At 49.0% G+C, this 115,343-nt stretch carries 91 protein-coding genes, 1 tRNA gene and 1 pseudogene (2 of these 93 cut by a window edge); 53 read left to right on the forward strand and 40 right to left on the reverse strand.

Annotated elements, in window-relative coordinates:
• A protein-coding gene (gene nagZ / locus BUB27_RS07785; protein WP_234991710.1) for a beta-N-acetylhexosaminidase crosses the window boundary here: on the reverse strand, positions 1 to 1,060 show its 5' portion. It extends 197 nt beyond the left edge of the window; the window shows 1,060 of its 1,257 coding nt (coding positions 1-1,060); its start codon is at positions 1,058 to 1,060; its stop codon lies beyond the left edge, outside the window.
• Between the two features lies 1 nt (position 1,061).
• Between nagZ and gpmI the strand changes: the two genes are divergently transcribed.
• On the forward strand, positions 1,062 to 2,600 hold the full coding sequence (gene gpmI / locus BUB27_RS07790; protein WP_143183252.1) for a 2,3-bisphosphoglycerate-independent phosphoglycerate mutase: 1,539 nt from the start codon (positions 1,062 to 1,064) through the stop codon (positions 2,598 to 2,600).
• An 82-nt stretch (positions 2,601 to 2,682) separates the two neighbouring features.
• On the opposite strand, the gene BUB27_RS07795 is transcribed toward gpmI, so the two are convergent.
• Both BUB27_RS07795 and proB read right to left on the reverse strand, forming a co-directional pair.
• Positions 2,683 to 3,987 carry a glutamate-5-semialdehyde dehydrogenase gene (locus BUB27_RS07795; protein ID WP_143183253.1) on the reverse strand — a complete coding sequence of 435 codons (1,305 nt, stop codon included), beginning with the start codon at positions 3,985 to 3,987 and terminating at the stop codon, positions 2,683 to 2,685.
• Positions 3,988 to 4,111: 124 nt separating this feature from the next.
• Positions 4,112 to 4,888, reverse strand: a complete 777-nt coding sequence (proB, locus tag BUB27_RS07800; RefSeq protein ID WP_234991711.1) for a glutamate 5-kinase — start codon at positions 4,886 to 4,888, stop codon at positions 4,112 to 4,114.
• Positions 4,889 to 5,449: 561 nt separating this feature from the next.
• On the opposite strand from proB, the pseudogene BUB27_RS07805 reads away from it, so the two are divergent.
• The 9 genes and pseudogenes from BUB27_RS07805 to BUB27_RS07845 all read left to right on the forward strand — a co-directional run.
• A pseudogene (locus BUB27_RS07805) lies at positions 5,450 to 6,103 on the forward strand (phosphatase domain-containing protein); the annotation flags it as partial.
• Between the two features lie 203 nt (positions 6,104 to 6,306).
• Positions 6,307 to 7,713: a dihydrolipoyl dehydrogenase family protein gene (locus BUB27_RS07810; RefSeq protein ID WP_143183255.1), complete on the forward strand. Its 1,407-nt coding sequence runs from the start codon at positions 6,307 to 6,309 to the stop codon at positions 7,711 to 7,713.
• Between the two features lie 98 nt (positions 7,714 to 7,811).
• A complete protein-coding gene (locus BUB27_RS07815; protein WP_143183256.1) occupies positions 7,812 to 10,223 on the forward strand; it encodes an ATP-binding protein in 2,412 nt (803 codons plus the stop codon).
• 59 nt (positions 10,224 to 10,282) lie between these two features.
• Complete coding sequence (locus tag BUB27_RS07820) at positions 10,283 to 11,461, forward strand: cysteine desulfurase family protein (protein ID WP_143183257.1); 1,179 nt, start codon at positions 10,283 to 10,285, stop codon at positions 11,459 to 11,461.
• Between the two features lie 61 nt (positions 11,462 to 11,522).
• Positions 11,523 to 12,356: a bifunctional transcriptional activator/DNA repair enzyme AdaA gene (locus tag BUB27_RS07825; RefSeq protein ID WP_143183258.1), complete on the forward strand. Its 834-nt coding sequence runs from the start codon at positions 11,523 to 11,525 to the stop codon at positions 12,354 to 12,356.
• 1 nt (position 12,357) lies between these two features.
• Positions 12,358 to 12,948 carry an alpha-ketoglutarate-dependent dioxygenase AlkB family protein gene (locus BUB27_RS07830; protein ID WP_143183259.1) on the forward strand — a complete coding sequence of 197 codons (591 nt, stop codon included), beginning with the start codon at positions 12,358 to 12,360 and terminating at the stop codon, positions 12,946 to 12,948.
• Positions 12,949 to 13,155: 207 nt separating this feature from the next.
• Positions 13,156 to 14,202 (forward strand): ketol-acid reductoisomerase, encoded by a 1,047-nt coding sequence (ilvC, locus tag BUB27_RS07835; RefSeq protein WP_143183260.1) that lies wholly within the window; start codon positions 13,156 to 13,158, stop codon positions 14,200 to 14,202.
• A gap of 113 nt (positions 14,203 to 14,315) precedes the next feature.
• Positions 14,316 to 14,780, forward strand: coding sequence for a DUF6882 domain-containing protein (locus BUB27_RS07840; protein ID WP_143183261.1), 465 nt, complete (start codon positions 14,316 to 14,318; stop codon positions 14,778 to 14,780).
• Positions 14,781 to 14,782: 2 nt separating this feature from the next.
• Complete coding sequence (locus tag BUB27_RS07845; RefSeq protein ID WP_143183262.1) at positions 14,783 to 15,505, forward strand: HAD family hydrolase; 723 nt, start codon at positions 14,783 to 14,785, stop codon at positions 15,503 to 15,505.
• Between the two features lie 57 nt (positions 15,506 to 15,562).
• On the opposite strand, the gene BUB27_RS18900 is transcribed toward BUB27_RS07845, so the two are convergent.
• The 4 genes from BUB27_RS18900 to BUB27_RS07855 all read right to left on the reverse strand — a co-directional run bounded on the left by BUB27_RS18900 (position 15,563) and on the right by BUB27_RS07855 (position 17,788).
• Positions 15,563 to 15,709: a hypothetical protein gene (locus BUB27_RS18900; RefSeq protein ID WP_159434865.1), complete on the reverse strand. Its 147-nt coding sequence runs from the start codon at positions 15,707 to 15,709 to the stop codon at positions 15,563 to 15,565.
• Between the two features lie 48 nt (positions 15,710 to 15,757).
• Complete coding sequence (locus BUB27_RS18905; RefSeq protein WP_159434866.1) at positions 15,758 to 15,919, reverse strand: hypothetical protein; 162 nt, start codon at positions 15,917 to 15,919, stop codon at positions 15,758 to 15,760.
• A 72-nt stretch (positions 15,920 to 15,991) separates the two neighbouring features.
• Positions 15,992 to 16,495 (reverse strand): crossover junction endodeoxyribonuclease RuvC, encoded by a 504-nt coding sequence (gene ruvC, locus BUB27_RS07850; RefSeq protein WP_143183263.1) that lies wholly within the window; start codon positions 16,493 to 16,495, stop codon positions 15,992 to 15,994.
• A 33-nt stretch (positions 16,496 to 16,528) separates the two neighbouring features.
• Positions 16,529 to 17,788 (reverse strand): DEAD/DEAH box helicase, encoded by a 1,260-nt coding sequence (locus BUB27_RS07855; protein WP_143183264.1) that lies wholly within the window; start codon positions 17,786 to 17,788, stop codon positions 16,529 to 16,531.
• Positions 17,789 to 18,131: 343 nt separating this feature from the next.
• On the opposite strand from BUB27_RS07855, the gene BUB27_RS07860 reads away from it, so the two are divergent.
• From BUB27_RS07860 to BUB27_RS07870, 3 genes are read left to right on the forward strand one after another with little or no spacing between them, the layout of a single operon-like run.
• Positions 18,132 to 18,791 (forward strand): sigma-70 family RNA polymerase sigma factor, encoded by a 660-nt coding sequence (locus tag BUB27_RS07860; RefSeq protein ID WP_143183265.1) that lies wholly within the window; start codon positions 18,132 to 18,134, stop codon positions 18,789 to 18,791.
• Between the two features lie 2 nt (positions 18,792 to 18,793).
• The gene (locus BUB27_RS07865; RefSeq protein WP_143183266.1) at positions 18,794 to 21,409 is read left to right on the forward strand and encodes an SUMF1/EgtB/PvdO family nonheme iron enzyme; all 2,616 of its coding nucleotides are present in this window, start codon (positions 18,794 to 18,796) and stop codon (positions 21,407 to 21,409) included.
• Positions 21,410 to 21,412: 3 nt separating this feature from the next.
• On the forward strand, positions 21,413 to 21,820 hold the full coding sequence (locus BUB27_RS07870) for an OsmC family protein (protein ID WP_143183267.1): 408 nt from the start codon (positions 21,413 to 21,415) through the stop codon (positions 21,818 to 21,820).
• Positions 21,821 to 21,926: 106 nt separating this feature from the next.
• Here the strand turns inward: BUB27_RS07870 and BUB27_RS07875 are convergent.
• From BUB27_RS07875 to BUB27_RS07890, 4 genes are all read right to left on the reverse strand, one after another.
• Positions 21,927 to 21,999, reverse strand: a tRNA-Lys gene (locus tag BUB27_RS07875).
• A gap of 148 nt (positions 22,000 to 22,147) precedes the next feature.
• On the reverse strand, positions 22,148 to 23,512 hold the full coding sequence (locus tag BUB27_RS07880) for a DUF2851 family protein (RefSeq protein WP_143183268.1): 1,365 nt from the start codon (positions 23,510 to 23,512) through the stop codon (positions 22,148 to 22,150).
• A 6-nt stretch (positions 23,513 to 23,518) separates the two neighbouring features.
• Positions 23,519 to 25,081: a TIGR03790 family protein gene (locus BUB27_RS07885; protein WP_159434867.1), complete on the reverse strand. Its 1,563-nt coding sequence runs from the start codon at positions 25,079 to 25,081 to the stop codon at positions 23,519 to 23,521.
• A 43-nt stretch (positions 25,082 to 25,124) separates the two neighbouring features.
• The gene (locus BUB27_RS07890; protein WP_143183270.1) at positions 25,125 to 25,796 is read right to left on the reverse strand and encodes an MBL fold metallo-hydrolase; all 672 of its coding nucleotides are present in this window, start codon (positions 25,794 to 25,796) and stop codon (positions 25,125 to 25,127) included.
• 236 nt (positions 25,797 to 26,032) lie between these two features.
• Here BUB27_RS07890 and recN point away from each other — a divergent pair, with 236 nt between their 5' ends.
• Positions 26,033 to 27,685 (forward strand): DNA repair protein RecN, encoded by a 1,653-nt coding sequence (gene recN, locus BUB27_RS07895; RefSeq protein ID WP_143183271.1) that lies wholly within the window; start codon positions 26,033 to 26,035, stop codon positions 27,683 to 27,685.
• 20 nt (positions 27,686 to 27,705) lie between these two features.
• Complete coding sequence (locus BUB27_RS07900; RefSeq protein ID WP_143183272.1) at positions 27,706 to 28,134, forward strand: ATP-dependent zinc protease family protein; 429 nt, start codon at positions 27,706 to 27,708, stop codon at positions 28,132 to 28,134.
• Positions 28,135 to 28,140: 6 nt separating this feature from the next.
• Here BUB27_RS07900 and BUB27_RS07905 read toward each other — a convergent pair whose 3' ends face one another.
• The gene (locus BUB27_RS07905; protein ID WP_143183273.1) at positions 28,141 to 28,947 is read right to left on the reverse strand and encodes a hypothetical protein; all 807 of its coding nucleotides are present in this window, start codon (positions 28,945 to 28,947) and stop codon (positions 28,141 to 28,143) included.
• A gap of 209 nt (positions 28,948 to 29,156) precedes the next feature.
• On the opposite strand from BUB27_RS07905, the gene BUB27_RS07910 reads away from it, so the two are divergent.
• From BUB27_RS07910 to BUB27_RS07940, 7 genes are read left to right on the forward strand one after another with little or no spacing between them, the layout of a single operon-like run.
• Complete coding sequence (locus BUB27_RS07910) at positions 29,157 to 29,393, forward strand: ferredoxin (protein WP_143183274.1); 237 nt, start codon at positions 29,157 to 29,159, stop codon at positions 29,391 to 29,393.
• Positions 29,380 to 29,787, forward strand: coding sequence for a DciA family protein (locus tag BUB27_RS07915; protein ID WP_143183275.1), 408 nt, complete (start codon positions 29,380 to 29,382; stop codon positions 29,785 to 29,787). The genes BUB27_RS07910 and BUB27_RS07915 overlap by 14 nt, the downstream gene beginning before the upstream one ends.
• A gap of 11 nt (positions 29,788 to 29,798) precedes the next feature.
• A complete protein-coding gene (locus BUB27_RS07920) occupies positions 29,799 to 30,449 on the forward strand; it encodes an HAD family hydrolase (RefSeq protein ID WP_143183276.1) in 651 nt (216 codons plus the stop codon).
• Positions 30,442 to 30,792, forward strand: a complete 351-nt coding sequence (locus tag BUB27_RS07925) for a dihydroneopterin aldolase (RefSeq protein ID WP_143183277.1) — start codon at positions 30,442 to 30,444, stop codon at positions 30,790 to 30,792. The genes BUB27_RS07920 and BUB27_RS07925 overlap by 8 nt, the downstream gene beginning before the upstream one ends.
• Positions 30,793 to 30,849: 57 nt before the next feature.
• Entirely contained in the window at positions 30,850 to 31,512 is a 663-nt protein-coding gene (locus tag BUB27_RS07930) for a sigma-70 family RNA polymerase sigma factor (RefSeq protein ID WP_234991713.1), read from the forward strand.
• Between the two features lie 23 nt (positions 31,513 to 31,535).
• Complete coding sequence (locus BUB27_RS07935) at positions 31,536 to 31,955, forward strand: hypothetical protein (protein WP_143183278.1); 420 nt, start codon at positions 31,536 to 31,538, stop codon at positions 31,953 to 31,955.
• Positions 31,956 to 31,995: 40 nt separating this feature from the next.
• The gene (locus tag BUB27_RS07940) at positions 31,996 to 32,904 is read left to right on the forward strand and encodes a PDZ domain-containing protein (protein WP_143183279.1); all 909 of its coding nucleotides are present in this window, start codon (positions 31,996 to 31,998) and stop codon (positions 32,902 to 32,904) included.
• A 53-nt stretch (positions 32,905 to 32,957) separates the two neighbouring features.
• Here the strand turns inward: BUB27_RS07940 and BUB27_RS07945 are convergent, their stop codons facing one another.
• The 5 genes from BUB27_RS07945 to BUB27_RS07965 all read right to left on the reverse strand — a co-directional run bounded on the left by BUB27_RS07945 (position 32,958) and on the right by BUB27_RS07965 (position 43,488).
• Positions 32,958 to 33,899 carry a hypothetical protein gene (locus BUB27_RS07945; RefSeq protein ID WP_159434868.1) on the reverse strand — a complete coding sequence of 314 codons (942 nt, stop codon included), beginning with the start codon at positions 33,897 to 33,899 and terminating at the stop codon, positions 32,958 to 32,960.
• Positions 33,900 to 33,952: 53 nt separating this feature from the next.
• Complete coding sequence (locus BUB27_RS07950) at positions 33,953 to 37,543, reverse strand: hypothetical protein (RefSeq protein WP_159434869.1); 3,591 nt, start codon at positions 37,541 to 37,543, stop codon at positions 33,953 to 33,955.
• Between the two features lie 366 nt (positions 37,544 to 37,909).
• The gene (locus tag BUB27_RS07955; RefSeq protein WP_143183282.1) at positions 37,910 to 38,836 is read right to left on the reverse strand and encodes a hypothetical protein; all 927 of its coding nucleotides are present in this window, start codon (positions 38,834 to 38,836) and stop codon (positions 37,910 to 37,912) included.
• A gap of 51 nt (positions 38,837 to 38,887) precedes the next feature.
• Positions 38,888 to 42,589 carry a hypothetical protein gene (locus tag BUB27_RS07960; RefSeq protein ID WP_143183283.1) on the reverse strand — a complete coding sequence of 1,234 codons (3,702 nt, stop codon included), beginning with the start codon at positions 42,587 to 42,589 and terminating at the stop codon, positions 38,888 to 38,890.
• A 221-nt stretch (positions 42,590 to 42,810) separates the two neighbouring features.
• A complete protein-coding gene (locus BUB27_RS07965; protein WP_143183284.1) occupies positions 42,811 to 43,488 on the reverse strand; it encodes a pseudouridine synthase in 678 nt (225 codons plus the stop codon).
• A 78-nt stretch (positions 43,489 to 43,566) separates the two neighbouring features.
• Here BUB27_RS07965 and BUB27_RS07970 point away from each other — a divergent pair, with 78 nt between their 5' ends.
• The 3 genes from BUB27_RS07970 to BUB27_RS07980 all read left to right on the forward strand — a co-directional run bounded on the left by BUB27_RS07970 (position 43,567) and on the right by BUB27_RS07980 (position 47,301).
• Positions 43,567 to 45,036, forward strand: a complete 1,470-nt coding sequence (locus tag BUB27_RS07970; RefSeq protein ID WP_143183285.1) for a PLP-dependent transferase — start codon at positions 43,567 to 43,569, stop codon at positions 45,034 to 45,036.
• Between the two features lie 75 nt (positions 45,037 to 45,111).
• Positions 45,112 to 45,822, forward strand: coding sequence for a YebC/PmpR family DNA-binding transcriptional regulator (locus tag BUB27_RS07975; RefSeq protein WP_143183286.1), 711 nt, complete (start codon positions 45,112 to 45,114; stop codon positions 45,820 to 45,822).
• A 138-nt stretch (positions 45,823 to 45,960) separates the two neighbouring features.
• Positions 45,961 to 47,301, forward strand: a complete 1,341-nt coding sequence (locus tag BUB27_RS07980) for an AI-2E family transporter (RefSeq protein ID WP_143183287.1) — start codon at positions 45,961 to 45,963, stop codon at positions 47,299 to 47,301.
• A 53-nt stretch (positions 47,302 to 47,354) separates the two neighbouring features.
• Here the strand turns inward: BUB27_RS07980 and BUB27_RS07985 are convergent, their stop codons facing one another.
• From BUB27_RS07985 to tsaD, 5 genes are all read right to left on the reverse strand, one after another.
• Complete coding sequence (locus BUB27_RS07985; protein ID WP_143183288.1) at positions 47,355 to 48,029, reverse strand: phospholipase D-like domain-containing protein; 675 nt, start codon at positions 48,027 to 48,029, stop codon at positions 47,355 to 47,357.
• Positions 48,030 to 48,053: 24 nt separating this feature from the next.
• Positions 48,054 to 49,850, reverse strand: a complete 1,797-nt coding sequence (gene lepA / locus BUB27_RS07990) for a translation elongation factor 4 (RefSeq protein ID WP_143183289.1) — start codon at positions 49,848 to 49,850, stop codon at positions 48,054 to 48,056.
• 136 nt (positions 49,851 to 49,986) lie between these two features.
• The gene (locus tag BUB27_RS07995; protein WP_143183290.1) at positions 49,987 to 51,189 is read right to left on the reverse strand and encodes an OmpA family protein; all 1,203 of its coding nucleotides are present in this window, start codon (positions 51,187 to 51,189) and stop codon (positions 49,987 to 49,989) included.
• Between the two features lie 70 nt (positions 51,190 to 51,259).
• A complete protein-coding gene (locus tag BUB27_RS08000; protein ID WP_143183291.1) occupies positions 51,260 to 51,910 on the reverse strand; it encodes an HAD-IA family hydrolase in 651 nt (216 codons plus the stop codon).
• A 4-nt stretch (positions 51,911 to 51,914) separates the two neighbouring features.
• A complete protein-coding gene (tsaD, locus tag BUB27_RS08005) occupies positions 51,915 to 52,964 on the reverse strand; it encodes a tRNA (adenosine(37)-N6)-threonylcarbamoyltransferase complex transferase subunit TsaD (RefSeq protein ID WP_143183292.1) in 1,050 nt (349 codons plus the stop codon).
• A 131-nt stretch (positions 52,965 to 53,095) separates the two neighbouring features.
• On the opposite strand from tsaD, the gene BUB27_RS08010 reads away from it, so the two are divergent.
• The 4 genes from BUB27_RS08010 to BUB27_RS08025 all read left to right on the forward strand — a co-directional run bounded on the left by BUB27_RS08010 (position 53,096) and on the right by BUB27_RS08025 (position 59,055).
• Complete coding sequence (locus BUB27_RS08010) at positions 53,096 to 55,765, forward strand: valine--tRNA ligase (protein ID WP_143183293.1); 2,670 nt, start codon at positions 53,096 to 53,098, stop codon at positions 55,763 to 55,765.
• 88 nt (positions 55,766 to 55,853) lie between these two features.
• Positions 55,854 to 56,885, forward strand: coding sequence for a hypothetical protein (locus BUB27_RS08015; protein ID WP_143183294.1), 1,032 nt, complete (start codon positions 55,854 to 55,856; stop codon positions 56,883 to 56,885).
• A 59-nt stretch (positions 56,886 to 56,944) separates the two neighbouring features.
• Entirely contained in the window at positions 56,945 to 57,649 is a 705-nt protein-coding gene (locus tag BUB27_RS08020) for a hypothetical protein (protein WP_143183295.1), read from the forward strand.
• 56 nt (positions 57,650 to 57,705) lie between these two features.
• Positions 57,706 to 59,055: a hypothetical protein gene (locus tag BUB27_RS08025; protein ID WP_143183296.1), complete on the forward strand. Its 1,350-nt coding sequence runs from the start codon at positions 57,706 to 57,708 to the stop codon at positions 59,053 to 59,055.
• A gap of 87 nt (positions 59,056 to 59,142) precedes the next feature.
• Here BUB27_RS08025 and lysS read toward each other — a convergent pair whose 3' ends face one another.
• The 3 genes from lysS to BUB27_RS08040 all read right to left on the reverse strand — a co-directional run bounded on the left by lysS (position 59,143) and on the right by BUB27_RS08040 (position 61,988).
• The gene (gene lysS / locus BUB27_RS08030) at positions 59,143 to 60,618 is read right to left on the reverse strand and encodes a lysine--tRNA ligase (RefSeq protein ID WP_143183297.1); all 1,476 of its coding nucleotides are present in this window, start codon (positions 60,616 to 60,618) and stop codon (positions 59,143 to 59,145) included.
• A 246-nt stretch (positions 60,619 to 60,864) separates the two neighbouring features.
• The gene (locus BUB27_RS08035; protein ID WP_143183298.1) at positions 60,865 to 61,380 is read right to left on the reverse strand and encodes a YbjN domain-containing protein; all 516 of its coding nucleotides are present in this window, start codon (positions 61,378 to 61,380) and stop codon (positions 60,865 to 60,867) included.
• Between the two features lie 26 nt (positions 61,381 to 61,406).
• The gene (locus tag BUB27_RS08040; protein ID WP_143183299.1) at positions 61,407 to 61,988 is read right to left on the reverse strand and encodes a hypothetical protein; all 582 of its coding nucleotides are present in this window, start codon (positions 61,986 to 61,988) and stop codon (positions 61,407 to 61,409) included.
• Between the two features lie 86 nt (positions 61,989 to 62,074).
• Here BUB27_RS08040 and BUB27_RS08045 point away from each other — a divergent pair, with 86 nt between their 5' ends.
• The 5 genes from BUB27_RS08045 (at position 62,075) to uvrB (ending at position 68,529) form a co-directional block, all read left to right on the forward strand.
• Positions 62,075 to 62,839 carry a 3-keto-disaccharide hydrolase gene (locus BUB27_RS08045; RefSeq protein WP_200797087.1) on the forward strand — a complete coding sequence of 255 codons (765 nt, stop codon included), beginning with the start codon at positions 62,075 to 62,077 and terminating at the stop codon, positions 62,837 to 62,839.
• A 336-nt stretch (positions 62,840 to 63,175) separates the two neighbouring features.
• A complete protein-coding gene (locus BUB27_RS08050; protein ID WP_159434870.1) occupies positions 63,176 to 64,768 on the forward strand; it encodes a chloride channel protein in 1,593 nt (530 codons plus the stop codon).
• Between the two features lie 76 nt (positions 64,769 to 64,844).
• Positions 64,845 to 65,969 (forward strand): histidine decarboxylase, encoded by a 1,125-nt coding sequence (locus BUB27_RS08055; protein ID WP_234991730.1) that lies wholly within the window; start codon positions 64,845 to 64,847, stop codon positions 65,967 to 65,969.
• Positions 65,966 to 66,358 (forward strand): ACT domain-containing protein, encoded by a 393-nt coding sequence (locus BUB27_RS08060; protein ID WP_143183302.1) that lies wholly within the window; start codon positions 65,966 to 65,968, stop codon positions 66,356 to 66,358. The genes BUB27_RS08055 and BUB27_RS08060 overlap by 4 nt, the downstream gene beginning before the upstream one ends.
• 5 nt (positions 66,359 to 66,363) lie before the next feature.
• Positions 66,364 to 68,529 carry an excinuclease ABC subunit UvrB gene (gene uvrB, locus BUB27_RS08065; protein WP_143183303.1) on the forward strand — a complete coding sequence of 722 codons (2,166 nt, stop codon included), beginning with the start codon at positions 66,364 to 66,366 and terminating at the stop codon, positions 68,527 to 68,529.
• Positions 68,530 to 68,535: 6 nt separating this feature from the next.
• Here the strand turns inward: uvrB and BUB27_RS08070 are convergent, their stop codons facing one another.
• Both BUB27_RS08070 and nadD read right to left on the reverse strand, forming a co-directional pair.
• Positions 68,536 to 69,360 (reverse strand): tetratricopeptide repeat protein, encoded by an 825-nt coding sequence (locus tag BUB27_RS08070; RefSeq protein WP_143183304.1) that lies wholly within the window; start codon positions 69,358 to 69,360, stop codon positions 68,536 to 68,538.
• A 55-nt stretch (positions 69,361 to 69,415) separates the two neighbouring features.
• Positions 69,416 to 70,006 (reverse strand): nicotinate (nicotinamide) nucleotide adenylyltransferase, encoded by a 591-nt coding sequence (nadD, locus tag BUB27_RS08075; protein ID WP_143183305.1) that lies wholly within the window; start codon positions 70,004 to 70,006, stop codon positions 69,416 to 69,418.
• A gap of 19 nt (positions 70,007 to 70,025) precedes the next feature.
• Between nadD and chrA the strand changes: the two genes are divergently transcribed.
• Positions 70,026 to 71,192 (forward strand): chromate efflux transporter, encoded by a 1,167-nt coding sequence (chrA, locus tag BUB27_RS08080; protein WP_159434871.1) that lies wholly within the window; start codon positions 70,026 to 70,028, stop codon positions 71,190 to 71,192.
• On the forward strand, positions 71,189 to 73,918 hold the full coding sequence (locus BUB27_RS08085) for a DEAD/DEAH box helicase (RefSeq protein WP_159434872.1): 2,730 nt from the start codon (positions 71,189 to 71,191) through the stop codon (positions 73,916 to 73,918). Before chrA ends, BUB27_RS08085 begins: the two co-directional genes overlap by 4 nt.
• Here BUB27_RS08085 and BUB27_RS08090 read toward each other — a convergent pair.
• Positions 73,908 to 74,672 carry an AraC family transcriptional regulator gene (locus tag BUB27_RS08090; RefSeq protein ID WP_143183308.1) on the reverse strand — a complete coding sequence of 255 codons (765 nt, stop codon included), beginning with the start codon at positions 74,670 to 74,672 and terminating at the stop codon, positions 73,908 to 73,910. The two genes, BUB27_RS08085 and BUB27_RS08090, sit on opposite strands and share 11 nt — an antisense overlap.
• A 152-nt stretch (positions 74,673 to 74,824) precedes the next feature.
• Between BUB27_RS08090 and BUB27_RS08095 the strand changes: the two genes are divergently transcribed.
• Positions 74,825 to 78,496, forward strand: coding sequence for a proline dehydrogenase family protein (locus BUB27_RS08095; RefSeq protein ID WP_143183309.1), 3,672 nt, complete (start codon positions 74,825 to 74,827; stop codon positions 78,494 to 78,496).
• 81 nt (positions 78,497 to 78,577) lie between these two features.
• Here the strand turns inward: BUB27_RS08095 and BUB27_RS08100 are convergent, their stop codons facing one another.
• Together BUB27_RS08100 and yihA are read right to left on the reverse strand one after the other, a co-directional pair.
• A complete protein-coding gene (locus tag BUB27_RS08100) occupies positions 78,578 to 79,390 on the reverse strand; it encodes a hypothetical protein (protein WP_143183310.1) in 813 nt (270 codons plus the stop codon).
• Between the two features lie 449 nt (positions 79,391 to 79,839).
• A complete protein-coding gene (gene yihA / locus BUB27_RS08105; protein WP_143183311.1) occupies positions 79,840 to 80,442 on the reverse strand; it encodes a ribosome biogenesis GTP-binding protein YihA/YsxC in 603 nt (200 codons plus the stop codon).
• 118 nt (positions 80,443 to 80,560) lie between these two features.
• Here yihA and BUB27_RS08110 point away from each other — a divergent pair, with 118 nt between their 5' ends.
• A complete protein-coding gene (locus tag BUB27_RS08110; RefSeq protein ID WP_143183312.1) occupies positions 80,561 to 81,799 on the forward strand; it encodes an aminopeptidase in 1,239 nt (412 codons plus the stop codon).
• A gap of 37 nt (positions 81,800 to 81,836) precedes the next feature.
• On the opposite strand, the gene BUB27_RS08115 is transcribed toward BUB27_RS08110, so the two are convergent.
• The 3 genes from BUB27_RS08115 to BUB27_RS08125 form a co-directional block, all read right to left on the reverse strand.
• The gene (locus BUB27_RS08115) at positions 81,837 to 84,557 is read right to left on the reverse strand and encodes a sulfatase (RefSeq protein WP_200797088.1); all 2,721 of its coding nucleotides are present in this window, start codon (positions 84,555 to 84,557) and stop codon (positions 81,837 to 81,839) included.
• 98 nt (positions 84,558 to 84,655) lie between these two features.
• On the reverse strand, positions 84,656 to 86,185 hold the full coding sequence (locus tag BUB27_RS08120; protein ID WP_143183313.1) for a LamG-like jellyroll fold domain-containing protein: 1,530 nt from the start codon (positions 86,183 to 86,185) through the stop codon (positions 84,656 to 84,658).
• Positions 86,182 to 86,730 (reverse strand): sigma-70 family RNA polymerase sigma factor, encoded by a 549-nt coding sequence (locus BUB27_RS08125; RefSeq protein ID WP_143183314.1) that lies wholly within the window; start codon positions 86,728 to 86,730, stop codon positions 86,182 to 86,184. Before BUB27_RS08125 ends, BUB27_RS08120 begins: the two co-directional genes overlap by 4 nt.
• Positions 86,731 to 86,931: 201 nt before the next feature.
• Between BUB27_RS08125 and BUB27_RS08130 the strand changes: the two genes are divergently transcribed.
• Both BUB27_RS08130 and BUB27_RS08135 read left to right on the forward strand, forming a co-directional pair.
• Entirely contained in the window at positions 86,932 to 88,416 is a 1,485-nt protein-coding gene (locus BUB27_RS08130) for a mechanosensitive ion channel family protein (RefSeq protein WP_159434873.1), read from the forward strand.
• Positions 88,417 to 88,534: 118 nt separating this feature from the next.
• On the forward strand, positions 88,535 to 88,993 hold the full coding sequence (locus tag BUB27_RS08135; protein WP_234991731.1) for a PH domain-containing protein: 459 nt from the start codon (positions 88,535 to 88,537) through the stop codon (positions 88,991 to 88,993).
• Positions 88,994 to 89,336: 343 nt separating this feature from the next.
• On the opposite strand, the gene BUB27_RS08140 is transcribed toward BUB27_RS08135, so the two are convergent.
• The 3 genes from BUB27_RS08140 to BUB27_RS08150 form a co-directional block, all read right to left on the reverse strand.
• Positions 89,337 to 93,089 carry a phosphoribosylformylglycinamidine synthase gene (locus BUB27_RS08140; protein WP_143183317.1) on the reverse strand — a complete coding sequence of 1,251 codons (3,753 nt, stop codon included), beginning with the start codon at positions 93,087 to 93,089 and terminating at the stop codon, positions 89,337 to 89,339.
• 172 nt (positions 93,090 to 93,261) lie between these two features.
• On the reverse strand, positions 93,262 to 94,371 hold the full coding sequence (locus BUB27_RS08145) for a type IV pilus twitching motility protein PilT (protein WP_143183318.1): 1,110 nt from the start codon (positions 94,369 to 94,371) through the stop codon (positions 93,262 to 93,264).
• 30 nt (positions 94,372 to 94,401) lie between these two features.
• A complete protein-coding gene (locus tag BUB27_RS08150; RefSeq protein ID WP_143183319.1) occupies positions 94,402 to 95,484 on the reverse strand; it encodes a type IV pilus twitching motility protein PilT in 1,083 nt (360 codons plus the stop codon).
• 703 nt (positions 95,485 to 96,187) lie between these two features.
• On the opposite strand from BUB27_RS08150, the gene BUB27_RS08155 reads away from it, so the two are divergent.
• From BUB27_RS08155 to BUB27_RS08175, 5 genes are all read left to right on the forward strand, one after another.
• Positions 96,188 to 98,599 (forward strand): Amuc_1098 family type IV pilus outer membrane protein, encoded by a 2,412-nt coding sequence (locus tag BUB27_RS08155; protein ID WP_143183320.1) that lies wholly within the window; start codon positions 96,188 to 96,190, stop codon positions 98,597 to 98,599.
• 80 nt (positions 98,600 to 98,679) lie between these two features.
• Complete coding sequence (locus tag BUB27_RS08160; protein WP_143183321.1) at positions 98,680 to 100,200, forward strand: AsmA family protein; 1,521 nt, start codon at positions 98,680 to 98,682, stop codon at positions 100,198 to 100,200.
• A gap of 74 nt (positions 100,201 to 100,274) precedes the next feature.
• Positions 100,275 to 102,185 (forward strand): nuclear transport factor 2 family protein, encoded by a 1,911-nt coding sequence (locus tag BUB27_RS08165; RefSeq protein WP_143183322.1) that lies wholly within the window; start codon positions 100,275 to 100,277, stop codon positions 102,183 to 102,185.
• Between the two features lie 5 nt (positions 102,186 to 102,190).
• Positions 102,191 to 103,141, forward strand: coding sequence for an AAA family ATPase (locus BUB27_RS08170; protein WP_143183323.1), 951 nt, complete (start codon positions 102,191 to 102,193; stop codon positions 103,139 to 103,141).
• Positions 103,142 to 103,167: 26 nt separating this feature from the next.
• Positions 103,168 to 104,523, forward strand: coding sequence for a DUF58 domain-containing protein (locus BUB27_RS08175; protein WP_143183324.1), 1,356 nt, complete (start codon positions 103,168 to 103,170; stop codon positions 104,521 to 104,523).
• A 22-nt stretch (positions 104,524 to 104,545) separates the two neighbouring features.
• Here the strand turns inward: BUB27_RS08175 and BUB27_RS08180 are convergent, their stop codons facing one another.
• The gene (locus BUB27_RS08180) at positions 104,546 to 105,976 is read right to left on the reverse strand and encodes a sulfatase family protein (protein WP_159434874.1); all 1,431 of its coding nucleotides are present in this window, start codon (positions 105,974 to 105,976) and stop codon (positions 104,546 to 104,548) included.
• 101 nt (positions 105,977 to 106,077) lie between these two features.
• Here BUB27_RS08180 and BUB27_RS08185 point away from each other — a divergent pair, with 101 nt between their 5' ends.
• Complete coding sequence (locus BUB27_RS08185; protein ID WP_234991715.1) at positions 106,078 to 108,120, forward strand: ATP-dependent helicase; 2,043 nt, start codon at positions 106,078 to 106,080, stop codon at positions 108,118 to 108,120.
• A 238-nt stretch (positions 108,121 to 108,358) separates the two neighbouring features.
• On the opposite strand, the gene BUB27_RS08190 is transcribed toward BUB27_RS08185, so the two are convergent.
• Positions 108,359 to 108,724: a KH domain-containing protein gene (locus BUB27_RS08190; RefSeq protein ID WP_143183326.1), complete on the reverse strand. Its 366-nt coding sequence runs from the start codon at positions 108,722 to 108,724 to the stop codon at positions 108,359 to 108,361.
• Positions 108,725 to 108,824: 100 nt separating this feature from the next.
• Between BUB27_RS08190 and pyrF the strand changes: the two genes are divergently transcribed.
• The 7 genes from pyrF (at position 108,825) to BUB27_RS08225 (ending at position 113,642) form a co-directional block, all read left to right on the forward strand.
• Positions 108,825 to 109,604 carry an orotidine-5'-phosphate decarboxylase gene (gene pyrF / locus BUB27_RS08195; RefSeq protein ID WP_143183327.1) on the forward strand — a complete coding sequence of 260 codons (780 nt, stop codon included), beginning with the start codon at positions 108,825 to 108,827 and terminating at the stop codon, positions 109,602 to 109,604.
• Between the two features lie 15 nt (positions 109,605 to 109,619).
• Entirely contained in the window at positions 109,620 to 110,681 is a 1,062-nt protein-coding gene (gene recF / locus BUB27_RS08200; RefSeq protein WP_143183328.1) for a DNA replication/repair protein RecF, read from the forward strand.
• A gap of 63 nt (positions 110,682 to 110,744) precedes the next feature.
• The gene (locus BUB27_RS08205; protein WP_143183329.1) at positions 110,745 to 111,404 is read left to right on the forward strand and encodes an RNA polymerase sigma factor; all 660 of its coding nucleotides are present in this window, start codon (positions 110,745 to 110,747) and stop codon (positions 111,402 to 111,404) included.
• Positions 111,401 to 111,967 (forward strand): anti-sigma factor family protein, encoded by a 567-nt coding sequence (locus tag BUB27_RS08210; protein WP_143183330.1) that lies wholly within the window; start codon positions 111,401 to 111,403, stop codon positions 111,965 to 111,967. Before BUB27_RS08205 ends, BUB27_RS08210 begins: the two co-directional genes overlap by 4 nt.
• Before the next feature lies 1 nt (position 111,968).
• Positions 111,969 to 112,481, forward strand: coding sequence for a hypothetical protein (locus BUB27_RS08215; RefSeq protein ID WP_143183331.1), 513 nt, complete (start codon positions 111,969 to 111,971; stop codon positions 112,479 to 112,481).
• A 7-nt stretch (positions 112,482 to 112,488) separates the two neighbouring features.
• A complete protein-coding gene (locus BUB27_RS08220; protein ID WP_143183332.1) occupies positions 112,489 to 113,181 on the forward strand; it encodes a DUF1573 domain-containing protein in 693 nt (230 codons plus the stop codon).
• 5 nt (positions 113,182 to 113,186) lie between these two features.
• Positions 113,187 to 113,642, forward strand: a complete 456-nt coding sequence (locus BUB27_RS08225) for a rhodanese-like domain-containing protein (RefSeq protein ID WP_143183333.1) — start codon at positions 113,187 to 113,189, stop codon at positions 113,640 to 113,642.
• Positions 113,643 to 113,645: 3 nt separating this feature from the next.
• Here BUB27_RS08225 and BUB27_RS08230 read toward each other — a convergent pair whose 3' ends face one another.
• Positions 113,646 to 114,806, reverse strand: coding sequence for a PQQ-dependent sugar dehydrogenase (locus BUB27_RS08230; RefSeq protein WP_143183334.1), 1,161 nt, complete (start codon positions 114,804 to 114,806; stop codon positions 113,646 to 113,648).
• 51 nt (positions 114,807 to 114,857) lie between these two features.
• Positions 114,858 to 115,343 carry the 3' portion of an RNA polymerase sigma factor gene (locus BUB27_RS08235; RefSeq protein ID WP_234991716.1) on the reverse strand. 159 nt of this gene lie beyond the right edge of the window, so the window shows 486 of its 645 coding nt (coding positions 160-645); its start codon lies off the right edge, out of view; its stop codon occupies positions 114,858 to 114,860.

Consider the following 115,343-nt stretch of genomic DNA (forward strand, 5'->3'; position numbering starts at 1 on the left):
CATAAGGGAGCTCTTCCAGAGCGGCTAATGCAGCCTCAGTCGTGTCCGTCTGGTGGCAGATCATGGCCATGTCGTTACCAGCTTGAATGGCCATTTTTACATCGTTGCCTCTGCCGTAGGTGTTGATAATGGCGCCCATGTCGAGGTCATCTGTCATGATGACGCCGTCGAAACCTAGTTGATTGCGCAGGAGGTTGGTGATGATGTTTTTGGAGAGGGAAGCAGGCAAACCTGGTTCCCCGGGATCCAATGCAGAGAAGTGGGTGTGGCAGGTGAGAATGGCGTTCAGTTCAGGCATCAATGCTGTGTAGGGGAGTAGGTCTGAAGCTAAGAGGTCTTCCTTGGACTTGTCTACAACAGGAAGTTTGTAGTGTGGGTCAACATTGGCCAGACCGCAGGAAGGAAAGTGTTTGCCGCAACTGAGGATTTTCTGGCGACGCATGTTGCGGTTGAAAATGCCCGCATTGGTGATGACTTCTTGGGAGTTCTTGCCGTAGCAGCGGCCTCGAAGTGCGTTGTCGCACTCATCATCATAGGAAATATCCAGTACTGGGGCTAGATTCATGTTGCAGCCCAGTTGTATGAGTAGTTCTGCTGTGAGGGTGCCGTGCCAAGCGATCGCTGAGGGGTTGTCGGCTTGGCTGAGTTGGCCGGCAGAGGGGGGGATGTTGCCGATCTCTTTTGTGCGGGTGACACGGCCTCCTTCCTGATCAATGCAGATGAGTGGTGGATTGTCACAAATTTCCCTCAGGGAGTCAGTGAGTGCACGCACTTGCTGGGGGGACTCTACGTTTCTGCCAAAAAGTACAAAGCCTCCTGGTTGAACTTTTTGGAGGATGTGTCTTTCGTTCGCTGAGAGTTCGAGTCCCTTGATGCCTAAAAGCAGTAGCTGGCCATGCATACGGTCAAAGTGAGATAGGAAACTGAAGTTATCAAGATAAAGCGGGTGGAGTTTTTCAGCTAGGCGAAGTTGTGAGATTTCGTCGGAGTGTCGCGATTTTCCATTATGGCCTAAATCGGTCTTTGCTAGCAGGGGGAGCGGCTGTATAAGCGCTTTCAAGATGGCTAAGAAACCAGTAGTTCTGATTATTCGTGATGGCTGGGGGGTAAACCCAGGTGGGCAGGAAACTGCAGAGAGAGATGGAAACGCGACATTGCTCGCAGACACTCCATTCCATGACAAAATGCTGGCGACTTATCCGAAGGGGTTCGTGAGCGCATCCGGGATGGATGTGGGACTTCCTGATGGTCAGATGGGTAACTCCGAGGTGGGTCACCTTAATCTGGGTGCCGGCCGGATTGTTTACCAAGACCTGACACGCATCAATAAGTCGATTGCCGATGGCGAGATGCCAGAGATCGAAGTGCTGAAGAACGCGTTCGAGCAGGCTAAGCAAACACGAATCCACTTTATGGGATTGGTTTCTGATGGTGGTGTACATAGTCACCAGGATCATCTGGCAGCTTTTGTCAAAGCAGCCGCTGACGCAGGCGTGAAGGAAATCTACATTCACGCCATCACTGATGGTCGTGACACTTCACCAACTGGTGGCGTGAATTACTTGAAGAAGCTAGAGGCGGACATTGAAGGGACTGGTGCGAAAATCGTGACAGTCATTGGCCGTTACTATGCGATGGACCGTGATACCCGCTGGGAGCGTAACAAGCTTGCGTGGGATGCGATGGTTCTTGGCCGTGGCGAGAATTTTGATGGCAAAGCCAGTGAGGCGATTGCTGCAGAATATGAGAAGGGGAATACGGATGAGTTCCTTAAACCGATCATTCTCTCTGACTCCGATGAGCAGCGTGTGCGCGATGGGGATGTGGTGTTCTGGTTCAACTTCCGTGCTGACCGTGCCCGCCAGCTTTCTAATGCATTCTTAGACGGTGAAAAGTTCGAAGGTTTCGATAAAGAGGTTCACCCTAAGACTCATTACGTGACTCTCACGCAATACGATGAAAATTATGACTGTGAAGTTGTTTATCCTGCCAGCAGCATGAAGAATGTTCTGGGCGAGGTCGTGGCTGACGCTGGTCTGCACCAGCTCCGTATCGCTGAGACTGAAAAGTACCCTCATGTCACCTACTTCTTCAATGGTGGAGCAGAGACACCTTTTGCGAATGAAGACCGTCAAATCGTAGCTTCGCCAAAGGTAGCTACGTATGATCTACAGCCAGAGATGAGTGCTCCAGAAGTGACTGAAGTACTCGTGGAGCGCCTGAAGGACTATGATCTGGTGATCCTTAACTTCGCTAACCCAGACATGGTCGGGCACACAGGTATCGTGGATGCCGCCAAGAAGGCTTGTGAGACCATTGATCGTGGTGTTCAAGCCGTCGCTGAGGAAACACTTCGCCTAGGAGGTAAGCTTCTTATTACTGCTGACCACGGAAACTGTGAGAAGATGATCAATGAGGACGGCTCTCCTCATACCGCTCACACGACAAATCTAGTCCATGCGATTTATGTTGCTGCTGATCACGAGGGCGTGAAAGTGAAGGATGGTATTCTCGCTGATGTGGCTCCTACTTTGCTGGATATGCTTGGTGTCTCTAAGCCCGAGGAGATGACTGGCAATAGCCTTCTTGAACGCGCCTAATAGCCGCATTCATTGATGAAAAAAAGGATGACCTTGTTACGGGTCATCCTTTTTTTGTTAGGCAAATTGATGAAGGGGTGAGTTACGCTTCTTGCGTAGAGAGCAACGCATCCTGCCTGGCTTTATCTTTAATTTGTCCATCGCCAGTTACACGGTATTGGTAGCTGGTGAGCTCCTTGAGACCCATTGGTCCGCGGGCATGTAGCTTGTCTGTGCTGATGCCGATCTCGGCTCCGAAGCCATACTCTTCTCCATCGGAGAAGCGGGTGGATACATTGTGGTAAACACAAGCGCTATCTACTCCTGTTAGGAATTGATTAGCGGCTACATCATCACGGGTGATGATGACTTCACTGTGTTGAGAACTGTATTCGTTGATGTGTTCGATAGCTGCCTGGATGCTGTCGACGACTTTGACGGCAATGATCAAATCCAGGTATTCGGTAACCCAGTCTTCATCAGTGGCCGCTTTGGCATCTGATAGGATCTTCAGGGCATGCTCATCCGCGCGAATTTCTACGCCGCGGACTTTCAGTCGCTGCTCTAGTTTGGGAAGAAATTCTTCAGCGATGTCTTTATGGACGAGTACAGTCTCGAGTGCATTGCAGACGGAAGGTTTCTGAGTCTTGCCGTCGTCAATGATGGCTACAGCGAGGTCTTGGTCAGCCGCTGCGTCCACGAATGCGTGGCAGATGCCATCGTAGTGCTTGATAACTGGCATACGTGCAAGACTGACAACGGTCTCGATGAGTCCCTTGCCTCCACGGGGAATGATGAGGTCAAGATACTTGTCCATGCCAGCGAGTACTTGCACGCTTTCGCGATCAGTGAATGGAATGAGCTGGATTGCACCGTCTGGAAGGCCGGCTGGTTCACCACCTTCTTGCAGGGCTTTGGCAATGGCTCTGTTTGAGTGAATGGCCTCACTTCCACCACGAAGAATGGTGGCATTACCTGACTTGAGGCACAGCACTGCTGCGTCTGAAGTGACGTTTGGGCGACTCTCGTAAATGATGCCAATCACACCAATAGGTACTCGGACCTTAGTAATGTGAATGCCGTTCGGGCGGTCGATTTTTTCCAGTTCCTCACCCACGGGATCAGGGAGGTCGGCTACTTGCTCAATACCACCGGCGATGGCATCGACTCTGTTGGCATCGAGTCTAAGGCGATCTAGCATCGCTCCAGTGAGTCCTTTGGCTTCGCCAGCTTCAATGTCTTTGGCATTAGCAGCTAGGATCTCGGGAGTGGCTTCTCGCACGGCACGAGCCATCGCGCGAAGAATGGAGGCTTTCTCCACTTCAGTAAGTTGGGACAGCTTGAGTGCTGCTGCACGGGCTTTCTTTCCCATGCTATAAATGTGATCTTTGATCTCTTCGGAATTCATGTAAAAAATATATCGGTTAAAATAGACCTTGGATAGTCCAGTTAGTGTCTGTTTCGAGGGTGCACAAAGACAGGTACCTGTAAAAGGTACTCCATGTGCATGTGAGCTGCGAGCGTGGTAGCCTCTATGCAGGCTGTTTCTGAGCTCTGAAGCGAGTGCAATAGCCGTCGCCAGCTACAATGTCTTGTAAGCGCTCCGGCTCGCGGCCATTAGCAATGCAGGTCTCTATGCCGCCATTAACCGCGCGGCGTACAGCCTTTAACTTGGCCTGCATTCCGCCTTGAGACATTTTACCAGTCTTCTTCTCGGCGAAGTTCATGACTTCGTCGATATCGTCGACTTCGCGGATGATCTCACCACCGATGTCTCCAGGGGCGTAAAGGCCATCAATACTGGAGAAGATGACGAGCATCTTTGCGCCGATAAGCTCGGCTACGCGGACGGCAAGCATGTCGTTGTCTCCGACACAATAATCGCGGAATGCGACTGTGTCGTTCTGGTTAACGATGGGGACGACGGCCGGCTCATTAAGGAGCCTTGAAAGGGTGGCCTTGGTATTGTCCCTGCGCTCAGGATCTCTGAAATCATCTGCTGTCCTGAGTAATTGGGCGACATTCATCCGGAAATGTCCGAATAAGTTTTCGTAAGCATGCATGAGTCGGGTCTGGCCGACTGCTGAAACTGCCTGCTTGGTCGCTAGGTCTTTAGGATATTCGTTCAAACCGAATGCGGTGACACCTGCTCCGACAGCTCCGCTTGATACGAGTACGCACTTGCCGAAGTCTCCGACGGTCTGTGCGATTGCGTTTACAAGCCTTAAAAGGGCGGCTCCGTCGAGGGTTGCATCCTGTGCTCTGGTGAGTACACCGGTTCCTACTTTGACTACGATTGGTTGGTCCACTATTATTTTTTGTTAGTTAGGTCCCGCAATAGCTGTCAGGCGCAGATTAACGAAAAAAGATAGGGTTGAATCCTCCAACGATGGCTTAGCAGTCTTCATTGACCACAAGAACAGTTTACTCAACCGTTCATTGCCAGTCTGCAACCATTGACAACGGCTGGGACGCGCCCACCATAAGGTGGATGCATGATGAATGCAAAGAGAAATCCAATATAATCCTGTCACGAATTTGTTTAAACACAAGGATTTTAAAACTATATGTACAAAATAGGTGTGAATATTTCTCGTTGCTAGCGTTCCCTGAACGCTTGTGTTAGAATGTCGACAATGAAGCGATTGGGGATATGGCTACGACATGGTTGCCTAGTGATCGAATGGTTACTAGGTGTTCTGTGGGGCGCCGTCTCATGGATTATTCCCAGAAAGAGGAGAAGGCCTGTGGCTGATGTTTATAATTCCTTCAAGCATCCCAAGGGTATTTATGTGTTTGGGCGCGTGCTTACTGAAAGACGTTTGATTCCTCCGAGCCCTGAAGACGGGATGTGGTTAAATTTTCGCCGTATGGCTAGCCAATGGTTCACGCGTGAAATTCCGAAGGCATTCATTGAGATCCATATTGGAGACCAGAAATTCGAACGCCGGTCAGATGCCGAAGGTTACTTTGTGTTTCACCATGATGAATTAATAGAGGTGGATAAAGTGACCGTATGCTTGCCTGGTTATGGCTATGAGAAAGATTACCCGCTGATCAGCCACTACACGACTCCTCCATTGGTGGTTATCAGTGATGTGGACGATACGCTGATGGAGACAGGTGCTGTCTCTCTGGGGAAAATGCTCAAGACAACTTTGTTTGGGAATTCCCTGACACGTGAACTTGTAGATGGCGTATCTGAGGTCATTCAGGAACTCAATGCCGGTGGGAGAAATCCCGTCTTCTACATTACCAGCTCACCTTGGAATTTGGCTCATTTTCTCAAGCGGGTTTTCATTCGAGCTGAGCTCCCCATGGGGGGATTATTCATGACCGACTGGGGGCTGACCCCTGAGTATTGGATTACCCCCAGTCACGATAAGCACAAAAGACAGGCTATTGATCAAGTCGTGGCTTGGTTTCCAGACTCAAAATATGTTCTGCTAGGAGATGATAGTCAGATGGATCCTGATATCTATGCTGGCGCCTTGAGAGATTATCCCGAAATGGTAGACGGCATATTCATTCGCAACGTATCGGATGACATTGTAGCAAACCGTGTTGCCAAACAATATGCAGAGCTGAATAAAGAATACGGCGAGTTGGCGTTTACGTTCAGCGGGACGCAGGAAATGCGTACCCAGATGCGTAAAATTGGACTGCTTCCGTCTGGTGAATGAAGATGGGTGTTTGCAACTTTCTTGATGCCGTCTATGGATAGGGCATGACCGAATATGATGTAGCTGTGATTGGTGGTGGAAGTGGTGGCTATGCTGCGGCTCGCACTGCAGCCGCTGGTGGGATGAAGACTGTAGTGGTGGATGGAGCAGATGAGCTTGGCGGGCTGTGCATACTCCGAGGGTGTATGCCCAGTAAGACGCTAATCGAGTCAGCTAACCGTAATATCGTGATTCGCGAAGCGGAAGAGTTCGGGCTTAAGGTGGATGGGAGTTCGGTTGACACCAAGAAGATCATCGAGAGGAAGCGCTGGTTGATTAAAGATTTCAGTGATTACCGTGAGGGTCAACTTAACGATGGTAGATTTGATCTGCTTAGGGGCTTTGCCCGGTTCGAAGATGCAAATACCTTGAAGGTTCAGCTTCGAGATGGTGGCGAAGAAGTCATCAAAGCGAAGACCGTTATCATTGCCAGCGGCTCCAGTATTTTTGTTCCGGAGATTCCAGGCCTCAAGGAGGCTGGCTATCTGACTAGTGATGATGTGCTTGATAAAGAGGATGCCCCTGAGTCAGTGATTGTTTTAGGTGGTGGCGCTATAGCGCTAGAGCTGGCGCATTATTATGATGGGATCGGAAAGAGAGTAACTGTGATCCAGCGCAGTGAGCACCTGCTTACGGGGATGGATCATGATGTTGCGGATGAGCTGGAGACCGCATTGAAAGATCGAGGTCTAGAAGTTTTCTGCGGTACAAAGATCCTCAAGGTTGATGTTCTAACAGATGGTGTGAAGCGAGTGACCTTCGAGCACAAGGGGCAGACAGTAGAAGTCGCCGGGGAGGAGATCTTGGTTGCCTTGGGGCGAAATGCAACAAGTGATAAACTGGCTCTAGATAAGGCCGGAGTCGCACTGAATAAAGACAAAGTAAAGGTGGAGGCAAGTATGCAGACGACAGCTCCAAATATATTTGCTGCCGGTGATGTCTGTGGTCCCTACGAGATTGTGCACATCGCTATCGAGCAAGGTGAGAAAGCCGCAGAGAATGCGATGATGTATCTGCGCGGATGTGATCCTACGGAGTACCAGTTGATGGATTACCGTCTTAAGCTCTATGGAATATTTACCGAGCCTCAGGTGGCGACTGTGGGGATCACCGAGATCGAAGCAGCGCGAGAAGGGCGTGAAGTTCTTGTAGAAACGTATCCTTTCAATGATCATGGAAAATCCATGGTACACGGAAGTAAGCATGGTTTCGTGAAATTGATTGGGGATGCCAAGACTAAAGAGATTCTTGGCGGTGCAGTCGTAGGACCTGAGGGAACCGAGTTAATCCATGAGATAGTCGTCGCCATGGCTTTCAGGGCTACGGCTGGGCAATTGGCCCGAATACCGCATTACCACCCGACACTGAGCGAAATCTGGACTTATCCGGCCGAAGATATCGCGGATGCTTGATAGGGTGCTCAATAGAATGACTTCTGTGGGGATAGGCTTTTAGCTTATCCCCATTTGTTTTGGCTTTTCATGGCATGAGGTTTGATTAATGTTTAGATATGGAAATTTTGGAATCCGACTATGAGAAGTTAGGGGCGTTTTATCTGGGGCGTGAATACGACCTGAAGAAGAGTGAAATGCAGGATCAGCTTGTCATGTATGATTCCAAGGATCTGGTTACACATGGAGTGGTGCTTGGGATGACTGGCAGTGGAAAGACAGGTCTTTGTATATCTCTGTTAGAAGAGGCGGCCATGGACAATATCCCGGCCATAGTGATCGACCCTAAAGGAGATATAGCCAATTTGATGCTTACTTTTCCCGAAATGCAGGGTAGCGATTTCCGCCCCTGGATTAATGAGGACGATGCAGCGAAGAAGGGATTGAGCGGCGAGGAGTACGCCAAAAAGACGGCTAAGATGTGGAAGGAGGGGATTGAGAGCTGGGGACAAGGCTGTGATCGTGTGAAAGCATTCAGGGAGAATGTGGATGTAAATATATTTACGCCAGGTAGTCGTGCGGGGATTCCCGTGTCAATTCTAGGTTCCTTGGAGGTTCCGCCTTTCGAGGTGATGGACGATAGTGAGTTGTTAGGTGACCGTATTGAAAGCACGGTGAGCTCCTTGCTGTCCTTGGTTGGCGTGGATGCAGATTCCATACAAAGCCCAGAGGCTGTTTTGCTCTCGACCGTATTCAATCATGCTTGGAATGCTGAGAAGAGTCTCACGATAGAGAGTCTGATCGTAGCGATCATGAATCCGGATTTTGATAAGGTGGGTGTGATTGACTTGGAGAGCTTTTACCCGGCGAAGAAGCGCCAAGAGTTGGCTCTGAAGTTTAATAACCTTCTGGCATCTCCCGGTTTCTCTACCTGGATGGAGGGGCCCAGCTTAGATATTCAGAAAATGCTGTATCAGGATAACGGCAAAGCGCGGATTTCGATTTTCTCTATTGCCCACCTCAGTGACAGCGAGCGGATGTTTTTTGTCAGTATCCTGCTGAATCAAATGCTGGGTTGGATGCGTACTCAGAGTGGGACCACGAGTCTGCGTGCGTTGCTTTATATGGATGAAATCTATGGGTACCTGCCGCCCACAGCAAACCCACCGAGCAAGAAGCCGATGATGACCATGCTAAAGCAGGCACGGGCCTTTGGTTTGGGAGTACTCTTGGCTACCCAAAACCCAGTAGATTTGGACTACAAAGCGCTCTCTAACATTGGAACCTGGTGGTTGGGGCGCTTGCAGACCGAGCGTGATAAAATGCGTGTTCTCGATGGCCTTCAAGGTGCAGCAGCAAGTCAGGATAGTTCATTTGATCGTGAAGCAATGGAGACTTTGCTCGCCGGCTTGGGTAGCAGAGTTTTCCTCATGAACAATGTGCATGAGGATGGCCCGGTGGTCTTCCATGTACGCTGGGTCATGAGCTACTTGCGTGGTCCGCTGACCCGTAGGCAAATCAAGACCTTGATGGATCCCAAAAGGGATGCCTGGAAACAAAAGGAAGTGCCGCATAAAGCGACACCTAATACTAACCCAATGGCCATGCCTGAGAAACAGCAGGGAAGTGTGGCCGCAGGAGCTGTTAGGCCAGTGGTGAGTGATGGCGTGGAAGAGTTTTTCACAGAAGCTCACCGTGGTCAGCACTACACTCCTCACTTGCTGAGACAGGCCACCGTGCACTTCAGTAATGAGAAGCGTGGGATAGATGGAGCGCGCGTCGTGCGATTCATCAATCGTATTCAAGAGGACGGGATTGATTGGGATCACGATGTGGTGGTGAAAGAAAGCCTGGATGCTCTTCAGGAAGTTCCCTCAGATGGTGTGGATTTTGCCGAGCTTCCGGGCTTTGCCATGAACGAGAAAAATTACCAAGGAGTAGAGGATGATTTTGAAGAATGGCTCTACCGTAATGAGCGCCTTGAGCTGCTCTATTGTCCTTTGACAGATCAGTACTCGAAGATGGGAGAGGTGGAGGGACAGTTCCGTGCCCGCTTGGCACATGCCGCTAGAGAGGCACGTGATGAGGCGATCGAAAAGATCCGCGATAAAGTCGAAAGTAAGGTGAAGACTAAGGAGGGGCAGTTGAGCCGGGCCATTGCTGCTGTGGAGCGTGAGAGGACGCAGGCAAATAATGCCAAGTTAAGGGCAGGCGGGAGTATTCTTAACGCAGTGATTGGAGTGTTATTCAGCCGGAAGAAAATCAGTTCTACTAATGTTCGTCGCGGCAGTAGTTCCGTTACCCAAGCGGGTAATGCGATGCAGCAGGCCCGCGATGTCGAGGTGGCTGAAGCCAAAGTAGAGGATATTCGCGCTCAAATCGCTGAACTTGAAGACGAGCTTAGAGATGAAATCCGTGAGCTTGAGCAAAAGTTCGACCCGGCAGCGGTCAAGCTAGAGAGGGATGTGGTGAAGCCCTACAAGAAGGATATCCAGATCGATTCCGTGGGACTGATTTGGATTGGGCTGTAAGTGGCGTTTATCTGTGCTCAAAGTCTTGATCGGCGGGCATTGTAGGAGTATTGGTGGGTATGATCTATTTGGATTCCAATGCGACCACTCAAGTGCATCCAGAAGTGCTGGAGGCGATGCTGCCTTATCTGACGGACCAGTGCTATAATCCGTCCAGTGGCTATCGTGCAGGGAAGAAGGTCAAGGAGGCAATAGAGGAAGCAAGGGTTCAGATGGCGCAGCTTATCAACGCGGAACCTGATGAGATCTACTTCACTGGTTGCGGGACAGAATCCAATAATGCGGTTCTACTCTCGCTGGCTAAGATGGCGGGTGAGAATAAGAGGATTGTGACCAGTGCCATTGAGCATAGTGCTATTTTGAGAGTCTGTGAGGAATTGGAGCGTGAAGGCTTCCTCGTGGAGCGCGTAGGTGTGGACTCTGAGGGGAGACTCGACCTCGATGCCTGGAAGACTGCGGTGTCTAAGGGGGACGTCTGTATGGCGACACTTATGTGGGCCAATAACGAAACCGGGGTGATCCAGCCTATTGCAGAAGCCTATAAAGCGGCCAATGATGCTGGGGTGCCATTCCATACTGATGCGATTCAGGCTGTGGGGAAGGCGCATGTGGATGTGAAGGAGGTGCCTGTCGATTTTCTTTCCATTTCTGGCCACAAGTTCCACGCACCGAAAGGTGTGGGCGCTCTGTACATTCGTCAGGGGGTTGGTTTCGAACCCTTGCTTCGAGGCGGCGGACAAGAGAAGGGGAAGCGCAGTGGGACTGAGAATGTGGCGTCCATCATCGGCATGGGGACGGCTGCAGAATTGATGCGCTCACGATTGGAGATGGACTGTCACGATTGCGTCGGGGCGCTGAGAGATCATCTTGAGCACCGTCTGCTGACAGAGCTCGATGGAGTGCAGATTAATGGCTCCATGGAGCATCGCACCAAGAACACGTCTCATCTTTCCTTTGAGGGCTGCGAGGCGGCAGGTCTACTGATTCTGCTCGATGAGTACGGGGTGGCCTGCTCTGCGGGGAGTGCCTGCATGACAGGGAAACAAAAGCCAAGTCACGTGCAGAAAGCAATGGGCTTTGATGACGCCAGAGCTAAGAGCAGCCTGCGTATCTCGTTCTCGATTCTTACGACTAAAGATGAGACGGACAAGGCTGTCGAGGCCATCAAGAAGGCTGTCGGCAAGCTCCGCAGTGTGCAGGGTGCTGGCGGTGTGGGGCCTGTGGTGGTATACACCTAGACTCCAGATTAGCAAAAATCGGGATGTTTTAGGGTCGTCCAGGCTGTAAGGTAAGGATCGAATGACGAATAAACATCCAGATCTTCCGAGCGGGCATGCTTCTGCTGTCCAGCGAGCGTGTGTCCTCTTGCGTGAAGGGCAAACGATTGACTATGTCAGCAGGAAGGTGGGTATGAGCCGTTATCATTTCCAGAGAGTATTTAAAGAGACTCTGGGCTGTACACCGGGAGCCTATGTGAAGAGTTGCCGTGCGGATAAGCTCAGGGAGAGGTTATCAGAGAGTGACAGCGTTACAGACGCTATCTATGCGTCGGGTTACGGGGCTAGTTCCCGGTTCTATGAAGAAGCGAATGAGATATTGGGGATGGCTGCTAATCGCTACCGAAAAGGGGGAGAAGGTGAGGTCATCCGTTTCGCTGTAGGAGAGTGCTCGCTAGGAGCAGTTTTGGTGGCCTCATCTGAAAAAGGTATCTGTGCTTTATTCCTCGGTGACGACCCTCAGGAGTTGGTGAATGATTTGGAAAAACGATTCGGAAAAGCGGTGCTTTTAGGGGGTGAAAAAGACTATGAAGAAATCGTCGCGAAGGTGGTAGGATTCATCGAATCACCGAGTCAGAAATTTGATTTGCCTCTGGATTTGAGAGGGAGTGTTTTTCAGATGAAAGTTTGGAAAGCTCTGGCTGGGATCAAGCATGGAGAGACGGTAAGCTATGCCGAACTGGCCCAGAGAGTGGGGATGCCCAAAGCAACCCGGGCGGTAGCTAGTGCTTGTGGAGCGAATCCTGTCTCAGTCGTCATTCCCTGTCACCGGGTTGTTAGGGCGGATGGGTCTTTATCTGGTTACCGCTGGGGGGTGGAGCGGAAGAAGAGATTGCTAGATAGAGAGCGTCGTTGAGATGGACCTTTTTGGCTATGACCCGGCTGCGAATCTACTTCCTTGTGATGGGGAGGCTTATTATCACGGGCCTATCTTTGAGGGCGCCTATTTTGGCCAGTTGATGAGGGAGACCGAGTGGCGCCAAGATGAGGCCGTCATCTATGGTAAACGTATCCTTACGGCACGTAAGGTAGCATGGTGTGGTGACAAGCGTTATCGCTATCGTTATTCAGGCACTGTGAAGATTGCGCAGCCATGGTCTCCCGGGCTCAGTCAGTTGCGTGATCGGGTGGGTGCAGTCTTGGGGGCACATTTCAATTCTTGCTTACTCAATCTCTATGAAGATGGCAGTCAGGGGATGGCTTGGCACAGTGATGATGAGACGATGCTTAGGAGGCACGGGGTGATTGCATCTGTCAGTTTTGGAGCGGAACGTAGATTTTTGTTCAAGCACAAGAAGAGCGGGGAGAAGGTCGAATTGATGTTAGAGGATGGCAGTCTTTTAGTGATGAAAGGCACGACTCAGGATCACTGGCTACACAGCATTCCCAAGATGGCTCGAGTGAAAGGCCCTAGGATTAACCTTACCTTCCGACAAATCTTAGAATGAGCTATGTAAAAATCGTCACATCCTTGAGTGTATCAGGGTGAAACATGGTCTTTTTCGCGAAAGGGTTGAGTTTTTACGGCATATTCTTTTTGTATTCTTGACTGATTGAGTATGTAATACCAGTTTCTTCGCCGTTCTAGGACTTAGCCAAGACCTCAATAAGGTGCTGAGCAAGAACACTTACAAACCAATTCATACAACTAAGGAATGGCTGCTAAAATCTACACAAACAAGGACTGCAACATTGCGAGCATCAAGCGCAAGAAACTCGCAGTGATCGGCTTCGGTTCACAGGGCCACGCACACGCTCTGAACCTTAAGGATAGTGGATGCGATGTTACCATCGGTCTCTACAAGAAGTCCAAGTCTCGCGCCGTAGCTCAGAAGCTCGGCTTCAAAGTTGATGACACTGCTGAAGTAGTAAAGAACTGCGATGTCATCATGGTTGCTCTTCCAGACACTGTTATCCCAGAAGTATACGAAAAGGAAATCGCTCCAAACCTGAAGAAGGGTCAGACCCTCATCTTCTGTCACGGTTTCGCAGTACACTTCGGTTTCATTTCCGTTCCTAAGGACGTTAACGTAATCATGGTTGCTCCTAAGGGCCCAGGTCACACTGTTCGTTCCCAGTACGTAAACGGCAAGGGTGTACCAACACTCATCGCTATCGAGAACGATGCTGACGGCAAAGCTCAGAAGATCGCTCTTGGCTGGGCCAAGGGTATCGGTGGTTCCCGCGCTGGTGTTTTCGAAACAAACTTCCGTGAAGAGACTGTTACTGACCTCTTCGGTGAGCAGGTTGTTCTCTGCGGTGGCGCATCCGCACTTGTTAAGGCTGGCTTCGAGACTCTTGTTGAAGCTGGTTATCAGCCAGAGATGGCTTACTTCGAGTGCTTGCACGAGCTTAAGCTCATCGTTGACCTCATGGTTGAGAGCGGCATCGCCGGTATGCGTTTCTCCATCTCTGAGACTGCTGAGTACGGTGACGTAACAGTTGGTCCTAAGATCATTAACGACTCTGTTAAGAAGCGTATGGCTGCTCAGCTTAAGCGCATCGAAGACGGCAAGTTTGCCAAAGAGTGGATGAAGGAATACAAGGACGGCTGCAAGAACTTCAACGCGATCCGCAAGGCTGAAGCCAAGCATCAGATCGAAGAAGTTGGCGAGCGTCTTCGTGGCACCATGAGCTGGATCAAGAAGTCCAAGATCGGTAAGGGTGTTTCTCAGGCATCTTACGTTTCTGCTTCCAAGTAATTCCGCTGAATCAGCAAATTTCCAAAGCCTCTCGGTAGATTCCGAGAGGCTTTTTTGTATCCACGATATCGGCATGTCTTGCTTGATTGGGGTTGAACCGCTAGAGACAGGAAATGAAGGACGGATACAACATCGACTCAGAGATGGAGAATGCATGCTACCGCCTGGCGAGTATCATGGATGATCTTGAGGAGCATTGGCACTTTAGCAAGGTGACCGAGTGGGGGCTGGATGATGAAGCTGGATTGATCCACTGGACTTTACCAAATGGTAAGCAGGTTTCTGCGGCTTGCCAGGTGATGGGTACCTATGACCTTGGTACCGGATCATTCCTGTGGGCCTGGGGGAATGAGTCCATCGATAGCAATTTGAAGGAGGATGCCCAGCGTGTGCACGATTTCGGGCAACAGAACGGCGTCGATTTCCTGACCTTCCGAAAATTGGATTGTGCTGAGGACGATGTGTGGGACCTCATTGCGCTGGCATCACAGATTTGCGATAGTCGTGGTGCTTATTGTGGGGAGATGGATGGTGTGCTGATTTACGTAAGCTTCGGAGATATTAAAGTAGTCAGTTGAACATGAAGGGATACGCGCTATTTGATTTGGACCAGACCATTGTGCCTTGGGATACTCAGTTGCTGTTCTGTAATTTTGTACTCAAAAAGGAGCCTTTGCGTCGCTTGCATGTTTTGGGGTTTCTCCCGTTTTTGCCGTTCAATAAGTTGATCGGCACAGAAGGGATGAAGAGGGTGTTTTTAAATTACCTCTATGGCTTAGATCAGTCTGTCCTGGATGCTTATGCTAAGGAGTTCGTTGATGAATTGATGGAGGGTGGCCTCTACGATGAGATCGTTGATGAGGTGAAGCGCCAGAAGTCGGAAGGGCGATTGACTATTCTTAATTCTGCTAGCCCGGAAATCTGGGTCAAATATTTGGGGCCGGCACTGGGTTTCGATCATTGGTATGGAACTCGTGTAGTCATCAATGGGAAGGTTGATCTCTTCCCGGATATTTACGGCGGTAATAACAAAGGGGCCGTCAAGCTGGGACGTATGAAGAAACATTTCCCGGAGGGCTGGAGTGAGGGGGATGTTTTGCCCAATAGCTGGGGCTACTCTGATAGTCACGCGGATATCCCGATGCTGGATATCTGCGAGCATAACGTAATGGTTCATCCTACCAGCAAGCTATTAGAATATGGCCAGGGCAAAGGGTGGGAGGTAAGAACGCCTAAACGTCCTACTGCTAACAGGACTCAATTTGGTATTGCTTGTTTCAAGCAGATGCTCGGGGTCTATTAAAAAAAGCCCCGCACACTGGATGGTGGCGAGGCTGGTTTTAAGTGATGTCTGTTGCGATTACTTCGCGGTCACTTCTACAACAACAAACTCTTCAGCTTTGGGACCTAAGGACTGAATAGCCATTTCTTTGGTGAAATCACCATCGCTTATTATGGTGATAGTCTGGGCGTCTTTGTTGGCGCGATCGACTTCAATCGATTTCACCCCGGTGATAGTTTCGAATGCCGCACGGACACTCTTTTCACAGCCGCCTCAGACAACGCCCGTCATGGAGACGGTATAAGTCTTGCCTTCAGCTGTAGCCTCCTGAGAGGCTTCTGAGCTTGTAGTGCTTGTTTCAGCTTTCTTCTCACACGCGACAAAGCCTAGGGTCATTGCCGCAGCAAGCATTGGTAATAGTGTATATTTCATCATGCTACTGGTTTGAGTTGCATGGCTAACATCGCACACATTGACGTGAGTGTCTAATTGTGTGGCGATTAGGCTTTATACACGGCTAGATTGGAGCAAGGAGGCCTTGGCGGGGTCTGAGGCAGATAGGTGTGCAATTGCTATGGCGATCGCGTCAGCGGCGTCGTGAGGCGGTGTTTCAGATAATCCTAACAAAGCCCTGACCATAAAGGCAACTTGAGCTTTATCCGCGTTACCATTTCCAACGACGGCTTTTTTGACTTTCTTGGGGGCGTACTCGTAGATTTCGAGCCCGTGATCGGCGGCTGCTATCAAAGCCGCCGCCCTGGCTGCGCCCATGCTGATGGCCGTGCGAACAGACTGCACGAAGATGATTCCCTCGACGGCGACCACGTCAGGCTCGTACTGGGTGATCAAATTAGCCAGTCCAGTCCTGACGGCGGAGAGTGCTCCGGATTGGGGAATCTTGGCGGGGATAGAGATGACCCCGTAGTCAATCGCACGTTGCTTGCTGTGATCGCCTTCGATCACGGCGTACCCTGTATTCCTGACAGCTGGGTCAATAGAGAGGACACGCATGGATCTAACGATAAAACGACTGATCAGTGAGGACTATCGGCGGCGTCTGCGAGGGGCAGATGGACGTTTCTTTCTAATCGATTTGGCCGGGGATTCGTCTAGTAAGGCTGTGTACTTGTAGTCAAAGTTTTCAAGCTTACGGCGCTTAATCTTCTGGTTCACAAAATTTTCTACTGAAGTAGCGAAGTCTAGTTCGTCTGCAGTGAGGATGGTGAATGCATCACCCTCGGACTCGGCACGGCCAGTACGGCCGATGCGGTGTACGTAGTCTTCTGCATTCTCAGGGACTCGGTAGTTGATCACATGAGTCACCGTGGAGATATCGATGCCGCGGGCAGCGACATCTGTGGCCACAAGGATGTTGTAGGTGCCGTCTTTGAAGCCACTGAGAGCTTTCATGCGATCAGACTGCTTGATGTCTGAGTGCATGGCGGTGACCTTGGCATCGCTACGTGTGTTCAGCATGGAGCAGACTTGGTCGGCTTCTTTACGAGTACGGGTGAATACCATGACGGAGTTGAAATCCGTCTGCTTGAGAAGAGCGAGCAGTAGATCATCACGCTGATCCATGGAGACTGGATAGAAGGCGTGGTTGATGGTCTTGGCCACTTCACGACGTGCGATCTCGATTTTAGCCGGGTTGTCCAAGCAGAAATCTGCAAACCCCTGGATGGCTGGAGGCATGGTGGCAGAGAAGAAGAGTGTCTGGCGGTCGGCAAACTCTCTAAGCTTAAACTTCTCTTCACGCTCCTCTCGAGGCTTGTTGAGTGCATTCTTCCATGGGCAGAGATTGACAATCTTGCGAACGATTGGAAGGAAACCCATGTCGAGCATGCGATCCACCTCATCGAGGATAAGAATTTTTAGGTCTCCGAAGCGCATGGTGCCTCTGTAGAAGTGATCTACCATGCGGCCTGGAGTGGCTACTACGATGTCAGCACCGGCTTGGAGAGCTTCTGTCTGGGCTCCATAGCCTACACCTCCGTAGAGTAGGGCCACTTTGCAGCCAGTATGCTTTCCATAGGTCTCAAACTGCTCAGCAACCTGGTGTGCCAGTTCCCTTGTAGGCTCCAAGACAAGAATCTGAGGTTTGCCGATGGGTTTGATTTTCGAAAGAGAGGGGAGGGCGAATGCGGCAGTCTTTCCTGTGCCAGTTTGAGAAGCACCTACGACATCTCGACCCTCCAATACCAATGGGATTGCCTGTGCCTGAATGGGGGTAGGGTTTTCGTAGCCGGCTTCTGTAACGGCTTTAAGAATAGGCTCTGAGAGTCCGAGATCTTTGAAAGACATGAGTGCGAATTAGGGCGAAACTTCACGAAGTGAAAGTAAAATCGTTGATTTCTAGGGATTTCAGAAAATTTTAGCTGAATATCTGCTCTCTTTGATGGCTTTAGATCATGTGTTTTGGCGAACGCGATTTTTTTCGGAATATTCCCCACGGCTGGTACAATGCTCAAGCTTCCACAATGGGAGGTGTATCCAGAAGTTTGTATTATCTGTACTATAGTGTGGTTTTAGCCTCGCATTAAGTGATTAAATTATTGAGATAATTGATAAGACTAAGCAACGATTGTCGTTTTTTGAACAACGGTGCGAGACAGATGGTGCACGATGTGCTATGGATTTCTTAAAGATGTCAGACGAAGAAGAGGATAAAGAGAGAGATGAGATGCTGCAGAGCGGGTTTGCCAAAACCCGCAAGAGCCTCATTGCCCGCCTGGATAACTGGGAAGACCAGCGTACCTGGGATGAATTTTACCAGACCTACTGGAGGTTGATCTACAGCGTGGCCCTGAAGTCAGGTCTGCGATCCGAAGAGGCGTTTGACTGTGTCCAGGAGACCATTCTTTCTATTGCTAAGCAGTCCAAGAAGCAACTGTATGATCCAGAGCAGGGCAGCTTCAAGACTTGGCTCATGAATATGACCCGCTGGCGTATCAATGATCAATTCCGTAAGCGGAAGAAAGATACTGCCATGACAGCAGGCTTTGCCGACGACGAGCGTAAAACAGCTGTGATCGATCGTGTAGAGGATCCCAAGGGGGATGTGCTGGACAGATTGTGGGAGGTAGAATGGAAGAAAAACATCGCTGATGCCGCGCTTGCGAGAGTTAAATCTCAGGTGTCGCCTAAGCAATATCAGATTTTTGACTGCTATGTGGTCAAGCAATGGGATGCCAAGAAGGTTCAGGATCGACTAGGCGTCAGCATGGCTCAGGTTTATCTCGCAAAGCATCGTGTTGGTTCCGTTCTGAAGAAAGAGCTAGCCAAGCTGGAGAAGGAATCTGAATAACCATGACCAACAAGATCCGCCCAGACGTCAAGATTCCAGATCATGAGGTGCTCCGCAAAATCGGCGGTGGCTCCTATGGTGAGGTTTGGCTTGCCCGCGGTGTTACCGGGGCCTGGAGGGCGGTCAAGATTGTCTGGCGTGAGGACTTTGAGGATGACCGCGGATTTGAGCGTGAATTTGAAGGCATTCTCAAGTTTGAACCAATTTCTCGCGATCATCCGGGTCTCGTAAATGTCCTTCACGTAGGGCGTAGTAAAGAAGGTGAGGATGTCTTCTATTACTATGTGATGGAGCTCGGCGATGACATCCGCAAGGGGCGTGAGATCAATCCCGTGGAGTATGAAGCGCGTACCCTGCGCTCAGATTTGGTGGAGGCCAATGGCAAGCCTCTCGACTTGGAATTTTGTCTCGAAACGGGAATCCGCCTCTCCAATGCTCTCGTGCATCTACACAATAAGGGCTTGGCGCACAGGGATGTGAAGCCCAGTAATGTGATTTTCGTGGGTGGGAAAGCCAAGCTGGCCGACATCGGTCTGGTGGCTGCCAGGGGACAGAGAACTTTCGTGGGTACCGAGGGCTTTGTTCCTCCGGAGGGGCCTGGTACGGCCCAAGCGGATATTTATAGTCTGGGTAAGGTTCTATATGAAATGATCACGGGTAAAGACCGCATGCAGTTCCCGGAGCTGCCTGATGAGTTGCCCGGTGGTGAGAAGCGCAAGCAGTTGCTCGCCTTTAACCAAGTGATTTGTGAGATTTGTGAGCCGCGTGTCAGTAAACGAAACATCACTTCTGCTGAGCAACTCAGTGAGGCCTTGGAGAGGCTTCAGAGAGGTAAGCGTATCCGTCTAAAGCGGAACTCCTGGGCCATGAAGGGGGGGCTTGCTGTTCTCCTGCTATCAATGGCCAGTGTTGCGCTTTACTATACCAAACCTTGGGAGGTCGAGCCTAAGCTCACGGACATCAAGAGGAATGGTCAAAACGGAGGAGTAAATCCGGCAGATAGCGTACCGAAGGCTCCCAAGTATGAGCATTGTGCTGTCGTGATCACGACCAAGCCTACTGGGGCTTACGTCTACGAGAATGGCTTGTTGCTTGAGCAACAGACTCCCACGGATTTCAGGGATTATAAACCGGGTACTGAAGTCACTTTCAGATTTGAAATGAGCGGCTTCAAACCCAAGACGGTGACTTATACGGTTCCGGATCAGGACTTGGATGAGGTGAGTGAAGAGCTGGAGAAGTTTACGCCTCCCGTGGCTGATGTTCCTTGGATAGACCCATTGGGGGTAACGTATTTACCTGTCGATGATGCCCACCTGTCAGGCTTCGTCAAAAAGGGTAAATTTGCTCAATTCCTTAAGAAGTACCCGAACGTAAAAGCATTTGAATATGTTCCCTTTAGTCAGAATGGTGAAGTAGGGGAAATCGTCTTAATGACCAGAGAAGTGGCTGAGAATTATACCCATTGGCTGGAGCAGCTTTCCTTAGATAATGGATACTTGGAGACCTCTCAGATGATCATTCCACGGCAAGATCCAGATCTCGTAGTCAGTGGTTTTGGTGATGTGCAGAAGAAAGCGGGTCTTTTACCCACGCGCTGTGAGGTCAAAATGATCCCCTATGCTAGCATACGGATAGCATCTGACCCTGAAGGGGCGCGGGTCTATGTGAATGGCGAGTGGCGTGGAGTTGCTCCTATCCCTGTCGAAAAGATTCGCCCGGGTAAAGTGATGGTGGAAATGCGGATGGATGGCTACAGAAAGCATACTGAGGTCCTCAATCTCGCTGACCGGGAGGAGCGCCGCTATACCGTCAAACTGAAGCGTAATAATGGTGTGGTCTTCGGTAAGCCATGGGAGAATAGTCTCAAAATGAAAATGGTGCCTGTGACAGACACCATGATGGCATCGGCTTGGGAAGTTCGCGTGGCTGACTATGCTGAGTTTATCAAGAGTAGCGGTCACAGGGGGGGGAGAAATCCAGGGTTTGAGCAGGGGCCAGACCATCCAATGGTCGGAGTCAACCGCAAGGATGCCATCGACTTCTGCAAATGGCTCACAGAGAAAGAGAGAAAGGAAGAGCGTATTAGTGACAAGCATCGCTATAAATTACCCTCCGACAGTGAGTGGAGCCTGTTCTTTGGAGTGGAGGAAAAAGAGGGCTTAAGTCCGTGGGAGAGAAATGGTAGTGCTCGTAATAACCCAGTGCTCGCTGATTTGACTCTCTGGGGAGGAGAGTTTCCGCCGAAAGCGCTGGTCGGCAACTTGTCAGACGAGTCAGCCGCTGAAGCTGAAGGGATTAGTAAGGAGCGCAGTATTCAAGGCTACAATGATGGCTATCAGAATACCTCTCCAGTCGGTAAATTTCCCCCTAACAACCTGGGCATGTACGACCTCTGTGGAAATGCCTTTGAGTGGGTGACCGACAACTACAAGCAAGATGATAATACGGGCACGGTCCGGGGTGGTAGTTGGGCGACTTACGCTGAGCACCAGTTGTTGGTGCGCTGGCGCTCTGCGGTTGCTCCTGGTTTGCGAGACAACCAATATGGATTCAGGGTGGTCTTGGTAGATGAGTCTATCAAGGTGCCAGCCTCCGATATTCCGGAAGAAGAATAGTTTATGGTAGAAATTACGGTTAATTATGAAGGTGAGCTGAGATGTTCAGCGACTCACGGACCATCAGGGAAGATGCTTCAGACTGATGCTCCAGTAGACAACAATGGCAAAGGGGAGACATTTTCTCCTACAGACCTCATGGCTACAGCTTTAGGGTCTTGTATGGCTACTATCATGGGCATCGTAGCGGCACGCAGGGAGATCTCTCTGGAAGGTTTGTCCATCAAGGTGGAGAAGCACATGTCTGAGGACATGCCTCGTAGGATAGCCAAGCTTCCTGTTCAAATCACCATGCCGATGCCTGAGGATTCTCCTTTCAAGGATCTCATGATCAATGCTGCGCTCACATGCCCGGTACATAAGAGTCTCAGGGAGGATATCGAGGTGCCCATCACCTGGATCTGGCAATAATCAATTTCTTGAAGCAAGGCGTCCATAGGGCGCCTTTTTTCTTTCTAGATCAAACAACAAAAAACCTGCATGACTGAAGTCTTGCAGGTTTTTTTTATTGGAGAAGTACGCAGACTGGGACTCGAACCCAGGACCAATTGGTTAAAAGCCAACTGCTCTACCAACTGAGCTATCTGCGCATTCGTTGGTGATTAGGGTGCCTTGCGGCGGGCAGAGACGTAGTGCCTCACGCGATAAATGGCAAGAAGCTTTTTCGTTTTTTTGTGAAAAAGTTTGGTGAGCTTAACTGTCTCATTTCATTAAATGATTTATGAAGTGAGACTTGCGCTAGAATTGCATGATTTGCTCGGGGAAGGGGCATTCGTCACAATCGGAGTCGTCTTGGAGGCAGAAGTCCTGGTAAATCTGCAAGAGCGCCTGATGTTGCCACGCTCTCTTGAGGAAATTGGCTGAATCACTACGTTTGCCGAAAAGGCGTATGGCTGCTTTCTGGACCTTCTCATTGGTAGAAGGTGCCGGAAGGCTGAGATAGTAATCCCAAGCAGATGGCTGTCCTTCCAGAATCTGAAGGGGAAGAATGTGGTTAGTCAGTAAGTCTTGGATGCGGTCTTTTCCCAGCAGGCTGAGTTTGCGCTCGGATTTCTTGGAGGTGAGGGTGTAGTGGTGGGACCAGAATGGGTCTTCTAACTCAGAAAGCCATTTCACGAGAGACCTGGGTTGAGTGGAAAGTTTTCTGAAAGCTTTCCAGTGACGGCAAACAAGAGCCAAAGCTGCTAGGCGACGCTGTGGGTGATTGACAGGGCGAATCCCGCTCATGACCCAGGGGATCTGTCGCTCAGTAGACAATTCATGATCGATACGGTGTTGCCACCAGGTATCCCAGAGCTCTCTGAGCCACTGGCGGGAGTCCTCTGGTGCTTTCTCATGGATATCTGGGTGGAGGAAGGCGGCACAGCCGAAGAGTAGGGCTGTAGAGATGTTGCTATGTTGAACAAGGTAGCGGACTGGTAGTCGCTGGGCGATCAAGGTCATGCTGACCTTGTTAGGCCTATACCCCAGTGTTTGAGCTAGTGCGAACCAGAGGGCTTGATCACTGCCGTGAGTCTCCCTGATGTGGGCCAGGTAGCCGGCTTTGTATTGCAGGCGGTGCTTGGCAGCACTTTTCATGAGAGTATCGATTCTCTCGCCTTCCATAAATTGAAGCGGGTGAGAGCATCTGCCAGGGTGTGCTGTGGTGCGTGCGATCGGGGGGTGATTCAGTGCTTTCTCAATGATGTCTCTGGGGATGATGACTTTGGGAACCTCTCGCTGCTCTGAAGTTCTGGTGAAGTGCGTGTGTGGGCCATTCTGGAACACGACATGGAGAATGGTGTCATTGAATGCAGGGTTACTCTGATGTCCGTGTGCTTCCCAGTCTGTGGAGTTTGTGTCAATCTCCAGTGGCCCCGACTTGACTAGGCCATTGATCTCAATGGCTGCGTGGAGAAAGTCCGGGCCTGCGGAACGGTTCCAAAAGCCAAACTGCTTGATGCGGACCTGGTCACCATGAATGGTGGTGAACTCTCTGCCGAAAAGACCATTGTACCAGATAGACTGGAGTTCTAACTCATCAGGAAGTGATAAATTTTCGGTCTCTTGGATTCGGAGGGTATCTGAAGTCTGCTCGAGGAGTTTTTGGTAGGCAGCTGGCATGAAGGTTTATTTTTTGCGGGGTTCGGCAGGTGGTGGAGGTGGTGGGTCGAGAATGGTGATCAGTGATCTGAGTGATTCTGCGGCCGGCTCATCTTTGTTACTTTCCAGTGTTTCGCGTAGCAGTTTCAGGGCATCGGCTTTCTTGCCGATCTTGCGATACATGTCTGCTAGGTGCAGGGTGATGCGAATCTCATCACGCGGTGAGAGATAGGATTTCTCCGCTGAATTGAAAAAGGCAGCGGCGGCTTGCATGTTATCCATGTAGATGTACCAGAGACCACAGACTTCATAGAGGCGGGCATCTTTGGTTTTGGCTGCAGCACTGCGGAGCTTGGTAATCAGCTTGTCAGGGTCATTAGCCCATTTGCTCCAGGCGAGATTAATGGCCCGGTAAACCTTGTCTTCATCACGGACTTCTCCAGATCCATCGAGGTGCAGATAGGGTCTATAGAGTGGGTCGCCTACAACGAGTCCTTGCCAGGACAGAGCGGGCATTGCTGCAGCTGCAGCCTCTACCAGGGTAAAGCCTTTCAGTAAGCGGTCATGTAGGATGTCCAGATTATGGGTGAGGGATAGGTAAGGTTCGTAGACATTTCCTACGGTGGCTGCGGCTCCTTTCTTTAAGAGTGGTCCTACCCAGTGATGACCTGCATTGTGAATATCAGAAGCGCTGTAGGAATGGATATGGATGGCGATGGAGCCCTTTTTGAGTCGGAAGTTGGGATCCAAAAAGGTGCCGTTCACGCTGGAGATATACCATCCGTAGTAGAGAGCGACGTCCCTCATAGGGTAATTGGTGAGGTAGGTCTGTTTGTTGTGATCCACAGTCGTGGGGATCCCGTGTTTCCAGTTCTCTTTCTCGATGTTTTCTATCCAATCATCACCCACTTTATAGCTGGCGCCTTTGTGTGCGAAATCCAAATAGCACATACCCCAGAGGCCTGTTTTCTCGGTGTCGATGGCGTCATCGATGAGTTGTTTGGCGATTTCAAAAGTGGGGCCGTCGATACGACCAGTGAGCATGGTGAAGGGTAGTCGTGTGTTAGCGAACCGCTCAGTGGACTTGTAGTATTTGTTGACCAGAGGTCCGTTGATGGGGGCATCTATGATTCCCAAGGCTGCGAGTTCGGAGTCTACTGATGCGCGGTTGCTAATCTTGAGCTTTGCCTGATTATCACCCTCTAGCGGCACGCTGTTTTGTTTTACACCAAAGGGGACACCGCGTACGGAGACAATGAGGCGGATCTTATTCCTGACTGCGATGGTTAAACCATCCTTGGTTTTTCCCGTCTGCCACCAGCTCTTCTGATCAAAGAGTTTTACTAGAGGTTCCTTGATGAGGGTGTTGTATTCATCCCGGGTAATGTGGCGCTTCTTGGGCAAAGGGAGGCCCACTAGCTGGGTCAGTGGGATCTCTCGTTTGTTGGCATAGTATTCTGCGAGTTCCTTGGACTGGGCATCGTCGCTATTGTACAGAATGATGATAGACTCTTTCTGAATGGCTGACTGCGCTGTGGCCAATGATTGGCACCAGAATAGAATAAGCAGCAAATAGGCGGGAAATCTCATGATTATCAATTGTCTAGCAGGTTTAGTGTCTGAGTCCAAGTATCTATGTGATGACGAGGGTGTCGTAGGCGAAGCGGACATTTTCAGGGAACTTTCTCTGCTCGATACGGTAGTCAGTTTCATGGGAAATATGCGTGAGCCATGTGTTCTTGGCACCCATTTTCCTAGATGCTTCCAGAGCTTCAGCAATACTCATGTGTGTGGGGTGCTCGTAATTTCTCAAAGAGTCGATGATGAGGTAATCTACATCCTTTAGAATTTCCATAGTGGAGTCAGGGATTCGCTTCACGTCTGGAATGTAGGCAATGCTTGGATTGTCCGGGTAGCTGAAATGGTAGCCGATTGTCTCTACGGAACCGTGATCGACTGGGAGTGGAGTGATGCTTAGTTCGCCCAGCTTGAACGGGCCAGATATCGGTTTAGGGTCTGGCTTGACGTATCCTTTGTAGGTGTTTTCCGGGGCAAATGCCCATGCGAACATTCTCTTGAGCTCGCTCATGCACTCATCTGTGCCGTACAGAGGGAGTGGGTCTTCCCTGCGCCAGCAAAAGGCTCTAAGCTCATCAAAACCTGAAATATGGTCTAGGTGGTGATGGGTATAGAGTACTGCATCGACTCTACGCAAATTGTGACGTAGGGCCTGGTGACGAAGGTCAGGGCCTGCATCCACCAGAATGGAGTGAGTGGGGGTCTGTAAATGGATAGAGGCTCTCATTCGCTTGTCCCTCGGATCAGTGGAAGTGCAAGTAGTGCAATCGCAGCCAATTACAGGAATGCCGACTGAGGTTGAGGTGCCGAGGAATGTGATGGTGGGAGTCAAAATGTCAGAGGTGTGGTGATTGGTTGTGAAGGAGTTGTGAGATCCTGAGGTCTGTGCTGGCTTTGTTTTGCAGATGTGAAGTTGATTATGGAGCAGATGCTTGCATAATCGCGACCAACTCGCAAAACGGAATGCTTACGCTACTGAATATAAAAAACCTCGCATTGGTCGATCATTTATCTTGGCAATTAGGCAAGGGGCTCATCGGGGTGACCGGCGAAACCGGCGCTGGCAAATCGGTCATAGTCGGTGCACTCAAGCTGGTACTTGGTGAGCGTGGAGACAAGGGAATGATCCGTACCGGTGAATCCAGTTGTAGCGTAGAGGCCGTTTTTGATCTGGAGAATTCGAAGCAAATCAACCGTTTGTTAGAACAGGCTGGTGTCGAGGCCTGCGAGGGAGATCAGCTGATCGTACGCAGGGTGATGGGGCAAAGCTCTAACAAACAATTCGTGAATAATTCTCCAGTGACTTTATCTGTTCTTAAATCATTGGGAGAGTATCTGGTGGATCTCCATGGACCTCATGATCACCAGTCACTATTTTGCATAGATCGTCAGCTCGCGATGCTGGATGCCTATGCGGCTGCGGACAAAGAGTTGTCTGCCTACCGTGATGTCTGGAAGGCTTGGAAGGCGAAGCATAACGAGTATGAAGCTCTTCGGAAACAAGAGCAGGCCGGTGAGCAGGAGCTTGATCTACTGAGATTCCAAGTGGAAGAAATCGAGCGAGCCGAGTTGAAGCCCGAAGAGGAAAGTGACATTGAAGAAAGGTACCAGCGTGCATCCAATAGCACGCGCTTGGTAGAGCTTGCTACGCAAACGGCAGGAGTACTTGAGCAGGGGGTTAATGAATCCCTCTCTGATGTTCAGCGCATGGCCAGAGAGCTGGAGCGTCTGGATCCGGCCATACGTTCTTTATTTGAAGGTTTGGATAGCGCCATAGTGGAGCTTCAGGAGCTGGAGCGTGGCCTAGTGGACTATGTGGAGGATCTGGATGTCGATGGCAACGAGGCACAAGCCTTGGAGGATAGAATCAATACCTTTGAAACGCTCAAGAGAAAGTATGGTCCTTCGCTGGAGGATGTTGTAGTCCATGGAGCGAAGATTCGCTCAAAGCTGGATAGTTACGAAAATCGTGGTGAACTTCTTGATTCACTAGAGAGCGAAGTAAAGCGGAAGCTGGAGGAACTTAAGAATCTGGGCTTGAAACTCAGTGATAAGCGCCGGAAACAGGCTCCTAAGCTTTCCAAGGAGATTGCATCCCATTTGAAGGAGCTAGGTTTCAAACAGGCTTCCTTTGAGGTGCGCCTGGAGGCTCATGCGTCACCCGATAAGGGGGGGCTGGAATCCGTGGATTTCCACTTTGGACCGAACCCTGGCGAGCCACTCAAGCCTTTGAGGCAGATTGCCTCCAGTGGAGAGATTTCACGTGTGATGCTGGCTGTGAAGAGTGCCTTAGCTGACCAAGATGCAACCCCGCTGATGGTATTCGACGAAATTGATGCCAACGTTGGTGGCGAAATAGCCAGAGCAGTAGGGGAAAAGATGGCTGCTCTGGGTGAGAGACATCAAGTGATAGCGATCACGCACTTTCCTCAAGTGGCGGCAGTGGCTGCTGAGCACTTTGTCGTGGATAAGCAGGTGGAGAAGGGTAGGACCCGTTCCACCATGAAAAAAGTAGATGGTGATGCCAGGGTGGACGAGCTTGTCCGCATGTTGGGTGGCGGTGATGGTGAGAGAGCCAGAGCCATGGCAGATAGTTTGTTGGCGGCAAAGCCGTGAGTCTAAGGTAAAATGAAGTAATGGATAAAAAGGTTATTGGCAGAAGTGAGAAGGTCTGGTTCCCCAACTGGGGGATCGAGAATGTAAACGCGAGGATTGATACTGGTGCCATGACATCCTCACTTCATGCAGAGCATATTGAAGTCTTTCAAAAAGAGGGTGAGGAATGGATACGTTTCTGGTTCGATGGGCATGAGGGAGAGCAAGTCGAAGCCAAAGTTGTCAAAGATACTCAGGTAAAGAGCTCCAATGGTGAGGCAATGCACCGCTATTTTGTGACGACGACCATCGAGTTTGCCGATGGCGCTGAGCAAGAAGTCCTTCTCAGTCTGGCCAATCGTTCCGCCATGAAGCACCCAGTGCTTATCGGCAGGCGTCTTCTCTCAGGAAAATTCCTCGTAGACTCTGGCCTATCCTTTGTGTTGGGGAAAAAGAGAGGCTCAGCGTAGTCAGCTCTACTTCGTAGGCTCTTTGACTGTGGCAGAGATGGGAGCTTTTGCGAGGTCTTTGAAATCCTTGTTGCTTTGAGTTCCGGCAGGTGCTTCACGAACCTCTACCGTCCAGCGAGTCTCATCTTGGTTCCGGTAGGCATAAAAATCTCCCATAAGGCTGAGCCCGGCTGTTCCGATGGCGGTGTATGAGGAAGTGCCGTTTGAGAACTTGCCGTCGGTAAAGTTCACGGTGATGGAATCACCTGCTGATTTTGGAGTGCCATCCGAGTTCTTTTCCATACTGTAGAAGACGATACGGAGTGTGCCGGATTTTGAAGAGGAAGGGTCCAAATGGATTTCTGCAGCAGGTACCAGAGCATTTTCTTCACGGCTAAATGCAGATGCAGGCTCCTGCCACCAGGAGTCTATATGGTCAATGCTAGCGAAGTTTCCCGTGGCTGGTGTGTTTGCGCTATATTCGCGCTGATCTGATGTGTCAAACTGGGTGGAGATTTGGCCGAAGAAGCAATACCCAGTAGCGATGAGGATGAGGAAAACGGTGACCTGGGAGATTCTCTCTACGGCCGAAGTGGGTGTCTTTGGTTTACTTGGCTGAGAGGCTGGAGCTTTCGCTGCGGCTGTTTTCGTAGGGGATGCTCCTTCTGATGGTTGTGGATTGGTTGATTCAGCTACTTCAGCCTGAGGAGTGTGGGTACTGCTCTGGCTTGGCTCATTGGCCTCAGAGATGATGTCATCGACCCCCTGAGAGTCGATATCCCAGAAACTTTCGTCTTCAGATTCAGGTGATGGAGTAGGTTTTTCGTCAGCCATAGAATTTTCTCACTAGGAGGAATGGGTTGGGGAACTTGTAAAGGGAAGCTTGAGATTTGGCTAGAAGGAATCCGCAATTCCTAGACGGGGCAGGACAAAACTAGCGTATTTCAATGAAAATTGATGCCAGAGGAGCTGATCAACGGTTAAAATAGTTGCCAATCAGCCATATGGTGATTAGCTCTGGCGCGTAAGAATTTTTTTATCCTATGGCAGACAAAGAAGATAAGAATCCTGAAAACATTACTGGTGCATTTTACGTTGATAGTCAGTGCATCGACTGTGACCTGTGCCGTGAGACAGCTCCAAATAACTTCACTCGTGAAGAAGACGAGGGGTATTCCTATGTATACAAGCAGCCTGAGAACGATGACGAGCGTGAGCAGTGCATCGAGGCTATGGAAGGCTGCCCTGTAGAGGCAATCGGCGAGGATGGAGAAGACTAATCCAGATAGTCCGAAACGATTTAAAAATAGCGCGCAATCGCTTGAGTGGTTGCGCGCTTTGTCTCTGCGCCAGTGGAGACATGCGGATCCTGTTCTTGATCCGAAACGTAATATTCATACTGCTTCAGAGCATATTGATAAGTTGCTCAGCCAGATGGGGATCTCTGGTGGCTTGGAGGAGGAGCGCCTGAAGCAAGCCTGGGTAAAGGTTGCGGGTGATTTTGTTGCTAAGAATACGAAGCCTGAATCTCTGAAGAATGGTGTGTTGGTTCTGAGCGTGTTACAACCTTCGATGAGGTTTCACCTAGAGCAGATGAAGGGGAAGCTGCTCAAGAATCTCAGATCGGAGCTCGGTGAGGGCGTCGTGAAGCAAGTCAGATTCAAGGTGGGCTAGAAAAACGAGAGATGATCAGGAATTGGATATTTGATTGGTCGGGGACTTTGGTGGATGACATGGCTTTGGTAGTCTGTGCCACCAATCATGTACTACGCCAGTACGGTGTGGCTGAAATTGGTCGTGAAGAGTTCCGCAAGTCATTCAAGCTGCCTTATAGTGATTTTTATCAGGAATATCTTCCTGGGGTATGCATGGAGGAAATAGAAGCCCATTTCCGCTATGGTTTCTCCATTTCAGAAGCTTCTGTACCCAAGCTGGAATATTCAGAGGAGTTTCTGGCCTACATCAAAGAACAGGGAGGCAGAATGTTCGTCCTGACATCCATGTGTGAGATCGCATTTGGAGAGCAGTTGGTGGATTTGGGAATGGAGCCCTATTTTGAGCGTACCTATGCAGGCGTACTGGATAAGCGAGAGCTCATCGGGGATATTCTCCAAGAGCAAAATCTTGCCAAAGAGGAGACGGTTTTTGTAGGGGATATGACGCATGATGTGGATACCGCTCATCATGGTGGGGTCTGGTCTGTAGGAGTCCTCACAGGCTACAATCATCGGAAAACCCTCATGTCCTCCAAGCCGAGCGTACTTGTTAATGACCTCAAAGAGCTGAGGGGGCTGCTGGAGAGTGGCTCTACTTTATTTACTTCCTGCGATGAATGATAAGATTCTTGTTAAACGCTTGAGAGTGCCTACCTACATCGGGGTACCTGACGAGGAGAGAGCCGAACAGCAGGAGCTGAGACTCAGCCTGGAACTCACTCCGATTCAAGGCTTCGAAGGTCTGGATGATGATATCGAGAGAGCTGTAAACTACTACGAGGTAGCTCAACGTGTGAAGTGCGTCGCTTTGGAGCGCCCTAGGAAACTGATTGAAACCTTGGGTGAGGAGATTACAGCCATGATTTTGTCCGAATTTGCGGTCCAAGAGGTCGTGCTGGAAATCGAGAAATATATCCTACCGGATACGGACTGGGTGGGGCTGAGAATGATGCGTAAAAAATAAAGCTGAATATTGAACGGAAATCACTTAGTGTTGTCTTGTAACTCTAAGTAATTCGGAATGTCTAGTATTTCAGCCAGCGCGCATGACTCTCAGATGGCCGCCAATGAGGCAGCCGATGAAGTCGCGGCTGCACGTGTTGACCCGGATCTGGAGCTCGTCAGGCTAGCTCAGTCAGGGGACACTAAGGCATTTGACATGCTCATCGTAAAATACAGCCCAAAGCTGTATGGTTTGGTTTACCACATGACATCCAACAAGGATGATGCGCACGACTTGCTGCAAGATGTGTTTGCCAAGGCCTATCGCTCCGTCAGTAAATTCAAGGGCAATTCGATGTTCTACACTTGGTTGTATTCCATAGCCACGAACATGACTCTGAATTTCCTCAAAAAGAGAAAACGAAGGGCGGCCAGTAGTTTGGATATGGTGGATACAGGTATCCAGAATGATCCCGCCTTTGTGGATTATGGGCACCGGTCAAATCCCAGGAGACAAACAAACATCCATGAGCTTCAAAAAAAATTGAACGAAGCTATGCAGAAGTTGTCTGATGACCATAGAGCGGTGGTTACCATGTTTGATATTCAAGGAATGGCTCATGGAGAAATAGCTGAAATCCTTGGTATATCGGATGGAACTGTCAGATCTCGACTATTCTATGCCCATCAACAACTGCGAGGTTATTTGTCAGATTTCCACGGCAGCGAGTTAGAGCAATAGATAATTTACTAACGAATTTTATCATGAACGACCAAGAACTACAGGATCTTATTCGCCTTAAGCGCTACGAGCAGCCCGAGGAAGGATACTTTGAGTCCTTCCTGGAAGAGTTTCATGAGAAGCGTCAGCAAGAGCTCCTTACCAATTCAGCAAGGAGCCTGTTGATGGAGCGCATCGGTGTTTGGTTTAATCAGTTAGGTGCGATCAAATGGGTTGCTGGTGCGGGGCTTGCCTATGCTGCGGTAGCGATTTCTATCTCAGTATGGAATGTAAGTGATGAGTCCACTCTACCAGTGGCTCACACGGGTACTGCAGAGCAGGCTAGTTCCGCAGAGTCATCTCCTGAGGTGCAGATTATCCCTCTAAGTTTGGCGCATTCAGAGCCTGTGAGCTTTCACAAAGTACAACAGCCAGTGGTGGGTGGTACAGATCAGCTCTTTTAGTACTTGCTGATTTGTTCTTCGGCTTGTTAGCTAGGATCATATGTTTAGACAATTTATCTTAAGTGGAGTCGCCGTAGCGGCATCGACATTAACTCTGCTAGGACAGGCTCTAGATTTAGAGTTTACGCATGCCGAGGGCATGGAAAAGGGGAAGTCTCCCGCAAAAGGTGTGCTGATAGATGATGAGGGCACTTTGGCCACAGTAGCTGTATACGGTACGGATCCGCATAAAGCCTTTTGGGTAGATTCTACTGGTAAAGAAGTAGCACTCACACTTCTGGCTCACGATGAGGTGAGCAGAATCACTTTGCTCAAAGTTCCCAAGCCGGTTAGCGAGGGGAAGAAAGTCGTCAAGCAGATGGGAGAGTCGAGTGATCTCGTGCCAGCTGCTGCACTAACCACTGACTTGGAAACCAAAGGAGGTGTGAGCCGTCTAGTGAGCAAGGTGAAGAGATTTGATGGCAAAGTTCTCCCTCTGACTTTGATGCGTGTAGCGCACACAAAAGAAGGTGTGATGCCTGGTACACCCTTGTTCGACGAGAAAGGTGATCTGGTAGGCTTGGCTCACGAAGCTGTCGTTTCTCAGAAGAGCAACACATATGCTCTACCCGTTGAGGCCCTGAAGCACATCCTGGCAATCTCTAATGATGCCGGTAAAGATAAGGAAGGGGTAGTGAAAAGGTGTTGGGTAGGTCTAGCTCTGGATGCTCAGAGTGACTCGCCCGTGGTCACCGGCGTCAGACCTGAATCTCCTGCTCGTAAGGCTGGAATCATAAAAGGGGATATCATTCTTTCTGTGGCTGGTGAAAACGTCGCTGAATACGCTGATGTGGTCGATTCCTTTTACTATATGCAGCCGAAGAAGGCTGTTACCTTCAAGGTTCTCCGAGGCACTGAAGTTAAAGAATTCAGTGTCGTTCCAGAAGTAAATCCTCTATTCAAAGAATAGAGAATTTTACTTCCTATTGGATGAGGTTCCACCTGACCCCAAGCTTCTGCTTCTTAGTTAGCAGAAGCTTGATTTTTATCTACAGGCACAGGGGGAACCTCGTCGTAGAACTGCACCATGCCAGCAGGGTTGCTCGCGTGTCTGCGTGGGTCATGATAAGCGAATAAATAGGCGCGTGTATCTGAACTCAGTCTTAGAGTGCTGTTGTAGAATTGTCGCTTACTGCCATTCTTGGCGACCAAATGAGCTACAGCCTTAGTACGGTTCTTTTGGTTTACATTCGGTGAGAACCTACGTGATTCCATCGGCTTTAGAGTGTATTTTTTGAAGCCTGAGCCTACAGGAAGTTCGACTTCCAGTCCGTATGGCGTGGCATTGAAGACCAAAAGAGAGCCTCCGGGGAGCTTCTGGGGGCTGGTGTCGAAAGACTTGATGACGGGGTCTTTCCAGCCTTCTTTTTGATTGGTTCTGTTGATGAGTGCCAGGAGAATATTGGACTGGTTCTCGCTGACTGTGGCAGAAGCGTAGCGTTTCAGTTCCATCTTGGCATCTTCACCTGCTACCTGTCGTCTGAGTAGGATATCCAGTCTTGCACGGTAGGAGAGTTCTTGTTCCTGAGTACAGGCGTTCAAGATTAACGGTGAAGTAACCATTTTGCCCGTATCCACAGCCTTGCGCTCAGGAATGTAGACGAGAGGCGGGAGGTACTCGAAATCCTTTCCCATGACTTCGACTGGCGAGCCAGCTGGTATGGTCTCAGTGATGACCTCACCCTCAGGAGTCCTTAGTTTGATTACCTTGGGCTCTTTTGTTTGTTCAAACTTTGCGAGTCGTCGGTGCCCTAGAGCCACCATTCGTAATCCCAGTTTCTTTTCGTGGGCTTCGAATTGTGGTGACTCACCACCATTGGGCTGTTGTTCATCTTGAGCTAGTCCTGATATTGGAGGTATGAACAGGAGACAGCTTAGCATGATTGATTTGTAATAATGATTCATAGCTATTCTGCGGTAATAAGAGATTACCAGGAGGTCAGTTATTTTTGAAGGTGTTAGTTCATAGAGATCTCATCAGGATTGAGCCATCTGAAGGATTCGATTTTGTACTTTCGTCCAAAGTCCTTGTTGAGCTCTGAGTTTAGATCATCGAATTTTACAGTCGCATTGTCCGCACTAGAGTCGATGTATTCAGAGGTCCGTTGAACCACGGCTTCACACCAGGCGGTGGCCATGACTCGTCCCTTAGAGTCACGTGATTCACCATAAGCACGGATACGGAAGGTATCAGAACGAGGTGTGAGTAAGGCTCCGATGGTTTCGAGAACCTTACCTTGGGTTAGGTGAGCTGGCGAGTTGGCATAGCATTCGTTTGGCAAATTCGCTGTCGCAAAGCCCTCAGCACCTCCAGCAACCAGCGAAGCTTTGGTATACTCTTGGCCTGATTTAATCGGGATGTCTCTCAGGCTGGCATTCAAGGCCGCCTTTTGAATGGCGATTTCGATAGGTCCAGCATAGCTGAGGAGGTCTTCTTCTGTTTGTTCTGCAAGAGTAGGAGCTGCATTCGGATCAATCTCGGCCTGTCTTAATCTGCGATTTACAAAGTCAGATAGTGAAATGAATGGAGCACGTCGTTTGACTTGTACTACGATCTGTTCTGCTAATCTATTCAGTTCTTGCTCGTTTAGCTGTCTGTAACCAGTCCAGGTTTCTGAATCCATAGAACCTCCAGGTGTGGTGCCGTTGCCAGCAGGTGCTGAGATGCCCGGGAATGGCGCGGCATTGTCAGCCGTATTCTTCCCATCAATATCCATGCCCATATTCATAGACAGAAGAGCTTTCCAGGCGATGACGTTTGTTGAATTGACGGAGTGATGATTATGCAGTCTCAAGTTTTTAGCTATAGTATCTGCCGCTTTCTCCTGATTATCATTAAGGTTAGCGCCGGAGTCATTGACTACATAGATGTTTGGGTTAGGTAGTGATCCTTTTTCCGTATATGAACTGAGGCTGGTATTTTGTGGTTTGGTAGAGAAGAAAAAATCGTCCCAGAGAGCATGGTTGATCTCATACCTGTAATCATATGCGGCGTAATTGGTTTCCGGATCGTAGGAGTTTTCCCACCAAGTCGCATTGCCAGTAACACGCGATTGATGCAGCCCGTTCCACCACATGCTCTTGTATTGATTTTTGGGAAATGCTGTGTGCTCGCGCGGGGATGTGACTGGCACCATACTTTCTCCAATAATGAATGAAGGAGCACTGAATTCATGGGTCAGAGGTGCCTGTCTTAATTGGCCTATGGAATATACATCAACCTCTGCTGGAGGAATGTCGAATATGGTATAGCGCAGTTCGCCTAGGCTGCTGCTGTTCATGAACGGGGAGGTCTCAGCTACGCCTTCAGAGGTGTACCTGGGTAACATAAAGGGATCCAAGTATCCGGGTTGCTCCTGGTTCTCACTGGCCAAGGGTCCGAATGAATATTCATGCTTAACAGTTGGAATCCAGAAGATCCAGTCCCAGGGTGTTCTACGGTAAAAGGGGGATCTCATGTTAGAAAGTTCCCAGATAGGGTAGTTCCAGAAGGCGTTCGGCAAATTAGCCATATTCTCAGCAGTTTCTCTAAAAGATTTCAGACGCATGCCAATCTTTGTGCGGTTATCTGGAGGTACTGAATTTGCTGAGGACATCTTAAGTACAGGCAGCCAAGGGCGGTTGATGTCATGCCAGCGCCCTTCATTGCCACGTACCCAGTTGTGGATGTCCATCGTATGCACGATTGGGTAATTGGGGCTGTCTGTGCTGCCAGAAATGACCTGGTCATAGCGTGTCGGTCCGTTTGATAGACGCAGGCGGGCAGAGGTCGATTCACCGTATCCAATGTGATAGCCGTTTTGCCAGAAGCGTTTGAATTTGTATTGAATATTTTTGCTGGTGTTGATGGCTGGGCCACCGGCCATGTCTACATAGAAGCAATTGAGATCCATAGGGTCGCTCTCTGCGCTCAGAATGTTATTTTGAATAGCGCCATCACGATATTCGAGCTTCTGTGGGGTGGTGTTTTTAGGTGTAAACACGAGCGACTGTCCAGGTTCGATCTCGACTGGATCCAGGAAAAAGAACATGTAGGCCGTTCTTGCCTTGGCTCCATCATTGCCGAGAATATTACCCCAGTAGGATGAATTCCAATTGTATGAATCGGGTTTGCCGTCTTTGTTCGCATCTTGGTTGGTTTCAATCTGAAGAGTTGCTCTCTGATTAATTTGGACGAAATAACCAGATGTTCTGATGGTGACGTTGTATGGGTTCCAGAGGGTGACTCGAGGATAAAGCAAGAGTGAGATGTTCTTTGATGCTGCAGAGTTGATGACTGGGCGTGCATAAAAGCTGTACTCGACGATGTAAGGGTGTACACCAGCTTTAATGACCTTGGTGGGGTCTGGATAATCTTGCAGCGCTCCACCGCCGTATTTGGCGATCTGGGGATTGATTGTACGATTCTTGCCTGCCATATTTCCTAGTTTGATATAATCACGAAGAATACCAAATTTTGGAGAAAGCCTCTTGAAGCGGTCATGTTCAAGCATCGGGGTTTCATCGATGAGTAAGGTCTGGTTTTGACCGTCCAGTTCACCTAATCCAGCGCTTGAGGTGTTTTGTATGAATGGTGTTAGGTCTTTCTTGAACTCACCTGTGAGGGTGTTGATGATGAGCGCGCTATTGTGGCTGGTGATTTCCTGGCTGTGAGTTTTTAGGAAGTCTCTGGCGAGTTGATTCGCGGAACCATCTGGGTCCAAGGCTCCAGTTCCATAGCTCACATAGCGGTTTGTTTGCTCGGAGTCTTGAACAAGCTCGTCATCGGCGAGGTTGGACAAGGGTTGAGTCTCAGATAGTTTGGCGTATTGGCGTTTTTGGCCCGTATAGAGATTGGCATAACCTCCATCACTAACAGATTCGATGCTTGGTTGCGCTGATACATTCTTGTTATATTGAATAATAGGGGAGGCCATGCCAAGGTCTGTAACGTGGTATGCATAACTTCCTGTTTTTTTGCCATTAGACTTTGTGGAGACAAGTGGAGCTAGCACTGGATCGCCATTATCGAATCCTAAAGCGATGGCGTCCGTACCTTCTGACAGCTCACTGACACGTGGATCAAAGTTACCTTTTTCTGATCCGCTAACAAGCCAGGTCAGGACTTGTTCTTTATGATCGATGTGTCCCGGATCAGAGGGGTTACGGCGGTCAGAGTGATAACCATTTTGCTCTTGATAGATAATGGGATCACCATCTTCTGTCACTGTCGACCATACGCCTACCGTTGATGGGTGGTTAACATCTTCAATGGGTAAAGTATCTGGGTCACTATCAAATACGCTGGCGGTAGCTGTTACCCTTTGGTCAGGTCCAGTGTATTTTTGGAGTTGTGCCAGAGCAATCGTGATTGCCAGGCGCGCATTGGCTTTGGCCTCTGCTTCATATTTTTCTCCTGATACAACTCGTGATGTGTTGCTGGATAGCGTAATGACGCCCATGGCAATCGTCACTAAGAGTATGAGGATTGTTATGGTCGAAACGAGTGCAAAGCCTAATCGATCTACGTGAGTAGAGCTTGCCACTCTACTGGGTTTGGTGATGTACATTGTTTATCTCTGAGTCTGCGTGTATAAGAGTGCGTCTTCCTGATGGTGTGTTATGTAAGATATCCTAATTTAGGATTTTGGGTATGTATAACACGCCTAGAAAGAGTGGGTTGAATTGTTTGGTTGCAGAGATATTCAATTAAACTGCTCCTCGGGACATTTGCAAAATCTGCATCTGATGAAATTCTGCACAACAGCTTATACAGAATAGTGGGAGGCTTCGGTCTTAGGGTTCCAGAATGGGGGGAGATTCATATTCGGTAAGGCTCTTCTGTGATGAATGACGACCATGCTGCTACGAAAAAGGCGCTGCAATTTTTTGCAGCGCCTTAGTGCGATGAGGTTTTGTAAGATGAGATTCAGAGCCTATGGCTGGGGACGATAAATGGGGGCATCCTGGCAGTTTTCATCAGCCTTGATCTTGCTCCGAGCGAGTTTGAAGCCTCGGAAATCCTCCTGCGGAGTAACGGGGTAAGTCACGAACAAGTAGGTGAAGTTCTTGGCATTGGGGAGTGCAAGATCCTGAGGATTGGCCCATTTTCTGCCATCAGGAGAGGCTGCAAGTTTCATTTTAACACCGTTTTCTTTGAGAGAGGGAAATACCTTTGTAGCGTAAGGTTTCAGAGCAAATTTTTCATCGTGTAGATATCCACCAATGTAGCGCTCTGATCCCGCATTGATCATAAAGATAGAGGACTGGTCGAGTTTGATTTTACTGAGATTATACGTATTCACTTTGGGGTCAGTCCACTTTTTGGTTTTGAGCGGTTTGGTCACTGTTACCAGAAGCCTCTTTTGTTCAGGCTGCATCTTATAGGAAAAAGCTTTTTTAAATACTTCCTTACCCTCCTTATTTCTTTTCATTTCGTAAAAATCCAAGATAGGGGTTTTGGGTTTAAGTCGAACAGGATTCCCTAAGCTATTCAGGTTGCAGGAGACTACTTGATAGTGGTCTCCAGTCTTCAAATAGTATCTCGTTGGTGGTCTCTCGTCTTCTGGTCTGATGACTACCTGAAGTCCAGTTTCATGAGAGGGGGCGGACCGGGTTTCGCCTTCACCTTCACCCTCGGTAGGAGTACTGTTTGCATTCGGAGTATCAGCAGGGGCTTTTTTCTTAGGAGCCTGGTGTTTAAAGATCATTAGCTCCTGTGGGCCGATGGGCATGATTTGTACATCAATGTATGGCGGAGCTTTCTCTTCAGGTTTAGGGACTGGCTGAGGAGCGTCCTGTGCTGTCAAGAACTGCGTGGATAGAGCCAGTGCAAGCGTCGTAAACAAAGTACGTCTAGTCATGGATATAATGAGTTTTAGTATTTTAAGTCAGTCAGTTTGAAATCAGTCTTACTATTCTGCTGGTTCTAATTCATTACGCTGAAGCCATCTAAAGCTCGTGATGATGAATCTTCTGCCAGGGTCGTTCTCAACTCCAGCGATAGGGTTGAGTGCAGCCTGTGTGGTATCCGGATTGATTGGTTCCGGAATACGTTGAACGGTCGCCTCGCACCATGCCTTAGCCATGACTTTGCCATCTGTGGAGAGAGACTCTCCGTAAGCGCGGATGGTGAATGTATCTGAGCGGGCAGTAAGGACACTGCCGACTTGTTGGAGAATGTCGTTCTGAGTCAAGTAACCAGGAGCACCCTCGGCCTTGGAGAGCCGTACTGGCTGTGACTCACCATTTGCCTGGTATTCAAAGCTTCCATAGGTTTGCGCATGTGGGGTGCGAGTTGGTCCACCCCAGTATTCAGCACCATAAGTATAATTGTCTTCGGCCTCTTTAGCTGTGGGCAGGTTGAAATCACTTGGTGAAGAGCTGTCAAGGCGATCATTAATGCCTGAGTTGTTGATGGCAGCCTGAAGTGCGCCAAAGAACTCTATCTCGTCGTCCTCGCCGTCTGGTGTGTCCAGTCTGCGGTTCACGAAATCAGCTACTCCAATGAATGGTGCTCTTTTCTTCACTTGGACTACGATCTTCTCAGCCAGCAGGGTAATCTCTTGATCGGTCAGATCACGGTAGCCGGCCCAGAGTAGATCCTCATTAGCAGATGCAGCACTTCCCGCACCTTTCTCACTGATTAGCAAACTGGAGAAGGGGTTTGCTGAGAAGTTGCTTCCATTTCTGGATGGGAGCTTCACTCCATTGAATGAGCGAAGTAACGCTTCCCAGGCCAACTTGCTGGTGGAGTTTACATTGAAGCCACCTTGGATCATCAAGCTGTTAGCCGCCTTGTGGTAGTTAGTTAAGTCTGGGCGGTTGTTTGATGAAGGGTCAAAGGTGTTGAGTACCATGCGTGAATTAGGCAATGGTGTGTTTGAATCCCATTTGTCGTTGTTCCAGGTAGCCGATGGGCCAGAGATAGGAACGGATGAAAGGAAGTATTTATCCCACATGAAGTAATTGGTCTCGTAAGCCATATCAAAGATCATGGGGTTATCTCCAGCTTCGCTGAGAAGGTGGACTTCATCATTGTTGCCTTCAAAGAGGCGGTTGAGCTTATCTTGCCAGCTTTGTCGTTGGTCGCTGAATGTCAGCGAGGTAGTCTGTGGATCTACGTACGGAGAGCAAATGCCTGTACCGATCACATAGGATGGGTGCCATACATGAGGCGTGAACTGAACATGTTGCAACTGGCCGAGTGATTGTGGTGAGATCACTGTGTCAGGAAGCTCGAAAAGAGGGAAGACTTGCTCTGAGCTGGTAAACGTGTTGTTAAAGAATGGAGAAGTACGGAATTTACCGGAGTCTGCGCTGTAGTGTGGTGAGACCTCTGGGTCATTCCAAGCAGGGAACTGTCGTGTTTGCGAAATTGGACCCCAGGAATAGAGGTGGGCGCGGCCACTGCCATAGGCTGTGTTTTCAGCGGTCGACCCTGTGCCAGCGCCTGTGTAGACCTGACCAAACATGTTGTCAGAATCCCAACGGTGAATGTGTCTTGCCCTGACGTTGTTGTGGACGAGTGGGGCATAGTACCAAGGTTCGCGAAGTGCCTTGCCATATACGCGGTTTGAGTAACTTTCGTAGAAGTGCTTCCAGCGCATGCCGTATCCAATGATAGTTTCAGGGATGATGTTCTGTGCGAGATGGTTACCGATAGGTTCAACAACACGAGGCGGTCTGTAGCCTGGCAGCCAGCGTCCGTTGTTGCCTCGAGAATAGTTGTCGATGTAATAGCGCTGGATAGCAGGGAAACTGTCGCGGCCAAGATCGGTAAACTTAGGATTACCGGATCCACCTTTAGCTGCATAGAGGTATACAGACTGTACTGGTTTATCACCATGCCAGAGGATGCCTCCTCCATAGTTCATTCTGATCGTATTAGGGATGTAGTCTTTGCGTAACTGTTTGTTGCTACCATTTCCGTTGCTGTTCTTTACGAAGCGATAAAAGCAGTTGAGGTCTGTTGGGTCTGTGCTGGCACTCAAGCGGTTGCCTCCGATGCCTGAATTGGAGCGGGCAAAGGGTTTGGCCTTGGAGAAGAGTGATGCGCCGCTTGGGTCCGCGGTGAATTGAAGGCACTCACCCGGCTCGAATGTGGTGCCTGGAATGGTGAAGATAATTCTGTCATTTCCGCCGTAACCAAAGTTATAGTTAATTGTGGTGCGGATTTTATCAGTCTGGATTCTCCCATTACCGTCTTTGTATTGGTACTCCATATCGTAGTAATCATTCCCTTTGAACTCGAAGGCGACGTAAAGGTCAGGCGTCTTGAGGCGGACGTTATATGGGTTCCAGAGTACTACACGTGGGTAAATTAACTCATAGATGTAGCGGGAAACTGGATCGTATGAGTAGTTCGTTTGATAGACAGCCTCCATCAAAGTTGGTTGAATAGGCTGTTTGGTAAAGTTGTTAAGTTCAGCAGTTTTGTACGTGCTGTCGTAGTTGGCAAAGGTCATCTCGATCGTCTGAGATCCCCTTTGTCCAGAGAGCTGATCTTTAAGATTGTACCATTCACGGATAGCGCCAAACTTTGGCCCGATGAGGTCACGCTGAGGCATGTCGAAGAGAATCGGGGTGGTGTCATTGATGCCTTGCATGCTGCCGCTGCCTTGGACATCACCGTTACTTTCAAGATAAGCAGTTAGGTTCTTTTTAAGTCCTCCTTTGACAGGGTCTGCCAAGACACTGAGTGACTGGGTGGTGACGTCATGGCGGAGCATTTTAACCGCCTTTTTAAGGTCTGGATCAATAGGAGATGAGCCCATGCTTGCCAAGCTGGACTGGTTTTGGGTGAGAATTTTTGCAATTTCCCTGTTGGTGAGTTGGGCATAGTCAGAGAAGACATTGCCTAAACCAAATCGGTTTGGGGAAAGGACTTGATAGAGAGTTTCATAGTTCGTCATGTCCGGTTGGTCAGAGCTATCATCATCAGCAAGGGAAATGTTAGCTTTGGTGTTTTCATCACTGACCCAGTAGGCGTAGCTACCTGTCTTGTTAGCTAGCGAAACCTTTTCTGCATACACGCTTTTCTCTCTAATGGTCTGCTTTGTTTCGTCTGAACTGTCAGAGGCTGCGTTATAGAGGATGACAGGATTGTTGAGTGTGGATTGCGGGGAGCTCTGATTACCGCTGACCAGCCACTGTAATACTTGATCGGACTTTTCATAATTATTAGCTCGATCATCGATGAGTGGGCCGTCTTGAGTCGGATGAATGAAGGGGGTGTCACTTGTGCTGCCTTTCAGTCCATTGGTTTTCCACACGCCCACCCAGTGCTGGTGTTCGACTCCATCAATAGCTTCTGATTCTGGGTCAGTATCCAGTATGGAAGCGGTGGCGGTGACGCGTTGGTCTGGTCCTGCATATTTTTGCAGTTGTCCAATGGCGATTGACAGAGCTAGCCGGGCATTGGCCTGGGCTTCTGCTGCATATCTGTCTTGAGTGGCTCCTTTGGAGGAGATGGTGGATAAGGAGATGACTCCAAGTCCAATCATGAGCAAAAGCATCATCACGGTGATGGTGGATACCAAAGCAAATCCGTGGCGCTTGAGTTGTTTTTTGACTAGTATATTAGTCGTTGGGTTTACGAGAGCAGGTTTCATCATGATACTAATACGTGTTTACGATGTATTTATAATGTACCACTTTTGTTTTTTCTGTGTAGCAAAGAATGGTTGTTTTATGAATTGATGCGCAATTGTGAAAAATGTCCCTTTGCGTGCTGTGTTACAGGTTATCAGATCTAGCACAGATAAGGTGGGTTCGAAGTGAGATAAGTCACTTCGGTGAGAAGGGGAAGCGGAGATGTACTGGTATCAGTGGCGAGTTATAAGTCGCAGGCAGTGAGTAGCCTGAATTCTCCAGCTTGTAGGTCGTTCAGTTGGTGGTGACCTACTGATTCGCGGTGAAGAGAGGTGACTTTATTCCCCACGGCGAAGAACATTCTTTTGATCTGATGGTATCTACCTTCGCGTAAATAGATACGTACAAGAGTGGGTTCGATGATGTCAAAATGGGTCGGTAGAGTCGTTTTATCCTCGTATGCAAAGTATATACCGTTGCGAAATGTCTCTTGTGTGCTGGGGCTAACAGGGTTCCTTAATCTGACCAGATAGGTCTTGGTTATCTTGCTCGATGGCATGGTGATAGCTCGTGACCAAGTACCGTCATTGGTAAGTAGCAGAAGTCCTGTAGAGGCTCTGTCGAGGCGACCGGCCACGTGGAGTCCCTCGTGTAGTTCCTCAGGAATGAGCTCCATGACGGTGGGGTGCTTGTCATCCTTTGTGGCACTGAGATAGCCGGCGGGCTTATTCAGCATGATATAGACAGGCTTTTTGTCCTGAAGGCACTCTCCGTTCACCACTACCTTAGTGAACTGCTTTACTTCGTGACGGGTATTCATTTGAACCTCGTCATCAACGAGCACGGATCCTGCCGCCAGAAGTCTCTGGACCTCTTTGCGGCTCAATCTAGTACGTGCTGTCAGGAAGCGATCTAGTCTCATTAACGGAGAGCATAGTTTTTTGGGAACGATGCACAAGTGTCTTGCAAATGTTTGGTGACTGTTTATGCATCAGCCCCGTTGCGTAATTTAATTACAGACCCAGCCTGGACCTATGAGGATCTAGGCGCACCCCTTCCAGATGACCGTCATGCCGTATCTGTCTGCCTGCCAACGTGGGATTCAGTGGTAGACTATGAGGAAGGGCGTGACAAAGTAGTGAAGCGTCTCCGTTGCGGATATCCTCGATTTTTCAGGCATCCCGCTGTGGGGAGGCTCTTTGCGGCTGCCTCTGAGCAGCTTGCTGTGGACTCCGAACGTGTGGTTCTGTTCCCGCACCGTGCGGCAGCTCAACGAGCCCTTCGTTTTGTTGAAAAACGAACTGGGGCGGCGGCTAGAGTGGTGTCCTACGATGGCTTGCAGGCCTTGATTGTTCCTGAAGCTGTGTATGCCGTTGCGATGGAATACTGGCGCTATACTGGTGAAGTGGTCTCCAGTAGGCAAGCGTTGGATGTTCTAGAGGGGGGCGGGCTCTGGAAGTATGATTCCAGTGAGCTGAGGCAAAGAGTCGCTGGGTTTGGTGATTATGATGCAGAGGATGTCTTTCTCTATGAAAGTGGCATGTCTGGTGTGTTTTCGGTATTCCGTGCGGTAACTAGTCTTCTGCCTGGCCGTAAAACGCTTCAACTGGATTTTCCCTATGTGGATGTGCTCAAGATTCAGAACCATTTTGGTACTGGGGCAGTGTTCTTGAATGACGCCACAGGTGAGTCGTTCGATGAAGCTCTAAAGCGTATTCGTGATGGTGAGTTTGCGGTCGTCTTCTGTGAGGTGCCCAGCAATCCATTGCTGAGAACAGTTGATCTGGCCAGAGTAAGCGCGGCCTGTAAGGAGGGGGGCGTGCCCTTGGCTGTGGATGATACCATCTGCAGCGTGCTCAATGTGGATGTAGCTCAATATGCCGACATTGTGACGACCAGCCTGACGAAATGGATCTCCGGTAAAGGCGATGTCATGGCAGGCGGTGTCCAGCTGGTGAAAACTAGCCGGTTTTATGGGGATCTGCGGGCGTTTTTTGATGACGATTGCCCGGAAGGGTGTCGACTCTATGCTGCTGATGCAGCAGTGCTTGATGAGAACTCGAAAGGTTTCAGGGAGCGCATGCAGCCAGTGAACGAGGCTGGAGAGGCGATTGCTGATTTTCTAGTCAGTCATCCAGCTGTCGATCAGGTCTGGTACCCCAAGCTCTCGACCACGGAGAATTACGAAGTCTTGCGCCGCGAGAATGGTGGCTTCGGGGGGCTGATATCCTTTACGATCAAAAATTCTAAGCGCTCAGCCAAGGTGTTTGATAGCTTGCAGTTGTCGAAGGGGCCGAGTCTGGGGACAGAATTCAGCCTGGCCTGTCCTTATACGCTTTTGGCTCACTATGATGAGCTGGACTGGGCGGGTGGATGTGGGGTTCCTAGTCACTTGATTCGCCTCTCAGTGGGTACTGAGGGTAGTGAGATTTTGATTTCGAAGCTCGAGGAAGCTCTCTCTGAGGCTTAATCGGCTGTTTTTGTTGATATTCACTTGATTTCGGGCGCTTCTGGCGCCAGCAATACAGCGTAACAAATTTGATTTATGGGACGCGCATTTGAATACAGAAGAGCCTCAAAGGAGAAACGTTGGGATAAAATGTCCAAGTTGTTCCCTAAGTTGGCTCGAGCCATTACCATGGCAGCTAAAGAGGGGGGGGATGATCCGGATACGAACGCTAAGCTTCGTGCAGCCATTGCTACAGCCAAGGCTGAGAATATGCCCAAAGATAACATCGATAAGGCGATTACCCGGGCAGCAGGTAAGGATGCGGATACATTTACCGAAGTGAACTACGAAGGTAAAGGGCCGCACGGTGTTCTTCTTTATGTCGAATGCGCCACTGATAACAATACGCGAACCTTTTCTAACATTCGTACGATCTTCAATAAATCTGGTGGCCAGCTGATGAATAGTGGTGGGCTGGATTTCCTCTTTTCCAGAAAGGCTGTGATTGAGTTCAAGAAGCCTGAAGGTATGGAGCTAGACGAGGTGGAGCTGGAGCTCATCGATCATGGTCTCGAAGAATTGGATGCAGAGGGAAATGAATGCACAGTCTATGGTGATTTCACTGACTTTGGCAGACTTTCCAAGGCGTGCGAGGATCTCGGACTTGAGGTGACCAAGGCTAACCTCCAGAGGATACCTAACAATCCTACTGAATTTTCCGAAGAGCAAATCGCTGAAATTGAAGAAGTCATTGATAAGCTGGAAGATGACGACGACGTGCAAAGCGTCTACACTAATATTGCCTAACACGACCAGGCTATTGCAGGGGCTGGGTAGAGAATCTGCCCAGCAATCACGATGTTGCATTGTGATTTCCTGATCTATCGCTTAGAGTGCAGAAATAGCTGGTTCAGGAAAAACTCAATCAGCGGTAGTTGGATCTCAATGAAGAAGGTACAAAGTCCAAAAGCAGCGGAAGCATCCAAAATTTTGTTGGTGCTTGCTAGTGCTGTTCTAGTGGTGGCTGGAATGAAGGCTGCGGCAGACTTCATTGTGCCTGTGTTGTTGGCATTTTTCATTGCCACGGTCAGTTTTCCTATCACCAATTGGCTGCGAGAGCATGGTTTCCCTCGATTTCTAGCAGTCGTGGTCACTGTGCTGGTGGACTTTGCCTTTCTGGCTGGGGTTGTGGTCGTTGGGATTATTTTGGTTAGTGAGCTGCAGACCAAGTGGAGTAATAAGTATCAGTTCATTACCCGCGACCGTATTACGGTGATGGCTGAATCCACTAGCAGTTTGATGGATAGGTGGGGGATCAAGGAGGCTGAGGGGGCGAGCAGCCCAGCAGAGGCTAGCGGTGCTGATGAAGCCCTGGATGACAGTCTACCCAGTGGGGGGGCTCCTATTCCTGTACCTGCAGACGCCGACAATAGTCCAGTGAGCGGGGATGTTGTGGCAGGAGATCTGCATTCACCGATTGGTCCCCAGACTGATGGAGTGGATATGCTTTTTAATCAGCTGCTCAAGAGTCTCAGTGTGGGCACTGTCTGGGCCTTGGGGACTGACTTCTTGTGGAAGATGATCAGTTTTCTAGGGACCTCCTTTGTGGTGCTTCTCCTGACTGTTTTTATGCTGAGCGAGGCGAGGATGTTTGGCCGGCGATTTAATGCGATTTGTGAGGCGCAGGGGCCCAATCTGCAAAGAATGCTCAGCGCCACCAAAGACATCCAGCGTTATCTGGGTATCAAGACCATGATTAGTCTAATGACTGGTTTCCTGGCGGGAATGCTCTGCTGGGGGATGGGTTTGGATTTGCCGTTACTGTGGGGGATTTTAGCCTTCGCTCTGAATTTTATACCTGCTGTGGGTTCTGTGATCGCTGGTATTCCTCCTGTGCTGTTGTCCTTGTTGCTGACGGGAGATTGGAAGCAGGCCACGATGGTGGGACTAGGCTATCTTCTTATCAATGGATTCCTTGGAAACTTTCTTGAGCCCATGCTTCTTGGGAGGAGATTTGGTATTTCTACCCTAGTTGTCGTTATCTCTGTAATTTTCTGGGGCTGGATATGGGGACCCGTGGGTATGCTCCTTGCGGTCCCATTGACCATGCTACTCAAGGTGGCTATGGACAATAGCTCCGATTTTCGTTGGATCGCAGTGGCGATTAGCAAGGAGAATAAGGGCTTCGGTGTTCACGATGAGAAGCTCATCAAGGAAGCTGTTCAGACGGCTGCGGAGTCCAAGCGTAAAAAACTGGCGCAGCAAGACGGGCATTTGGAGGCCTAGGTTTGCTTGTGTACTGCCAGAGGCATTATGGCGCCTCAATGCTGGTTACTGATTTACCGGTTCAGTGTGATCCAGAGTCTGTCAAACTCAACCTGAAATCGCTCTAGTATGGAGGGGTGGTTGGTGACTGTGATGTTTTCGTTATTCTCGGTGCTGGCGGCACGTGTCCAGTTGTAGCTCCCGTTTAGTAGCTTGATCCCGTCTGAAATGGCGAATTTATGGTGCATGTGGGCTGACGTACGGTCATAGACGCACTCAATGCCATACTTGGAGAGGTGTTCGAGGTCTGAGCCTAGGTCTTCAGATTTATCGTCATCTGAAATAACGCGGATTTTTACTCCACGTTGGTGGGCTTGCTCGAGGCGCTCTACAATACGGTTGTCCGTAATGGTGAAGACGCAGATGTCTAGTGTGCGTTGGCTTTCAGCAATGAATCGGCGGATCCTGTGAAGGCAATCTTCTCCGGGGCTAAAGTAGGCGTCGGATTTGATTTCATTCTCCGAAGCGTAGAGAAGTTTGATGACACCCTCCAGCCATTCCATGGAGGCAGGTTCACCGATTTCACCAATGACTTTGGTGGCTAGCCGGTAGGCAAGTTTGCGAACAATGGCCTGTTCAGCCGTATTCCCTTGGATGGCTTGGAGCAGAGCCTTGAGCTCCTTGCGCTCACTGCGTGAAATAGCAAAATCTTCCAGTGAGGCTTCGAGAGCTCTTTGAATCTCCTCCATGGGATAAGGTGAAGAAGGTAAAGATTAGTCGTTCTTGAGAACGCGGATGAAGGCATCCTGTGGGATGTTGACCTTGCCGATTGCTTTCATCTTTGCCTTACCTTTCTTCTGCTTCTCCAGAAGCTTGCGCTTACGGGAAATGTCACCACCGTAACACTTAGCGGTTACGTTCTTACGCATGGCTGAGATGGATTCACGGGCGATGATCTTTCCTCCGATGGCGGCCTGAATGGCAACCACGAAAAGCTGTTGTGGAATGACCTCCTTAAGGCGTGTTGCCAGTTTGCGGCCGTAGGATTCTGCCTTGTCACGGTGAACAATGGTGGCAAAGGCGTCTACTGGTTCGCCGGCAATGAGCATGTCCATTTTGACCATCTTGGCTGCGCGATATCCGTTGTGCTCATAGTCCATGGAGCCATAACCGCGGGTCATGGATTTGAGGCGGTCATTGAAATCAACGAGGATCTCGGAAAGAGGAAGGTTGCAGGTGAGCATCACTCGTAGATCATCGATGGTCTCGGTGTTCTCCATTTCACCACGTTTGTCCATGACGAGTTTCATGAGGTCACCGATGTAGTCGCCTGGAGTCATGATGTAGACGCGCACCATCGGTTCGCGGATTTCTTGGATGGCTTGTGAGTCAGGGAGCATGCATGGGTTGTCCACGATGATTTCTTCTCCGTTGGTGAGGCTTACCTCATAGATAACGGATGGATAGGTGGAGATGATGTCCATGTTGAACTCACGGCGAAGGCGCTCCTGGATAATCTCCATGTGGAGCAAGCCAAGGAATCCGCAGCGGAAACCAAAGCCGAGTGCGGCAGAGGATTCGGCCATGAAGGAGAAGGCTGCGTCGTTAATTTGTAGTTTGGCTACCGCGGCCTTGAGGGCTTCGAAGTCTGAGGTGTCCACCGGGTAGATGCCTGCGAATACCATAGGCTGGATCTCTTTGAATCCCGGCAAAGGATCTGAACAAGGATTAGAAGACTCGGTCATGGTGTCACCAATCTTGACGTCACTGGCTGACTTCATGTTGGCAATGACATAGCCAACATCGCCCGCGACGAGTTCGTCACGTTTGGTCATAGCCGGGGTGAAAACACCGACTTCCTTGATCTCGTAGTTGTTCGGGGTGTGGAAGAACTTGATCTTGGTGCCGCGGCGCATGCTGCCGGAGATAACTCGTACGTAGGATACGACACCTCGGAAGTTGTCGTACACGGAGTCGAAAACGGATGCGCGGAGCTTGTTGTCTTCGGGTTGCACGGGTGCGGGAATGCGCTCTACGATGGCTTCAAGAATATCCTCGATACCGATGCCATTTTTCGCGGATGCGGGAATGGCTTCTTCGGCGGGAATGCAGACGATGTCTTCAAGCTGCTTGTGAACCTTTGGGAGATCGGCGGAGGGGAGGTCGATCTTATTGATGACCGGGATGATCGTTAGCTCTTGTTCGTTTGCGAGGTGCAGGTTGGCCAGTGTCTGGGCTTCTACACCTTGGGCGGCATCTACAATGAGTAGGGCGCCTTCGCAGGCTGCAAGTGAGCGAGATACTTCGTAGGAGAAGTCAACGTGACCGGGAGTGTCCAGCAGGTTGAGCTGATATGTTTTCCCGTCTTTCGCCGGATAGTACATGGAAACCGGGTGAGACTTAATGGTGATGCCACGCTCACGCTCAAGATCCATGGCATCAAGAAGTTGGTCCTGCTTCTCGCGCTCTGAAATCGTCTGGGTGAATTCCAGTAGACGGTCAGACAGGGTAGTCTTGCCGTGGTCGATGTGTGCGATGATGGAAAAGTTTCTGGTGAGCTCTAGTGACATAGATCAGTCTTCTGTAATCGGTGCGGGAACAAACCCCAAAGTAATAGGAATTTACAGTAAAAAATGACTTCGGGATAAGGAAATACCTCGAAAAATACGGGTAGTCACCTTCAACTACCCGTTCGAAGACAATCACTTACTTGCGGATTTCCCAGATCTCACAGATTTGGTTCTCGCCTGCAGTAGCAGAAAATCTACCAGTTTGACCTAAATACACCGCGTGAACATTGCCTTTTTGCTCCAAGAGGTGGTGAACCACGGAGGCTGTTGTAGCTGATCGGCGAGCGGAGAGTTCACGGTTCTGGTCTTCATCGCCAGTTTTAGAGGCGTAGCCAACAATGAGAATGTCAGCGTCTGGGTTGATATCCGCCAGTCTGTCTCTGATGTCGGCTTGGTCTGCAAAGCCCACGGTAGATTTCCCGGTTTCAAATTGAACGCTCTTTACGACGCGGGCCTTGAGCTGCTCCCCGATACGAGTGTAGGCAGACTTGAGCTGATCTTCATTCAGGTCATCCAGCTTTTCCAGCTCACGATAGAGTTTGGCTGCTGCTGGAAGTAGCTTATCAGCTGACTGCACGTAGAGTCGCTCTCTGTCAATTTCGGCCCGTAGCTGTTGTAAGGTCAACTTGAGAGTCTCGTTCTCCGGCTTGAGTTTAGCGAGCTGGTCCTTAAGGGACTGGACTTCACTCGGGCTGATCATGGTGTTCTTCAGGGCTGTCAGCTCGGCGACTTTGGTCTCCAAGTCTTTATTGCGGAGTAGGGCGTTATTGAGTTCTTTGCTAATCTCCGTGAATTGGGAATCTTCGGGTCTGGAGCCGAGTTCGGCGATTTGTTGGTCTTTATGTGCAAGCTGGGCGCTAAGATCGCTGATTTGCTGTTTGAGGAAAGTCACCTGGCCCTGCTGAGATTGTACCTGAGAGAGTTGGTTGCGTAGTTTGGTGGACTCTGCACCGTGCCTCTCGTTGATCGTGATGCTGGCTTCAAGCTCTGCTCTTAGCTGGCGTAACTCACGGTCCTTATCGCTCAATGATTTTTGTAAGTTGTAGGCGGATTCCTTGAGGGTGAGAGCGTCTTTACTGATCTTGTCAGCCAGTTCGTCGAGGGATTCGTGGTTCTCGGGGATATTGTAGCCCTGTTCTCTCATTTCACGTTCCTGTTCTTCCACTCTTTGCTTGAGTGCGCTCAATTTATCGTCTGCGCTTCCTGGTTGGGATTGGTCGTTGATATTGAGAATAACGAGAATTCCAACAAGAATCAGGAGCGCGAGTAGCACGATGACAATCGTGTTTTGCCCGCCAGATGTTGTCTGGGTGGGTGTATTGGGTTTGGTATCAGCCATAATGGATCTAAGTAGGTGTGCTGCTACTTAAAGTTTTCTGCTGCATCAGGCAAGAAGAGAGAGTGCAAGATCACAGAAGACTGTTCCGATAATCGTGGATTGCCGTGATTAGTTCGGCTGGGTCATCAATGAGGTAGTCCGGGGCTGAACTGGCTAGAACTTGTTTAGCATTAAATCCCCATGATACAGAGATGATGGGGACTCCTGCACGCTTGCAGGCTTTGATGTCGCGGACTTCATCGCCTACGTAAAGAAGGTGCTCAGGCTGGCAAGAAAAAGTCCGGCAAATGGAGCGTAAGTGTTTTGCTTTGCCTGTTAACTTGGATGTGGAGCTCACAAAGCTGAAGTGTTCTTCGAGTCCATGTGATTTGAGGAAGAGATTGACGTTTTCCTCACTATTTGAAGTGAGGATCCCGCAGTGGATCTCTTGCTCCCGCAGGAGGGGGAGGATATCTCCAATGCCTTCAATTAAGGGAAGAGACGCTATACGCTCTTTCAGGAGTCGAGTGCCTTTGGAGATGAGAATAGGGACAAGCAGCTTGCTGATACCCAAATGCTTGAGCAGCTCATTGAGCTGCATTTCTCGAAGCGATGGAATGTGTTCCTTCTCTACCTCCTTGAATCCATATTCCGATGACAGATGGTTGAGGATGTTGCGGCCCTCTTCCATGGTATCTGCAATGGTGCCGTCAAAATCAAAAACAATGGTGCGAAGGGGCATGTGTCTATTTTCTGAGAACTAAAGTATTTAGGCGCATGTTGGGATCCACGTCGCAAGAAAATGGGGAGTGTTCGCCGTTGAGGTGTTTGTGGAGCGCCACATAAGCAATCATTGCAGCGTTATCTGTGGTGAAGGCTGGCGAGCACACTTTTAATTTAATGCCATTTTTGACACATGCTTCCTCGAAGGCGTTTTTTAGTGCCCCATTGCAGGATACCCCTCCAGAGAGTGTAATGAACTTCGAGTTCTGTTGCTTGGCTGCTTTGATAGTCTTCTTGACCAAAACCTCGATGACAGCGGCTTGAAAAGAGGCGCAGATGTCAGGGATGGCTTCTTCTGGAGGTCTGCCATCCACGGGGTTCAGCTCAGAAAGGGTATACAGTACAGCAGTCTTAAGCCCCGAAAAGGAGAAGTCCAGATGAGGTTTCTTGAGCATAGAGCGCGGAAAGTCATATGCGTCAGGGCTGCCGGATTGAGCCTGTTTCTCGATATGTGGGCCTCCTGGGTAGGGGAGTCCGATCATTTTTGCTACTTTGTCGAAGGCTTCCCCAGCGGCATCGTCTAAAGTTTTGCCCAAAAGGGCGTAGTTGCCGTAGCCATGAGTTTGAATGATCATGGTGTGGCCGCCCGAAACCACCAGAGAGGTGTTTTCCTGAATGCCTTGCTTGCTGTCGATGAAGGGAGACAAGAGGTGTCCCTCCATGTGATTGATCGAGAGGAATGGCTTCTTGCTGGCGACTGCCATGGCTTTGGCTGCTGTGTGCCCGATGAGGAGTGAAGAGGCTAAGCCTGGGCCAGCGGTTGCAGCAAAGGCGTCAATCGACTCAAGTCCAATGCCAGCTTGAGCGAGGGCTTTGTCGACGAGAGGGCGTAGTGCCAGAGAGTGGTTACGAGACGCGAGCTCAGGGACGACGCCACCGTATTCCTGGTGAATATCAATTTGAGAGCTGATCTCTGAACTGAGAATTTCAGCTTCTAGGCGGTTTCCTCTCAGGATGGCGACTGCGGTCTCATCGCAGCTGGATTCGATGGCTAATATGGTGGCGTGACTCATTCTCTGGAGAAGCCAAGGTAGTATAGTTCACCACCAGAAAGCAACTGCTCATAGGTAAATGCTGGAACTAATGAGGAACAAGGCATCCTTGTCTTTACAATTAGGGCAGGGTCTGGCATTTGCAGCCCGTCATGTCAGAGCTTCCAAAAGCATACGAACCGCAAGAGGTTGAGATTAATTGGTATCAAAAATGGTTGGAGAACAAATGTTTCTCCGCAGACGTGAATTCCTCAAAGGAAGCGTACTCCATCGTGATTCCGCCACCAAACGTCACTGGTATTCTCCATCTTGGCCACGTCTTGAATAACTCTATTCAGGATATTTTGGCGCGTCGTGCTCGTCAGCAGGGCAAAGAAGTTCTCTGGCTCCCGGGTACAGACCACGCAGGTATTGCTACCCAGACCAAGGTTGAAAAGAAAGTGCGTGAAGAGGAGAATACGACTCGCCGTGAACTTGGTCGCGAGGAATTTCTCAAGCGTGTCTGGGATTGGAAAGACAAGCATGGTGGCATCATTATCAAGCAGCTCAAGCGTCTCGGCTGTAGTTGTGATTGGGATCGTGAGCGTTTCACCATGGATGAAGATTACTCCGAGTGGGTATCCAAAGTATTTGTAGATCTATTCAATGAAGGTCTTATTTATCGTGGTAAGCGCATGGTGAACTGGTGCCCAGTATCATTGACCGCGCTTTCTGATGAAGAGGTCATCCCTAAGCCGCAGCGCTCCAAACTCTACTTCATGAAGTATGAGTTGGTGGACAGCCCGGGTGAATTTCTCGAGATTTCAACCACCCGTCCTGAGACCCTCATGGGGGACATCGCAGTGGCGGTGAATCCTAAGGATGAACGCTTTGCCAAGTATGTCGGGAAGAATGTACGCCGTCCATTCCCGGAAGCAGAAATCCCCGTGATTGCAGACGACCACGTAGACATCGAATTTGGTACTGGTGCGCTCAAGATTACTCCTGCGCACGACAAGGCTGACTTTGAGATCGGTGAACGACACAACCTCGAAATCATCGACATCCTTCATCCGGATGGCCGCATCAATTGCCCTGAGGTTCCTGAGCTAGATGGCCTCGACCGTTTCGTGGCTCGTAAGAAAGCCGCAGCTAAGCTGGAGGAAATGGGGCTGCTCATCAAGGTGGAGGAACACGAAAATAACGTGGGCTACTCCGAGCGCGCTGATGTGCCGATCGAGCCACGTATTTCCATGCAGTGGTTCCTTAAGTATCCTGCGGTGCAAGAGGCTACCGACGCTGTTGCCAATGGTGACATCACTTTCCGTCCTGAGCGCTGGAATAAGATCTACGCTCACTGGATGAACAATCTCCAGGACTGGTGTATCAGCCGCCAGCTTTGGTGGGGTCATCAGATTCCGGTATGGTACCGCAAGGACAAAGCTTTTGATCTCAAGGAGGCTGAATCTCTCGACGTCAAGGACACTGAATCCGGTGATATCTATGTAGGCACCGAGCCGCCGGCTGATGGCGATAACTGGGTACGCGATGAAGATGTGATGGACACTTGGTTTAGCTCCTGGCTCTGGCCTTTCGCCACCATGGACGAGCAGACTCGCGCCAAGTTCTACCCGACCACTGACCTCGTTACTGGTCCGGACATTATTTTCTTCTGGGTAGCTCGCATGATCATGGCTGGCTATCGTTTCGAAGGAGAGCTTCCGTTCAAGAATGTGTTCTTCACTTCTATTATCCGAGATATCCAGGGGCGCAAGATGTCCAAGTCTCTGGGTAATTCCCCAGATCCGATTGATCTGATGGAGAAGTACGGTGCAGACGGCCTTCGTTTCGGTCTAATGCGCATCGCTCCGATTGGCTCTGATGTGAAGTTCGATGAGACGATGATTGAAGAAGGGCGTAATTTCGCCAACAAGCTCTACAACGCCTGTCGCTTCCGTCAAATGCAGGGCGGGGAAGCCGCTGATCTCGTTATCGACGAAAGTCTGCCAGTTTATCACCTCGATATTCTTGCCAAGCTCGATGAGCTCGATGAGAAACTTGAGAAGGCCTATGCGAGCTATCGCTTCAATGATGTGACTCAGCATCTCTATGAGTTCTTCTGGACCGAGTACTGCGACAAGTTCCTTGAGTCTGCTAAGTTTGATTTCCGTTCCGGTGATGACGCCGCGAAGCAAAAGACTCTGGGTGTCATTGATCTCGTGCTTTCCAAGTATCTTGCTCATCTGCATCCGTTCATGCCTCATATTACGGAAGAGCTTTCGGCCAAGATGGGCTACGTGGCTGAAGGGGAGTTCCTGATGACTAAGGCTTTGGATCACAGTAATGTTCTTGATGGAGTCTCCGCCGAGGCGATCACACGCGCCAAGGAAATTACTGCTGCAGTTCATGAAACAGCTGGCCGCCTCCGTAATCTCAAGGCCGAGTATCAGCTCGCGGCGAGCAAGGACGTAGTATTTGTCATTAAGCCTGTGGCAGACTGGGTGGCCGCTGAGTGCGATACGCTCGCTTTACTTGTAGGTGCCAAGGAAATGCAACTTCAGGCTGATTTCGATGCGCCAAAGGGTACACCTGCATCAGTAACACCAATCGGTGAGGTGTATATGCCTCTCGAAGGTTTGATCGATATGGACGCTGAGAAGGCTCGCCTTGACAAGGAAATCGATAAGATTGCCAAAGAGGTTGAGAAGTCATCCAAAAAGCTTTCTAACGAAAACTTTGTAGCCCGTGCCAAGCCTGAGGTGGTTGCTGTCGAAAGAGAGCGACTTCAGGAGTGGGAGGCTAAGTTGGCTCAGCTCAAGGAGATGCGTTTAGCCCTTGCTTAAGTGGTTTGATCTCCATGCTTTTCATGCTTGCGGTGCTGATTCGAGGACTTTAATGATGTTTAAATTTTAGTTTTCTCAGCACCGGTACATGAAAAAATTCAGTGATATCCAAGACATTACTCCCGAAGAACTCGAGCTTCTGGAGGCTGCTGGTTATACTGAATTAAATGCCCTGCAGGGAATATCCATTGGCGATTTCGAGAAGGAGATCACGCGAGCAAATGATATGCTCAATATTGCCAGCGAGACGCCGACTAGAGAGAAGCTTGCTGCTTGGTATGCTATCGCTGAGGTTGAGTTGCCAGAAGCTCCACAAAAGCCGGCCTATGGTTCTCCCCCTGAACCTCAGGCCAAAGTGCCGGAGTTCGGAGAGGCGGTTGAGACCCCTGTGGCGGTATCTATTTCACAGGAGTTTATTGAAGCAAAGCAGATTGATTTGTCTGGTTTGCCTACGGTTGGCGATTCATTGGGGATGTCCAGTGGTTTGAATCCAGTCAAGGAGAGGGGGGTTCAGAAGCAAGAGGCAGATGCGCCAATTGCCCAGTATCGGGTACAGGCTACTAGTGAAAGCAAGACTGATCACGAAAAAGTGATTAAGCAGCTTGAGAAAGACAAGGTGCTCTCGATGGATGAGTTTCGTGTCAAAGGGGGCAAGGTTGCTCCGTTGGAGCGAGCTTCTGGCACGGATATTACAAAGACGACCCTTGAAGAGACCAACCGCGGCATTGACCCCAAGTCCAGAAGGTATATCCGAGGGGTGCTACACCGTGAACCCGCCAAGGTTACCTTGGCTTCTATCGCGCTACTTTTTTCTCAACTACTGGTGATTCTGAGTGTCTTGCCCTTGCCGCTGATCTTTATCGATAGGGACAAATATATCTGGGCTGCGTTCTGTCCATTGCTAGCTATCGTGGCACTCTTTGTTTGGTTTTTTGTGGCACGAAAAGCCCAGTGTCCTGTCTGCCGGCAACATCAATATGTACCTAAGGCGTGCCTCAAGCACAACAAAGCGCATAGACTGCCACTGATTGGGCATATGGCCTCTACGGCCATTCACGTTTTGATGTTCAAGTGGTTCCGTTGCATTTTCTGCGGTACATCCATTCGTCTTAAAGAGTAAATGAACCAGATTCTCCACCTAGCTTGCAATGTGGAAAGACTCTGATATAGCTATCAATCATGTCTAAGAGCAAATTCAGCTTTTTTCGTTTTCTAGTCGCCTTGTTAGTAATCGCAGCAAACGTGGCGATGGGGGCATTTGTCTATTTTGCGTGGCAGCCCAGAGATTTGAGTGATGTCGATGGTCGAGATTCGAAGGTAAAAACTGCTGAAGTGGTCGATATTCTCGAAAAAATCCAGGCGGCTAAGAATGGTCTCTATGAAGTGACTATCACCGAAGAAGACTTGAACCTTTATCTGGCTTCTAAGCTTAAGCTCGCACAGAGTGGCGTTATTGATGAGTATGTTGATGTGAAAGGTGTCTACGTGGACCTCAAGCCAGATACGATGGAGATCATCATTGAGCGTGAGATTAATTATGTGGATCCATCCGCAGAAAAAGGGGATGACAAAGAGGCTGCCTCAACAATCCCGTTTCTTCCCATGGATAATACCGTATCCATGAAGCTAAAGATCTTCACAACTGTGAATGAAAAAGGGGAGACGGTGCGTGTTGTTGAATTTCCCGGAGGCTCCTTTGGCAAGGCTCCTGCACCAGGCCAGTTCGTTTTGGCTGTGAAGGATAGCTTTGACCAAATCGCTAAGCATTTTTCCAAGGAGGTCGATCTCGCTTATAACCAAATGGTACGTCTGGAGATTGGAGATGGCTTCATCACCTTGGACCCAAGGCGTGAGGTTAAAGAGGCTGCAGCTCCAGCACAATAATGCTCACTCACTGCTCTGTTGCGATGAGTCGTCACTCGCTAGTTGTACTGGCTTCTATGTCTGCGCTCATGCAGCCATTGCTGCATGGTCAAGAGTCGGCTGACGATAAGGCCCGGGTAGTGCCAAAGGAAAAGTCGATTAGTTTCAATCGACAGCTCATTGTGGAGGGGCGCAATGATCGATTAAGGACAGCTATTGCTGATGTTGTCGATGATACAGCCTATGATCTATACAAGGCATTGGGAGTGGCTCCTGATCATGAGAATGCGCTGCCTATCAATATTGATATGTATGAAGCTGGCAATGCCAGCCGAGGGCTGAAAGTGCGTCCTAGTATCATTCCATTGGCGGGCGGTAAGTATCGGATCGAGTTGCTGGTGGATACGCGTGCCGGTGTCGAGAGGGAGGTATTGCAACGGGGGCTGATCGAGGTCTTGATTTATGAGCTAGGTGTCAGAAGTAATAAAGATCAGCTGGCTCCAGAGAAACAGGTGGTTGTTCCACCGTGGCTTGTATATGGTCTGTTTGAGTATATTCAATGGAAGTCAGGAGATAGTGAGCGTAGGCTCTATGATATCTTGAAAGAGAGGCCAGAGCTTTATTCCATAGATCAGGCGTTTAGGACGAATGGTAGAGATGTTCGTCAGTTTGATGATACCAAAGAGGCGTTGTTCAGGGCTTCCTCTTGCGCTTTTGTTAGTTCGCTTCTCAGGCAGAAGAATGGGGGACAGGCGATGATTTCCTTTTTGAAGGAGGTATCGCTCCATGAGGGGGAAATGGAAAACTTACTGCGCAAGCATTTCCCGGGGCTCAATGTTGGAGCCAAAGGTCTGCAGAAGATGTGGAGTCTGCAGGTAGCTGATATGGCTTCAGCCAGATTGCAGGATGTTCTGAGCATTGGTGATACAGACAGGCGCTTGTCTGAAGCTCTATTCTTGACGCTGACGGATGGCGAGGGGGTAAGCAGGCAGCTCCCCATTGATCAATTCAAGGAGCTGGAAGGGGCTAGCAGGGAAACACGCTTAAATGCGGTGAATGTCTCCAGAAATGAAATCATGCAGCTCAGTTACCGTTGCTTTCCAGCATACAGGCCACTTTTGTATGGCTATATCAAAGTGCTCGAGGATGTGGCCCTTGGAAACATGGAAGATGTCCAGCTGCGCTTGGTCAATCTGTATGAGGAGAGAAGGTTGATGAGGCTCTCCAGTGAGCGGGTCAGAGATTATTTGGATTGGTATCAATTGACTCAAGCCCGCGATATTAAGGGTGATTTTTCCGGTTATATGAAGCTCAAGGATAGGTTGGCGCAGGAGCGAGAAGTGAAAAAGGATCCAGTGATCGACAAGTATCTTGATGAGGTTCAGGCGCTCTATCAAAAAATGGAGCAGTCTGAGAGAGAGGAGTGATGATTAGCAGTTCTGAGATAACAAAAAACCCAAGGTGAGTTGCCTTAGGTTTTTTGGTTGAGAAAAAGTTAATCAGCGGTGCGGATCTCAGTCCTTGCGCTTGAGTTGTGGGAAGAGGACAACGTCACGGATAGTCGGTGCACCAGTGAGCATCATGATGAGGCGGTCGATACCGATGCCTATACCGCCAGCTGGTGGCATGCCTGATTCCATGGTCTCAACAAAGTCATGGTCAACCTTTTGAGCTTCGCCGCCAGCCTGCTCTTCAAAGCGCTGACGCTGGAGGATTGGGTCGTTTAGTTCGGAGTAACCGGGTGAAATTTCTTGGCCGTTGATGATGAGCTCGTAGACGTCAATCACTTCTGGATTCTCTGGGTTGAGTTTGGCGAGAGGGATGAGCTCTTTGGCAACGTGAGTCACAAAGCATGGGTTGAAGGTGTGTTCTTCAATGAGCTTTTCAAAAACTTGCTGAGTGACTTCGTAGTCTTCCATGTTGGCAGAAATCTCCACTCCCAAGTCGGCACATTTAGCTCTGCGCTCATCAGGGGTGAGGTTGAACCAGTCATCTCCTGCAGCTTCCTTGATTAGGTCGTGGTATGAAGCGCGCTTCCAAGGGCGTGAAAGGTCGATTGTTCGGGTGGTCTCGCCTTCTTCGTTTTTGTGTTCGATCTGAAGGCTGCCGCAGAACTTCTCTGCCAGGTGGCATGTCATTTCTTCTACCAAGTCCGCCATTTGCTCGAAGTCTGAGAATGCCCAGTAGGCTTCAAGCATGGTGAATTCCGGATTATGGCGTCTGGAGATGCCTTCGTTACGGAAGTTACGGTTGAGTTCAAAGATTTTGGTGAAACCGCCGCAGAGTAGGCGTTTGAGGTGCAGCTCTGGAGCAATGCGCAGAGTGAGGGGCATGTCCAATGCGTTGTGGTGGGTGTTGAAGGGGCGAGCTGCTGCACCGCCTGCCACATCGTGTAGCATAGGTGTCTCCACTTCAAGGAAGCCACGCTGGCTGAGGAATGCGCGGATTTCCGCGATCATCAGGGAGCGTTTCACAAAAAGATCAGCACTAGCCTGATTGGACATGAGGTCCAGATGGCGCTTACGGTATTTGGTTTCACGGTCTGAAACACCGTGCCATTTGTCTGGCATGGGTCGCAGAGCTTTGGAAAGGACAGTGAGCTTCACTACTTTGACGGAAGGTTCACCTTTACCCGTAGTGAAAGTTTCACCCTCAATCCCGATCCAGTCACCCATATCCATGAGCTTCCAAGCGGCCCATTCGGACTCGGAGATTCCCTTTTGGTTGAGATAAATCTGAATGCGTCCGTGGACATCGCCGATCGTGGCGAATACGGATTTACCCATGTCTCGGATGGCAAGCAAGCGACCAGCGATTTTCACCGGTTTATCATTCTCGAAATTCTCTTTGAGTTCACCAGGAGTGGTGGATACTTCATATTTGCTGCCGAATGGGTCAATGCCCAGTTCACGGAGCTTTTCGAGTTTCTCACGGCGTACAGCGATGAGTTCTGCTTCGGTGGATTGTGGCTGAGTTGTCTGCTCGCTCATAGGGTGGCGGAGGATAGGGGGCGAGACGGGATTTGCAATGCGGATTTTCCCTAAATTGCAAGTATTCGTAAGGTGGGGAGGGCTTTCCTGACTTGGAAGATCACAATATGATTCCAAGGCTCTGCTTCTAGGATGATTTTACTCTTGCTGAGATGGATATGAATGTGTCTAATTCGCCTCATGAGCGCATTATTGCGCTCGGGGGGATATCCTCGTTGGCGCTATTGCATCAACGAGGATATATTTTTAGATGGGCATCTCTTCATCGCCCGGGACGGGCGGAAGGAGATCCTGACGAAGAAGAAGACGTTCGATGTTCAAGTCATCCAAGAGGTCGTCTGGTGTTTGTGCGATGACACTGCAGTAAGGGGTAATTCTGTCTACTTCTGCGATCGTGCAGTGAACCATGGTGGAGACAATATCTGCATCGTACTTCTCACGTTCAAAAATGTTGGTGATACGGAATACAACACGTCTCCTGTCCAGATCGTACTCTAAGCCACCGAGATTCATTTGCTTATTGGCACGGTGCAAGAGTTCAAGAAGCAATGGCTGACGCAGCTCGTCGATATCCATGGAGGTTTCACCCACGACGCTGAGTGCGTTGAGCTGGGTAAACACCTGGGCAAACAGATGAACCCTAGTGTGGTGGGCTTCAAAAGCTGTGGTGATCACTTCTCTTCCGGCAACTTGTTCGTGGTGCCAGCCTTGCTCGTTGAAGGCATCTGATACGGAGGTGAGCTGTAGTGATGGTGGCTTCATAAGTGTGTGCTTTAAACTGTCCGAGGCTAGTTGGCTAGTCTTGAGGTGACCGCTTTTTTGAGTAGTGGGATTTTTGTCTCTGAAATGGGGTTTAAGGTCACCACGACACCGGCTGTTTTTTCTTGGTTGCTGTGTAAGATGAGATTGTTGTCTTCTATTTCCGCAGAATCGATGTCTTGCCAGAAGATGACTTGAAGGTCGGCCTGTGGTTTGAAGAAGGGGAAAATCTCAATACCTAGAGGGGTGAGAATGATGTAGGCGTGTCTGATGCATCTGAAGGCTACACGTAGACAGATGAATGCTGGAATGAGGAAAAGGAAGCTAAGCCACCAGTTCTTTTGGAAGTAGTAATCATTCCAGCCAAGGTTGAGAAAGCCGCAAAACAAAGTACCAATCGTGAGCATGAAGAAAACAGCGGCGGCGAAAAAGAAGCCTGTGGCTTGTCTGGCTCTTGTGAAACGAAGCTCTTTCTCCGGCTCTGCAATGCTTTTGGTACCTGAGCCAATCAGCTTGGAAATCATCTTCTTGCTAGTTTGTTCTGAGGTCTTGTTGGACACTTGGTTCTTGTGTGCGTGCTTGTCTCTCAGTTCAATATCAAATTGAATCAAGAATTGAAAAGGATAAGGCGTGACTGCTTTGCAGAGTATGGCAAGAAAACTGTTTGTGGAATGGGTGTTTTTAGCGTCCAGTAGTAATGATGAAATTCAAATTATTACTCACTACTTTATTGTGTGGCGTGTTTTGTAGTTCTCTCTCTGCTGAAGACGGTAAGGAAAAGGATGCAAAAGAGGAGGGCTGGATCCAGCTCTTCAACGGAAAGGATCTCACTGGATGGACTCCTAAGTTCAAGGGTCACAAGCTTGGTGAAAACTACAAGAACACCTTCAAAGTCGAAGATGGCAAGCTCATCGTCGATTATAGCAACTGGGAAAAGTGGGATGGTTCCTTTGGGCATCTTTTCTACAATAAAGAATTCGGCCACTACATTCTGCGTGCTGAGTATCGATTTGTAGGCACACAGGTCAAAGGTGGACCTGGTTGGGCGAACCGAAACAATGGTTTCATGATTCATGGCCAATCCGCTGAATCTATGAAACTCGAGCAGGATTTCCCAGATTCTATCGAGGTTCAGCTGCTAGGTGGTTTTGGAAAAGGAAATCGCGGCACTTTGAATATTTGTACTCCAGGGACTCATCTTGAAAAGGATGGCAAATTGGTCAAAGGGCATGTGATCAATGCCAATGGACCAACTTTCCATGGAGATCAGTGGGTAACTGTAGAGATTGAAGTACACGGTAGTGAAGTGATTCGCCACAAGTGCGACGGCAAGGTTGTGATCGAGTATAACAAGCCTCAATTAAATGACGGCACTCTCCTAGAGAAAGGTACGATCTCTATCCAAGCTGAAACGGCGCCTATCGAGTTCAGGAAGATTGAGCTCAAGCCTCTCAAAAAATAGACTGTTTTAATAACATAGTCACTAAATGTTTAACCTTCCTCGGCATGGCCGAGGGAGGTTTTTTATGAAATGTAGGGATGGAAAGTATCTGTGCTTGGTATCTGTGTGTAGTTTGTTAAGCACGCCCTGTAGTTCAACTGGATGCCCAAAGGGAAGTTAGTAGCGGAATGGCTCAGGAATCGCTTAGATGATAAGCAACGATTCTTGGTTTTATGTATACTTATCGGGCTGGCATGTGGTATTTCCGCGGTTTTATTCCATTGGTCAATTCATCACCTCTTCGAAAGCCTATGGAGGTTTGCTACTTCGCTTGGCGGCTGGAAATTCTATGCCGTGATGGTGGGCGCACCAGGGCTTGCAGGACTCGTTGTCGGTTTGGTGGTTAAGTTTTGCTGTAGTGATGCAGCAGGTAGTGGTATCCCGCAGACTAAGTTAGCCTATTATAACCGCGGTGGTCACATCAGCAGTATGACTGGCTTCTGGAGATTTGTACTGAGTAGCATCTATTGCGGATTAGGGAACAGTCTTGGACGGGAAGGACCCACAGTTCATATGTCCTCAGCCATTTCATCACGTCTTGGGAGATGGATGTTCAATGATAAGAATCGAGTGCGGTCCGCATTGCCTGTGGGGATGGCGGCTGGTATTGCGGCAGCTTTTAATGCTCCTTTGTCCGCGATTACCTTCGTGTTTGAGGAGCTTCTGGATAACTTCTCGATGAAGGCTCTTGGGGGCATTGTTGTGGCTGTGGTTATTGCTGCGGCTGTGAGTAGGACTTTGCTTGGTGAAGACCCGATTCTGGATAGCCATTTTATCAATGAAGAGTTTATTACCTCACCATGGATGGTCGTAGGTATTCCGATGGGAGTGATTGCAGGTTTGTTAGGTCATGTCTTTGTCAGTTCTGTGCTAGGAGTCAGAGGGCTCTGTAAGAACCGTTTTGCAAAATGGTCTTGGCTTACGCCAGCAGTCGGTGGTGTTTGTTGTGGCTTGGTTGGTTTGTTGGCATTACAGCTGACAAGTGGTTATGGTGATCCCCATAACTCAGTATTCAGTATTGGATATGAGAGTTTAGAGAGAGCGTTTGAAGATAAGCTCGTATGGCAGGTGATCATTATCTTGCTGGTCTGTAAATTTGTGGCGGTAGTTCTAAACTATGGTACCGGAGGGTCCGGAGGTCTATTTTCGCCGACGCTCTATTTGGGGGGGATGTTGGGAGGCCTTGTGGGATTATTGGTCGTGTTGTCGAATGGCTTTTTTGATTTCCCGGACTGGCCTGGAGCGCACCAAGTGATCGGTGGTTGTGTCTTGTTGGGGATGGGGGCCATGTTCAGCGCAGTCGTGAGATGCCCATTTACCTCGCTTATTATCATCTTTGAAATGACGAGAAACTACTCGCTTATCCTGCCTTTGATGGCTGGGAATATGCTGGCTTGGTCAATTTCAAGGAAGCTCAGGCCGGTAGCTATTTATGATGCTTTGTTGGTTCAAGATGGTGTAAATTTAAAAACCTTTGCAGCTTACCGCGGTTCTCAGGATTACCGTAAATTGCCGGTATCCACCATCATGACCTACGATGTGACCACCCTTGATGTCTCCAAGACAGTGGAGGAGACAGTGAGGGATTTTGGAGCCCAAGGCTTGATATACCACTCTTACCCTATTCTCAATGAAGAGGGGGAGCTTGAGGGGATCGTGACTCGGCATGAAATTGAGGAGGCAGATGCAGAAACCTTGATTGGTTGGCTTATCACAGATCAGGAACTCTTGACGGTTCCGCCAGAGTGTTCGATTCGTGATGCGGCTCAGTTGATGATCTCCAAGAATTACCAGCAGGTGCCAGTGGTCTCTCTAGCTCAACCTAAGAAACTATTGGGTGTGATCACCCTGAATGATATCGCTAGGCAGCAGAATGCATCCGTTTTGTAGGGGAGTCTGCTAATTATTGATTGCCGTCTACGAGAGTTAGGGGGATGGTTGTTCTATGAGACAATCTGTGCGTGACATGCTCCATGGCGGAGTGGATCACTCTAGGCTGGAGGCTAAGTATTCCAGCCTTCTGAATGAGAAGAGAACATCCATAGGCTATCCTGTGAATCAGGACTGGGATTTCAGTGAATTGTTTAAATTTCTGGAAGTCCCAGTGAATAACGTAGGTGATCCCTTTCAGCATTCAAATTACAAACTGAACACGCTGGAGTTTGAACAAGAGGTCATAGATGCCTTCGCGCATTTCACCCAAGCGCCAGATGATCAATGTTGGGGTTACGTAACTAGTGGTGGAACGGAAGGTAATATGTATGGACTCTATTTGGCCCGTGAACTTTACCCAAAAGGAATGGTGTATTTCTCGGAGGAAACCCACTACAGCGTTGCAAAGATTTTGAGACTCCAGCATACGCCGAGCATCATGCTTCGCGCCCAGGAGAACGGGGAAATGGATTATGAGGATTTAAGGGAATCTCTTCGGATCAACAGACACCTGCCACCCATTCTCTTTGTTAACATCGGTACAACCATGAAGGGGGCGATTGATAACCTGGATAAGATCAAGGAGATCCTCAATGACTTGGCGATTCGGGATTATTACATCCACTGTGATGGAGCCTTGCATGGCATGGCCATGTCTTTCATAGACAATCCTCCCGCCTGGAACTTTGCGGATGGGGCCGATAGCATTTCTATTTCTGGTCACAAATGGCTGGGTGCTCCCATTCCTTGTGGCGTGGCCTTAGCGAAAAACTCTCATGTTGAGCGGATATCAAGGGCAGTGGAGTATGTAGGGGTTATGGATACTACGATCACTGGCTCACGAAGCGGGTTTAGCCCGTTGATGCTCTGGTATGCTCTTCGGAGGCACGGAGAGGCAGGTCTGAGAGATATGGTGAGAAAAAGCATTGAGTTGGCCAGCTATGCCGTGGAGAGATTTCAGAATGATGGTGTCGAAGCGTGGCGAAATAGTAATTCACCAATCGTCGTCTTTCCTAGACCTGGTAAAAAAATCATTGAAAAATGGGCCATCGCGCCGAGTGGTGGCATCGGGCATATCGTCTGTCTTCCTCACATGGATAGGGCGGTCGTTGATGAATTCATCGAAGATTATCTAAGCGAGAAACAATCAAAAGCATGAAGCAAATTATCATACCTACAGAAGGGCATGTCGGCGAGTTGGCCGATGTCATGGAAGCTCTGGGTGACATTAACCTTCTTGATATCGATGCCAAGGAGGATGACGATCATGGCTTTATTCTCATTAGTGTAGATCGCTATGATGATGCTCTCAGGCGTCTGCGTGCTGTAGGCTATCGCCCGGTGACGGAGGATGCCCTAGTAATCAGGCTCAAGGATGAACCTGGAGCGTTGGCTGCCGTGGCAAAGCGCTTCAAGGAGGCGGAGATCAATTTGAGAAGTATACATATTCTCAGACGCCGCAAAGAATATGTGGATGTCAGTCTGGTAACAGATTGTAATGAGGCCGCTGTAGCAGTTGTAGAGGATTTGGTTGTTAGGAAGAGTTAGTCTATATGTTTAAGTTGGAGAGTAAATATTCACCTCAAGGTGATCAGAGTCAGGCTATTGCTAAACTGGTGAAGTCTTTGCGATCTGGAAATAGGCACCAAACGTTGCAGGGTGTAACAGGCTCTGGGAAGACATTCACCATGGCGAATATCATCAAGGAGGTGAACAAGCCAACCTTGATTATGAGTCACAATAAGACTCTAGCAGCTCAGCTGTATTCTGAGTTTAAGACCTTCTTCCCCAGCAACGCGGTTGAATATTTTGTAAGTTACTTCGATTATTATCAACCTGAGGCTTACATCCCGAGAACAGACACCTACATCGAAAAAGACAGTTCGATCAATGATGAGATCGAGCGTCTGCGTCTCAGTACAATGGGTAGCCTGATCACGAGGCAAGATGTTATCGTTATTGCTTCAGTCAGTTGTATTTATGGTTTGGGGTCTCCTGAGGATTATCAGGACATGATGTTGCCCATGCGCGTAGGGCAGGAAATTGGGCGTGATGAGTTTTTAGCCAAACTGGTAGATCTACTCTTTGAGAGAAATGACATCAGCTTTCAACGAGGGCAATTTCGCGTTAGGGGAGATGTAGTAGAAATTCGTCCTGCTTATCTGGAGGATACTGCCATTCGTGTTGAGTTCTTCGGGGATGAAATTGACAGGATCTCTGAGATAGATGCGATCTCTGGCAGCAAGAGGGGGGATATGGGGAGTTATACTTTCTTCCCGGCCAAGCAGTTCGTTACCACTGGTGAGAGAATGAAGAAGGCGATCGTGGCCATCCGCAAGGAGATGAAGGAGCGGGTGGCTTGGTTTGAAAAAGAGGGGAAGCTTATCGAAGCGCAGCGTCTGAGGATGCGGACGGAATACGACATCGAGATGATGCAGGAAATGGGGTTCTGTCAGGGGATTGAGAATTATTCACGCCACATTACGGCCAGAGAGCCAGGGGCTACGCCATACACCTTGCTGGACTTTTTCCCTGACGACTATCTGTTGCTGGTGGATGAGAGTCATGTGACCATACCACAGGTTGGGGGCATGTTTGAGGGTGATAAGAGTCGCAAGACGGTTCTAGTGGAGCACGGCTTCCGCTTACCCAGTGCTCTTGATAACCGGCCTTTGAGATTCGAGGAGTTTATGAAGCATACCAACCAGCGAGTCTATGTTTCAGCCACTCCGGGCCCATTTGAAATGATCAATTCACGGCCTGAAAATAAGCGCTTCATTCCATGGAAGCGTGGTGAGCAGTCTGCTAACATGGCGATTAAGCAAATTCGTGGACAGGTGACTGCCAGTCCTTCTGCCGAGACTTTGGATGAGTTTGAGGTTTCCAAGCGTGGTACATCACTGATTGTTGAGCAGATTATTCGTCCGACTGGCCTGCTGGATCCAATATTAACTTTAAAGCCGTTGAAGGGGCAGATTGATGAAACCATCGAACTTTGCCGGGACAGGGTTGAGAAGGGGGAGAGAGTTTTGGTGACAACGCTCACCAAAAAGACGGCGGAGGACCTCACAGATTACCTTCACGGGGTTGGGTTGAAGGTGAGGTATATCCATGCTGATATTGATGCTATTGAGAGGGTCGAGATCTTGAGAGCCTTGCGAGCAGCAGAGTTTGATGTGCTCGTGGGCATTAACTTGCTCAGGGAGGGCTTGGACCTTCCGGAGGTCTCTCTCGTTTGCATACTGGATGCAGACAAGGAGGGGTTCTTGCGTAATGAAACTAGTTTGATCCAGACCGCGGGACGTGCCGCAAGACATGTCCATGGTGAGTGTGTTCTGTTTTGTGACAAGATTACAGACTCTATCCAGCAGCTGTTGGATGTGACCGAGTACAGGCGAAACCGCCAAATCGAGCATAACAAGGAGCACGGGATTACGCCCCAGAGTGTCGTGCGGGCCGTTCAGCAAAGCCTGCACATGCATTCAGAACAGCAAAAGGAAGCAGCCGGTCTTAATCAGTCAATCGTTGCTGAAGATGAAGCTAGCTATAATGCGCTTCAGGTTCTCTCCGAGTTAGAGGAAGAGATGAGAGATGCTGCGAGTAAGTTGGAGTTTGAGAGGGCGGCGCACTTGAGGGACCAAATTTCCGAACTAAAAAGGCGCGCTGGAAATTCCAGCAGCGCCTCTGATAAAAAGAAAGTGGATTACCGAAACCCTTAATAGCTTCTATTTGTCCTCTGCGGCTTCCTCGTCACCGAAGTAACTTTTGATGTAGCCAAACTCTACGAGGGTGTCTTCCCAGGATGCGATATGCGCTGGTGACAATTGGTAGACGCGACGACCTTTGGCGAGCCACTGGTCAGCAGCAGAGACGTCTCCCTTGTAGTAATTGTAGGCAGCATTCGCATAGTAATAGTATGGGGAGTCATCCATGAATCCCTGCTGGTTAGCCAGCTCCGCAATGACTTGTTCATGCTTCTTCTTCTCATCCTCGTTCTCTGCTTTGTCTGCAAGACGGATGTGGCAGAGCATGATCTTGAAATCCACGAGTCTCTTCATCCCGATGTCTCTATCCGGGATGTCAGGTTTGATGGTTTCGAAGAGTTTAAGTGCATCGCTCCATTTATTGGTAACGAAGTCAATTTCGGCCAAGTTGAAGAGAATATTGTATTTGGGACCGACTACTTTAACAGCCTGGTCAAAGCTCTCGCGGGCAGAAGCAAAATCACGGATCTCTACATAACAGGCGCCCTTGAGTACGAGAGCCTGAGGATCATTTTTGAAGATCTCATCCATTTTACGTACCAGATCGAGAGTTTCAAAGATACGCTTGTTCTGGAACAGTTTGGCGGCTTCATTGCGCATCTTGAGGTACTTGATGCGTTCTTCCTTCGGGAGGTTCTCAAAGCTTTTGCTAATTTCTTTAAGGAGGTTATCCGCCTCAGCTTTATTCATGTTGGGTTTGGCCTCAGCCTTCTTATTATCCACAGCCTGTGCAAAGGCTGAGCATGAGAAGACTAGAGATAGCGTTATGAGGGAGCCGATTTTCATGATGCTGGGTATTTATGGTTTCTGGTAGGTAATAAAATCTGAATATGATGATTTATCAAGGAGGGTCTGCACTGTAGAGCTTATTTTTTAGAATATACTGCTGAACGGCCGGATTCAACCACGCGATGCTACTTGCCGACTTTGGATGATTCCGAATCGCAGTGGCTGAGGCAGGGTGAATGCCCTGTAAAAGAGTGCACTGGTATTGCTCGTATTCTTGCGGTTTGTCTTGATTGCGGGTGTACACAATAAATTTGACCAGTGAGGCAAAGTGGTCAGGCCTGTTCCAGCGTGGCAGAGAGTTCCATTGGTCGGTTCCCATCAGCCAGTATAACTCAGCAGCCGGGTAAAGGGTTTTGAAGTGTTCCGCTGTTCTCCAGGAGTATGAAGGAGGTGGTGAGCATAAGTCGAAATCGTCTACCTCTGCCCATTCGAAGCCCTGGGTGGCTAGTTGGCACATGGCTAGTCTGTGTGCATCTGCTGTGGGAGACCCACCCATTTTATGAGGCGACTGCTTGCAGGGGAGAAAGATGACTTTGTCTAGGCTACATCTTCTCTTGGCTTCTGCTGCAATGTAGGTGTGTCCGAGATGAATCGGATCAAATGTCCCTCCAATAAGGCATATTTTAGTTTTCTGAACGGGCATCAGCAGGTAGGAAGTGGGCGTGAATTTTTTAGAATGTTTCTGGGTAGCACTCAAGTTAGGTCTGACTTCGTTTGGTGGTCCAGTTGCTCATTTAGCTTATTTCAGAGAGGAGTATGTTATCAAACGCAAATGGGTGAATGAAGAGAGATTTGCTGAGTTGATAGCTGTTTGCCAGTTTCTTCCAGGACCTGCAAGTAGCCAATTGGGGGCTGCTGTAGGATATGAGAGAGCTGGCTGGTTAGGTGGTTTCTTTGCTTGGCTGGGATTCACGTTGCCATCGGCTCTATTAATGACGGCCTTGGCAGTTGGGTTGTCTTCGGTTGAGGAACTGGTAGGTAATGGCTGGGTGCATGGTTTGAAGGTGGCTGCTGTAGCTGTGGTGGCTGTGGCAATATTTGGCATGAAGCGAAAGTTGTGCCCGACCTGGCCGAAGAAAGGGGTGGCTGTTGCTGCCCTGTTGGTTCTGATGGTTGTTGAACAGGCTTGGATGCAGCCATTGGTGATCTTGGGTGGATGTGTGGTCGGTGCTATATGGTTCTCCAAGTATGCGAGAAAGACCGAAAGGTTGGAGAATGCACGCAAACCCTATTTGGCAATCGGGACCATTTTAGTCATGGTCATGGTATTGGTTTTATTGCCTTACTTCATAGGTGACTCAGAGGGGGGCAAAGCTTTTGCTGGAATCGTAAGGTCTGGAGCACTGGTCTTTGGTGGAGGTCATGTCGTATTGCCATTGCTGGAGGCAGAGATGGTCTCTACGGGGTACATGGCAAGAGATACGTTTCTAGCTGGGTATGGAGCGGCTCAGGCCGTTCCTGGGCCTATGTTTAGTCTGGGGGCTTACTTGGGTGGGGTCTTGTCGCTTGGTGGTAATCCATGGTTGGGTGGGGTTCTGGGAACCTTAGCTATTTTTGGTCCGGGACTAATTCTGCTGTCAGCAGGTTTGCCTCTATGGAATAGAATCAAGCATATACCGCGAGCGCAGGGGGCGGTTGTCGGTGCCAATGCTGTTGTTGTAGGGTTGTTAGGAGCGGCTCTCCTTCACATGATAATGGGAGGTGTTCTACATGGTTGGGTCGATTATCTCCTTGCGGTAGTCTACTTTGTCATTATTGGAACGAGAAAGCTGCCTATATGGCTGGTGATTGTCATCGCAGCTGTATTAGGAGGTGTTATTTGGGGATGAGTATCCGTTCATTAGTAGCTTGGCTGCGAGAATGTTATCGCGAAGACAGGAGTCGTGCGGGTGTACGTGATTTTTATGGCAGCGATGTGATGCATCGCAGGATGACCCGTGATGAGGAAAAGCTACTCAATGATCTGTTGGAATCGGAGCATTTGCCGCCGCGCTATGCCGAGAAGGCTAGTGCTTATGCTCAACTTCACAGTAAAGAACGAGATCTGATATATGGGGCTCTGCTTGTATGCGGAAAATCCATGGGGAGGGTTTATCGAGCTCCATTAATCATAGTAGAAGCTGAATTTCTACATGAGGATAGCTCAACTGGATTCTCTTTGAAATCAGGTACATGGAGGTTGAACCCCTGTGCGATGGAGCTACTGGATGGCAATGATGGTTTAGAAGCTGAATTGCTTCAGGTCTTGTCGAGCGAGTGTCTGAGCCATGAGGTTGTCGGGGATATACGTCGTTCGATAGAGGTGCATTGCACAGGGGTAGAAACGAGGAACTTGTTAGATTGGCCCTATTTGTTGAAGTCAAAGCAGGTAGAGGATGCTGGTCGCGACTCAAGCATTACAGTATTGCCTGCCTGTGGACTAGCCAATGTGACCAAGTCGGTATCTGCCCGAGGGGTTTTGAATGAGTTGGGGAGTATGACTACCTATACCGATCAAGCTTTTTCGCGGCCGCTCAGAGCTCTCTATAGTGGTGAGCAATTTAAGAACAAAGTGGATGATACGAATGCTCTTATGGTGCCTACTACCTTGAGCATACCGCAAGAGCGCATACTGAGATCCGTCAGGTCGAATGCTTTGACTGTTTGCTATGGACCTCCAGGAACTGGAAAATCCTTCACTTTAGCAGCAATAGCCTTGGACCATGTAGCAAGGGGGGAGAGGGTATTGGTAGTCTCAAGAGGGGACCACGCAGTCGATGTCCTGCATCACAAAATAGATAGCATGCTGGAAGCTGGTGAGGCAACTGTGCGAGCTGGGAGAAAGCATTATCTACGAGAGTTAAAAAGTTATTTGGAACTCTGCCTGTCCGGAAGGACCGTGGACGGAATTGAATTGGTGAACTTGGGACAAAGGGAGTTAGAGATTGAAGAACAGATCGCTCGAATTCAAAAGGTGGAGCGTGATCTAGAACGTGAGTTTGCAGCTTCTATTTCTCGTGGAGCCGTCATGGCTAAACCTGATAAGGGATGGTTTGATGATCTGCGTAATTATTTGTCAAAACGTTCTGTAAGTAAAAGGCCGCTGCTGGCTGAGATGATGATGTATCTTGAGCAATTACATGCAGAGCGAGAAAAGATGGTCAGGGAGTATGGTCGTCTCGAGCGTCAGTGCCGGCTCGTAAAGATTCTGGACTCTCCAGGATCACGCAAGGATCTGAAAGCCTTGCTGGAGGGAATGCGGAAACTCCAAGGTCACAGGCAAGAGGAGATTTTTAAAACAATAGATTTCAGTCTCATTTACGAAGCTTTGCCTATTTGGCTGACCAAGTGCGACGACCTGCATCGTGTGCTACCCTTAACCAGAGAGCAATTCGATGTAGTCATTATTGATGAAGCAAGCCAATGTGATTTAGCTAGCGTCATGCCTGCTTTACAACGCGCAAAAAGAGCTGTTATTGCAGGTGATACTAAACAGCTGAGGCATGTCAGTTTTGTCTCTGAGAACCTGTTACGACAGCATGCGATGAAATCATCCATAGATGCCGAGACGCTGGAGTCCTATCATTACAGGAAGAGAAGTCTGATGGATGTGGCTTGCGATCAAGTTTATGCTGCAGATCAAACAGGTTTTCTTGATGAACATTTTCGCAGTCATCCTTCGATTATATCATTCAGTAATAAGCGTTTTTACCATGATTCTTTAAAGCTGATGAGAGAACAGCCTTGGGTGAGTTCTCAGGATCAACTGTTTGGTCACCGTTGCAGAGGTGTTAGGGGTGGAGATGGAGTCAATCAGGCAGAGGTGCACGCTATAGTCAAGGAGCTGAGGAAAATAGCACAAAAGGAGATCATGCTGCCAGTGCATGCATGTTGTAAAGTGGGAGTGCTGTCTCCCTTCAGAGCCCAAGTGGATGCCATTATGCAGGCTGTCCAAGAGGAGCTGTCCAGTAAGGAGCTTGATCGATTAATGAGGGGGCATCAGCTGGCGATAGGTACAGCTCATCAATTTCAGGGGGAAGAGCGAGATGTGATGCTCATCTCGCTATGCCTTACTTCAGCTTGTAGTCAGCAGACACGCCGCTTCCTGGAGCGTGAAGACGTATTCAATGTATCAATAACGAGAGCCAAGCTGTTACAGCGTGTGTATTACTCGATTGATTCATCGTCTCTCCCGTTAGATAGCTTGTTGGGGGATTATTTGAGGCATGTCAGTGAAGGTTCTAACAATTATTTTTCTAGCGGTTCTGAGGCTATGGATGCTTTTGCCAATGAGGTGGCGATGAGGCTCCAGAAACTAGGTGCTCAAGTCATTCAAGAGGGGGTAGTAGCTGGAATGGATGTGGATCTTGTGTTGATCCATAGATCCAAAGTTCTAGGAATTGATTTGGTAGGGTTTCCGGGAGCTATGTTAGGCGCTATAGCGCAAAGAAAAGCCCAGCTGTTAGGACGGACTGGCTTGCGGATGTTACCTCTTGGCTACGTGGAGTGGCAGAGTAGAACAGAGGATTGCCTGCGTTTGATTAGTGGTCAGCTAGGACTTAAGCTTATTTCTTGATCTTACTCGTGCTGGCCGAGGAGGATGAAGTTCTGTAGGCACCAGGGGCTAGACCTACTGTAGCATGAAATTGTCGTGTGAATGCAGACTGATCGCTATAGCCGCATTCTTGTGCAACTTGAGCGATGGGCTTTTTTGAAGTCGTAAGCAAACGTGCTGCGGCTTCCAGTCTAGTTTTACGAATGAACTGAGAAGTGGTTAACTTGAAGACCTTGCGCATGCGTCTGTCCAGCTGTGTAACGGAGAGGTTTATCTTCGCGGCCATTTCAGCGATCTTCAGGTCGTCGGAGTAATGTTTGTGAATATACTCCACTGTTCTGAAGAGGCCTGCGAATTTGAGGTCTTCGTCACAGGGAGTCTGCAGGTCACGTGAAATGGATGCGATGCCAATGATATTGCCATCTTTGCCTTCCAGAGGGAACTTGCTGGCTAGGTACCAACCGATTCCGCCTTTGCTATTCGTGACGAGTTCCACGCGGTCAATGATATCATTTCCCGTCTCATAGACGATATTGTCCTGGTCGCGGTAAATATCTGCCAAGTGCTTCGGAAACAGGTCATAGGCGGTCTTGCCAATGATATCATTCACAGATTTGAGGTTGAGCCGGTCTGCGAAGGCCCTATTTGCCGCAATGTAGCGATGATCTCTATTTTTTATACAGAACAGAATATCAGGAACTTGTGCAAATAGTCTTTCTCCGATGATGGGAGTGGCTAGTTGGGATAGGAACTCTTCTCTGTATTTATTCGGCATGGACGTGAGGTAATAGGATGAGTCACTAAAAGTGCAATTTGAGAGTATGGCGACCCTTTTTTGGTCCGAAAATGATATTCTATGCCATTTTTGCTCCAAAACCTGAAATGAAATGACAATACGATTTCTTGTAAAAGAAGTAGCTTCCCGACATGACGATTTCTTCTGCAAGTGTAATGTTGGAAGGTGCTGAGCAAGAAATGCTTAGCAATGTTGACGTGGCAAAATCTATCGATAAGGTGGATAGTGCTCATATGTCTATTTCTTCCGTAAGCGAGCTTCTGGAAACAGTGAAGCAAGGCCAACCTAATGATAATGAAATGGCTAATGCTGCTGTACAGCTTGCAGAGCTTATTTTGAAGAATGCCAATAAACGTCAAAAGCTTTCTGAGAAGTATCAGGCCTGGAAAATGGCGCGTATGATGAATGACCCACGTGGTAAGGCTTTGACCTTGGCCATGGCTGATCAGGTGTTCCGTCCTGCGAATCATGCCCGTTCTGCCAACCAGATGCGCTATCTTATCGAGGAATATGGTATTCCAGAGTATTTGCCTATCCATGAGCAGATCGCTATGCGTATTGGCGCCACCGTGTCACAGGTGGCTCCTGATATCGTGATGCCTGCCGTCACCACTAAAATGCGTGCAGAGAGTGATCAGGTGATTCTTCCCAGTGAAGATGCCAAGCTGAAGCCACACTTGGCGAAGCGCAAGAAGCAGTCGACTCGTATGAATATCAACCAGCTCGGTGAAGCTATTCTTGGTGAAGAGGAGGCGGCCCATCGCATGCAGCAAGTCATCGATCGACTTAAGAGTCCTGATTGCGAGTACATTTCTGTCAAAATTTCTGCGATCTTCTCACAGATCAATCTCGTAGCCTATGACTACACACTTGAGGAAATCAAGAAGCGCCTGAGAGAGCTTTACCGTGTGGCTAAAGAGCACACCTTTGTGCGTGAAGATGGTTCTGAGTCACCAAAGTTTGTGAACCTCGATATGGAAGAATATCGTGACCTTCGGCTTACATGTGATGCCTTCTGCCAAGTACTCGATGAAGAGGAATTCCAGCAGATACGTGCAGGTATTGTGCTACAGGCCTATCTTCCGGATTCTTTTAAAGTTCAGCAGAGCCTCACTGAGTGGGCGAAGAAGCGTGTCAGTGAAGGCATGGCATCCATCAAGGTACGTATCGTTAAGGGAGCTAACCTGGCGATGGAAACTGTGGACGCCAGTGTTCATGACTGGCCACTTGCCACCTACTACAGCAAGAAAGAGGTGGATGCGAACTTCAAGCGCATGGTGCACTATGGATGTGAGCCGGAAAACGCCAAGGCCGTACAGCTTGGTATTGCATCTCATAATCTATTTGAAGTTTCCTACTCCATGCTGGTTCGCGCCAAGATGGGTGTAGAGGAATATGTGGAGTTTGAAATGCTCGAGGGCATGGCGAACCATCAGGCGCGTGCTGTCCAGGATTTCGCAGGAGGCCTACTTCGCTATGCTCCAGTCGTGAAGAAGGAAGATTTCCACTCAGCGATTTCCTATCTCGTACGTCGACTTGATGAAAACACACACGAGGAAAACTTCCTTCACGATATCTTTGGAATGACTCCTGGTGGCCAGAAGTGGAATAAGCAGAAGAAAATGTTCCTTGATGCACACGCCATCAAGGACGAGGTGAAAGATACTCCAAACCGTGTTCAGGACAGGAACTCAGAGACATTCGAGGTTGATTACGAAGCTGAATTCGAAAACAGCCCAGATACTGACTGGTCCCTGCTGCACAATCAACGCTGGATCATGGCCAAGATTGATGAAGTCAAAGCCAAGAAGATCGCGACCATTCCTCTGCAGATCGGTGGTGAGGAGGTACTGCGCGACACTGTAGGTATCGGTGTTGATCCATCCAAGAACGAAAAACTTTACGAATACTCATTGGCTGATGCTGATGATGTTCAGAAGGCACTTGATGTTGCAGAGCAAGCCCAGCCCGCTTGGGAGGCTCGCAGTATCGAAGAGCGTGCGAAGATTCTCAAAGATGTGGCTGTTGAAATCGGTAAATGCCGCGGTGAATCCATTGCCATCATGGTGATGGAGGCAGGCAAGGCAGCTCCGGAAGGTGATGCCGAAGTCAGTGAGGCGATCGACTTCGCCACCTACTATGCAGACAGCCTCAGCTGGGATGGCATGTTCGACGGTACTCAGATCAAAGCTCTTGGTACAGTAGTCATCACACCACCATGGAATTTCCCTTATGCGATCCCTTGCGGTGGTGTACTGGCCGCTCTCATGGCTGGTAATACTGTCATCATGAAGCCCGCTCCTGAGTCCACTCTCACTGCTTGGGTGATGGTTCAGCAACTCTGGAGAGCTGGTGTTCCTCGTGACGTGCTGCAGTTCCTGCCATGCCCGGACAATGAGATTGGACGAAGCCTGGTGTCGAGTGATCGTGTGGGGGCAGTTGTCCTCACCGGTGCCTATGAAACTGGACGCCTGTTCCAGGGGTGGAAGCCAAAGATGAGATTGTATGCCGAGACTTCTGGTAAGAACTCACTCATCATTACGAATGCTGCCGATCCAGACCAAGCTATTAAGGATCTGGTGAAGAGCGCTTTTAACCATTCTGGGCAGAAGTGCTCTGCGGCCTCACTAGCAATCATCGAGGCAGATGTTTACGACAATCCTGCATTCATTCGACAACTGCGTGACGCAGCCGCCAGCTTGAGAGTAGGGCAGTCGTGGGATCCTTCATCTATTGTTACACCAGTGATGGTCGAGCCGGAGACTAGCCTCTACAAAGCACTAACCACGCTGGAGGAGGGTGAAGAGTGGTTACTTGAGCCCGTTAACCTTGAAGGCAATCCTCGTCTCTGGAGTCCAGGTATCAAACTAGGTGTTAAGCCTGGAAGCTGGTATCATCGCACAGAGTGCTTCGGGCCGGTTCTCGGGTTGATCAGAGCCAAGAACCTCGAAGATGCAATCCGTATCCAGAATGATTCAAGTTTCGGCCTTACAGGTGGAATACACACACTGGATGACCGTGAGATCAAGATCTGGCGTGAGCGTGTGGAAGTCGGCAATGCTTATATCAACCGCCCGATTACGGGAGCCATTGTGCGTCGTCAGCCGTTTGGTGGTTGGAAGAATTCTTGCTTTGGTCCTGGCGCCAAGGCTGGTGGTCCTAACTACGTATCCATCTTCGGTACCTGGACTCAGGAGGAAGTTCCTACTCAGCTTGCTAAGCCGAGCTCCGAGGTAGCATCATTGCTGGTTCAGCTCAGTAACGAATTCTCCACAGAGAAAGGCTTGCTGGAGAGTGCCGCAGGTAGCTTCGCAAAATGGTGGAATGAAGAATATTCCATCGAGCATGATCCTACCGGCCTCCATGGAGAGACAAACCACTTCCGTTACGTGCCTCTGACTCGTGCTCTTCTGCGTGCAGACAAGATGAGTGATATTGAGATCGCTATCGCCATGCTGGCAGCTAAAACAGCAGGTGTAGAGATGGATATCTCACTGAATGAGTCAAAGGGCTGGGTAAGCCAGTTCGCCGCGGGTACTGTCACAGTGGAAAGCGAGGATCAACTGATCAATCGTCTACCCGCAAGTGTGAAGGTGGATGGTGAGATCTATTACAGTAGCCTTCGCGCACCAGGAGCTAGTGAAGAGCTCTACCGTGCAGCCAATGACACAGCCTTACAGCTGATTGATTGGGATGTTTTGGCCAATGGTCGAGTGGAGCTGATGCACTTCTTCAGAGAGCAGTCGATTTCTGAGTGTACACATCGCTATGGAAACATCATACCTAAAGCTGACAGTTTCTAAGCGACCTGTTGACTTTTAAATAATCAATGAGGCCCACCTCCAGACTGGAGGTGGGCCTCATTTTTAATGATTGATGTTATACTAATAGCCTGGCGTGACGTTTTGATTATCCCTGTCCATACTGCTAATTGGTTTTGAGTAGCCGTCGGTGATTGTGGAATTACTGTCACTTGTGGGTGCAATCTTTCTGTATGTGGGGTTTTTAGCATCCTTAGTGAGATCCTTTAACTCATAGACTGGGGACTCTTTAGGGTGAGGCTGTGAGTTATTCCACTGCAGCGTCAAAATAGCTGCAATGACTACGATAGCCGCAGCAGCGATCGTGGAAAGCCTGTTGACTGGATCAGAAAAGAAATTTGTTTTTTTCTGCATGGAGACAAGCTCGTCATCTCTACTATCTTCACCGGTAGCTTCTAGAAGAGAGTGATGGATTGTTTCATTAGGCAGGATGGCCATCATGAAGGTAAATAGAATGCTTTGAAGTCTTGATGTGGGAACTCCTAAAATAATGGATAGAGCTTGGTCCAGACGTACGGCTGGGCACTCCTCATTCTCTAGGCCCCATTCTATAAACATTTTTTGACGTCCTTCATCTTCGTACAAGCGATACGACTCTATTCCCTTACGTGGATCAGGAACTCTGAAGTTACTCAAGACCGACTTGGCATCCGGGTGGATTTGGTCGCTGGCCAAGGCCTGTTGCATTCTGATCCATCCTTGTAGGAGGTGATAGACTTCATCTTCAGGGATTTCCTGGTAGCTGGTGAGGCTGCGCGGTGGTTCTATCGGGTCTTCATGATAATCAGAGAGCTCCAGTTGATAGTGTATATTATCCTTGTCGATGATGACGGTGGGAAAGAGGTCGGAAAAAAAACGCGACAATTCGTCGTGCACCAGATCAGATGTCTGTTGTCTGGGGCAGTGTTTCAATGGCTTAATGAGTGGTGAATACGTTTCACCTTCACTGCCATCAACCGCTGGTGGAGGGGGGGATGCGATCATTACAGTGTTGCTGTATTAAAATTAATTTGAATGGGAGTTCAAACTATCGGCGATGCATCCCTTGCTGTCAAACTGCTGTTTATCTCGCCACTGAAAATCACAAGGTGCTCAAAAGGATTAAATTACTAATAAGCCGATGTGTGTGACAGCGGGTAGTGGCGCCATGACCCATACCTAAGGTATACAGGGCAAATAAGTCAGTATTAACTGATTCGACAAATTGCACAATATATATGCTTAAGATGCATATACTACTAACTAAAGGCAAATATGTGACTGACTTTAGTGATGTGCAAATAGTCGTAAAGCTGCGTCAAAAAACGCCCGATTTGGCCACTCGGCTACTGGATGCTGGTGACAGCTTGATGAATGAAGTTCAACAGGTCTTTGCGACCAAGTTGGCTATTGGCAGAGGTGACAAAAGTTCTGGGAAGTCCAGTGCACCACTCAGACATCTCTTCGAGAAATGCATCCATATGTCTCTGAACAGCTCCAGGTTTCATCTTGTCCGCTTTAGTAAATACGAGGACAAAAGGAATGCCTGAATCTAATAGCCATCGCGTGAACTCAAGGTCGATCTGTTGTGGTGTGTGTCTGGAGTCAATCAGACAAAACACGCAGGCGAGACTCTCACGATTCAGCAGATAATCTGAGACGAACTCATTAAATTTTTCCTTTTTCTTACCAGAAACTTTGGCGTAGCCGTAACCAGGAAGGTCCACGAGATTCCATTTCTTGTTCATCTGAAAGAAATTGATCAATTGGGTCCGTCCCGGTCTTTTGGAAACTTCCGCAATGTTCTTGCGCTGGTTGGCTAGAGCATTGATGAGGGAGGACTTGCCAACGTTAGAACGGCCAATGAATGCAAATTCGGGGAAATCTGGCTCAGGGCAGGTAGAGAGGCTGGATGCGCTGGTGGTGAATGTTGCAGACTGGATGTTCATAGTAAATTACAAGGGCATGCAATGAAACAGAGGCATAGCATGATGCTTAATATGAGATGTGACAAGCGCTATCCCATAGGTTTTGACAGCTACTATTGGTGATGTAGCCTCTCGAATCATGACCGAGCAAATTTACCGTCAATATGCCAATTTGGTACTCAAGTCAGGGGTCAATCTTCAGAGGGGTCAGAAGTTGTTCGTCCAACTTGAGGCTTGTCATTGGGACTTTGGTAGAGTGCTCGTAGACGAAGCCTATAAGCTAGGTGCGGGATATGTGCTTATGGAGGCAGGTGATCCCGCAGAACTTAAGGCTCGTGTCACCCACGGTGCAGAAGAATCTCTGAGCTATGTTCCGAGCTGGATTAGTCAGAGGAATAAAACGATGGTGGAAGAAAAATGGGCACGATTGTGCTTTTTCGGCTCACGTGATCCTGATCTGGCAGGGAGCCTAGATAGCGATAGATTAGGGATAGTTCAGAAGCATGGTCGCTTGGCGACCCATGCTATTGCAAAAGCATGTGGCGCTGGTGAAATTTCTTGGGCTGGCGCCGCTCTGCCGACACCTGAGTGGGCTGTTAAAGTGTTCCCAGGTCATGAGCCTGAGAAGTCATGTTCACTACTATGGAAGGAACTCATTAAAATATTAAAGCTAGATTCCGATGATCCTGTCAGGGAGTGGTCAAAGATTAGTCAGGTGACTTCACGTCGCGCAGGCCAGCTTACAGCAATGAAATTTGAAAGTCTTCGATTTCAGACCGAGGAGACGGATCTGACGGTTTATTGTCACCCTAACAGTATGTGGATTGGTGGTGGTAGTGAAACCGTGGATGGAGTAATGACCATTCCAAACTTGCCAACGTTTGAAACATTTACAACCCCTGATTACCGCAGGACAAGTGGAGTTGTGAAGGTGACGTATCCAGTCGAAGTGCTAGGTCTGAGTGTCGAGGGGGCATGGTTTGAATTCAAAAAAGGAAAGGTCGTCAGCTATGGAGCATCAAAATATCAAGATGCACTGGACAGGCTATTTGAGCTTTGTCCACAGGCTAGATTTCTTGGGGAGGTAGCTCTTGTCGACAGCAGTTCACCCATTTACCAAAGCAAGCGGGTTTTCCATAGTATTCTCTTCGATGAGAATGCGACTAGTCATATTGCGCTTGGTAACGGTTATGTCAGTGCCCTGAGTGATGTTCAAAGCACCGAAAAAGAGTACCTGTTAGGTGAGGGGGTTAATGTGAGTCTAGTGCATCACGACTTCATGATTGGAAACGATCAGTTGGATGTCACAGGAACTACTTTTGCGGGAGAAACGGTTCCGATCATGCGCAATGGACAGTTTTCCCAGGGCTTTAGATAATCTCTCTCTGCTGACTCAGTAGTAGAGGGGTATTCGGCTATTCGATCTCAATCTTGTAAAACTGAGTAGGGGAGATGAGTTCACCCAAATCGTAAATCGTTTCTGATAAGGTGGGGTGAGCTGGTATGTTCGACTGCACTGTGGTCCAACTTGCCTCGAGCAGAGTAGTTGATGATTTGATTATATAGGTAGCGCCTGGCTTGGATGGCCATGATAGGGTGAAGTGACCTGTCGATTGGTCGAGAATTGGGCGTGCCTTGAAAGTCGATTTGGCGCTCAGTGGATCCGTGCCTGTTTTAAACTCTGTCCCGTCATCGCTGCCGTCGCCGTCAGAGTCTATTAAATCGGGGTTGGTTTCACCTGCATCAACAAGGCCGTTGTTGTTAGGGTCTTCAGCGTTGTCGTCTAGTTGGTCATTATCTAAGTCTACACCTGGAAGGATAGGCATGAAGAAGGGGTCATCCGCATTGTTTGATTCAAAAGTAGGCCACTGTGCGCCTGCTTCATTAAGGCTTATAGCCATCTTTCTGGCCATTTCCATGACGCGTTCAGGCTCTGATGATGAGAGGTCAGTGGATTCTGAAATGTCATCAATAAGATTATATAGTTCGTAGTTGTTAGAAGCGTAATTGTAGATCAGCTTCCATTCATTCTCACGATATATGGTAAAGTAATCCGACCGGTGGTCGTGGGGGAAATGAATCAGTAGTTGCTGCGGCCTGTGAGTTCCTGAATCTCCTTTGAAGTACCCTGTTAGATCAAATCCATCGACATGGTTCTGGACAGAGGTTTTCGCAAGTGCAGCAAAGGTAGGGTAGAGGTCAAACACGGCAATCAAGTCGTCTTCTTTGGCTCCTAGAGGTATAGGTGTAACTTGCTGGTGTTCATTTTCTGAATCAGGGTTGCACCATGCTACGATGAAAGGTTCGCGTATTCCACCCTCATATTTTGATCCTTTTTTGTGTCTCAGAGGAGCGTTTGAATTATTGACGTCACCCAGTGGTGCATCTCCACCATTGTCGGACATGAATACAATAATGGTGTCTTCGGCGACTCCCAGTTGCTCTAGTTTGGCCATGATGTCACCTAGTGACTTGTCCATTCCTTCGATCAAGGTTGCGTAGGCTAGTTCTCCGCCTGTGAGGGTGGGGTAATTCGCGGTAAAGCGGGAATCTGCCTGGAATGGAGCATGTACAGCATAGTGCGCCATGTAGGCAAAAAATGGAGTGCCGTCATTGACTGATTGCTCTATGGCCTTGTTCATTTCAAGAGTGAGGGCCTCAGAGAGGTGAGTACCTGTGTTGTGGTATTCATCTAGTCCGGGTACTGCATGGCTTCCTCCAGCACCGTAGGTGCCTGTATAGGAACCGGGGTGACCGATCTGGTTACCAGCGATGTTGACATCAAAGCCTATATTGAGAGGTTCGCGAGCATAGGCTGATGAACCGAAGTGCGCTTTACCCGCGTGAATGGTCCGATAGCCCGCCGATTGTAGGAGGCTGGGCAGAGTGAGGTAGGTGGATGACAAACCGCTTCTCTCCCAATTGCTGGGTGAATTGTGTGTAGTAGTTGTATTATTACCTGTTTCTCCACCACTTGGGCTGGTCCAGTTCGTGACGTGATGTCGTACTGAATTTTGGCCGGTTATCCAGCAGTTTCGAGTTGGTGTACAAACAGGCATCGCATAGGCATTGGTAAATTTCATGCCTCGGTCCGCCAATATCTCCATATTGGGGGTGCGGTATCTCTGGTTGAGTGCGGTGATGACTTCATTGCCACTGGAATCGTAGAGGAATGGTTCAGAGGTGTCCTGCCATCCCATATCATCAACCAAGAAGAAGATGATATTAGGTCTGGATGGGCCTGCCCCAACTCGGATATTTTGAGTAGAGGAGCCAGCGGCGTTCGTTGCTGTAAGGGTGTATGTCGTGGTTGTTGACGGTGTGATAACAGTGGTTCCTTCAATGTCTGTCGTAGATAGTACGATGTTTTCGTTTTGGTCTTTGATCGTGACGGAACTGGGTGCACCACCGCATTTCCAACTTACGGTTGCGTTGGTGTCACTGGGATCAAGATAATAGTCTGATGAGCTGAAGCTATCAATGAAGGGACGTTGAGGGTGGTTGTTAGAGATAATTTGTATCCCGCAAATAGCTGAACGGGTGTCGCCACTACCTGGGTTGCCGGTGAGAGTGAAGCTGGATCCGCTCAATCCGGAAAACGATGTCTGGTTGACTCCTTCCTGGATCGAACCTCCGAATGTACCATTGTCTTGGATCGTTTTGGTAACTGCATCAATGGTGTAGTTCATCGTTCTAGAGTTACTATTGGAATCACCGAAGATAACCACTCTATATCCTTCGGTAGTGAAAGCCGTAGGCAGATTGTTAATCACCAGATTTTCTGTGCTGCGAATTCCGTACCAGCCCTCATACATGACGTGGTCATCTGAACCAGAGATCCATCCATTGCTGTTGGTGCCAGCATAGCCTGAAGTAACCGAGAGTGTGGCTCCTGAACTGGCGCCATCTCCCTTCAAGATGGATTCATTTGTAAAGCTGAGTCCCTGAGCATTCGTACCTGTGCTCTTAAAGTTATTCCAATATTCACTTCCATTCGTGCCAGCTGAGACAACGGATCCGTCGGGCCTAGTGTTGAAGCCTGACACAGTTGTATCATTTGCATGGAAGCTGATATTAATGATGTCTGCGTGTGCGATGATCTGCAGACAGAGAACAAGTGTGAGGCTGAGTTTCATGTCGTGTGTTGTGTATGCGTGAATGATGTGATTCCCATAAGGAATCACGCATCCGCCATAAACGTTAACACACAGAAGATAATACTCAAAAGATTGGCTTAGCGATTCATACAATCACGAACGGATTTTTGGTCTAGGACTCCTTCAAATATATAGAGTTCATCAATGGCTTGCAGGCTATTAGGGTAGGCATCGTGTTCACCACCACCTACTTGGAGTGGCTCTCTTTCAATGGTGTCGACCAATAGCTTTTTACCTGAAACCCTGCTGGCCATGCTCCATGGTATTTCTTGACCATCCACATAGATGTTTACTTCAGGCTCGCCTTGGTCATTAGAGCCGCCTGTGAAGGTGACTGCCAAATGGTGCCATTTGCCTGGGCTTAGGGCATAGTCACTGTTCAGCCATGTAGAACCGAGGGATACCCTGATTTTCTTTTGATCTGGCGGACCGACAAGTCCAAGTTTCCACTTTTTATTGCCGGGTGCTGCTGGGGAACCCCAGAGAATAATTGGGGTAGGCGAAGTGACTTCAGGAATATCAAGCCCCTTGCGCAGCTTTACCCACATCATCACGGTTCGTGGTCGATTACTGGGGATACCTTTCCATGTAGAGATCATGAAATCTCTCTGATGAGTGAATTGCACAGCTTCATTTTTAATGCCGTCTATCAATCGGGGATTTTCGTTTCTTTTGCTCAGATAATTCATTTGAGCAGAGGCGAGGATACCTTCAGAGTGGAGGGTTTTTCCGCCAGTAAGGCTGTCTCGGTCAAAGGAGTAGTGAATGTACGGGATCTCCTCGGGTAATTCAGTCAAGTAGGCGTCTCCCGAATAATCGATCTTTTCGAAACCGCCCAGAGAGTTGCTGATCAGTGATTCCAGATCATGGAGTTCACGGGTTTGTCTGAGGCTTGATGCTCCTAGGTAGGATTCCACTCTGACCTTGCCAGAAATGACATGGACTTCATCCGCCTCTTCCTCAAGTGAGGTAACTCCGAAAACCGTACCCAAGTCAGTCACCTTCATTTCAGGCGTGTTGACGATGAAGCCAGGTTCTGTGGTTTCGACCCAAATCTTACCGTAACTCATGTTTACTGTATTTTCTGAGGTGAGGGTGAAGTCGGCAGGAGCTTGTACAATGGCACGGTGGTTTTTCGGAAACTTCACTTCTACGCAGCCTTGCTCAACGACTAACCGGTCGCCTGGCTGTATGCTGGAATTGGGAGATCTTTGTGTCGAATCGTGATCCCCAGGAATCAATTGATAAATGGTTCCATGCGAGGAAGCTAATCCAAAATTCTGCTCACTCTCGACTGTGATGAAGTAGAAAATAGCGCCCAAGAGTAATGAGGCAGCAATACCGATCGCGGATGATAGGAGAAACGCCATTTTTCTCTGACGTCTGATGATTTGGTCGACAGAAGCAGGCTCCGTCTCAAAAGCGATGATTTTATTCGTGCTCTCGTGAGCGTCCGCCAAGAGAGTATCAATCTCAGCATAGCGCATATAAAGACTCCTTGCCTGTGGATCTTCGAGGAGTGTGTTCACGAGAGCTTCCTCCTGCTCAGCTGGCAAAGTACCGTCTAAGTAGGACTGGATGTTCTTATGCAGTTCAGGACAGGTCATGGTTTGAAATCTTGAGGCATTCGGTTCTCGATGCACTTGCGAAGAGAGTTTCGAAGTCTGTGAAGAGTGACACGCAGTGAGGATTCGGAGCGTTTGGTTCGGGAGGAGTGTTGAGCCAGTGAATCGCCTTGTTCATACCGGGCTCGTACTATTTCTCGATTCTTCTTACTCAGTTTGGAAAGACAATGTTCTAGAGCTTTTGATTTGAGCTCCAAGGAATCAGTTGAGCTGGAAGATTTCTCGATAAGGAGATCAGTTAACTCGGCTTTCTGCAGCAGTGTAGAACGTCGGTTCGTCTTCTGCATATGCTGTAAGACCTTGTTTCTGGCAATGGCAAAGGCCCACGCCTTAAAGTTTGTGCCCGGGATGAATTCAGAGCGTTTTTGCCAAGTGATCAAGTTGGTCTCTTGAAGGATGTCAGGGACATCTGCGCCGTAGCCGGGCATCAGGGATCGGATGAAGCATTTCAGGTCGAGCTGGTGCTTGGTCAGCTCCACGACAAAATGGTCATCTGATTGGCCAGAACTATGGTGTTTGAGTGCCATCACTACCAGTGTATCTCACAATTTTCGAAACGTTAACAAGAAGCTGCGCGATTTGTGGTAGAAAATCATCAATAATTTCAAATAGTCAGTAAAGATTGCTTTTCTTTTGCTAAATGTTTTGTTACTAAGAGTTACATGTCAAAGTGTGTCTTTGTTTTCCCCCGATTGATGGCATTGCTATTGATGTTATTGCAGATCTCTGTGAGTTCAGCAGATGAAGCCACTCTGAGCATTTGGCAACGGGATATCACTACGTTTCGAGTTAATATTGCCGGAGTAACTGCACAGGAGAGGGTGGACTATGCGCTCTCCAGAATAGAATCCACGCCTCCTATCGAGCTTCATAAGGGGCCTAGATCTGTATATAAGACTCAAGATGATGAGGCGTCGGTTGGCTTCTATTTCGGAGATCATTTCATATTTTATCTCCGAGAAGGAGATTTGGCGCCTGGTCAGAGTCTTAAAGAGGAGGAGGAAAAGATTTTAACCAAGCTGACGGCTTATGCCGAAGCCCAGGCGCGACAGCGTGAGCCTAGGAGGATCTTGATAGGCATTGTGGCTTTCCTGGTATTCACAGTGATCTTTGTTCTCTGCATGGTGATTCTTGCTTTTTATCGGAGGTGGATTGAGCGCCTTTTCTCAAAGGAAAAAATTGTCGATAAGAAAATTGTCATCCTTGGAGTCGATTTCAGCAGTCATATTGCAGAAATGATCAAAAGGGGACTTTTGACCTTGAGTTGGGTATGTCTGGCCGTTCTCAGCTACATTTATGTCGTGCTACTACTGCGGGCATTTCCCTACACGGAGGTATGGGGACAAAAGCTGGGGCGTAAAGTGATCGGTTTGATAGGTGATTTACTTCTTGGTGTTCTCAGGAGTATTCCAGACTTGTTCACCCTATTGGTTATTTACGTGATCATTCGTTCACTCATCAATTTGGTGAAATATACCTTTGAAGGCATGGAGGGATCCAAGCGCAGAGGACGCTGGATGGACGAGGATACGAGGAAAGCGACCAAGCGCGTCCTTATCATTCTTATCTGGGTTTTTGGTGTTGTCGTGGCGTATCCCTATATTCCGGGGTCAGACAGTGAGGCCTTCAAGGGAATCAGTGTGCTTTTGGGGCTTATGGTATCCTTGGGTTCCACGGGACTTGTAAACCAGATCATGGCAGGCTTTGTTGTGCTTTACTCTGGGGCTATGAGGAGTGGGGAGTACGTACACATGGGCGATGTGGAAGGGACTTTAACAGAAGTTGGGCTTCTTTCATGCAAGGTGCTTACACCTAGGGGTGAGTATGTATCGATACCTAATGCGGTCATCATGAATGGGAAAACGGTAAACTATTCGAGGCTGGCAAAAAAGGATGGAGCTGTTTTTGCCACTTCCATCACTATTGGATACGACACGCCATGGAAGACGGTTCACAGGTTGATGCAAGATGCTGCCTCTAACACGACGCAAATCAAAGACAGTCCTAAGCCTCGCATTATTCAGGAAGAGCTTGGGGATTTTGCGGTTAAGTATACTCTTGTGTTTAATGTCGATGATCCGCAAAGAAAGCCAGCCATTCTGACAGAGGTTCACACGAAGATCCAAGACGGCTTTGCGCGGGAGGGAATCCAGATCATGTCTCCACATTTCAATATGCAGCCGGAGGATCCTGTTTTACCCCCAAGAGACTAACTAGTAGGGATAGAATCCAACAAAAATTATAATAGTAAGCAAGCAGTACTGCAGTTAGATTATAGCTATGAGTGAGAATGCTATTTGGAAAGGCCGGCCATCACAGTGGGTGAATTTTATGGTGTTTGCCATTTGTGGGCTGGTAGTTGTGGGGGCTGCTATATGCGCTGTTTGGCTGTGGTCATGGCTTTGGCTGCTCATTCTCCCGGCTGTCTCTTGGGCAAGTTGGAAGTACCTGGAGGTCCGGTTTCGTGTCTACGAGCTAACTAGTGAACGACTGCGAATTTATGAGGGTGTGCTTAACCAGACAATCGATGAATTGGAGTTATATCGGGTAAAGGACATGACTATCGAAAGGCCATTTTGGCTGCGTATAGTAGGGCTGGGTACGCTGGTTCTGATCACCTCAGACAGGTCGCATCCAGAATTGCACATAGCAGCTATCAATGATGCCATGGGGCTCAGGGATCAGATGAGAACTTTGGTAGAGGGTCTCAGGGATCGCAAGAGAGTCCGTGAAATGGATTTTAGCTCAGATGGTGAGGGTGGAGAATTTGAGGAATTTGACTTTGAGTAGAATTTAACTATAAAAATCTACGCGATTGGCCTCCTCTTGTGGAGTGGTAAGTTTCAGGATTTTGTTTACGGGGAGTCTCGCTAGTCGAGTGTCTCCCATGCGGCTCAGAAGTATTTTTTGAAGGTACTCCTCTAACGATTGTCTATTCTCGCTGGCTTGATTTTTCCAGATTGTGCAAACCTTTTTGGGGATTTGAATCCGTAATGTCTCATAGTTTTGCTTTTCCATGAGACATAGAATGACATCGCTCTATGAAATGCGTGTGAAACAAAGATGAAAAAAACGCTTACCCGAAAAAGCTCAGGTAAGCGTCTAAAGTGATCGTGTGAGACTTCGTCGTTTATTAGAGGAAGTACTCTACACCAGCGCGGAAGAGCGGCTGGTGCTTGTTACCCGGAACGTTCTTGGCGATATTTTCGCCGCGGCGCTCTGTGTGTCCCATTTTACCAAGTACTCGGCCACAAGGGCTGGTAATTCCCTCAATTGCGTAGAGAGATCCATTCGGGTTGAAGCGGATATCCATGGAGGGGTTGCCCTCTAAGTCAGTATACTGGGTAGCAATTTGTCCGTTGGCAGCAAGTGCTTTGATTTCTTCCTCTGTGGCGTAGAATTTGCCTTCACCGTGTGAGAAGGGGATGTTGTGGACATCGCCTACTTCTGTATTCGCGAGCCAAGGTGACTTGTTGGAAGCGATTCTTGTGGTTGCGTAGCAAGCGATGTGGCGGCCAATATCGTTAAAGGTGAGGGTCGGTGCACCCGGTTGTGGGTCACGGATTTCGCCGTAAGGTACGAGACCAGTTTTCACTAGTGCTTGGAAGCCGTTACAAATACCCAGTACAAGTCCGTCTCGCTTGTGAATCAGATCGTGAACTGCGTCTTTCACCTGTGGGTTGCGCAGAACGGTAGCGATGAACTTTCCGGAGCCGTCAGGTTCATCACCGGCAGAGAAACCACCAGGCAGCATGAGAATTTGAGATTCCCTGATTTGCTGGGCGAATGCTGCGAGTGATTCCTCCACAGCTTGCGATGTCAGGTTGCGGAACACGAGGATGCTAGAGTCTGCACCTGCTTGTTCAAATGCCTTAGCTGAGTCGTATTCACAGTTGGTTCCAGGGAAGGCTGGCACGATCACACGCGGCTTGGCTGCTCCTGTGATCAAATTGACAGACTTGCGAGGGGAGAGTTCGCCTGCATAGTTGAAGGTCTCCAACTCTGAGTGCGCAGCTTTGACGTTACTAGGGTAGGTTGACTCCAGAGTTCCGGTCCAAGCCGCTGCCATTTCTTTAACAGGCATGAGGACATCGCCAACTTTGATGGAGCCACAGTCACAGGTGTGACCGATCTTGACCGCATCGAGTGCTTCAGGGAGAACCTCACCTTGGGCTACTTCTATGATGAAGTGGAAATAGCGCTCACGGAAGAGCTCTTCGCTATCGATGGTCAATTCAGCGCCGATGCCATTACCAAATGCCATTTTTGAGATACCCACTGCAATGCCTCCTTCAGCGAGGGAATGCATGGCTCGTACTTTGCCGTCAGCATTGAGCGCATAGAGGATGTCAGCGTATTCCTTGAGCTTCTCAAAGTCAGGGAGGTAGTGTTCGTCACGAGGAGTGCTTACGAGGAAGATCTCGCTGTCTGTAGATTTAAACTCAGGTGAAACCGCTAGAGTGGTTTTACCTGGAGCTACAGCAAAAGAGACGAGGGTAGGTGGAACATCGATTTCGTTGAATGATCCAGACATGGAGTCCTTGCCACCAATGGCGCCAAGGCGAAGTTCGTTCTGAGCGGTGAAAGCTCCTAGCAATGCGGCAAACGGTTTGCCCCATCGTGCTGGATCTGTACCGAGCTTTTCGAAGTATTCCTGCAGGGTCAGTCGAATATCACTGAGATGTGCACCTGCAGCCACGATACGGCAGACAGACTCAGTGACCGCGTAGAGAGCACCATGGTATGGAGACCAGGTTGCGATATTCGGATTGAAGCCCCATGACATGAAGGAGCATGTCGTGGTGTCCCCGCTGATAAGGGGAAGCTTGGCAACCATCGCGTCAACAGGAGTCAGCTGGTGCTTGCCTCCAAATGGGCTGAGCACGGTGCCAGCACCGATGGAGGAGTCGAACTGTTCGCCGAGGCCTTTTTGGCCACAGGAATTGAGGTCACTGAGAGCGGTTTTGAATTTTTCCTCTGTGGAGCCAGCAGCTTCAACGGGTGGGATGGCTTTCTCAAGTGGGCTTTCAGGGCTTGGAGCCGTGACAGTGACATCTGCATCCATAGTGACACCGTTCGTGTCTAGGAATGCTCGTGAGAAGTTAACGATGGTCTTGCCGCGCCAGTTGATGACGAGTCGTCCAGTGTCAGTGACGTCAGCCACCTTGGAGCATTCCAGGTTTTCCTTGTCACACTCAGCCATGAAGTAGTCGATCTCGGAAGGGTCGACACAGATGGCCATGCGTTCCTGCGATTCAGAAATAGCGAGCTCAGTGCCGTCGAGGCCGTCGTACTTTTTCTTAACGGCATCAAGATTGATCTCAAGGGAGGGAGCAATTTCACCGATCGCAACTGAAACACCACCTGCACCAAAGTCGTTACAGACCTTGATTTTCTGAGCCAGTTCAGATTTGCGGAAGAGTCGCTGAATCTTGCGTTCAGTAGGAGCATCACCTTTTTGGACTTCAGCTGAATTTTCGAGAGCGGTATCAGTGTGCTCTTTGGAGGAGCCTGTAGCTCCGCCTACACCGTCACGGCCTGTACGTCCACCGATCAGGAGAATAACATCACCAGCAGATGGGCTTCCGCGGAAGACATTCTTCTTGGGAGCTGCCGCTACTACTGCACCGATCTCCATGCGCTTGGCAACGTAGTTCGGGTGATAGACCTCTGAAACCTGTCCTGTGGCGAGGCCGATCTGGTTACCGTAGGAGGAGTAACCGTCTGCAGCGCCTTTACAAATCTTGCGTTGTGGAAGCTTGCCAGGAATGGTCTCTGCGAATGGAGTGCGTGGGTCTGCGGCGCCGGTCACACGCATGGCTTGGAACACGTAGGAACGACCAGAAAGCGGGTCACGGATACAGCCGCCGAGGCATGTCGCAGCACCACCAAAGGGTTCGATTTCTGTTGGGTGGTTATGCGTCTCATTCTTGAACATGAGAAGCCACTCTTGTTCTTCATCATCCACATCGACAGGAATGACAATGGAGGCCGCATTGATCTCTTCAGAAACTTCCACATTGTCGAGTTCGCCAGTTTTGCGAAGCACTTTCATCCCCATGAGCGCGATATCCATGAGAGTCTCTGGGCGAGTCTCGATCTTGTCGCCATAGACGTCTTCACGTGTCTCTTGGTAGCGGACGTAAGCCTTCTGTACGTATTCTGCGCCATTCTCGAACTCAACCTTGTTGAGTCGTGTAGCGAAGGTGGTGTGACGGCAGTGATCAGACCAGTAGGTGTCGAGCATTTTGATTTCGGTGATGCTCGGGTTACGCTTCTCTTGATCACGGAAATAACTCTGGGTGAAGACCATGTCAGCGAGGGACATGGCGAGTCCCATTTCAGAGCGCTTGACTGAGAGTTCCTCTTCAGTCGCGTCGATAAACCAGTCAAGGATCTCTACATCAGCAGGAACATCAACTTTGAGAGCGAGGGACTCAGGAAGCTCCATAGAAGCTTCACGCGAGTCTACGGCGTTGATGACGTATTCTTTGACTGCTTCAAGTTGCTCTGCTGAGAGTTCCCCTTTGAGAACGATGACTCTTGCCGACGCAACGAGTGGGCGCTCGTTGTGTGTAAGGATCTGAACGCACTGTGCTGCGGAGTCAGCGCGCTGATCAAATTGGCCAGGGAGATATTCCACCGCAAAAGCTATTTCATCGGAGCCGGTTTCCAGTGTTGGTGAGGCGGTTTCCACCTGTGGCTCAGAGAGAATGAGTTGCTTGGCGTTTTCAAATTCCTCATCGGAGAGGCCGTCGACATCGTAGCGCTGGATGACGCGTACGGATTTCAAAGCTGTGAGAGCTAGGTTCTCACGAAGGTCGTGTAGGAGTTCTTTAGCTGGGGTATTGAACTCGTTTTGTTTTTCGACAAAAACGCGGTGCATCTTGAAGTGAAATTGTTGGGATGATCAGAAAAGGGCGTAAGGGAGTGAGTAGGCGATGATTGGGGGAAGGGCAAGTGGGATTTTGTCTAATCGGGCACTTAGATGGAGGGAATGAAAAAGCCCCCACCTTAGAGGTGAGGGCTAGTGATTGTCATTGGTTTGCGGGGTACTTCTAGTGCTCCATAGGGTTTTCACCAGAAGCATCACCCAGGTGAGCGCTTTCGGCTGGCAAGAAGCGCTTGAAGCGGGTCTTGTCGATTGCCTTCATGTAGGCCTCCTCTGGGCTGACGATGCCTTCACGGAGTTTGTCCCAGATAGCTTCATCCATGAACTGCATGCCATCAGCTTTACCCTGAGTAATCACGTCATAAAGCTTCTGGGTCTTACCTTCACGAATGATGGAAGATACAGCAGGAGTGGAGAACATGATTTCGTTAACCGCCACTCGACCAGGCTTGTCGACTCGTTTCATGAGCAGCTGGGCAAGAACGCCCTCTAGGGATGCGGCCAGCATGGTGCGCACCTGTGACTGCTGGTCAGCAGGGAAGACGTCAATAATACGGTCAACTGTCTTACGGGCATTGTTGGTGTGCAATGTGCCAAAGACTAGAAGTCCAGTCTCAGCAGCAGTAAGCGCCAATGAAATGGTTTCAAGGTCACGCATCTCACCAACGAGCACAATATCAGCATCTTCACGAAGTGATGCACGAAGCCCGTCAGAGAAGGTGGGGCACTGCATAGGGACCTCGCGCTGAGTGATGATGGATTTCTTGTTTCCATGAACGAACTCAATTGGTTCCTCTACGGTAATGATGTGCCTGTTGTAGTTGGTATTAATGTAATCGAGGAGTGCTGCCAGGGTTGTAGATTTACCTGAGCCTGTCGGGCCTGTGACAAGGACGAGGCCTGAACGGATGGTGGCAAAGCGTTTCACAACCTCTGGGATGCCGAGTTGCTCAAGAGAGGCAATCTTGGTTGGGATGAGACGGAAAACTGCTCCTAGCCCATTCTTCTGCTTTAGGTAGTTACAGCGGAATCGGGACTGCTCGTCCATTTCGTAGGCAAAGTCGAGGTCGCCGCCATTCAGGTAGTCTTCAAATGGTCCAGGCTCGCAAATTTCAGCGAGCATTTGGCGGAAAGATTCGCCCTCGAGGACGGGTTCGTCGGGAATGGCGGAGACGCCGCCATGAATACGGAGTTTTGGTGGAGAGCCTTCTGAAAGGTGCAAGTCAGAGCCACCATGTTCTACAAGGTACTTAAAATATTTGTCGATAATTGCCATATGATTACAGCGGTAAAAATTTAAAAATGATTAAGATTGGAAGTAAGACTGCATGAGCGCTTTGTCTTCACATCTGAAGAGAGCTTCTTCCTGTGTGATGAGACCTTTCGCGTACAGATTCTTAAGTGACTCATCCATAGTCACCATGCCAACATTTTTACCTGTTTGCATGATGCCTGGCAGCATGAAGGTCTTGCCGTCACGAATAGTCGCTGCAGTAGCTGCAGTGTTCACCAGAAGCTCCAGGGCGAGCTCACGGCCAGTTCCATCAGCACGAGGTACAAGCTGCTGGGAAATGATGCCTCTCAGTGATTCAGCCACCATGATGCGGATTTGCTCCCTTTGGTCGGTCGGGAAAACATCCAAAATACGGTCCAGTGTGCGAGGTGCATTACCAGTGTGTAGTGTCGCTAGAACCAAGTGTCCAGTTTCCGCAGCGGTAAGGGCAAGGGAGATGGTCTCCAGATCGCGCATTTCACCAACCATGATAATATCAGGATCTTCTCGAAGTGCGCCTCTCAAGGCTCTTGGATAAGACTCGGTGTGCGTGTGAACTTCACGCTGGTTGATATGGCAACCTTTGGATTCGAAAACATACTCAATCGGATCTTCAAGGGTGAGAATGTGATCTTGCCTGTCCTTGTTAATGAAATCGACCAATGCCGCCAATGTGGTAGATTTACCGGAACCCACAGATCCTGTTACGAGAATCAATCCGTTGTGATAACGCGTCAATGGGACAAGGTGTTCCATGGGTAGCTGGAGCTCCTCCATACTGCGGATACGCGTGTTGATGATACGAAAAACGATGTCGTATCCGAGGCGCTGTCTAACTACGGATGCACGGAAGCGGCCAAAGTCATTCTGATAGGCAAAGTCAACATCACCGACTGCCTCGAGACGCTCCATTTGCTCTCTTGTAAGGAATGAGCGCATGAGTGTTTCGGTCTGTTCTGCCGTCAGTGGTGGAGCATCTTCCCAGACTGGTTGGAGTTTGCCATAACGCCTCCATGCTGGTGGGAACATTGTGGCAAGGTGAATGTCCGAGCATTCGTATTCGACGCCGATCTGGAGATAGGTGTCTACGTGGTTATATACAGGAATATCTGACATATGAGTTTTTGAGTAATTCGGTAATTGGGCTATAAACTCAGTTTGGGTTCGGTGATTTGATGAATTGGCTGTGATTCCGGTATGGTGGTTTTATTGGAGTAGTCCGCGCGGCCAATTCTTGATGTGTAGTCAAGATGTTGGTGCTTTGCGCGGAGGAATGTTATCTCTTCATTTCATCACACATGGTATAGAGTGCACTTAAGAAAACAGGGAAATAGAATATGACACGCAAAAAATGACCCAAATAGGTGAAGTTTTTTTGGATGTTTACATAGGCATCTGGTTTTCAGGTGGTCTGGATGAGATGTGCGTGGAGCTTATGGCAGCATGCTTGAGGTGTGAATAATTAATGTTGACGTATAATTTAGATGTATTAAATGTGTACCCATGAACACGTTTAGTGCTTATGTTATGTCCCAAGTGGAAAAATTACTTCGTTTTCTGGCCTCGATGAAGTCCAGGCGTAGCATGAATCAAGTGGCTGAGCAGTTAGAGTTGCCTTTTGGGGTGAAGAGTCATTTTCAGGTTAATTCGAGTGTGCGACGCAAGCATCGCTGAATAGAGGGGTAATTTTGGCATTGTGAACTAAATCTCACCAATACCTATTTAGGCTTTGAATTCATCGAGCCAAACGTAGTAGATAAATTTTCACATTTTCCGCTTAGTGTACGGACCCTATCTGTGTATAAGCACCATCAAAACCATGGAAAAACCTTTATCATCTATTAATCCGGGTATGCGCTGGAGTGCCCGTAATGCAATCGCTGCTTGTGCAGTGGGGTGCATGTTTTACAGCGCGTCCATTACTGGTGGGTACTCACAAGAGTCTGATAATTCTTTGGTGCAGAGGGAGGTTGCAAAGAGGTCGAAGAATTTAGCCCAAGCAAAGCAGCACCTTTTGTCAGGGGACGGTCATTACAAGAAGCAAGAGTATGCTGAGGCTGTCTCTGAGTATTCTAAGGCCTTCGATGTTGTGCCTAGCGCAGGGCTCGCAAACGATGTGCGCTTTGTTGTGGCGGATAGATATGCTCAGGCGGCAACTGAGTACGCCAGGGGTCTCGCCAAGAATGGCCAATACGACCAAGCGCGTGCACTGCTCGACAAGGTTTTACAAGATGATGTAGCTCCTGGTCACGTTGGAGCGATGACACTTCTCGCACAAGTCGATGACCCAATCCGCTATAACACCGCCCTCACCCCAGAGCATGTTCAGCAAATTGAGAAGGTGGCTCATGGCTTAAGAAGGGCAGAAGGGTATTTCATGTTAGGTCAATATGACCTTGCTTTGGTTACCTACGAGGAAGTTCTGCAACTGGATAAATACAATAAGGCTGCAAGACGCGGCATGGAGAAAGTAGCGAAGACTATCTCCGACTATTCCGTATCCGCCTCAGATCATACGCGTGCTGAATTCCTTAAAAAAGTAGATGAAGCTTGGGAGACTAAAGTGAACCCCAAGATTGATTTAAGTGGGATCAATACTCCGGGAGGACTCAGCACTGATGTGGTCAATGCGCAGAGAATCCGGGGGAGTAAGTTTAAGCAGATGGTAATTCCTGTTGTCGATTTTCAGGATATCGACATTCAGGAGGCCTTGGATGTTCTTCGTCATTGGTCCAGGCAGTATGATACTACTGAGCTAGATCCAGATAAAAAAGGGTTTAACTTTATCCTGCGTGCAGGTGATCCAGGCTCTGATGTGCACAAGGGTATCTTCAGTAAGAAAATTTCCCTGCAATTGCGTAATGTTCCTATGGACAAGGTCTTGGACTATGTCACCAGGGCTACAGACACTCAGTGGCGAGTTGAGGACTACGCCGTAGTGTTGACGCCAGGTGGTATGCTGGATTCACAGCTTGTACAGCGGAGCTTCACAGTGCCGCCTAGCTTTATGCAGGATGCTGTATCTGGTGAAGGTGCTGCAGAGGACGACCCTTTCTCTGCGGAGACGAGTTCAAGTGTTCTTAGGCCTCAACTCTCAGCTCAAGAGTATTTGAAGCGTCTTGGTGTATCATTTCCGGAAGGAGCTACAGCCAGTTATGTTCGTGGCACAAACCAACTTAGTGTGCGTAACACGGAGACTAATCTAAACCTTATTGAGGATTACATCAGAAGCATCCGCCAAAGCGAGAGCGTACAGGTGATTGTTAATTTTACGATTCTTGATATCACCCAAGAAAACCTTCAGGAGCTCGGTTATGACTGGCTACTTGGGCAGCAAAATCTGAAAAGTAACAATTATTTCCTCGGAGGGGGAACTACTGGCAATGGTAGTCAATTTTCTCCTGTTGGTAATTTCGATGGACTTGACCCTGTCACAGCAGGGAATCGCAGTGGAGAGACGATGTTTAATAACAATGCCATTGATGAGCTGATTGGTGGATACAAGGTTCCTGGTACAGTGCCATCGAGGGCGCCGGGAGCACTACAAGTCACAGGCTTCATCAATAACTCGACTTTCCAGATGATCATGCGTGGCTTGGACCAGAAGAAGGATGAGTCCCGCATGTTCAACCCATCGGTGATTGTTCGCCCAGGAGAGCGTGCACGCCTCTTCTCTGGTAACCAGTTAGTCTATCCTACTGAATACGAGCCACCAGAGCTTCCCAACCAAGTAGGGGGCGGGAACGGTGCCTTCCCGGTAACTCCAAGTACGCCTACAGCGTTTGAAACAGTCGACCTAGGTTTTGATTTCGAGGTAGAGCCCACGGTAGGTGAAGATCGGAACTACATAGAACTTAGACTTAATCCAGTCTATACGCAGTTAGATGGCTTTATTGATTACGGAAGTCCAATCAGTAGCATTATTACTGATCCGATTACAGGATTGCCTATGAGCTACAATCTTACGGGTAACAATATCCTCATGCCGGTCTTTAGCAAAATCAGGCTCAATACCTCGGTTACCCTGAGAGACGGAGTAACGATGGTCGTGGGTGGTTTGCATCAATCGCGCATTGATAAGGTGGAGGACAAGGTGCCTGTGTTGGGCGACATTCCATTCATCGGCCGATTCTTCCAATCCTCAGGATACAGGCCTACTAAGCGGGCTCTGGTGATGTTTGTGCATGCCAAACTTGTCGATCCTACGGGGAAGGCATGGGCTGACCGCTAATGTGGCTTTTGGTCTGGATATAAAGAGACTTTGGAGTTATTGCTAAAGTCTCTTTAGTCGCAATTTAATTATATATCAAGGTGTCAAAGAAAACGCGAAAACCTACTCTGGAAGAGATGGTGGAGGACTTGCAGCGTAGCAGCAAGAACCGAAGGGACGAGGAAGAAAAGCCCAAGCTAGTGGTACGCGCTGATGGGAGTGAGATGCTTAAGGTCCGTAAGCGGAAGAGGCGTAGTCATCAACCGCGTAAAGAGGCGGCTAAGCGTAAACGAAAGCAACGTTTTATCCTAATCGCTTCTGCGATGATGCTGTTCTTTGCGGTGGCATTATCTATTGCCGTTTCTTTGGGATACCATAATAGCCAAGGCTTTCACGATAAAGTGAAGCAGCTAGTTCAGGGTAAGACAGGAGCGTCTGTGGAGATGGGGCTCTTAACTGTTGGTCCCGGGGCGGCTGAAATGGATGAGGTGAGCTTGGTGTGGAAAGAGGGTGAGGGAGCGATCAAGAGTCTCGAACTGAAGAAACTGAACACGAATTATGGTCTCAGTGGATTCTGGGGCGGTAAATGGAAAATGCGTGGCATCAATTCCTCGGAAGGTAGATTGATTCTGCAAGATTCCCAGAGCGCCTCAGATGATATGGTGGCAGATTCTCAGATCAAGTTCGAGTACGATTACATTCGCTGCTCAAACTTGAACATTCATTTCGGGGAGCTGACCAAGACACCTGCTATTGAAGGGTCTGATGTAGTTTTGAAGCAGTCTGAAAATGAATCCACTCAGATTAGTTTCAACGGGGGTAAACTGAACTTTCCCTCTTTGGAAGGCCTGCAGATAGAGAATGCTCTAATTCAGCTTCATGACGGGAGAAAAGACATCAATGTCCGTCTAACAGATGAGAAGAAATTTGGCTCAATCACACTTGAGGGGAATACGCCTTTTACATCATCTGGCACCACTCAACTAGATGCCCAGTTAGAGGAATTCCCCATCTCGAAGATACTGCCTCAGCATGCCCAGCGCTTTTTCGAGGGTAGAATCAACTCAGAGGAAGCTAAGCTCGTGATGGCACCTGGAAAATTGTCTCAATTGGAATTTGAGTCTTCATTTCAAGGTGCTGTACTAAGGATGCATGGGTTTCCGTTTTTCAAAGACCTTGGAAACTTATTAGGGCACAAGTGGTATGAGCGCCCTCGTTTTAACCGTAATATCCAAGGTGACATCCATCGCAAAGGGAATACGCTCTACGTTACTAACTTTACGGCTGAAAGTTCTAAGCATCTTAAGCTTAAAGGTGAATTTATGATCGATGAGCACGGCAAAGTCTCTGGACAATTTAAAGTGGGTATTCCCGCGGAATTGGCTAATCCATTCAGAGACAGGCTTCCAAAGGAGATGTTCTCCAAGGCTGTTGATGGTTTCATGTTCACTGATATCCAATTGAGTGGCGATGTGCACGAGGTGAAGGATGATTTTAAGTCTCGTGTGGATGCTATGGTGAAAGAAGCAGGAGCAAAAGTTCCTGAGAGTCAGAAGACAGCACCTCAAGGCGACGATTCCAAGAAAGAGTCCAGTATTGAAAACGAATACTTTGGAGAGTGAGAATTGGTAATCTAATAAGTAGTAGGATTTCGCAACTCATCGCTGTGTTGTTGTGCAGCGTCACACTATATACAGTGCTAGATGCGGCTGAAGCAGCCCCCAGCAATTCAGACGTCAACACGCTCATAGATAGACTCAAGTTCCAGGAGAATCTAGACTGGAATGATTTTTTGATAACGGATCATCTTCCAGAGATACAGCGGGATGAACTTAATAAGAAGATCCAGTCTCAGATAAGGAACAAGATTCGGAAGGAATATCACTTTGAGGTTCTCGATAAGAAGGTTCTTCGTGATGTGTGTGCATTTATTATCTGTGCCACTGACGAGAGGAATCCAATTTTTTCTGAGATCAGCGGACTCACTTTCTGTAAAGTCAAAGATCAATGGAAGCTGACCCCATTGATGGGGAGTTTTCGTCACACAGGCTTCAATCTCTATCAGTTAGAGGCTGAAGCAAGGCAGCGTGAACTTGAGAAATGGGTGTTCAAGCAACAGGCGGTTTACAAATCGAAAGTCCAAGGACAACAGGAGAATAAACTCTTGAATAAAATTAGTGAGTTTAGCTCGGAGTCCGCTTTTCAAGCGAAGGAGCCTTCTGCTCTGGTGTTGTATTTCTTGAGTATGGTTAAGCAGGCCAATTTTCATGCTATAGCAGCTTGTCTGGGGGTTGATCTCGCAGAGTCATTTGGTGATGATGAGCTACAAGCAATATATTCGCTTGTGGAGGGTTTGAGTGGTGGAAGACAAGTGGGCGATTGGGCCAAACTACAGGAGCAACCATATATAGCAACCGTTCTGGAAGATGACGATAATGAGATGGTTTCTGTAGCCATGTTTTTTCCTGAGCTTGAGCCTAAGGAGCAAATTCTTGAATTCTCTGTAAAGAAGATGGGTAGTAGATGGGTGCTCGAGTTACCCGATAATATGAGCTTGGATGATGAGGGTAAATTTTCTGATGCAGATTTTCGCGGTTGGAAACTCAAGCGTGAAAACCGAAGTCGCCTAGATGAAGTATCACCTTTGATTATCAGTTCATTAAAACCTGTGTCAGCTGATTCTTCCGGCGTGCTTTTGGAGCGGCTTCTTAAAGCATTAAGTGAAGGTGATTTTGCGACATGGTGCTCCTGTATCAAATTCATGGATGAGGCAGACAAGGCAGTGAGACGTGATGAGTTAATTGCTGCGGCTGAGTCATGGTCAGAAATCAAGAAAAAGAGCCTGATGGCTTTCAAGTTGGTCTCTGTTCGTGAAGCTGAGAATGTTGCCGTTGCCAAAGTTCTTGCTGTATCTAAACAAAGGCCGAATGACTACGTGATTGATTATCTAGTGCTGTGTAAAGCTAATCAGCAGTGGCATATGGTAATGGAGAAGAGTTTTGAAGGTGATGATGCGGAAGGGTTACGTGCCGCTCGTGATAAGCTCATTAAAGAGATTAAAGATGAGGGTGATGTGGATGTGGCCCCGCTTCTCCTTGGAGAGTGTCATGTGATAAGCCTTGCTAATTTCGCTGATTGTACGGGAGTCGATCAATCTGCAGTAAAAGAGAGTTATCTCAGATACGATGATTCACTGATGAAGGAGGATTATGCCAATGCTCTCAAAGTTGCGGCGGCAATTAAAGGCACGGAACTCCAAACTCTAGCTGCGCTCGGGGCTGACCTCAGAGGCAGGCAAGACAAGGACTCGAAGTATGAGTTTATTGTCGCCCATAAAGCAGCCCAAATGTGTGCCGCTACGATCCGTCTCACGAATCGTCGGTCTAGTGATGTAGAGTATCTTTTATACTTTTACTGTAAGGATGGAGAGCAAGTATTGGTGCTGCCCTACCTTCAATATCGATATGAGCAAAGTCGTGGCGCCAGATTGTTTAATGCCAAAGTTCTGGAGTTCGTAGAAGGTCTCAAAGATCAAGGAATAAAAGATTCATTTATGAGCTTAATTAATAAGCACAACGAGCTGGTTAACGAAATGCGGAATGAGTAGTGTATATGGATAGGGTCACAGATGTATTGTCGATAGGTCACCGAATTGAGGATGCAATCAAGACTGTCATCAAAGGTCAGGATGGACTCATCCGTAAAGTCCTCTGTTGTCTTGGGGCCGGTGGTCATATGCTTCTTGAAGACTATCCTGGTACAGGCAAGACGACATTAGCCAAAGCGGTTGCAAGATCCATGGGGGAGGATGGTTTCCAGCGCATCCAGTTTACGCCGGACCTCCTGCCATCGGACATTCTTGGTGTGTCCGTGCTCGATCCTCGCTCTGGGGATTTTAAATTTCATAAGGGTCCAGTATTCGCAAATGTTCTGTTAGCAGACGAAATCAATAGAGCCTCACCTCGCACCCAGAGTGCTCTGCTGGAGGTGATGTCTGAAAAGCAGGCCACAATCGAAGGAAGACGTTATCAGTTTGACGGTGTATTTTTTGTCATCGCAACTCAGAATCCTGTGGAATTTAGGGGAACATATCCTATTCCTGAGGCGCAGATGGATCGCTTTGCTATGCAGTGTACTATGGGCTATGTTGATATGGATCACGAGGTTGAGATTTTGAGTGATCAGCAAGGAAGCTCACACCCTTTGAATGCACTGAACCAAGTCGTATCTGTGGATGATGTTGTGGCTTGGCAGCAGTCAGTCTCAGCAGTACGTATCAGTGATGAGCTAAAGCACTATATTGTACGATTAGTGGGAGCTACGCGTCAGCATAAGGACGTACGTCTGCCAGCTAGTCCTCGTGCCTCACTGTCTCTGATGAAAGTGTCTCAAGCGATGAGTGTCATGAATGGATCAGACTTTGTCTCTCCGGAGGTTATTCAAGAGGTTGCAGCGGATGTAATCGGTCATCGTCTGGTGATTGATTCAGAGGCCAAGTTTGCTGGAATTAGTGGCCGCAGCATTGTGGATGCTCTGTTAGGCGAAGTGGCTGTCCCTTGTTGAGTAACTGAGAACTAGGGGAGAGTGCCTTGAAAAAACTTCTGCAAGCTCGTTTATATCACCTCTATAAGCTGGGAGGTAGCGTGCAGAACAGTGCTCGTAAGCGGGTGACGCCCATAGGTTATCTGGTGCTGCTGGCTTTCCCTTGTGCCAGTTCCTTTGCTGTGGTCTATGCCAGAGCATCATTGATACAGATGATGAGTGTATTTGGGGCAGTCTTGGTGATTGCTTTTTTTCTTACTTGGTTGAGAAATTCTCGAATCCGAATAAGTCGCGACTTGCCTCGTTTGGCCAGCGTTGGCGAGGATTTGGTTTATACTGTCCATTACGAGAACCTCAGGTCAGGTAAGCTTGCTAATTTTCTTCTGGAAGAACTGCCTCCCGATCCAAGTCCTAGTAAGGAGCTGTTTTTGGGATCAACTGAACCGGGTGAGGAACAGCGGAATGCATTTGACCGTACCTTTATTGCTTACCGCTGGATGTGGCTGGTTAAGCAGCGTATTTTTTTTGATAGTAAGGCTACGGTTTGTGAGTCTGTTAGAAAAGGGGAGTCAAAGCATTGCCTGATGCAGATCACTCCTAAGCGGAGAGGGGTGATCAAGCTTTCGAATATGAGGGCTTTGCTTCCAGATCCTTTAGGAGTATTCCAGCGGATACAGCAGGTCGAGCAAAGCACAGACCATCTCATTGTTCTGCCGAAGCGTTATCGTGTAGGTGACCTTCATTTGAGTGGGAGTTCCCGTAATCAAATTGGAGGTGAAGCGCTCTCGTCGATCAGTGGGCATGCAGGTGAATTTGTGGGGCTTCGTGAATATCGGCCTGGAGATCCGCTCCGGCATATTCATTGGCCAAGCTGGGGGAAATCCGGGAAGCCCATTGTCAAAGAGTATGAGGATGTCTTCTTTCCTCGCTATGGGTTGTTTCTGGATACCGTAGTTTCTGCTGAAAAAGCGAACCTGTTTGAGGAGGGGGTATCCTTGGCTGCGTCCTTTGCCTGTGCAGTAGATACGCGGGAGTGCTTGCTGGATCTGATATTCATGCAGCAAGGGGCGAAGGTGCTTACAGTTGGCCGTGGAGTGGCGAAGGTGGAGAATATGTTGGAGACACTGGCCGGCGTGGAAATTGACCTAAAGCCTAACTGGCAGGAACTCGAGAAGATGATTCTTCAGCATACCGAGAATCTCACGGCCTGTATCGCTATATTTTGTGATTGGTCAGAAGACCGCCTCAAGATGGTCCAGAAGTGGGAGGCAGCAGGCTTAAGCCTCTTGCTCTTTTATGTGTGTGATGATGAGAAGCTAGCTCGTGAACAGTTGAAGGGGATGGCCAAGCGTTTCAAAATAGCACCTGTGGATAAGATCCAGCAGGTGCTATACAGTCTTTAAAATATCTTTAGAGAAGTGGTGGTTATTTGATGACACCCGTCTTCTCAATCTCAGATCTCTTGTCTCTGAGCTTTTTGAGTAGCCTCTCTACAATCTCAGGCTGTTCGCTAGCCCGATCAATACGCTCGCCAAGATCTTCTTCTACGTTGAAAAGAAGCGGCTGTTTCTCCGAGGCTTTGAAATTGTAATTATTACCAGTCTGAGAACCGATCCGGATATGTAGCTTCCAGGGCCCTACACGAATAGCGGACGGTTTGTTGTCAAAATAGCTGTAGATAAACTCAAAGTCGTCGACCTTCTGGGAGTCAGAGCCCAATAGATACGGGCTGATGTTTCTCCCATCTAGTTTCCGGTCATCTGGCAGTTTTGCTCCTGTGATAGTAAGTACGGTTGGCAGGACATCAAGTGTGCTGACCGGGGCTAGAAGGCGTTGAGGCTTGATGACTCCGGGCCAATAGAAGATTCCTGGAACTCTGTGACCGCCTTCCCAGGTAGAGCCTTTACCGTCTCTGAATGGCTGGGCATAACCTACATGAGTTCTGGCTTCGCCGTATTTGGGGTGATTCTTGAACTTCAAATCACGGAAGAGAATCCATGGGCCATTATCTGAGGAGAATACGACTAAGGTGTTTTTGTCGATTCCTTCATCCTTGAGAGTTTGAAGAATGCGCCCAACGGAGTCGTCGACCTCAGCCATGACGTCGCCTAGAAGACCGCGCTTGGATTTACCTTTGAATTTTTCGCTGACGTATAAGCCCAGGTGCGGCTGGTTATGGGCTACATAGGCGAAGAATGGTTTGTCTTTGTTCTGTTTGATGAAGGATACTGCGGCATCGGTGTAGAGTCCGGTGAGGGAAGTGGATGCTTCATCATCGGACGGAAGGTTTTTAGCGACTTCACTGTAGCCCTTGACGGGCTTGTTTCCCGATGGATCAGATTTTAAGAGCTTGGCGTTATCGTAGTCGTGGGAGACATTGGTGCCAACCCAGGTGTCAAAGCCATGAGCGAGAGGGAGGGCTTCAGTACTCATTTGATTGCCCTTGTTTGGATTGCCTAGATGCCACTTGCCAAACATGCCAGTCTTGTAGCCATTGGCTTTGAGTCCCTCAGCGATGGTGATCTCAGCACTTCGGAGGTGAGGCTTCGATCCAGGTCCAATTACCCAGGTTCCAAAGCCTGAGCGGCCAGGGTAGCGCCCTGTGAGTAGTGAGTAGCGGGAGGCACTGCAGGCGGGGGAACTTACGTAGAATTGGGTGCAGTTCAATCCATTATGTGCCAGTCTGGAGATGTTCGGGGTCTCGATGACGGGGTTGCCATTGTAGGAAAAATCACCGTATCCGGAATCATCCAAATAGATGATGATGACATTCGGCTTGTCCATGACTTCTCTGGCTTGTGCCAGAGGGAGCGAGCAAGCGCAGGCTAGACTGAATAGAGTGGGAAAAATTTTCATGGTGTCTGTGTGAGTGTGAATCTGCATACGCAGGATGGGGGATGAGATTTTCATTTCAATAGAAGATCTCAAGAAGAGAAGAGATTTCATTTTACTGAGCCATGTGTGGAGTGTTTGATCCACGTATGGCACGTGAGTACCAGCTTAAGAAGACCGTCACCGAAAACGCATCCGGTATCGACTATGCAGCTGAATTGAATGAACAGCAGTATGCTGCGGTGTCTTCACGTCCTGGGGCCTCTCTGGTGATTGCTGGTGCAGGCAGTGGAAAGACACGGACTCTGACATACCGGGTGGCCTATCTGCTCGACAGAGGGGTTGACCCGCGAAACATTCTTTTGCTGACCTTCACAAATAAGGCATCACGGGAAATGCTTGAGAGGGTACGTGAATTGATCTCTCAGGATATCTCGGATTTGTGGGGAGGTACCTTCCACTCTATTTGTAACCGTATTCTGAGGCGCCACGCTGACGAACTGGGCTTCACCCGAAGTTTTTCCATTCTAGATCGAGACGATCAGAAAGCCTTGCTCAATGCCGTCATAGCGGACTGCAAAATTGATACACAGAGTAGAAGGTTCCCGAAGCCCGATGTTCTGGCTTCAATCTTCAGCTTGATGGAAAATACCAAGGAGAGTCTGGAGGATATCCTGGAGGTTCGTTATCCATATTTTGAGGAATGGCTGGACGATATCAAGCGTGTACAGAAGGGCTATGTTCAGAAGAAGCTGGATGTAAACTCAATGGATTTTGATGATCTGCTGGTCCTTACCCTGAAGTTGCTCAAGAAGGATGAAGATCTCAGAGAGCTATATCAGAAGAAGTTCAAACACGTATTGGTGGACGAGTATCAAGACACGAACATCATCCAATGTGAGCTGATTGATTTATTAGTAGCCAAGAATAAAAGCCTCATGGTTGTGGGTGATGACGCTCAGTCGATCTATTCCTGGCGTGGCGCGAATATGAAGAACATCCTTCGCTTCCAAGATCGATATCCGGGAGCCGCAGTCTACAAGATTGAGACCAACTACCGCAGTTGCCCTGAGATCCTAGAACTCTCCAATGCCGCCATTAAGGCGAACACGGAACAAATCCCCAAGGAACTACGTGCTCATAGGGTTGGGGGCAGTATGGTGCCGGCCCTGATTCCTCTGAACGACCCCCGCACCCAAGCGGAGTTCGTTACCCAGCGCATCCTAGAGTTGCGTGATGAAGGGGTGGAGCTTGAGGAGATGGCCATCCTGTACCGGGCTCATTATCAGAGCATGGAAATCCAGATGGAAATGACCACGCGAGACATCCCGTTCCATATCACCTCGGGACTACGATTCTTCGAGCAAGCGCATATTAAGGATGTCTCTTCGTTCATCAGGTTTGCGGTGAATCGTCAGGATGAGGTAAGCTTCAAGCGGATGGTATCTCTCTTGCCCGGCGTAGGTGCTAAGAGTGCGGATAATTTATGGAAAGCATGGGTAGCGCATCCGGCATGTAGAGCTGAGAGCCCACCTCAGTCCTTCTCTAAAATCATGATGGAGTTCAAGGTGCCTAAGAAGTCGCAGGCACATTGGGAGCAACTCTGCTACACCATGGATGAGTTGGTTCATTCAGATGGTTTCGCTGTGCCATCTGAAATGATCTTCAGTATCCAGGAGGGGGTCTATGATGACTACATGAGGGGGAGTTTTGATAACTACGAGAACAGAAAACAGGATATCGAGCAATTGATGACCTATGCACGAAGCTACAGTGATGTGCTGGAGTTCTTGGCGCAACTTTCACTGATGAGTTCAGTGGATTCGTCTCCAACGGGCAGCAAAGCGGAAAAAGATGAAGAAGGGGTAACGCTGTCCTCGATTCATCAGGCCAAAGGGCTTGAATGGAAAGTCGTCTTTGTGGTCTGGCTGGCAGATGGCATGTTCCCTAATGGGAGAATTCTGGAGTCTGAAGATCTGGAGATGCTGGAGGAGGAGAGGCGCTTGTTCTACGTAGCCATCACTCGGGCCAAGGATGAGCTTTACCTGACCTATCCAATGATGAATCCGAAAAGCTATACAGGAGAAATCCTCCAGAATCCTTCAAGGTTTCTCGACGATTTCCCGTCAGATCTTGTGGAAGAGTGGGTGGTGGATTCCGGCTGGTAGGGTTAGAAATGGTCTTTGAATGAGCGTCTGGTGGCGAAGCCAAATAACAAGGTGCATGCGAGGCCGCCTACCAAGAAAGGTAGGAACTCCTGTGCCAGGGAGTCATGGAGGCCATGTTTGCTAGCCCGGATAATCATTGCGGCTGAGGCTATGACTGCAACAGTCAGAGAAAATAGGAACAAGAAACCAAGAAGGCAGCAGGTGGGAGTGGGTCTGCTAGGTGTAGGGATGCCATTCATCAGGCTTCCTCTAGATTCTCATCATCTTGCTCGGCGATATCCTCGTCCGTGGGCAATTCTTCGATGATTTCACCTGCCTCAATGGCGGCCATGCGCTGGCGTTCTTCCTCGTGAGAGACAATTTGTAATGTGGCTTGAATGCCGTCACGTACCGCTGCAGCCTTAAGGATGTTGCGAATGGCGCTGGCCGTAAATCCATTGCGGCCAATGAGGATAGCCACATCATTCTGATTCAGCACCAGTCTGAAGCGGATATGGTTATCCGACACCTCTGCCACCTTTAGCTGGGCCTCATCTGGGTACTTAATAAATTGCAGGGCGATGAACTGGAGAAAATTCCTGATCTGATCCGTGGTCTGTTGCATAAGGTTACTTTCAAGTTCTGCGAAGCAAGTTTCAAGCAATTTGCTGTGTAAAGATAAGCTTGTACTTGCAAGTCTGCTCGCATAGCGAGAGAGTTCTCGCATGCGCTACGGAGAGAAGCTTTCCAAGAGAATCAAAGATACAAATTCAAGGCTCTGTGTGGGCTTAGACCCTCGTCCCGACCTCTCGGGAGGCATGGAGAAAATCCCTGATTTACTCAAACAAGTCGTAGATGAGACTTGGGAGTATGCAGCAGCTTTCAAGCCTAACATGGCATACTTTGAGGCAATGGGGCTTCGCGGCCTTGAGATGTTAGAAGAAATGCTGGGCAATATGCCCAATGAAGTGCCCATCATCTTGGATGCCAAACGTTCGGACATTGGAGAGACCCAAAAGTACTACGCGAAGAGCTACTTTGAGAACTGGAATGTGGACGCCGTTACCTTGAATCCGTTTTTAGGATACGATACCATGGAGCCGTTTCTGGACTGGGAAGGGAAGGCTATCTACGTCCTAGCAGTCACCTCCAATCCTGGAAGTGCTGATTTCCAGAGACAAATGGTTGGTGATCGCTATGTCTTTGAGTTGGTGCAAGATATCTGCAGGCGAGCTCATGAAGAAGGGCGCAAAACGGATGTCGGCATGGTAGTAGGTCTCACTAATGCCAGCGATGACGTGCTTAGCCGCATCGATGATTATCCATTGTTGATCCCTGGTTTGGGGGCACAAGGTGGAGATCTTGAAAATATGGCAGGCAAGGGAAGAACTGCACCGGACACTATTAATGTATCTCGAGGAATCATGTACAAGGACATGGAAAAGAGCTTCGGGCAAAAGGCCAAATTCTGGGCCGAGCAGATTGCTGCGTCTTATCCGGCATAAACGGCGACTCTGACCATGCTAACCTCACTGCGCCTGTTAAACTTTCGCTGCTTCGAATCACTGAGTCTGGAGCTTCCTGAGGAGGGCGCGTTGTTTGTGGGCCATAATGCCCAGGGGAAGACCTCCATTTTGGAGGCTGTCTGTGTCCTTGTTCGTCTACATTCACCGCGGGCCAAATCGATGAGGCCGCTCATGAAGTTTGATGCTTCCGAGTTTGGAATAGCTGGCGAGGGGTGGGAGAGAGATTTACAGGTGCGCCACAGCAGAGCTGGTTCCAAAATGCTGATTGATGGTGAGGAGCTAAAAACTCAAGGAGAGTATCTGGAAAATGGAGGCTTGGTTGTCTGGATGGGCAATGAGGATGTGGAGTTGGTTCGAGGCAGCGGGGGGGGTAGGAGGCGTTATCTGGATTTCATTTGTTCCCAGTTGGATCAAGGCTATCGGAGAGCGCTTAGCCGATACCGCAGAGCCTTGAAGGCGCGAAATTTACTACTCAAAGAACCCCGCCTGAGAGAGGATTCCATTCAGGCCTACACGGAAATCTTAATCGAGCACGGTGAGTACATTACCTCTGCCCGCCAGCATGTATTAACGCTTCTGGCCCCACATCTTGCCAATACACAGAAGAGCGTAAGTGGTCGGGAAGAGATCCTTGCTTTTGAGTATCAGCCGGGCTCTGGCGGGAGTATGGTCAGGGCATTTGAATCTACGGCTGAGAGTGAGCGCCGGCAGCGTCAGACTCTTGCGGGCCCTCATCGTGATGATTTTAAGATTTTGCTAAACGGCTTGCCTGCTGGGGACTATGCCAGTGAGGGACAGCAGAGAACAATTGCTCTGGCGATGAAGTTGGCCCAGGGAGATGTCCTGAGGTCCGTTGGCGGTAAAATGCCTGTCTACCTGCTGGATGATATTTTTGGGGAGTTGGATCCTCAGAGACGAAATGCCTTGATGAGATATCTTCCCAAATCAGCTCAAAAATTGATCACCACTACGAACCTGGACTGGATGGATCAAGACCTGGCGGGCTGGAGTAGATACTTGGTGGATGCTGGTTCGGCAAAGCTGGAAGATTCATAATCAGGAAAAGTTCATTGCCATGACAACAATCAGCGGCATAGATTCAAAATAGTTGAAATAAACATGAATTTTTTACGACAGATCTCGTCAAATTGGCTGAGAGGAGCTATACCAGATGGTCACTCACAGGGTGACAGTGCTGGGGGAGGCGCTTCTCAGCTGGATGATCGTATCCTCGTGAGCAGGGCTCAGAGTGGCGATTATTCAGCATTCGACGAATTGGTGACCCGTCACCGAGGAAAGGTCTACGCGATGATTGTGAACATGGTCAAAAATGACGCTGATGCCTGGGATCTTGCTCAAGATTCCTTTATCAAGGCGTGGAATGCACTGCCCAAGTTCGAGAACCGTTCTCGGTTCTCAACCTGGATGTTCAGGATTTCCCACAACGTTGTCTATGACTGGATGCGGAAACGTAAAATCCAGGCAGACGGAGAGCTGGATGACCAGTTACTCAGTAGAGACCAAATCGACACGAATGCCAGCACGGCACCCCGGGCAGTAGCCCGGCCGGACCAGGCACTCGAAAACCAGGAGCTGCAAGGGGAGATAGAAGCGGCCCTAGCTCAACTTAGTGATGAACACCGCGAAGCCATCCTGTTACGTGAAGTACAGGGGATGGAATACAAAGAAATTGCTGATATCCAAGGGTGCTCGCTTGGAACAGTGATGAGCCGACTATTTTACGCACGCAAGAAACTTCAAAACCTATTAGAGAGATGAACAGACCAGATGACAAAACCTTGGAGCGTTGGATGGACGGCGCACTGGAAGGCGAGGAATTGCGCCAGGTCGAAGCTTGGGCAGAAACACATGCAGGTGAATTGGAGCAGCTTATGAGCTGGTCCGATACCAGTAAGCTGATCAAGCAGTCCATGAGTGCAGATACTGAGCCACCATATCCGGATTTCTTTAACACGAAAATTCGCCAGGCCGCCGTTGGGCATCATGATGAACCGATGGTCGCTCAGAAAGCGCCGTCCCTATGGCAGCGTTTCAGTTGGATTATTGCCCCTGCGGCACTCGCAGGTATGGCAGTCTGCTTCTATGTGGGAACTCAAATTCACAGTGACACTCCATCAAGTGGCTCTACGGCACAAACGGGTGAGGTCTACATACCTCAGCGAGGTGTTACTGCGGAAATTTCTCAGGCCGGTGAGATCACCGTGATTTCACTAGAAGGCTTGGAGGATATTCCAGATACATTGGATATTGCTGCAGGAGAGACAAGCATTGGCATCTCTCCAAGATACCTGGCCAAGGTGGATAGAGACAACTTGTACTGATATGACTCACGCACACCTCAAGTCGTTTTCTCTCTTGATTTTCGCCCTCTGTGCCATGCTTGGCATGCCAGTGGCGGCTCAGGATGCGGGTAAAGATTCGGTCGGCAAGCTTAAGGTCAGCTTGTACTTTGCCACCAATGGAGATCCGGAGACAGCTGGTAAGAAAGCTAAGAAGGTTGATGAGGCGCTCGTTAAGCAGTTTTCTGGCGCAAAGGCACTGAAGTTCAAGCACTACAGGCTCCTGGGTGATGATACACAGCCGATTCTTCGGAGTTATGAAAACTGGATTGCCCCAATGAAGCCTTCCGAGGAAATCCTGCTTAGCTTTGAACCCAGGGGAAAAGTAGAATCAGATGGACTCTCTTTGGATTTGGAATTCTGGCAGAGCCGCAAAAAGATCATGAAGAGTGGTCCGCACTTGCAGGTAGGCAAGCCTTTATACATACTGGGGCCCAGTTGGAGAGGTGGGAAATTGCTGGTAGCAGTGGAACTCATCTCCGTGCAAAAACCATAGTCGTTCCATGCGTAGCTTCATCCTTATACTCAGCTTGGCCTTTACTCAGGCCCAAGCAGCTGTTTTCACCTTCAAGGAAACGACCAAAGCTGTAAAGCCAGAGCCTGATGCTAAGGTTATCGAGATCCTTTTTCCCTTCAAAAACACCAGTGATCAGGCTGTCGATATCGTGGCCTATGATGCACCCTGTAGCTGTATGAGCGCCAAGCTCAAAGGTGGTACCGCACTCAGCAACAACAAGGGGATCCGTTTCGAGCCAGGTGAGGAAGGTGTCGTTAAGGGGATTTTTGAACTGGGTAACTTCAAGGGAACCATCGATAAGAAAATTTTCTTGTGGACCTCCAATGATAGTAAGGAAAAGCCATCTATCGAACTCACGACCCGAGTGACTATTCCCGAGCTTATTTCTGCGACTCCCACTTCACTGATCTGGGATTTAAAAGGACAGGCTAATGCCAAGGAGATCTCAATCAAGGTAGTAGGTGAAAAACCTATAAAAGTGACTGACGCTAAGTGCTCCAATGGAAATCTGGAGTTTGAGGTGATTACGATCAAAGAGGGCTTTGAGTACACCCTGAAGGTGAAGCCTAAATCAACGGACAAAATTCTTTTTGCTTCGATCAAGCTTAGTACCGATAGCAAAATTGATCGTTTCAAGACCTTGCAGGCATTTGCAACCGTTAAGCCTAACAAGAACTAGTTTTCATGCTGCGTTTTCTTGTTCAGACAATAGCCATATTATTGTTAGGAGCACTCTCAGGGGTAGCCGTCTATATGATAGTCGGGCAACCAGATCGCTCTGTAAAATGTGTGCAGGCGGACTTGGGTGAGTGGGAGGTTTGCTGGGATACGGTGACTGCCGATTGGGGCGGGGATGTTCTGTGGGTCGACGCTAGGTCTCAGCGTGAGTATGACAAGAAGCACTTGGATGGGGCTTTGCTTGTCAGAGAAAAAGATGCAGAGAATGACTTGGCTCAAGATGAAGTCATGCAGGCAATTGGAATGTCCGGGGTAGAAGGTAAAAAGCTCGTGGTCTACTGCGGTACTGAGGCCTGCGGTGCCAGTAAGTCAGTGGCGGAAAAGATTCGCGCCACTGGATTCCATAGTGAGGTCTATACGCTCTTTGGAGGCTGGAAAGCCGTACCCAAAGAGCTGAAATAGATACTATTTGTCGACAATCTGATAGATCGATCCTTTGTCCGAGATAATGTAGAGCTCTCCCTGAGGGTCCTCAGCAAATGAACTGATCTGAGTGATTTTTTTACCGTCCACCTCGAAATCTTTTGTCCAAGACTTGAGGTTCTGGGCTTTTCCTTCCTTATACTCAAAGGTCCAGACATTACCAATCGTGTAGTCTGCAAAGAAGTAGAGGCCCTTGAGTTCAGAGATACTGCCGCGATAGACATACCCGCCGGTCACAGAGAGCCCTTCGTCTGGGCCTCCGCCGTGTACATATTCGTGCACGGGTTCGACGTTATTCTCAGGCTTATCGCCACCAACACCTTTCTTGGGTGTCTCGTGATAACCTTCACGTAAGCGCCAACCAAAGTTGGCTCCTTTGAGTTGATTTAAGCTAGTGACATTGATTTCTTCCCATTTGTTTTGGCCGACATCACCTATGAACATTAAGTCGCCGCTCCAGGAGCAGCGCCATGGGTTTCTCAGGCCGTAGGCAAAAATTTCAGGGGCGGCATCTTTTTGGTTTACGAAGGGGTTATCGCTTGGAACCTGATAGGCCTTATCTGTCGATACGTCGATACGGAGCATCTTGCCCAGCAGGTTGCTCAGATCCTGGGAGTTATTTTTAGGGTCATTTGCCGCACCACCGTCGCCAGTGCCGATGTACAGCATGCCGTCGGGACCGAAGTCTATCCAGCCTCCATTGTGGTTTCCGTAGGGCTGTTCGGCATGTACGAGTTTTTCCTCACTGGCGGGATCGACCTCCAGCTTGCCGTTGTCAGGGTAGCTAAATCGCGAAACCTGAGTGTGACCTTTGCTGTCTGTGTAGTAGAGGTAGAAGCGACGATCTTTACTGAAAGTTGGAGAGAATGCCATGCCTAGCAGTCCTTGCTCGTTGGATTTGGAGCGAACGCGGTCTTTGATGTCTAGCAGAGGCGTATCTAGCAGCTTACCAGATTTGCGGTCGAAGACTCGGATGTAACCCTCTTTTTCAAGAATATAGAGATAGTCAGAAGATCCACTAGGAGCGGTCATGTATGTGGGGCGTTTTAAGTCGTCCACAAAGAGATCCAGGGAAGGGGCTGCGAAAACTGGGGTGCCGCCTACTAGGCTGGCGACTATGAGATGCTTGATGCTGGGTGACATGCGAAGAAAGTAGCCTATTTTTGTAAATGTAAAAGAGACTAATTTACCCCATTATTCCTCTCCCATGTAATGCGAAAGCTGTTCGCGAAGAGTGGTGCGTGCTCTGAAGAGTTGGCTTTTTACCGCAGAGACAGAGAGTTCCGTGATATCAGCGATCTCTTCGTAGGAAAGGTTCTCGTAACGCCTCAGAATCAAGGCCAGACGCTGCTTTTCAGGGAGGGATTCAATTGCTTTATCAACGGCTTCGCGAAGTTCTGCGTGAAGTAATTCGCTGTCAGGAGCGATGGAGGATTCCGCGGGGGCCTCGCTGTGTGTGCTTTCCTCTCGTTCTTCAAGAGAGTAGGTCTTCCTTCGGGATTTCTTCCTCGTTTCATTGAATACCAAGTTTCTGGTAATGGTGAAGAGGAAGGTGGTGAACTTTGCTTGGTGCTTGTAGCGCTTGGCTGATTTCCAGAGCCTAATGAAAACTTGCTGAGCTATATCTTCCGCCTCGGAAGCATTGCCGAGCATCTTGGCAACAGTACCAATGATGGCAGA

The organism is Rubritalea squalenifaciens DSM 18772, from assembly GCF_900141815.1.
Taxonomy (GTDB): Bacteria; Verrucomicrobiota; Verrucomicrobiia; order Verrucomicrobiales; family Akkermansiaceae; genus Rubritalea; species Rubritalea squalenifaciens.

What these genes read in the sequence shown, in the direction of transcription:
- gpmI (WP_143183252.1), top strand. Translation starts at nt 1,062, where the DNA reads ATGGCTAAGAAACCAGTAGTTCTGATTATTCGTGATGGCTGGGGGGTA.
- BUB27_RS07795 (WP_143183253.1), bottom strand. Translation starts at nt 3,987, where the DNA reads ATGAATTCCGAAGAGATCAAAGATCACATTTATAGCATGGGAAAGAAA.
- BUB27_RS07810 (WP_143183255.1), top strand. Translation starts at nt 6,307, where the DNA reads ATGACCGAATATGATGTAGCTGTGATTGGTGGTGGAAGTGGTGGCTAT.
- BUB27_RS07815 (WP_143183256.1), top strand. Translation starts at nt 7,812, where the DNA reads ATGGAAATTTTGGAATCCGACTATGAGAAGTTAGGGGCGTTTTATCTG.
- BUB27_RS07820 (WP_143183257.1), top strand. Translation starts at nt 10,283, where the DNA reads ATGATCTATTTGGATTCCAATGCGACCACTCAAGTGCATCCAGAAGTG.
- BUB27_RS07825 (WP_143183258.1), top strand. Translation starts at nt 11,523, where the DNA reads ATGACGAATAAACATCCAGATCTTCCGAGCGGGCATGCTTCTGCTGTC.
- BUB27_RS07830 (WP_143183259.1), top strand. Translation starts at nt 12,358, where the DNA reads ATGGACCTTTTTGGCTATGACCCGGCTGCGAATCTACTTCCTTGTGAT.
- ilvC (WP_143183260.1), top strand. Translation starts at nt 13,156, where the DNA reads ATGGCTGCTAAAATCTACACAAACAAGGACTGCAACATTGCGAGCATC.
- BUB27_RS07840 (WP_143183261.1), top strand. Translation starts at nt 14,316, where the DNA reads ATGAAGGACGGATACAACATCGACTCAGAGATGGAGAATGCATGCTAC.
- BUB27_RS07845 (WP_143183262.1), top strand. Translation starts at nt 14,783, where the DNA reads ATGAAGGGATACGCGCTATTTGATTTGGACCAGACCATTGTGCCTTGG.
- BUB27_RS18905 (WP_159434866.1), bottom strand. Translation starts at nt 15,919, where the DNA reads ATGATGAAATATACACTATTACCAATGCTTGCTGCGGCAATGACCCTA.
- ruvC (WP_143183263.1), bottom strand. Translation starts at nt 16,495, where the DNA reads ATGCGTGTCCTCTCTATTGACCCAGCTGTCAGGAATACAGGGTACGCC.
- BUB27_RS07855 (WP_143183264.1), bottom strand. Translation starts at nt 17,788, where the DNA reads ATGTCTTTCAAAGATCTCGGACTCTCAGAGCCTATTCTTAAAGCCGTT.
- BUB27_RS07860 (WP_143183265.1), top strand. Translation starts at nt 18,132, where the DNA reads ATGTCAGACGAAGAAGAGGATAAAGAGAGAGATGAGATGCTGCAGAGC.
- BUB27_RS07865 (WP_143183266.1), top strand. Translation starts at nt 18,794, where the DNA reads ATGACCAACAAGATCCGCCCAGACGTCAAGATTCCAGATCATGAGGTG.
- BUB27_RS07870 (WP_143183267.1), top strand. Translation starts at nt 21,413, where the DNA reads ATGGTAGAAATTACGGTTAATTATGAAGGTGAGCTGAGATGTTCAGCG.
- BUB27_RS07880 (WP_143183268.1), bottom strand. Translation starts at nt 23,512, where the DNA reads ATGCCAGCTGCCTACCAAAAACTCCTCGAGCAGACTTCAGATACCCTC.
- BUB27_RS07885 (WP_159434867.1), bottom strand. Translation starts at nt 25,081, where the DNA reads ATGAGATTTCCCGCCTATTTGCTGCTTATTCTATTCTGGTGCCAATCA.
- BUB27_RS07890 (WP_143183270.1), bottom strand. Translation starts at nt 25,796, where the DNA reads ATGAGAGCCTCTATCCATTTACAGACCCCCACTCACTCCATTCTGGTG.
- recN (WP_143183271.1), top strand. Translation starts at nt 26,033, where the DNA reads ATGCTTACGCTACTGAATATAAAAAACCTCGCATTGGTCGATCATTTA.
- BUB27_RS07900 (WP_143183272.1), top strand. Translation starts at nt 27,706, where the DNA reads ATGGATAAAAAGGTTATTGGCAGAAGTGAGAAGGTCTGGTTCCCCAAC.
- BUB27_RS07905 (WP_143183273.1), bottom strand. Translation starts at nt 28,947, where the DNA reads ATGGCTGACGAAAAACCTACTCCATCACCTGAATCTGAAGACGAAAGT.
- BUB27_RS07910 (WP_143183274.1), top strand. Translation starts at nt 29,157, where the DNA reads ATGGCAGACAAAGAAGATAAGAATCCTGAAAACATTACTGGTGCATTT.
- BUB27_RS07915 (WP_143183275.1), top strand. Translation starts at nt 29,380, where the DNA reads ATGGAGAAGACTAATCCAGATAGTCCGAAACGATTTAAAAATAGCGCG.
- BUB27_RS07920 (WP_143183276.1), top strand. Translation starts at nt 29,799, where the DNA reads ATGATCAGGAATTGGATATTTGATTGGTCGGGGACTTTGGTGGATGAC.
- BUB27_RS07925 (WP_143183277.1), top strand. Translation starts at nt 30,442, where the DNA reads ATGAATGATAAGATTCTTGTTAAACGCTTGAGAGTGCCTACCTACATC.
- BUB27_RS07930 (WP_234991713.1), top strand. Translation starts at nt 30,850, where the DNA reads ATGTCTAGTATTTCAGCCAGCGCGCATGACTCTCAGATGGCCGCCAAT.
- BUB27_RS07935 (WP_143183278.1), top strand. Translation starts at nt 31,536, where the DNA reads ATGAACGACCAAGAACTACAGGATCTTATTCGCCTTAAGCGCTACGAG.
- BUB27_RS07940 (WP_143183279.1), top strand. Translation starts at nt 31,996, where the DNA reads ATGTTTAGACAATTTATCTTAAGTGGAGTCGCCGTAGCGGCATCGACA.
- BUB27_RS07945 (WP_159434868.1), bottom strand. Translation starts at nt 33,899, where the DNA reads ATGAATCATTATTACAAATCAATCATGCTAAGCTGTCTCCTGTTCATA.
- BUB27_RS07950 (WP_159434869.1), bottom strand. Translation starts at nt 37,543, where the DNA reads ATGTACATCACCAAACCCAGTAGAGTGGCAAGCTCTACTCACGTAGAT.
- BUB27_RS07955 (WP_143183282.1), bottom strand. Translation starts at nt 38,836, where the DNA reads ATGACTAGACGTACTTTGTTTACGACGCTTGCACTGGCTCTATCCACG.
- BUB27_RS07960 (WP_143183283.1), bottom strand. Translation starts at nt 42,589, where the DNA reads ATGATGAAACCTGCTCTCGTAAACCCAACGACTAATATACTAGTCAAA.
- BUB27_RS07965 (WP_143183284.1), bottom strand. Translation starts at nt 43,488, where the DNA reads ATGAGACTAGATCGCTTCCTGACAGCACGTACTAGATTGAGCCGCAAA.
- BUB27_RS07975 (WP_143183286.1), top strand. Translation starts at nt 45,112, where the DNA reads ATGGGACGCGCATTTGAATACAGAAGAGCCTCAAAGGAGAAACGTTGG.
- BUB27_RS07980 (WP_143183287.1), top strand. Translation starts at nt 45,961, where the DNA reads ATGAAGAAGGTACAAAGTCCAAAAGCAGCGGAAGCATCCAAAATTTTG.
- BUB27_RS07985 (WP_143183288.1), bottom strand. Translation starts at nt 48,029, where the DNA reads ATGGAGGAGATTCAAAGAGCTCTCGAAGCCTCACTGGAAGATTTTGCT.
- lepA (WP_143183289.1), bottom strand. Translation starts at nt 49,850, where the DNA reads ATGTCACTAGAGCTCACCAGAAACTTTTCCATCATCGCACACATCGAC.
- BUB27_RS07995 (WP_143183290.1), bottom strand. Translation starts at nt 51,189, where the DNA reads ATGGCTGATACCAAACCCAATACACCCACCCAGACAACATCTGGCGGG.
- BUB27_RS08000 (WP_143183291.1), bottom strand. Translation starts at nt 51,910, where the DNA reads ATGCCCCTTCGCACCATTGTTTTTGATTTTGACGGCACCATTGCAGAT.
- tsaD (WP_143183292.1), bottom strand. Translation starts at nt 52,964, where the DNA reads ATGAGTCACGCCACCATATTAGCCATCGAATCCAGCTGCGATGAGACC.
- BUB27_RS08010 (WP_143183293.1), top strand. Translation starts at nt 53,096, where the DNA reads ATGTCAGAGCTTCCAAAAGCATACGAACCGCAAGAGGTTGAGATTAAT.
- BUB27_RS08015 (WP_143183294.1), top strand. Translation starts at nt 55,854, where the DNA reads ATGAAAAAATTCAGTGATATCCAAGACATTACTCCCGAAGAACTCGAG.
- BUB27_RS08020 (WP_143183295.1), top strand. Translation starts at nt 56,945, where the DNA reads ATGTCTAAGAGCAAATTCAGCTTTTTTCGTTTTCTAGTCGCCTTGTTA.
- BUB27_RS08025 (WP_143183296.1), top strand. Translation starts at nt 57,706, where the DNA reads ATGTCTGCGCTCATGCAGCCATTGCTGCATGGTCAAGAGTCGGCTGAC.
- lysS (WP_143183297.1), bottom strand. Translation starts at nt 60,618, where the DNA reads ATGAGCGAGCAGACAACTCAGCCACAATCCACCGAAGCAGAACTCATC.
- BUB27_RS08035 (WP_143183298.1), bottom strand. Translation starts at nt 61,380, where the DNA reads ATGAAGCCACCATCACTACAGCTCACCTCCGTATCAGATGCCTTCAAC.
- BUB27_RS08045 (WP_200797087.1), top strand. Translation starts at nt 62,075, where the DNA reads ATGATGAAATTCAAATTATTACTCACTACTTTATTGTGTGGCGTGTTT.
- BUB27_RS08050 (WP_159434870.1), top strand. Translation starts at nt 63,176, where the DNA reads ATGGTGGGCGCACCAGGGCTTGCAGGACTCGTTGTCGGTTTGGTGGTT.
- BUB27_RS08055 (WP_234991730.1), top strand. Translation starts at nt 64,845, where the DNA reads ATGCTCCATGGCGGAGTGGATCACTCTAGGCTGGAGGCTAAGTATTCC.
- BUB27_RS08060 (WP_143183302.1), top strand. Translation starts at nt 65,966, where the DNA reads ATGAAGCAAATTATCATACCTACAGAAGGGCATGTCGGCGAGTTGGCC.
- uvrB (WP_143183303.1), top strand. Translation starts at nt 66,364, where the DNA reads ATGTTTAAGTTGGAGAGTAAATATTCACCTCAAGGTGATCAGAGTCAG.
- BUB27_RS08070 (WP_143183304.1), bottom strand. Translation starts at nt 69,360, where the DNA reads ATGAAAATCGGCTCCCTCATAACGCTATCTCTAGTCTTCTCATGCTCA.
- nadD (WP_143183305.1), bottom strand. Translation starts at nt 70,006, where the DNA reads ATGCCCGTTCAGAAAACTAAAATATGCCTTATTGGAGGGACATTTGAT.
- BUB27_RS08085 (WP_159434872.1), top strand. Translation starts at nt 71,189, where the DNA reads ATGAGTATCCGTTCATTAGTAGCTTGGCTGCGAGAATGTTATCGCGAA.
- BUB27_RS08090 (WP_143183308.1), bottom strand. Translation starts at nt 74,672, where the DNA reads ATGCCGAATAAATACAGAGAAGAGTTCCTATCCCAACTAGCCACTCCC.
- BUB27_RS08095 (WP_143183309.1), top strand. Translation starts at nt 74,825, where the DNA reads ATGACGATTTCTTCTGCAAGTGTAATGTTGGAAGGTGCTGAGCAAGAA.
- yihA (WP_143183311.1), bottom strand. Translation starts at nt 80,442, where the DNA reads ATGAACATCCAGTCTGCAACATTCACCACCAGCGCATCCAGCCTCTCT.
- BUB27_RS08110 (WP_143183312.1), top strand. Translation starts at nt 80,561, where the DNA reads ATGACCGAGCAAATTTACCGTCAATATGCCAATTTGGTACTCAAGTCA.
- BUB27_RS08115 (WP_200797088.1), bottom strand. Translation starts at nt 84,557, where the DNA reads ATGAAACTCAGCCTCACACTTGTTCTCTGTCTGCAGATCATCGCACAC.
- BUB27_RS08120 (WP_143183313.1), bottom strand. Translation starts at nt 86,185, where the DNA reads ATGACCTGTCCTGAACTGCATAAGAACATCCAGTCCTACTTAGACGGT.
- BUB27_RS08125 (WP_143183314.1), bottom strand. Translation starts at nt 86,730, where the DNA reads ATGGCACTCAAACACCATAGTTCTGGCCAATCAGATGACCATTTTGTC.
- BUB27_RS08135 (WP_234991731.1), top strand. Translation starts at nt 88,535, where the DNA reads ATGGTGTTTGCCATTTGTGGGCTGGTAGTTGTGGGGGCTGCTATATGC.
- BUB27_RS08140 (WP_143183317.1), bottom strand. Translation starts at nt 93,089, where the DNA reads ATGCACCGCGTTTTTGTCGAAAAACAAAACGAGTTCAATACCCCAGCT.
- BUB27_RS08145 (WP_143183318.1), bottom strand. Translation starts at nt 94,371, where the DNA reads ATGGCAATTATCGACAAATATTTTAAGTACCTTGTAGAACATGGTGGC.
- BUB27_RS08150 (WP_143183319.1), bottom strand. Translation starts at nt 95,484, where the DNA reads ATGTCAGATATTCCTGTATATAACCACGTAGACACCTATCTCCAGATC.
- BUB27_RS08155 (WP_143183320.1), top strand. Translation starts at nt 96,188, where the DNA reads ATGGAAAAACCTTTATCATCTATTAATCCGGGTATGCGCTGGAGTGCC.
- BUB27_RS08170 (WP_143183323.1), top strand. Translation starts at nt 102,191, where the DNA reads ATGGATAGGGTCACAGATGTATTGTCGATAGGTCACCGAATTGAGGAT.
- BUB27_RS08180 (WP_159434874.1), bottom strand. Translation starts at nt 105,976, where the DNA reads ATGAAAATTTTTCCCACTCTATTCAGTCTAGCCTGCGCTTGCTCGCTC.
- BUB27_RS08185 (WP_234991715.1), top strand. Translation starts at nt 106,078, where the DNA reads ATGTGTGGAGTGTTTGATCCACGTATGGCACGTGAGTACCAGCTTAAG.
- BUB27_RS08190 (WP_143183326.1), bottom strand. Translation starts at nt 108,724, where the DNA reads ATGCAACAGACCACGGATCAGATCAGGAATTTTCTCCAGTTCATCGCC.
- pyrF (WP_143183327.1), top strand. Translation starts at nt 108,825, where the DNA reads ATGCGCTACGGAGAGAAGCTTTCCAAGAGAATCAAAGATACAAATTCA.
- recF (WP_143183328.1), top strand. Translation starts at nt 109,620, where the DNA reads ATGCTAACCTCACTGCGCCTGTTAAACTTTCGCTGCTTCGAATCACTG.
- BUB27_RS08205 (WP_143183329.1), top strand. Translation starts at nt 110,745, where the DNA reads ATGAATTTTTTACGACAGATCTCGTCAAATTGGCTGAGAGGAGCTATA.
- BUB27_RS08210 (WP_143183330.1), top strand. Translation starts at nt 111,401, where the DNA reads ATGAACAGACCAGATGACAAAACCTTGGAGCGTTGGATGGACGGCGCA.
- BUB27_RS08215 (WP_143183331.1), top strand. Translation starts at nt 111,969, where the DNA reads ATGACTCACGCACACCTCAAGTCGTTTTCTCTCTTGATTTTCGCCCTC.
- BUB27_RS08220 (WP_143183332.1), top strand. Translation starts at nt 112,489, where the DNA reads ATGCGTAGCTTCATCCTTATACTCAGCTTGGCCTTTACTCAGGCCCAA.
- BUB27_RS08225 (WP_143183333.1), top strand. Translation starts at nt 113,187, where the DNA reads ATGCTGCGTTTTCTTGTTCAGACAATAGCCATATTATTGTTAGGAGCA.
- BUB27_RS08230 (WP_143183334.1), bottom strand. Translation starts at nt 114,806, where the DNA reads ATGTCACCCAGCATCAAGCATCTCATAGTCGCCAGCCTAGTAGGCGGC.